This is a genomic window from Citrobacter sp. Cpo061 (assembly GCF_030332845.1).
GTDB lineage: Bacteria > Pseudomonadota > Gammaproteobacteria > Enterobacterales > Enterobacteriaceae > Citrobacter > Citrobacter portucalensis.
Genome location: NZ_JAOWHB010000023.1, coordinates 1 through 115,343, shown reverse-complemented (window position 1 = coordinate 115,343; position 115,343 = coordinate 1). Strand labels below are relative to the sequence as shown.

The window sequence follows — 115,343 nt, the reverse complement described above, 5'->3', positions numbered from 1 at the left end:
GTTCTAAGATCACTCTTTATGATGGAGCTACGCCAATTGGAAGCACGACTGTTTTGCCCGGAGGCACCTGGAGTATTCAACTCGACCAACCGCTCAGTGAAGGCACACACAATTTATCCGCTATTGCCACGGACGTTGCAGGCAACGCCAGCAATGCCGGAAACTTTACGCTAACGATTGATACCACTCCACCAGCAGCCCCGGTTATCAGCTCCGCAGAAGGTCTGATTGGGACAAACCTACAAACGCTGAATAACGGCAGCAGTACCAAGAGCTCGAATCCCGAACTCTCCGGAACCGGCGAGCCCGGCGCGAAGATTACGATTTATGATAATGGTGGTCCTATTGGCACCGTCACCGTACAGCCAGACGGCACCTGGACATTTACCCCAACCTCACTCGCCGACGGGCCGCATAAGTTCACCGCTACAGCGACTGACGTTGCAGGCAACACGGGGATCCTATCGGCCAGCTTTACCTTGACGGTAGACAACACACCTCCCGCACAACCAGCCGCGCCAATCATTACCGACGATGTGGCTCCGGTAACGGGTGCGGTCACTAACGGCAATACCAATGACACCACGCCAACCTTTAGCGGCACCGGTACGTCGGGGGATGTTATTTCGGTGTATCTCGACGGCAATACCACACCACTGGGCACCACCAAGGTTGGTGCAGACGGCACATGGAGCTTTACGCCGACCACGGATATTAACCCGGACAGTTATCAGGTCACCATCACCGCAACCGATCCGGCAGGCAACGTCAGCCAGCCGTCGACTGCCGTCACCCTGAACATTGATATTACGCCTCCCGCAACGCCTACGATCGAGGCGGCAGATGACAACGCAGGCACTATTCAGGGAGATATCGCAGAGAACGGCACAACCGATGACAGTACGCCGACCGTGCGCGGAACAGGAGAAAGCGGCTCGATCATTACGCTGTATAACGGCACGACGGTTATCGGCACCACGACCGTAGTGAATGGTTTGTGGACTATCACACCGACGACGGCGCTGCCCAATGGCACCTACACGCTGACGGCAGTCGCTACCGATGCTGCAGGCAACCCCAGCGGCACCTCAAACAGCATTTCGTTTACGGTGAATTCGACACCGTTGGTCGTTAGCAACATTGAAGACGATCAGGGTGTCTTTACTGGCTCACTAAGCAACGGTAGCGTAACGGACGATACCCTCCCAACAATCAGCGGGACCGGCATTGCAGGCAGTACTGTATACATCTATGACAATGGTCTTCCTGACGCCATAGCAACTGTTCAGGTCGGTGTTGACGGCACGTGGAGTATCAACGTGCCACTAAGTGAAGGCGTGAATAATCTCACTTTTATCGCAAAAGACAGCAATGGAAACAATATCTCCGCTGCAACGCCAGTAACGTTAAACCTTGATACTAATGCCCCAAATGCACCATTGATCACAACTGTTGACCCTGACGGAACAAACGTTAAGGGAACAGCAGAACCTGGAAGTACTGTGATTATCTCGAAGGGTTCTACGGTATTAGGTAGCGCAATCGCTGATGCCTTGACAGGTCAATTTACCGTCACGCTCTCTCCTGGACAGACCTCAGGCGCTTTGCTAACAGCTATCGCGCAGGATACTGCGGGTAATCAAAGCGTTGAGACTTCGTTTACGGCATCAAACTCAGGGCAACCTATTCCACCCACTCTTGAAATCTTTGACGACTTCGCCCCTACTGTTGGCATCATTGCAAACGGAAAAACGACCAATGACACGCAGCCAACCTTACAAGGCGTGGCAACAGCCGGAGCTGATGTACATATCTACCAAAACGGAATCCTGCTAATCACCGTCCGGGCTGATGCGAGCACGGGAGCCTGGAGCTACACCATCCCCAGCGCGCTGGCGGACGGCACGACCTGGAACTACGCTGTCTCTCAAACGGTAAATGGCGACACCAGCGGCCAGTCGCCAAACTATGCCATTACCATCGATACCACCGCGCCGCTCGCGCCAAGCATCACCGCCGTTACTGATGACGTGGCTCCGGTGACGGGCAATGTCGGCAGTGGACAAAGCACTAACGACACGCGCCCAACACTGAGTGGTACTGGCGAGATTGGGGCGACCATTACGGTTTATGACGGCGGCGTGTCCATCGGCACCACTACCGTTAACAACAGCGGAAACTGGAGCTTTACCCCGCAAAATGCCCTGAATGACGGCCCTCACACGTTTACCGTGCGCGCCACTGACGCGGCTGGCAATCAGGGGGCCCCATCCGCATCCTACCCAATAACGGTGGACACAGGCCTGCCTGGTACGCCAGTTATTGTGTCAGTAACCGACGATGTAGGTGGAACAACCACGCTCATTTCCGGGCAGACAACCAACGATAATACGCCAACCCTGGAAGGTACCACCGAAGCGAATAGCGTGGTCACCATCCGCGATAACGGCACGGTGATTGGCACAACCACCAGCGACGGAAGCGGCAACTGGAGCTTTACGCCTTCTCCGGCGCTCGGCAAGGGCAATCACGCGTTGACCGCCACGGTCACGGATGCCGCGGGTAACGTCAGCCCGGCAACCGCGCCATTCTCTCTGTTGGTCGACACACTCCCACCAGTAGTGCCAACTATTGTGTCAGTCATCGACGATCAGCCAGGAAGCACTCAGTTGACCAACGGTCAACTGACCAATGATGCCCAACCTACACTGAATGGCATTACCGAACCCAATGCCATTGTCACTATTCGCAGCAATGGTACGATCATTGGCACCGCAAATGCCGATGGATCCGGTAACTGGAGCTTCACCCCGACAAACGCGCTGGCGCAGGGGGAAAATATCTTTACCGTGACGGCGACGGATGCAGCTGGCAATACCACCGGAGCCTCCACCTCATTCACCATTTTGGTCGATTCAATTGCCCCGTCTGCACCGGTAATTCTGACCGTTCAGGACAATACTGCGCCGACAACCGGGCCTATCTCCAATGGGCAAATCAGCAACGAAAGTCGCCCGGCGCTTAGCGGTACCGGTGAAATTGGCGCAACCATTACCGTGCTGAGCGATGGTCAGGCCATTGGCACCACCATCGTCGGCGCAGGCGGAAACTGGAGTTTTACGCCTTCTGCGGCATTGGGTAACGGCCAGCATACTCTGACCGTCACGGCTACAGATAGCGCAGGCAATACCAGCCTGCCTTCTGGTGGCTTTACCTTCACCGTCGATACTCTGGCACCGACAGCCCCAGTGATTACTCAGGTTGCGGATGATGTCGGCCCACTGATTGGAAATCTGAACAACGGTCAGGCCACGAACGATCCACTTCCGACGCTTAGCGGTACGGCAGAAGCCAATTCCATGGTGAAAATTTACGATAACGGAGCGCTGATCGGATCTGCTCCTGTAGATGGTACGGGCGCCTGGAGCTTCACACCGGGAACCCAACTTGGCAACGGTAACCACGCGCTGACGGTAACAGCCACCGACGCGGCCGGAAACGTCAGCCCGACGTCTGCGGGATTTAACATCGTTGTTGATACCGTCGCCCCGCTTGCGCCAACGATTATCCAGGCGTTTGATGACGTGCAGCCGGGAACCGGAACGCTATCGAACGGAGCCTTTACCAACGACACCCGTCCCGTTCTCAGCGGTTCAGCGGAAGCCGGTGCCCGGGTAGCCATCTACGATAATGGCGCGCTGCTGGCAACGGTGACTGCGACGATAGACGGCACCTGGGAATATCTGACCACCACACTTGGCAACGGTCAGCATGTGTTTACCGCCATCGCCACCGACGCCGCCGGGAACGTGGGCCCTGTCTCAGACGGGTTTACGATTAATGTCGACACCATTGCACCATCCGTCCCGCTGCTGGTCTCGGTGGTGGATGATATCGCAGGCGGCGTGTTCAATGCAGCGCTCAGCAACGGACAGCTGACCAACGATGCACGCCCGACGCTGAACGGCACCGCCGAGGCAGGCAGCACCATCAGCATCTATGACGGAAGCACCCTGTTGGGTACCGCGCTGGTGCAAAGCAATAACAGTTGGTCGTTTACCCCAACCACACCGCTGGCTAATGGATCGCACACCTTCACAGTCACCGCCACTGATGCGGCGGGCAACACCAGCGGCGCGACGGCAGGCTTTAGCGTGGTGGTTGACACCACGGCGCCGACGCAGCCTTCAATCAGCAGCATTATTGACGATGTCGGGCCAAACACCGGGCCGATTGGCAGCAATCAGCCGACCAACGACGCGCGCCCAACGTTAAACGGCATCACGGAAGCCAACGCGCGAGTTGATATTTATGATAACGGCAGCTTTGTCACCAGCGTAACGGCGGACGGCAGCGGCAACTGGAGCTACACCCCGACTACCGCGTTGGCACAAGGTACCCACTCGTTTACCATCACTGCAACGGACAGTGCGGGTAATACCAGTGGCATATCGTCTGCGGCAGCGATCGTGGTCGATACCGTTGCCCCGGGTATCCCAACCGGGCTGGCGGTAAACGCCAACGGCACCGCGCTCACCGGCGTTGCCGAACCAAACAGCACGGTCATTATTACCTCCAGCGGCGGAACGGTGCTCGGCACGGCAACCGCCAACGCCTCCGGTAATTTCACCTTCACTCTGAACCCACCGCAAATCAGTGGGCAAACTCTGCTGGTCAGCGCACAGGATGCCGCAGGCAACATCGGTACAGCGGGTAACGTGCTGGCACCGTTTACCGGCGTACCACCTGCGCCTGTTATTTCCAGCGTGCTCGATGACGTCGGCACTATCATGGGACCCGTCGCTCCCGGTAAAACCACCAATGACACCCTGCCAACGCTCAGCGGAACGGCGCAGGCTAACGCCGTCATCAATCTGTACAACAACGGCGTGCTAATGGGCTTCACGACCGCAGACGGTAACGGGATCTGGAGCTTTACCCCATCCGGTGCACTCAGCGAAGGTAACCATGCGTTTACCGCCACGGCAACCAACGCCAACGGCGCAAGTGGGTTGTCCGGTTCGTTCAGCGTGATTGTGGACACCACGCCACCGACCGCGCCAACGCTCCTGATCAGCGCCGATGGCGGTACCGTCAGCGGCGTCGCCGAAGCGGGAAGCACGGTCACCATTTCTCTGCCCGGCGGCACCAGCGTGACGGCAATCGCCAACAGCAGCGGTGTCTACAGCGTCAACCTGCCGGTTCGCCAGATTGAAGGGCAGTCGCTGTCCGCCACGGCGACCGATGCGGCGGGAAATACCTCATCGCCGACAAACGCTCTCGCACCAGTATTGCCGCTACTGGCTGAAGACAATGTCACCAGCCTGCCGCTACAAACCGATGTCACCGTCAGCACCGAGCATCAAAGCGATTATGGTTTCCTGTTGGTCAATGCGCTGGGAAATGTCGCCAACGTGCTGGGGAACGATACGGCAAGCGTGAATTTCAGCATCGCTTCTGGCGGCAGCGGATCCATTACAATCAATGCCGCAGCGACCGGCGTGGTGCTGTCGCTGTTAAACACACTTGAAGTCGTCATCCAGCGCTTTGACACCGCGCTGAATGCCTGGGTGACGGTGGTGGATACCGGAAAACCAGACTTTGCCAGCCTCCTCACTCTGGGCGCCTCAGGCGTAACGCTCAATTACAGCGGACTGACTGGCGGTGATTACCGCGTGGTCAGCTACAACACCAACCTGCTGGCGACCGGGGCATACACCAGCCTTGATGTCTCAGTGGTAAAAGCCAGCGCAGGAACCATCACCGGCGGTACTACCGAGTCTGGCAATATCATCACCGATACCGATCCCGCCAACGGGCAGGATAATGCCCCTTCCGGCACGCTGGTCACCGCCATCACCGACGGTAACGGCAACGTCGTGAACATCCCGGCGGGCGGCATTGATGTGCAGGGGAAATACGGCATCCTGCATATCAATCAGAACGGTAGTTACACCTATACCCTGACCAATACGTCAATCTCGGTGTATGGCCGTTCCGAAAGTTTCACCTACACGCTGACGCATGGCAGCGATCACTCCTCGGCAAAACTGGTGGTAACGCTCGGTCAGGCGCCCACCACCAGTACGGTAACCGCGGCAGACGATGTGGCTGCGCTGACTTACGGGACGCAGGTCATCGCGGTTGATCATGGCACATCACAGCAAACCGGCTTCACCCTCGCCAACGTCGGACTGGGTAATGTGCTGGATGTCAGTCTGGTTAATGGTTTAACCAATCCGATCAAATTTAATGTGGATGATGGCGCAACCCGCACGCTGACCGTCAAGGCCAGCGTTCTCGGCGTCACGGTTGGCGGTTTTGACCTCTATGTTTATCGCTTCAACGAGTCCATTCAGCAATATGAGCAGTTCCGCGTGAAGCCCAACTGGGTCACGGCGCTGCTAGGAGGTAGCTCAACGGATTACACCATCACCCTGCCTGGCGGTGACTATCTGTTCCTGCTTAACGCCTCCGGCGGTCTGACGCTGCTGACCAGCTATACCCTGAATATCCAGGCCGATCACACCTACGCCGTCGACAGCCTGAGTGCGACAACCAATGGAAACCTGCTGCTCAACGACTCGGCTCCGGCCAATACCGTTATCACCGAAGTTAACGGTGTCACCGTAAACGGAACGGGTACAACCACCATTAACGGGCAGTACGGCACGCTGACTATTGATGCGAAAGGGAACTACACCTACACGCTGAGAAGCGGACTGGGCGCAGACGGTATCAATACGCCGGACAGTTTCGTGTATAAGGTCAAAGCGCCAAACGGCGATACCGGCAGTGCATCGCTGAATATCAAACCAACCCCACAGGCGCTGGATGCAGTAAATGACGTCAGCAGCACGATGGCGGTTAGTACCCAGGCGGATACTTCCCGGTCGTTTACCGACGACAGCGTCGGGAACGCCAGCTGGAGTGCCCAACTCCTTTCACCCACCTCAAAAAGTGGTACTGGCGTCATTGAAATCGCTACGGGAACGGCGGTGCAAAACGCCATACTGCATTTTAACGTCGCGTCAGGTCTGACGCTGGGCGGGCTGACCGTCACCTGGGCGCTGTATGACAGCAACAACATCAAGATTGCCGGTAACTCTTTCAATGGCGGATTGCTGGTTGGTGGCAATATCGATATAGCCTTGAGCGGGATCGTACTGCACCCCGGCAACTATCGCCTCGACTATACCGGAAGCGTCGGGGGGCTGGGGCTGGGGAATATCACCATCACCCCCAGCGTGAAAGGTACGATAATCGACCTGCAAAACTTCGAGACTTCCATAGCGAACAGCGTCACCGGCAATATTTATGACGGAGACCATATTGCCAGCGTGCATACCTTGCTGACGGTGAACGGCACGGGCGGCAGTACCGCCACGCTTGATCCGCTGAGTAGCACGACCAGCGCCATCATTAACGGGTTGTACGGCAAACTGACCATTGGCATTGATGGTCATTACACCTATGCCCTCAACAGCGATGTCTCGCTCTCCACCATCGTCACCAAAGAGACATTTACCTACACCCTTAACGACCAGAATGGCCATACCGATACCGCTACGCTGACCATCAATATGAATCCGCAAGTGGTGAGTACCGTCGATGCCGATCGCCTGACTGGCAGCGCCTACGGCGATACGCTGATTTATCACCTGCTCAACGCCAACGACGCTACCGGCGGCAACATTAGCAATGGTGCTACCGACACCTGGACCAACTTCTCACTGGCCCAGGGTGACAAAATCGATATCGGCGACCTGCTGGTGGGCTGGAACGGGCAGAACGCTACGCTCGGCAACTACCTCACCGTAACCACCAGCGGTAACAACACGGTGATTGCCATCGACCGCGACGGTACGGGCAACACATATCACTCAACCAATCTCATAACGCTGGAGAACGTACACACCACGCTCGATGAGCTGGTGCAACAAAATCACATCGTGCCCTGACGTTAACGCAATGCGTTAAAGCGCCATAACTACAGCCCCGGATGCCATGACGTCCGGGGCAATAACAGTCGTCGCTGCCGTATTTTGTAAGGGATAAACTATGAGAAATGTCGCGCCTGTTGCATTACTTCTGGCATTAACGCTCTGTACCCTGCGGGTGAATGCCGAAGATGAACCGCAAATTATTACGCCGGAAGGACTGGCCACCAGCCAGATGCTTCCCTCGCTGGACGGCGCGGTTGCCGATCTGCCGCTGAGCGCTGCCGCCCCCGGCAACCTGATGCTCAACGACGCGGTAAGTCGTGCCGTGAGCTGGCATCCTTCTATTCGTGAATCGATCGGCAAACTGCTTTCGCAAAACGAACAGATCGACGTGGCGAAATCGAAATATTACCCGCAGGTTTCTGCCGGAATGAATAACGGTTACAGCAATACCTATACCGACCACGGCTTTAGCCCGGCGCTGGTTATTTCGGTGTCACAAATGCTGTACGACTTCGGCAAAGTGGCAAGCCAGGTCCGCGCCGAGACAGCCGGAGCCGCACAACAGCAGGCGAATGTGTTACTCAGTATTGATACCATCGCCCACGCAACCGCCAACGCGATAGTCCAGGTGCAGACGTGGCAGCAAATGGTGGACGCCGCCGAAGAACAGCTCACCGCCTTAAACGACATTGGTCGACTGACCCGACAACGCAATGATGAAGGGGCAACCTCGCTGTCCGACGTGGTGCAAACCGATGCGCGTATCGAGTCTGCACGTTCTCAGCTGGCGCAGTATCAGGCCAATCTCGACAGCAGTAAGGCCACATTGATGAGTTACCTCGGCTGGAACTCACTTAACGGCATCAGCAACGAATTCCCGGCCAAACTGGACAGCAGTTGCGATGTGGTCAAACCGGAAGATAAACTGGTTCCCGCGGTTCTGGCGGCCTGGGCGCAAGCGAATGTGGCACAGGCAAATCTCGATTACGCCAACGCGCAGATGACGCCCACCATCTCTTTGGAACCGTCGGTTCAGCATTATCTCAACGACAAATATCCCAGCCATGAGGTGCTCGACAAAACCCAGTACTCCACGTGGGTAAAAGTTGAGATGCCGCTGTATCAGGGGGGCGGACTCACCGCCAGGCGCAACGCCGCCAGCCATGCGGTAGAGTCTGCACAATACTCCATCCAGCGCACCCGACTCGAAGTACGACAAAAATTACTGGAGTCCCGCAGCCAGGCAATGAGCCTCGCCACCGCCCTGCAGATTCTGCGCCGCCAGCAGCGACTGAGTGAACAAACGCGCGAGCTTTATCAACAGCAGTATCTGGACCTCGGTTCGCGCCCGCTGCTCGACGTGCTTAACGCCGAGCAAGAGGTGTATCAGGCCCGTTTTGCGGAACTCCAGACTCAAAACCAGCTGCGCCAGCTCCAGCTGAACTGCCTCTATAACACTGGCTCGCTTCGCCAGGCGTTCGCCTTAAATAATCGCAGCATTCAATCGGTGGAGATCAAGCTATGAGCGACCTCGATTCACATGCAAAAGATGCGATTAGCGAACACGCTCTTAGCCAGTGGGCGCAGGCGATGACGCATATTGCCAATCACTATCGCGTGGCCTGTTCTCCCGGCGCAATCCAGGCCAACGCCCCGTGGTTTGCGGGAAAAAGCCGGGCCACAGCCCTGTCGCAACTGGCGCGTCAGGCGGGACTGTCATTTCATGCGCTGGATACCGCCACGCAGGCGTTCGGTCAGTGGCGTCTGCCGGTGGTGGCGGAACTGCGCGACGGCCAGCTAATGGTGATAGAACATTTCAACGGCGAAGATGCACTGGATGTATTTATCATCGCCGAAGAGGGCCAGCGTAACCGGCTCACGGTCGCAGAGCTTCTGCCGGAGATCGTGAGTATTACCGCGATGCGCCCGCTGTCGGCGCTGAAGGACAGTCGGGTAGACCGCTATATTTCGCGCTTCAAGCCCGACTGGATGCGCGAACTGGTGTTAAAAGACATTAGTCCTTATCTGCCGGTCATGATTGCCGCCTTTCTGATTAACGTTCTGTCGCTCGCCGGGATTATCTTTTCCATGCAGGTTTATGACCGGGTGATCCCCGCCCAGTCTTATCCAACGCTGTATGTTCTCTCCACTGGCGTTCTGGTGGCGGTGCTGTTTGGCTTTTTGCTGCGCGAAGCGCGTACCCACATAATGGACCTGCTCGGCAAACGCGCCGATATGCGCATTTCCGATCGCGTGTTCAGCCATGCATTGCGCCTGCGCAACAGCGCCATCCCCCGCTCGACGGGGAGCTTCATTTCTCAACTGCGCGAGCTGGAACAGGTTCGCGAGATGATCACCTCCTCGACCATGTCGACCATTGTCGATCTGCCGTTTTTCTTTTTGTTTATCGTGGTGCTGGCTTTTATCGCCCCGCCGCTGGCATGGATAGCGCCCGTCGCGGCCCTGCTGATGATCCTGCCAGGTTTGCTGTTACAGAAGAAGCTGGCGGTGCTCGCCAACCAGGCTGCCCATGAATCCACCCTGCGCAACGCGGTGCTGGTAGAAAGCGTCCAGGGGCTGGAAGACATCAAGCTGATGCAGGCGGAAAACCGCTTTTTACAGCAGTGGAACAGCTACATCCGCATTACCGGAGAGTCCGGGCTGCGCACGCGCAGGCTGACTCAGGGGCTGATTGGCTGGGGCATGTCGGTACAAAGTCTGGTCTACGCCGCGATCATTATGTTCGGCGCGCCGATGGTCATTGAAGGCACGATGACCACCGGCGCCGTGGTGGCCGCTTCGATGCTCGGTTCCAGAATGATTGCCCCAATGGCTAATCTGTGCGGCGTGCTGGCCCGCTGGCAACAGGTCAAGGCGGCGAAGATGGGGTTAGACAGCATCATGCAGCTCCCCACCGAAACGCAGTACGACGAAGACCGGGTGCATCAGGAAATTTTTCACGGTCATTATCTGTTTGAGAACGCACACTTTCGCTACCACAGCGACGATCAGCGCGTTCCGCTGCGCATCTCGCGCCTGGAGGTCATGCCCGGCGAGCGCGTGGCAATCCTCGGGCGTAACGGTGCCGGGAAATCAACCCTGCTGCAGGCCATGGCGGGTGGTGTGGAGATTATCCAGGGCGATGTCCGGCTCGACAACCTGAGTCTGGCGCAGATCGATATGGCTGATTTACGCCGCAACATCGGTTTTCTTAGCCAGAACGCGCGGCTGTTTTTCGGCACCCTGCGCGAGAACCTGACCCTCGGCGCACCGCATGCCAGCGACGCGCAGATCTTCGAAGCGCTGGAGGTCAGCGGCGCGGCAGCTTTCGTTAAACAGCTCGCCAAAGGGCTGGCGCATCCCATTATGGAGGGCGGCAACGGTTTGTCCGGTGGACAACGGCAGTCGATCCTGCTGGCAAGAATGCTGCTGCGATCGCCCAATATCGTGCTGCTCGACGAACCCAGCGCCTCGCTGGATGAACATACCGAGCGGGAGTTTATTCAGCGCCTGAACCAGTGGCTGGGCAACCGCACATTGATTGTCGCCACTCATCGCGTACCGGTTCTGGAGCTGGTCGAACGCGTGGTGGTATTAAAAGAAGGCCAACTGGTTATGGATGCCCCGAAAGCGCAGGCATTAAATGCGAGCCGGGCACCCGCCCCAACTCACGGTCGGGAGTGGAAAAATGAAAACCAATCCGCATGATGCCGCCATGGACGACCTCGATATCCGCCGCGAGCACCGTTTTTCCGGGGCCAGCCGTATTATTCTGCTCAGCACGCTGCTGTTTGCCGTCCTGGGTATCTGGGCATATTTCGGCAAGCTGGATGAAGTCTCAACCGGCAGCGGGAAAGTGATCCCCAGCTCGCGAGAGCAGGTCTTGCAGTCGCTGGATGGCGGCATTCTCGCCGAGCTTACGGTACGCGAGGGAGATAAAGTGCAGGCCAATCAAATAGTCGCCCGCCTCGACCCCACCCGTTCTGAGTCCAACGTTGGGGAGAGTGCAGCCCGTTATCGCGCCTCACTGGCTTCCAGCGCAAGGCTTAATGCCGAAGTTAACGATCTGCCGCTGGTCTTTCCCGATTCACTGCGCGCCTGGCCGGATCTCATCGCCTCCGAAACTCGCCTGTATAAAAGCCGCCGCGCGCAGCTTGCGGATTCAATGGCAGAACTTCAGGATGCACTGATCTCAGTAAATAAAGAACTGGCCATCACCCAACGGCTGGAGAAAAGCGGTGCTGCCAGCCACGTAGAAGTGCTGCGCCTGCAACGACAAAAAAGCGATCTGGGATTAAAAATCACCGATCTGCGCTCGCAATATTTCGTGCAGGCGCGGGAAGCGCTGTCAAAGGCCAACGCCGAAGTGGATATGCTGGCGGCGATTTTAAAAGGACGCGAGGATTCCGTCACCCGCCTGACCGTACGCGCGCCGATGCGCGGTATTGTGAAAAACATCCAGGTCACCACCATCGGCGGCGTTATCCCGCCCAACGGCGAGATGATGGAGATTGTGCCGCTGGACGATCATCTGCTGATAGAAACGCGCCTGTCGCCGCGTGATATCGCGTTCATCCATCCCGGCCAGCGGGCGCTGGTAAAGATAACCGCCTATGACTACGCCATTTACGGCGGACTGGAAGGCGTAGTCGAAACCATCTCTCCGGACACCATTCAGGACAAAGTGAAACCGGAAATCTTCTATTACCGCGTGTTTATCCGCACGCATCAGGACTTCTTACAGAACAAACTGGGACGCCATTTCTCCATCGTACCTGGCATGATTGCCACAGTGGATATAAAAACAGGTGAAAAAACCATCGTCGACTATTTAATCAAACCGTTTAATCGCGCAAAAGAAGCGCTGCGCGAGCGCTAAATCCTTGAGGATTAGGGGTTGCGGGGGCTGGTCACGCGTGTCACAAGTCTGTTATACTTGCTCTAATACATTGGGGCTGATTCTGGATTCGACGGGATTCGCGAAACCCAAGGTGCATGCCGAGGGGCGGTTGGCCTCGTAAAAAGCCGCAAAAAAATAGTCGCAAACGACGAAAACTACGCTTTAGCAGCTTAATAACCTGCTCTGAGCCCTCTCTCCCTAGCTTCCGCTCTTAAGACGGGGATCAAAGAGAGGTCAAACCCAAAAGAGATCGCGTGGAGGCCCTGCCTGGGGTTGAAGCGTTAAAACTAATCAGGCTAGTCTGGTAGTGGCGTGTCTGTCCGCAGGTGCCAGGCGAATGTAAAGACTGACTAAGCATGTAGTGCCGAGGATGTAGGAATTTCGGACGCGGGTTCAACTCCCGCCAGCTCCACCAAACACCGGTGAAAGCCCTCAGCGCAAGCTGAGGGCTTTTTTGTGTCTATTGCCCCGTCCTGAAAGTGTTGACACGTTCCAGACTTAGATCCGGAGAACGTGATGATAGCTGAATACGAACAGGCAGATTAATTTCCTGATAACTCTTTTTATTTAACAGTGAACGACCATGGTTAAATAATATCCCTACAAGCTTAAAATCGTCACGATAAAAATAAACGTATTTTTTAAATACATTCGTCATTTAAACGTTCGACATCGTTAGCCAGCCCATAATGCCGCATAGTGTAAAAATATCCAGTTAACTTCTCCATGAACAACTCTTGAATTTTCCTACTAAATACATATATTACGCATCCCGTTCAGTACATGGAATAACCTTTGATTTTTTTAATTGATATTGGAGTTACAAATGTCAAATAAGAAAATTTCGCGGAGCAATGGGGCAACAGGCCCCGTTAATAAGGTTGTCGCATGGTCAACAATCGCTTTGCAGGCTCTGTATCCTGCCCTTCTTAGCTTCACGCCAACCATCAGCCATGCGTCAGCCGTTAAGGCATCGCAGGCCGCCGCAGAACAGCAAGAACTGCGCGGCCTGTCTTCTCTCGCCGCGCAGGCTGGCAGAAGTATTGAAAACGGCCATGCGGGCAGTTTTGCTGCCAATACCGTCTCAGCACAGGCAACGAAGGAGGTGGTAGAGTGGCTACAGAAGTACGGTAATGCGCGTATTCAACTCAACGTCGATGACGCTTTCTCGTTGAAAGATTCGGCGTTCGATTTCCTTTATCCGTGGGTTGATACAAAGCAGCATGTTTTATTTAGCCAGACATCGCTTCACCGTACCGATGACAGAACCCAAACTAATATCGGCATGGGTTATCGCTATTTCACGGCGGATAATTCAATGCTGGGCGCAAACTTATTTTATGACTACGATTTAAGTCGTCATCACGCACGTATGGGTGCAGGCGTTGAGTATTGGCGAGATTATTTACGCGCAGGCGCAAATGCTTATTTAAGATTATCAAAATGGAAGGATTCTCACGATCTGGATGATTATCAGGAACGTCCGGCGGATGGATGGGATATCTATACCCAAGGTTGGTTACCATCGTATCCGCAACTGGGCGCATCGCTTAAATATGAAAAGTATTACGGCAAGAATGTCGGCCTCTTTGGCAGCGATCATCTTCAGGAAAATCCGTACGCCTTTACAGGCGGGATCAGCTATACGCCGGTTCCGCTAGTTACGCTTTCCGCTGAACACAAGCAGGGGCAGAGCAATACTCATGATTCACGCTTCGGCATAGAGATTAACTATCGCCCCGGCATCCCGCTGGCGAAGCAGTTGGACAGCGACAATGTTGCGTTAATGCGCGAAGTTCAGCACGGACGCTACGATTTTGTCGAACGAAATAACAATATTGTTCTGGAATACCGCAAAAAATCGGTTCTGAAAATCCGCCTGCCTGAAAGCGTACAGGGGGAAGGTGGCGCCGTTATTCCGGTGACTATTTCGCTGGATAAATCCCACTGGGGCATTCAGTCGGTAGAGTGGAACGATAGCGCATTTACCGCCGCTGGCGGACGCATTTCCGGTAGCGGCACATCATGGCAACTGACGTTACCCGCTTATACACCAGGCGGCACTAATCATTGGCAAATCGGTGCAACGGCGCGAGATGTTAAAGGAAATGTCTCTAACTATGCGGTGATGAACGTGACGGTGACGGGGAGTTCGGCCTCTGTCGGCACAATGGATTTTACATTGAACGGCGAGCAGCAACCGATCATCGCGGCTGACGGGAAGTCACAGCATCCGGTTACGCTGGTGCTTAAAGATACCAATGGTAATCCGTTAACAGGGCTTGCACATGACATTGAGTTGTCTTTAGCGTTTACGCCTGACACACAGAGAAATCGTGAGCGTTCAGCACAGGCTCCAAAACTTGGTGAAGTGCAGGAAACCCGCACCGGGGTGTATACCGCCACGCTGACGCCGGGTTTAACGGCGGGGACGGCACGCATCACCGCTAAAGTCCTGGGTAAAACAGAAACCCTGACGGTGACACTAAAAGCGGTTTCCGCAGAGGCGGCAAAATCGACATTCACAGTAATGCCCATGGAGCAGGTCGTTGGACACCCGATTAGCCTGGCGTTAGAAGCAAAAGATAAAGACGGGAATGCCATCACCGGCGACGACAGCTTACGTTTTTATGCAGTTTCAGCCAGCGGCGAAGTCCGTTTTACTGCCGTAGAAGAGAAAGACGGCGTGTACAGCGCTAAGGCAACGTCTGAACTGGTTCAGGCGACACGCATTGGTGTGACGTCACAAAAGCATGATTTCTCCGGGCTGGAAAAACAAGCCAACTGGATTGCCGACAAAACGCAACCGGTGGTGCAGGCTTTTAACCTGACCAGGGACAATGCGCTGGCGGATGGCAAACAGAGTAATGTCGCGGTCGTTACCCTGACCGACCGTTATGGGAACCCGCTGTCCGGATACACGGTCACTCTGGCGTTACCGCCACAGGTTAAGATCGCGAATGGGGAGAACGTTGTGAAGACCGATGCCAAAGGTGAAGCAAGATTCTCACTGACCAGTTCAACGCCGGGAACTTATGATATTACGCTAAGCGCGGGGAACATCAGCTCATCGCTAAGCGTAACATTTGCCTCTGCAATGGAGGGGGCAACATTGTCTCTGACGGCCAAAGACAATGGCGCAATCACCAATATTGCAGCAAACGGTCGCGATGGTGCCACGCTTGAGATCATGCTCAACAATACCGCCGCGTCGGTTGAAGGACAGAAAGTGGAGCTTATCGTAACGCCACAAGGGCTCGTGTACCCGGAGAAAATCACCACCAATAAAGACGGTTACGCAACGGTAACGTTAACTACGGTTAAGGCAGGTCATTACACCGTTAATGCCAGGGTTACAGATGGGCAGCACAGCGTTGAGTCCTCAAGCGTTGACCTGGAATTCGTACCTGATATTAACAGCGCAGCGCTGAATTTGACCGCACCGTCTGAGAGCATTGTGGCAAACACATCAGCGGCACATGAAATTCAGGTACAGGTTGTCGACGGTGAAAACAACCCATTTAGTGGTGACGTGCACCTGACCAGTTCCCCTGCCAGTGGATTAAAACTGGGCCAGTCCGAACTGACATTGGATGAGAAAGGAATGGCATCAACAACCTTTATTGCCGCAGAAGCTGGGCACTATCAATTGCAGGCAACCTTCATCAAAGAGGGTAAACGCGTTACGGCGAGTAAGGCGATTGAGGTGGTATCGGATCTGCAAAATGCCGCGTTGACGATCGAACCGTCAACTACATCCGCCGTAGTCAGTGATGTGGATAACGTGGCGTTTACCCTGCATCTGACCGATACATCAGGGAACGGCGTCAGCAACCGTAAGCTGAAAATTACGGCTACAGGCCCATCGCCACGCGATCCTCTGGTGATTGACAATACGCTTGTCACCACCAATGGTTCCGGTACTGCGACTGTAAATGTCCACGGTAATAAGGCGGGTCGTTACACGCTGACCGCCACATTGGCTGAACACGGTAGCAATGTCTCGGCAAATGCTTCGATAATGCTGAATGCCGATGCCCAGAATCCAGTACTCACTCTGGAGCAGGATCCTGGCTATGCCGTTGCCAACCTTGAGCCGGTAGGCTTTATGGCCCGGTTGCAGGATAAATTCGGTAACCCGTTAAACGGCAGTGTCGAATTTAGCGCAGGCAGCAAAGCCAAACCCGGCAGCGGAACCTTTACGATGACGCCGGATAAAACCAACTTTAAGTTAGGGAATGCTTACTCTGAACTGAGAACGGATACGGCCGGTGTAAGTTGGGTGAGAGCGAAGGCGACGACGGGAGATAAAACATTGGAAAAAGTACTCACCGTCTGGGTAGTTGAGAACCATCAACCAAATTCCTGATCGGGATATAAACAAAAGATAGCCGGGGTGTTCTCGAGATCACCCCGGCTACTGCCATAACCCCAAATATATCGACGCTTGCATTATTCTCATGGCCAGGCGATCTATGAGAATAATGAGCACTTAAATAGCGCCAACCGTCATCCCATTCTTCCCCCTTTTACTCATCAAAAGGAGGGAAAAAAACGACTCGCAGTTAAAAAAGTCATTCATGACCTTACTTATCAACCGGATAATCCCTGTTAATCCACGCATGTTCATCTTCCCAGGTAAACATCCATTTGCGAACCGGGCCGGCCATCACGTTAAGGTAGTAACTGTCATATCCCGCCAGGGTTGCCACCGGGTGATACCCTTTCGGCACCATCACCACGTCGCGGTTATAGACTGCCATACACTCGTCAAGCGATCGGTCGTCGGTGTACACCCGTTGCATACAGAATCCCTGCGGCGGGTTGAGGCGATGGTAGTAAGTCTCCTCCAGATAGGTTTCCTGCGGGGGATTATCGGTGTCATGCTTATGGCTTGGGTAAGAACTGGTACAACCTTCGTTGGTCCACACCTCCACCACCAGCAGGCTATCTGCGGGTTTATCTTCCGGTAAGATGTTGTGCACGTAGCGCTGGTTGTGCCCTTTGCCGCGGGCTTCCCCGTCGATATCCTTAGGTGCGATCAGCCGTGTTGGGTGCGTGCCTTTCCCCGGTGCAGCGCAGACCGCCAGCTCCAGTCTGGTCACCGCCTGAACCTGTATTGTTTCACCAGCAGTGACATAAACCGCCCACGGTTTGATGCGTTCAAACGGGCTCATCCGCTCACCGATATCCGTAAAAGTTGCGCCCGGCGTGGTGACGGTCGCGCGTCCGGCGACCAGTACCAAGCAGCGTTCTTCGCTGACGGCGGGCAGCGTAAGCTGCTGCCCTTCCTCCAGTTCATACGCTCTAAAGCCAACATATCCCCAACCGGCGCTTTCCGGCGTCACTGACTGCGTACACCCTTGCGCGTCCGGCTGCTGCCAGCGTGATAATAAACGTGACATATCACCTCCTCAGATAAGCCCGGCATCCCGTGCCAGACGGCTAAGGTTGTTATAGCCCAGACGCGCATACGTCAGCGGATGCGCTATGGCTGGATCCTGCTCCGCCTCCACCACCAGCCACCCCTGATACTGGTTCGCCTTCAGCAATGCCATGATTGGCGGATAGTCAACGCAGCCATCTCCCGGCACGGTAAAGACGCCGCTCAGCACCGCATCGAGGAAGCTGGTTTTGCGGTTTTTGACATCCGCCAGCACGTCGGCACGTACGTCTTTGCAGTGAACATGGTTGATACGTGATGCCCAGCGCTGCGCCACAGCCAACGGATCGGCACCCGCAAAGGTCAAATGCCCGGTGTCGAGCAACAAGCCAACTTCATCACCGGTATTCGTCATCAGATTATCCACATCTTCAGCAGATTCAATCACCGTTCCCATGTGGTGGTGATAGGCAATCTGTACTCCCTGCCGCTGGGTGTAGCGCGCAAACTCAGTGAGCTTTTCACCGTACTCTTGCCAGCGCTCTTGCGGGAAGCGCGGACGCAGATGTACCGGCGTCTGCTGCTCGCCGTGAATGCAGCCACTGACTTCGGCAAAGACCAGCACCTTCGCTCCCAGTTCGCGCAGTAACGTCAGGTGCGATTGCACAGCGGCAATCTCCTCCTCCACGCTGCGTTCCAGCAGACGTCCGGAGTACCAGCCGGAAACCAGTTGCAGGTCGTGGCGCTGCAAAATGGGGCCGAGCAGTCGCGCCTCACGCGGGAATTTGTTGCCCAGTTCGAAACCAGCAAATCCAGCCTCTTTGCCCTCGCTCAGACACGTATCAAGCGACGTCTCAGCGCCCAGTGAAGGAAGATCGTCATTCGTCCATGTCAGTGGATTAATACCTAATTGTACCGTCATCATCTTCTCCTGAATTATGCTTGTCCGCGCTCGCGCCACCAGGCGATAAGCTGCAGGTAGTTATCTTTAATGCGCGCCACCAGCTGCGCATCGTCAATATCGTGTTTCAACCACGCGCGGGAAGCGTCGCCGAACAGCGTGCGTCCCACGGCAAAACCTTTCACCACCCCATGACCCGCAGCCGCTTTAAAATCAGCACGCAGTTGCTCTGCCGGAGCGTCCAGACCCAGGATCACCACGCCACGGCAGTGCGGATCGCGCCGTTCGATAATGTCACTCAACGCCGTCCAGCCAGCAGAAGCCAGCGGTGGGAGTTTCCACCAGTCGGGGTAGATCCCTAAGTTGTAGAAACGGGAAATGGCGCGCAAATACAGTTCATCACTGCGCGGCATACTGGCCGGTAAAATCACCTCCAGCAGCAGCTCATGACCGGACTGGCAACAGGCGCGGTACACCTCAGCGATTTTTTGTTCTTGTTCCAGACGCAACGCGTGGGCATCTTCCGGATGGAAAAAGACCAGACACTTCACCACATGTTCCTGCGGCCAACTAATGAGCTGCGAGCCTATATTGCCGTGTTCCATCTCCAGCGGGCGCGACCCCGGCAGTTCGATAGGGCGACCTATCCACCAGCCCTCTCCGGTTATCGCATTCAGCGCATCCTGACCAAACGTACCATCGCACAGCAGCCCGGCCTTGCCCTCCAGCCCGGCGCTGTTGGCCGCTTCACGGCTGGCCTGCAAAATAAGCTGTTTCAATGCCGGAATACGCTTCAAAGACGCGCCGCACTGCAACGCCATCTCTTCCAGTTGGCTACGGTGATCGAAGGCCATCACGCACAGTTCCGGCCATGTGCGACGACGGGTCGTCACGCGATGCAAATGGTTGAGATGCGGATCGAGATCCGGACGCGGAACCTCTGCAGCGCGAGAAAGATAATCATCAAGCTCAACTTTGCTCGGCATCGCCGGCGCACAGCCGTGACGTGATACCACCAGTGCGCCGCAGGCATTTGCATAGCGGCACGCCTGCTCCCACCCCTCATCGTTAAGATAGCCGCGCAGCAGGCCAGACATAAACGCATCCCCCGCCCCCAGCACGTTCAGCACCTCTACGCGTACGCCGGTGACCGTCAGGCCATCGTCCAGCCGGGCCGGGATCGCGTCGGTATACACCGAACTGCCAAGCGCACCGCGCTTGCAGACCAGCGTCGCGTGACTCACGCCGCGAACCTGCGACAGCGCCTGCAGCGTATCGGTACTGCCGCCCGCAATATGAAACTCCTCCTCGGTACCGACAATTACATCAAAAAGATGCAGCACCTCCTGCAACTGGCGGGTGACCTGATCGGCGGCGATAAAGCGTGTTTCGCCGTCGCCTAAGGAAGTAAGTCCCCACAGCACCGGGCGATAATCGATATCCAGCGCCGTACGCACGCCGTGACGCCGGGCGTAAGCGAGCGCCGTCAACACCGCCTCGCGGGTTTGCGGATGAGAAAGATGCGTCCCGGTGATGGCAAGACAACGAGCAGAAGCGATGTACTGTTCATCAACATCGCTGGCGGTAATCGCCATATCTGCGCAGTTATCACGGTAAAAAATCAGTGGGAAGGTGTCCCGGTCTTTAATGCCGAGTAGCACCAGCGCCGTCAGGCGGTCTTTATCAGTGATCAGATGGCTGGTATCGCAGCCTACCTGGTTTAATTCTTCACGCAGGAAACGCCCCATATGTTCGTCGCCAACCCGCGCCAGCATTGAAGAACGCAGTCCCTGGCGTGCCGTGCCGTAAGCCACGTTGCCGGACGAACCACCAAGATATTTGGCAAAGCTCGACACATCTTCCAGGCGCGCGCCAATTTGCTGACTGTAGAGGTCAACCGCCACGCGGCCCATGCATATCACATCAAACTGCTTTTCCACGTTGATACCTCTTCAGACAATGTCGTTCACGTTCAGCCAGCGGCCTTCCTGGTGCGAGAGTGCGATAGCGTCAAGCACGCGCGACACCTTCCAGCCCTCTTCAAAGTCCGGCCACATCGGTGCATCGGCGGCAATGCCGTCCACCAGGTCACGTACTTCTACTGTTTTCTGGTCGTTAAAGCCGATACCATGCCCGGCTCCCATGCAAAACGCGCCGTAGTCCGGGTGCGCCGGGCCAACCAGTAAAGTGCGAAACCCCTGGCGGTTGACCGGATCGTCATGCAGATAGAGCTTCAGCTCAGCCATACGCTCCTGAGTAAAACTGATGGTTCCTTTGGTCCCGGTAATCACATACGACAACCCCATCTTGCGGCCACAGGCAACGCGCGAGGTTTCAATCACCCCTTGCGCACCGCCTGCAAAGCGCACCATCGCGTGGGCCTGATCTTCGTTCTCTACCGTCACCATTTGCGAGGAACCGACTTTCGCCGGACGCTGTGGCACCACGATCTTCAGGTCGCCGCAGACCTGCTGAATATCCCCAACCAGGTACTGCGCCATATTGACGATATGCGCCGCCAGATCGCCAAGCGCACCAAGTCCGGCGGTCTCTTTAAAACAATGCCAGTGGATCGGCGCAAGCGGATCGGCCATGTAGTCTTCGTTGTGGGTGCCGTAGAAATGGATCACCTCACCAATTTCTCCGCGCTCAATGATCTCTTTCGCCAGCTGCGCCGTTGGGTTCTTCATATAGTTGAACCCCACCAGCGTTTTCACTCCTGCCCGCTGTGCAGCTTCAACCATTTCACGTGCGTCGTGGGCATTCAGCGCCAACGGCTTTTCTGAATACACATGCTTGCCATGGCGAATCGCTTCCAGCGCCATCTCTTTGTGCAGATGATTAGGAGAACAGATATCCACGACATCAATGGCCGGGTCAGCCACCAGCGCACGCCAGTCTCCGGTTGAGCGATTGAAGCCAAACGCCTGCGCCCGCTCGGCGGCCAGCTCTGGAGAGACTTCCGCCACCATTTCGCGCACCAGCTTGCCGCGCAGGTTAAACACCGTCGGGGCCTGGGCATAGGCGATGGCATGCGCCTTGCCGATATACCCGGTGCCAATCAATCCAATACGAACTTCTTTCATCATGATCCTCACAATGCGCCGCGACGGCTCTTGGCGTAGGTATCGAACGCCACCGCCAGAACGATAATTAAGCCGGTAATAATTTGTTGGTAGTAAGCCGAGACGTTCATCAGCACCAGACCGTTAATCAGGATGCCCATGATGATCGAGCCGATAATGGTGCCGCCAATACGCCCGTAGCCGCCCATCAGTGAGGTACCGCCAATGACCACCGAGGCGATAACGCGCAGCTCAAACGAGATCCCGGCAACCGCTTCCGCGCTGCCCAACCGCGCGCTGAGAATGAAGCCCGCCAGCCCTGCCAGACAGCCAATTAACACGTAGACGCTCACCAGCACGCGTTTCACGTTAACCCCTGCCAGACGCGCCGCCTCCGGGTTGCCGCCGATGGCGTACACGAAGCGCCCCCAGCGGGTTTTATGTAGCGCCAGATAACCGCCTACCGCCACCAGCGCGAATATCCAGATTGGAATGGAGATACCAAGCAGTTCGCCGCGTCCCCACCAGCGGTATCCCGCGTCGAAACCGGCAATTGGTGCGCCGTCGTTAATCACCAGCGTCAGGCCGCGCCAAATCGTCATCCCGCCGAGGGTGACGATAAACGGCGGCAGACGCAGGCGGGTCACGCCGAGGCCATGCAGAAAACCAATCGCGGTGCCCATCGCCATACAGATACCAAGGCCAATCAGCCAGCTCATGCCGCCCCAGGCGTTCGGGTCGACGGTGGTGAAGTTGTCGCCCTTAATCACATACGCGGCGGTCATGGCGCAGACCGCCAGGATGGAGCCCACCGACAGATCGATCCCGGCGGTCAGAATGACAAACGTCATCCCCACCGCCATGATCCCGTAGATGGAGACTTCGGTCAGAATGTTGAAAATATTGCGTTCAGAAAGAAAATTGCTGTTCTGCAACTGAAAGAAAATCAGCAGCAGGATCATGAAAATCAGTACCCCAAAGCGCTCAAAAAAGGCAATGGGATCAAGACGTCCGCCGCGTTTGGCAGGAACCTGCGTTTTAGAAATAATCTGCGTCATGAATCACTCCGTTATGCCGCATTCAGGGCGTTGTGGTTGATGGCCATCATCGTCATTAGCCGCTCTTCATTAGCGTCGTCGCCGTGGATCTCGCCAGTCACCCGGCCTTCACTCAACGTGATGATCCGATCGGAAACCGCCATGACTTCCGGCAGATCGGAGGAGATCACGATCACCGCCACGCCCTTTTTCGCCATATCAAACAGCACCTGATGGACTTCTGATTTGGTGCCAACATCGATGCCGCGCGTTGGTTCATCCACGATCAACACCCGAGGATTAAGCGCCATGCAGCGCGCGAGGATCACTTTTTGCTGATTCCCGCCGGAGAGCTTGCGCACCTCCTGCGCGCTGTTGACCATTTTGATCTGCAGCGCCTGGCGGTATGACTCGATCAGGGCATCCTCTTTGCGGGTATTCACGAACCAGCGCCAGTGCAGCAGTGACGAGAGGCTGGAGAGCGACAGGTTGTCTCGGATCGACAGCCCAAGCACCGCGCCCTCTTTTTTACGATCTTCCGGTACCAGCGCCAGCCCCTGATCCAGCGCAAACAGCGGATCGCGCGGCTGATATGGCACGCCATCAAGTTCAAAGCTGCCGGAAGTAAAACCGTCGGCGCCAAACAGGCAGCGGGCCACTTCGGTGCGCCCGGCACCCACCAGTCCGGCAATGCCTAACACTTCGCCAGCATGCACGTGGAAGCTAATGTCGTGCAGCGCGATACCATGCGGATCCAGCGGCGGTTTTTCGCGACTAAGCCCCTTCACCGCCAGACGCACAGGTTTATCTTCATGGTGAGTTTCGCTGGCCGGACGGCGATTAAAGGCCACATCGCGCCCCACCATCAGGCGGATCAGCTGTTCTACGGTGGTCTGTGCAACCGCGCCATTCCCGGTGAATCGTCCATCCTGGAAAACGGTGAACTGGTCGCAGAGTTGAAAAACTTCATGCAGGCGATGGGTGACGTAGATAATGCTCACGCCACGCCCTTTAAGTTCCCGCACCACACGGTGTAGGCTTTCTACTTCGCTGTCGCTCAGCGCGGCGGAAGGTTCATCCATAATGATGAGTTTTGCGTTCAGCGTCAGCGCCCGCGCAATTTCCACCATTTGCTGCTGCGCCACGCTCAGCCGGGCCACGGCCGTGGTTGGCGCAACGTTCAGTTGCAGGTAATCCAGAATCACCTGCGCTTCCTGATTTACCGCCTTTTCGTCAACAATCAGATTGCGTTTACGCGGTTCGCGTCCGAGAAACATATTCTCGGCGACGGTCATATTGGGCAGCAGATTAAATTCCTGATAAATCGTGATAATGCCCTTGTTCTGCCGCTCAACCGGAGAGTCTTCTACCGGCAATGTTTCGCCGTTGAACCAAATATCCCCGCGTGTTTGCGGCTGCGCGCCCGCCAGCGCTTTCAGCAGGGTCGATTTTCCGGCACCGTTCTCACCTAACAGCGCATGAATTTCGCCTGCTCCGACGGTCAGCTGTGCGCTGCTCAGCGCCCAAACGCCGGAAAAGCTTTTCGCCAGGTCGGTCACTTTCAGTAAGGGTTGCGACATCGGTCTGCTCCTCCTCATAGAGAGCCGCCACTTGCGCGGCGGCTGCGGACATATCAGTTACCGGCCTCACTAATACGCTCGGCCTGCTGCAGGTTCTCTTTGGTGATAAGCGTTGGCGGGTAGTCAGCCCCGGTGATCGCAGTCTTCTCACGGACGTTATTCACCAACTGGCTCATAGCCGTTTTCACCGCAAAGCCAGGACGCTGATCCGCCGTCACTGCCAGCCAGCCATCGCGCACACGCGCCAGTGCTTCCGGCACGGCATCGAAGCCCGTGACCAGAACTTCACCCGGTTTCAGTCCTTGTCCCTGTAACGCTTCAATCGCGCCCAAGGCCATATCGTCGTTAGCGGAGAGGATCACCTGCGGACGCTTCGGCAACGAAGGCAGAACGCTTTCGACAATGCGCATCCCTTCAGAACGCATCCAGTTACCGGTCTGATCGGCAACGATCTTGTACTTTTCACCACCCGCCTTCAGGCTGTCGCGAATGCCTTTAGTACGTTCAATGTTGGAGGAGGAGCCTGGCTGGCCGGTCAGCAGAATAATGTCTGCCCCGTCAGGGAACTTGGTTTTGACAAAGTCGCCAATCGCCTGACCGCCCTTGTAGTTGTTCGCGCCGAAGTGCGGCACTTTTTTCTGGCTGTCAACGGAGCGGTCGAGGGTAACAACGGGCAGTTTCGCATCCTGAATTTCATCTACCGCGCTGGACACCGCGTTGACATCGTTCGGTGAAACAATAAAGCCCTGTGCGCCACGAGTTATGGCGTTTTCCAGGTCAGCGACCTGTTTTGGCGAGCTACCCTGCCCGTCCAGGACCTGTAAATTCACGCCCATCTCTTTTGCGGCTTTCACCGCCGTGCGCTGCATGTGAACTTCAAATGGCATCGCCAGGTTTGGCGTACTGAAAACAATTTGCTCGTTTTCAGCAATGGCTGCCCCGGATGTCATGGCGATGAGGACAGCTAAGATCAGTTTTTTCATTATTATGTCTCTCTGTGTAGGGTAGGTTGTGGTGACAATCAGAGGAGAACTTCACGCTGGCTATGCAGTGACTCCAGCGCTTTATCCGCCAGATACAGCGCACGCTCGCCATCGTCCCCGCTGCAATCAGGGACCGTTTCGCCGCGCAGTACCGCAACAAAGTGTTCCCATTCCGCGGCATAGGCCGATTTATAACGCTGCAGGAAGAAATGTTCAGGTAACGCGCTGGTGCAGCCGGTCTTCGCGTAGTGCTGCACCTGATTTTCGAGAATGTTGCCCGCGCACAGCAGCCCTTCAGAGCCGTGCAGCTCAAGGCGCTGATCGTATCCGTAAGAAGAACGGCGGCTGTTGACGATGGTCGCCATCGCGCCGGAGGCATATTTCAGTACGATGAACGCGGTATCGATATCGCCCGCTTCACCAATCGCCGGATCCACCAGATTGCTGCCCTGGGCATACACCGAAACCGGCTCTTCGCCCATGATAAAGCGCGCCATATCAAAATCGTGGATGGTCATATCACGGAACATACCGCCGGACACACGCACGTATTCCGCAGGCGGCGGCGACGGGTCGCGGGAGATGATCAGCAGCGATTCCGGCTTTCCGATACGCCCGGCCAGTGCGTCAGTTTTCACACGGCGAAACTGTGGATCGAAGCGGCGGTTGAAACCGATAAACAACGGTACGTCGTACTCTTTGACTACTTTCAGGCAGTCGCGTACACGGGCCAGATCCAGGTGGACCGGCTTTTCACAGAAGATGGCTTTGCCGTGGCGGGCGGCCATTTCAATCAGATCCGCATGGGTATCGGTCGCGGAGGCAATCAGCACGGCGTGAACGTTAGGGTCCGTCATCGCCTCATCCAGGCTTTGCAAACGGGCCTGGTACTGTGTGGCAAGACGGGTGGCAAATTCCTGATTCGGGTCGACGACGGACCAGAGGGTAGTGGCACTGTGACTGGCAATGTTAGCTGCATGTACCTGGCCAATTCGGCCAGCGCCCAGTAAAGCAATGTTAAACATAACGGCTCCCGGTGTTGGTGAATGCGATGAACTAACGACCCTTTAAATAAAACATTTATTTCATTTTTATAAATAGTGAAAATTATGTTTTTGGGTGCAAGTTAACACTTTTGAGATGAGTGAGATAAAATCTGTTATCAATATCACAACATAACAACAGGAAAGATGCAGGAATTGGCCCCCTTCCGTTCAGGAAGGAGGCGATGGATGAAGAGAAAGGAAAAATGAAATGAAAATTTCGTTGTCGCAGGTTACCGGATGACAGCGCTAACGACTTATCCGGCCTGGGGTAGAATCCGCTGTAGGCCGGATAAGCGCGGCGCCATCCGGCATTAATCGCTTTTAGTACTGACGTGCGTTTTTCATCTGCTCAAACGTCTGCTCAGCCGCTTTTCGCACCGACGGAGATTCTGCCACCTGCGCATCGCCAGTGCGCCACCAGGAGGCATAGTCGTGGGTCATGGTTTTCGGCAGAACTTTGATATCCAGCAGCACAGGCCCCGAATGCGCACGCGAGGCTTCCAGCGCCGCCAGCAGGCTTTGCTCGTCATGTACACGCCATGCCCGACAGCCGTAGCTTTCCGCGTTTTTAGCAAAATCGACCTTCACCAATGGCCCATCCAACCGTCCGGTTTGCGGGTTGCGGTGACGGTTTTCCGTACCGAAGCTCCCAATCCCATGCCCCATCTGCAGGTTGTTAATACACCCGAAGCTGGCGTTATCAAACAGCAGGATAGTGACTTTTATCCCCTCCTGGACGGCGGTTTGTAGCTCGGAATGCAGCATCATGTACGAGCCATCCCCCACCATGGCATATACCGGCTGCTGCGGCTTCGCCAGCCTGGCTCCAATAGCAGCCGCAATCTCATAGCCCATACAGGAGTAACCGTATTCCAGGTGATAGCTGTCCGGGGTTTTGACCTGCCAGATACGCTGTAAATCGCCAGGTAGCGATCCGGCGGCCCCTACGACGATAGCGTTATCTTCAATGTGCTGATTGATAAGCCCCAGCACCTTCGTCTGGGTCAACCGGGTGTTTAGCGTGTCGCCATATTCCGCCAGCTGAGCGTCAAGATGCCCAGCCACTTCGGGTTCGTCGTCGGGACGCCAGTCGCGCTCCCATAAACGTTGGCACTCATCACGCCAGGCCTCTTGCGCCTCAGCGACCTCCTTCCCCCAATCGCTGCGGTAGTCTTTCAGTGTTTCAGTTAATGCCGTAAGCCCGGTACGGGCGTCGGCGATAAGTGCAGTGGCATCAAGCTTCAGTGCGTCAAACTCCGCCACGTTCAGCAGCAGGAACTCAACCTCCGGATGAGAAAACAGCGCTTTCGAACCGGTGGTAAAGTCTGTGAGGCGCGTACCAATGCCGATCACCAGATCGGCTTGCGGTGCGAGCTGATTCGCTGCCATCCCTCCAGTTACCCCAATGCCTCCGAGGTTAAGTGGGTGGTCACTAACCAGCGCTCCCTTTCCGGCCTGAGTTTCGGCAAACGGCAGTTGCAGCGTTTCAACAAACGTACGAAACGCCTCATGCGCGCCGGAATATCGTACCCCGCCGCCGCATACCACCAGCGGACGGCGTTTGCGGGCAATCAGCGCCCGCGCCATCGCCAGACGCTGCGGGTCGGGTGGTCGACGTTCGATCAAATGAACGCGGCGCGCAAAGAAGCTCTGCGGATAGTCCCAGGCTTCCCCCTGCACATCCTGTGGCAGGCAAATAGATACGGCACCAGTATCTGCGGGGTCAGTAAGCGTTCGCATCGCGTTTAGCATCGCGCTCATTAACTGCTCCGGGCGGTTAATCCGGTCCCAGTAACGCGAGACCGGGCGGAAGCAGTCGTTGGTACTGATGCCAAGGTCATGGTATTGCTCAATTTGCTGCAATACCGGGTCCGGCTGACGACTGGCGTAGACATCGCCAGGCAACAGCAGCAGCGGAATACGGTTCGCCGTCGCGGTTGCCGCGGCGGTGACCATGTTTGCCGCTCCCGGCCCAACCGATGACGTCACGGCAAAAATACGCTGGCGCCGATGCTGTTTGGCGAATCCGGTCGCCATGTGCGCAATTCCCTGCTCATTACATCCCTGCATCACCTGCAAATGACCGGGTGCCTGCTCCAGCGCCTGGCCAATGCCAAGCACGTTACCGTGACCAAAGATGGTGGCGACGCCCTCGACAAAGGGCGTTTCCACGCCATCGACACAGATATATTGTTGATTAAGGAATTTGACCAGCGCCTGAGCCATGGTCATACGTTCGGTTTGCATAAACCCTCCTGTCAGCCCAGCGTTGGCATGGAGAACGCGGCCTCTGTGTCCTGCAGCATCTCCGGCCAGCGTGCGGTGACGGTTTTCATCCGGGTGTAGAAGCGCACGCCATCGTTACCATGAACGTTCAGCGCACCAAAAATGGACCGCTTCCAGCCGCCAAAACTGTGGAACGCCATCGGCACCGGAATTGGAACGTTTACGCCCACCATGCCCGCCTGCACTTCTTCGCAGAAGCGACGCGCACAGCCGCCGTCACGTGTGAAAATTGCCGTGCCATTACCATATTCATGACGGTTAATCAGTTCCACCGCGCTGCTGTAATCTGCTACGCGCACCACAGAAAGCACCGGTCCAAAAATCTCTTCTTTATAGATGGTCATCTCCGGCGTGACGTTATCAAACAGGGTCGGCCCGACAAAATAACCCTGCTCATGGCCTTTAACGCTAAAACGTCGACCATCCACGCGCAGGCTGGCCCCCTGCGATTCCCCACTGTCGATATAACCGAGCACTTTATTACGATGTACAGAGGAGATAAGCGGCCCCATTTCATTTTCAGGTGTCTGGTCAAGACCAGGCCCGACACGCAGCGCCGCAATCTGTTTTTCCAGTCTCGAGCACAGCTCATCTGCCGTTTTATTCCCTACCGCCAGCACGACCGAAAGCGCCATGCAGCGTTCACCCGCCGCGCCGTAAGCGGCCCCCATAATGGCGTTGGTTGCCATATCCATGTCGGCATCCGGCATTAAAATGCAGTGATTTTTAGCGCCACCTAACGCCTGGCAACGCTTACCGTGGGCCGATGCCGTCTGATAAATGTATTCCGCAATCGGCGTAGAGCCGACAAAGCTCACGGCCTGCACGCGCGGGTCAGTTAACAGAACGTCAACGGACTCTTTGTCCCCCTGCACGACGTTGAACACGCCGTCCGGCAATCCGGCTTCTTGCAGCAGTTTCGCCAGTGCCAGAGCGAGAGAAGGGTCTTTTTCTGAGGGTTTCAGCACGAAGGTATTCCCGGTTGCCAGCGCGATGGGGAACATCCACATCGGTACCATTGCCGGAAAGTTAAACGGCGTGATCCCGACGCAAACCCCGAGCGGTTGCATCAGCGAATGGCTATCGACGCCGGTACCTACGTTGGCTGAGTGTTCGCCCTTTTGCAGATGTGGGATGCCACAGGCAAACTCCACCACTTCCAGGCCGCGGGTCAGTTCACCAACTGCGTCAGAGAATACCTTGCCATGCTCTTCGCTGATGATGCGAGCCAGCCTCTCCATGTTTTCTTCCAACAGCGCCTTAAAGCGGAACATCACTCGCGCACGTTTTAACGGAGAATGGCGCGCCCACCCGGGGAATGCGTCGTGCGCTGCCGCAATGGCTTGCTCGGTTTCCTGTGTCGTACTCATCACCACCTGGCGGATCTGCTCGCCGGTGGCCGGGTTGAAGATTGCCTGAACGCGCTGGCCTGAACCGGTGACACATTCGCCGTGGATAAAATTCGCTACTGTCTCCATCCTTAACCTCTCGCTGTTGATACGTGACTGTTACCTGAACACTGTTATCTGTGTACTATATATGAAACAAACATTCCATTTTAAGTTGAAATAAAATAAATAATGATTAATGTGATCAAGGATGGGTTTTTATGTTAACAAGCGGAATCGCATGATTAGCGTGCACTGGCATAACGTTTCAGCGGACGACAAGCCTGAAGCTTTTGTTTCGTTTTTACAGCCAGATGAATGAGTGACATTTCAAAGACGCGGTTTTGCGTTTAGAATCATAAAACTATGTACCAGGAGGTAAAATGACAACAGCAACCAGCCTGAACGAGCTGCAGCAGCAAATCCGCGATCGCTACGATAGCCTGAGTAAGAGGCTGCAGCAGGTGTCCCGCTATGTGCTGGATAATACCAATAGCGTGGCCTTTGATACGGTTGCCGTCATTGCTGAACGTGCCGGAGTGCCACCCTCTACGCTGATCCGCTTCGCCAACGCCTTTGACTTCACCGGCTTCAACGAAATGAAACAGCTGTTTCGTATGAACCTGGTAGAGGAAACCGCCAGCTACAGCGACCGCGCGCGCATGTTCCGTGAGATGGAAAGCGAAGCCGTACCGGAAACCCCGCTCGATATCCTGCAGGAGTTCGCCCGTTCGAATACCCAGGCGCTCCAGCAGCTGGCAGCCCGTGCCGAACCTGAAATGCTGGAACGCGCCGTACAATTGCTGGCAGAAGCCGACACCATTTACATTGCAGGTCTGCGTCGTTCGTTTAGCGTAGCAGCCTATCTTACCTACGCGCTGAGCCATCTTGAATGTCGCCCTATTTTGCTCGACGGAATGGGCGGAATGCTGCGCGAGCAGATTAACCGCATCAAAGCGCAGGATATCGTGGTGTCGATTAGCTTCTCGCCTTATGCGGAAGAAACGCTGATGGTCAGCGAAACTGCGGCCAATGCCGGCGCGCGCCAGATCGTGATTACCGACAGCCAGATAAGCCCGCTGGCCACGTTCAGCGATCTCTGCTTTGTGGTGAAAGAGGCGCAGGTTGACGCGTTTCGATCCCAGTCTGCGACGCTGTGCCTGGTGCAGTCGCTAGTGGTGGCGCTGGCTTACCGTCTGGGTGACGGGAGTAATGAAAACGGTCATTCTGTCGGGTGATGAGCACCGCAAAAATTGACGATCCGCTTTATTACATTCCCGCCAGCGTGACGTGAAACCGTGATGCCAGCCGTTACTTTTATGGTCGTTGAAAATATCGCCCTCATTCAGCGACCAGATAAAATACAATCCGTTATTACCATAAGCTACAATTATATTAATATTAGATAATCAACAATGCGCATGCTGACAATAATACGCAAAGGTTTACTATAGACCTGTCTTTTTTAAGCAGGAAAGTAAAATGAAAAATACAAAAGGGTTGATGATTATTGCCCTTGCTTTCACCCTGGCATCATGTGCTTCCATTCCTGAGAATATCAAAGGTAATAATCAACCCGATATCCAAAAAAACTTTATCTCCGTGCATAACCAGCCCGGTTTATATACCGGTCAACAGGCTCGCTTTGGTGGTAAAGTCATCAATGTGATTAACACCAAAAATGATACGTTGCTGGAAATCGCCGTTTTGCCACTGAACGACTCTGCTAAGCCACAAATAGACGCGAGCTATCAGGGACGTATTCTTGCCCAGCAGAAAGGTTTCCTCGATCCGGTAAACTACAGAAACCATTTCGTGACCATTTTGGGAACAATTCAAGGAGATGAGTCAGGATTCATCAACAAAGTCCCGTACAACTTTGTTAAAGTTGATTTACAAGGAATCCAGGTTTGGCATTTAACTGAGTCTGTCAACACCACCTATAACATGTGGGATTATGGTTACGGCGCATTCTGGCCTGAGCCGATGTGGGGAGCGCCTTACTACGCCAATACAGTCACTCAGGTAACTCCGGAGCTAGTGAAATAATCCCAGAGGTAAGATGGCGCGACTATATTCCGGAGTCAGGTGTTGGCAAACAACCCTTCTCATCACCCCGCGTTTATCTTATTGCGCCATCCTGCTTCATGAGATCCTTCGCTTAACATGCATTCTTCCTGTTACATATAATTTTTAACCGCTAATTTGTTAGCGAAGAAATGGGCTTTACCCTTCTCATGCCTGACCATCTTTTGTTATTTACCGACAACTCCCCCACCCTGCATGCAATAAAAGAACATTTGTGTTTACACATTATTCAGGGATTACTATGAACAGAAAATACTTACTGTTGATACCATTATTCTTTAGCAGCGTCATCATCACCGCCTGCGATAATAAACCTGCAGTAAAAACCGCCATGGAGCCCGAGGTCGGCGTTGTTACCTTAGCGCCCTCCTCAGTAAATATTAAAAGTGAACTTCCGGGTCGCGCGCTTGCGTTCGAGATCGCCGAAATCCGTCCTCAGGTTGGAGGGATCATCATAAAACGCAACTTTGTTGAAGGCGATAAAGTCAGCAAAGGAGAATCACTGTATCAAATTGATCCTGCCCCGCTGCAGGCACGACTGGACTCAGCCAAAGGCGCGTTGGCAAAGGCACAGGCTACCGCCAATAATGTTCGTCTGACACTCAATCGGCAGTCAGCGTTAATAAAATCTAATTACGTCAGCCGCCAGGACTATGACACGACGCGTTCACAGCTTAATGAAGCGCAAGCCAATGTTGCCGTCGCTAAAGCGGATCTTGAACAAGCCACCATCAATCTTCGATACGCCAATGTTACCTCGCCCATTGATGGCATTAGCGGCAAATCTTCCGTGACCGTGGGTGCCCTGGTTACTGCCAATCAGGAAAACGCGCTGGTCACCGTTCAGAGATTAGATCCGATTTATGTTGATTTAACCCAGTCAGTACAGGACTTCTTACGCCTGAAAGAAGAGAAAGCCAACGGCCAAATCGCCCAGCAACAAGGCAAAATTCCGGTTGAGCTAATGCTGGAAAACGGCAAGCCCTATCGCCATACCGGTACGCTTGAGTTTTCCGATCCCGCTGTTGATGAGACCACCGGTTCGGTAACCCTGCGCGCCGTATTTCCCAATCCTGAAGGTGAAATTTTACCCGGTATGTATGTCACGGCGTTGCTGGATGAAGGTAGTCAACAAAACGTGTTGATGGTCCCCCAGCAAGGAATTACGCATAACGAGCAAGGAAAAGCCACCGCGCTGATCCTTGACCAGGAAAACGTAGTGCAACTGCGTGAAATAAACGCAGTGAAGGCCGTTGGTAATCAATGGTTAGTGACCGCGGGATTACATCCTGGCGATCGGGTCATTGTGTCCGGATTACAAAGAATTCGTCCGGGAATCAAAGCCCGGGTCCTCCCTTCAAAACTGAACACACCTGACACGGTAGCTGAACAGTAATATTTCAGGCATTAAGGACACTTTCTTCATGGCCAACTTTTTTATTGAGCGCCCGGTTTTCGCCTGGGTGCTCGCTATTATCATGATGTTTACGGGCGGTATCGCGATAATGAACCTGCCTGTCGCCCAATATCCACAAATTGCGCCCCCAACCATTACCATCAGCGCTGCCTACCCAGGGGCTGACGCAAAGACCGTTGAAGACTCCGTCACCCAGGTGATTGAACAGAATATGAATGGTCTTGATGGCCTGATGTATATGTCATCCACCAGCGATGCGGCAGGTAATGCCTCGATTATCCTGACCTTCAAAACGGGTACGTCACCCGATATTGCGCAGGTTCAGGTACAGAATAAACTACAGCTGGCGATGCCTTCCTTGCCACAGGAAGTACAACAGCAAGGGATCAGCGTTGATAAATCCAGCAGCAATATCTTAATGGTTGCCGGTTTTATCTCTGATAATAACAGCCTGAGCCAATATGATATTGCCGACTATGTGGCCTCGAACATTAAAGATCCGCTAAGCCGCACTGCCGGGGTGGGGAGCGTACAGTTATTCGGTTCGCAATACGCCATGCGCATCTGGTTGGATCCACAAAAGCTCGACAAGTATAACCTCACTCCCGAGGACGTCATTACCCAGCTCAAAGTGCAGAATAATCAGATATCTGGCGGGCAGTTGGGGGGCATGCCTCAGTCAGCCGATCAGCAGTTAAATGCGTCGATAATCGTCCAGACGCGTCTGCAAACGACCGATGAATTTGGCAAGATCTTCCTTAAAGTTCAGCAAGATGGTTCTCAGGTTCTGCTGCGCGATGTCGCGCGCATTGAGCTGGGTGCGGAAAATTATGCAACGGTTGCACGTTACAACGGCAAACCCGCCGCCGGGATTGCGATTAAACTTGCCGCTGGTGCCAATGCCCTGGCAACGTCCCAGGCGGTCAAACAAGAGCTGAACAGATTATCGGCCTGGTTTCCGGCCAGTATGAAAACCGTTTATCCCTATGACACCACGCCGTTTATCGAGATTTCGATTCAGGGTGTTTTTCATACTTTGATCGAGGCAATCATTCTGGTATTCCTCGTCATGTATCTGTTTTTGCAGAGTTTCCGTGCGACGCTTATCCCCACTATCGCCGTTCCGGTGGTTATCCTCGGAACCTTTGCAATACTCGACGTCGCCGGTTTTTCAATTAACACGCTCACGATGTTTGGCATGGTGCTGGCGATAGGGCTGTTGGTCGATGATGCCATCGTGGTGGTTGAGAACGTAGAACGTATTATTGCCGAAGAGCACTTGTCTCCAAAAGCGGCAACGCATAAAGCAATGGGCCAGCTCCAGAGGGCGCTGGTTGGTATTGCCGTCGTGTTATCCGCCGTATTTATGCCGATGGCGTTTATGAGCGGGGCAACGGGTGAAATTTTCCGTCAGTTTTCCATCACCTTGATCTCCTCCATGCTGCTGTCGGTATTTGTGGCAATGAGCCTGACGCCTGCACTTTGCGCTATGTTGTTGAAATCCCACGAAGGAGAAAAGGAAAACACACATTTTCTGTTTACCCGTTTCAATCACTTCATGGAGAAATGCACTCAGCACTACACGGACAGCACCCGTAGACTGCTACGTCGCACAGGCCGTTATATGGTCGTCTATTTAGTCATTGGCGCGGGCATGATTGTGCTGTTTTTACGCACTCCGACCTCGTTTCTGCCTGAAGAAGATCAGGGGGTATTCATGACCACGGCACAATTGCCTTCGGGTTCAACGATGGTGAACACCAGTAAAGTGCTCGGGGAAATAACCGACTACTACCTGACGAAAGAGCAGAAAAACGTTGCTTCTGTTTTCACCGTCGGCGGATTTGGTTTCAGCGGCCAGGGACAAAACAACGGTCTGGCGTTTATCAGCCTGAAGCCCTGGTCAGAACGCGTTGGCGAAGAAAACTCGGTTACCGCTATTATTCGACGGGCCATGATGGCCTTAAGCACCATCAATAATGCCGTCGTTTATCCGTTCAATTTACCGGCGGTCGCAGAATTGGGCACCGCATCAGGGTTTGATATGGAGCTGCTGGATAACGGTAATCTTGGGCATGAAAAAATGATGCAGGCGCGGAACCAGCTTCTGGCTTTGGCCAACCAGTCATCCGGTGAGGTCGACGGGGTGCGTCCGAACGGTCTGGAAGATACACCGATGTTCCGCATTCACGTCAACGCCAAAAAGGCTGAAGCTATGGGCGTTGCGTTATCGGATATTAATCAGACCATCTCCACCGCGTTTGGTAGTCGCTATGTCAATGATTTCCTGAACCAGGGGCGCGTAAAAAAAGTGTATGTCCAGGCCGATACGCCGTTCCGTATGTTGCCGGACAATATCAACCACTGGTACGTACGTAACGCCTCCGGTTCCATGACGCCGCTCTCCGCCTACTCATCCACCGAGTGGACCTACGGTTCTCCTCGCCTTGAACGCTACAACGGCCAACCAGCAATGGAAATTCTGGGCCAGCCGGTTGAAGGGAAAAGCAGCGGTGATGCGATGAAATTTATGGCATCGCTGATTAATAAACTGCCCGCAGGCGTCGGCTATGCCTGGACCGGTCTGTCTTATCAGGAGGCGCTATCCACAAACCAGGCACCAATGCTGTACGGCATCTCGCTGATCGTCGTGTTTCTGGCGCTGGCGGCACTGTATGAAAGCTGGTCGATCCCGTTCTCGGTGATGCTGGTTGTGCCAATCGGGGTGGTCGGCGCTTTGCTGGCTACCGATCTGCGCGGTCTGAGCAATGATGTTTATTTCCAGGTCGGCCTGCTCACCACCATGGGGCTGTCGGCTAAAAACGCCATTCTGATCGTCGAGTTTGCCGTCGAGATTATGCAGAAAGAAGGGAAAACGCCGCTTGAAGCCGCAGTGGAAGCCGCGCAAATGCGCTTACGTCCAATTCTGATGACCTCACTCGCCTTCATCCTGGGGGTTATTCCACTGGCAATAAGCAACGGCGCGGGCTCTGGTGCGCAAAATGCCGTCGGTACGGGGGTTATCGGTGGGATGCTGGCCGCGACGGTACTGGCAATCTATTTTGTTCCAGTGTTCTTTGTCCTCGTTGAAAATACGTTAGCGCGATTTAAAGCTCGACGCTGATCCCCTGCCCTATCCCTGGGTTTAGATTATTAAATTCCCAGGGATGGGGCTTCGTGTGTCAGGTCTACGGTTATTAGCGAGCACGGCTATCCAGCGAGTTTCTCGTGGATAGCAGGGTAAGCATTACGCGGATTTTTTATAAGGAACGACTGAGGGTAGGAACAGAGGTTGTCAATTCTAACTAAAGCCAGGCTATCAAAACGGTTAATCAATAGTGCAGACCGGAACCTTTCAGATTTACAGCCAGTTCACCCAGTTTTGTATTCGGATGCTGATGGCACATTTTAACCATTTTCGGTACAGCTTCCGTTTCCACCTCATGCAGGGGAACATAATCATCGCCTTTAAAGTCAGAATTTTTATTAACAATCACAAAGGCAATTGCCGTCTTGTATTGCTGACTCATATCAACAAATTCTTTACAGGTCATATCTTGTGGCGCAGCTTCCGTTGCCTGAGTAGCCAAAGCACGGGTCATTGGTGCCATAACAGAGGTCACAAGAATAGCCGCAGAAACCATCATTTTAATATTCACTATGCGCTCCAGAGTTAGCATTAATTTTTATCGGCGAGCTTATCAGTTTTAACCAGCGTCGCATTTCTACGCAGACAGATAAAAGCTAAAGAACTAAAGATCATCTCGACACCAATAAAAATTGAGGTAAATACATACGATCTGTCGGGATCCATATTCAGCCATACGCCGGCAATAAGCAGGTCAAAAATACCAATAAAAATGTTCCATCCATAACCCGGACTACGGAACAGTTTGACCCCAGAGGCGATACGAAAAATCCCCCCCAGAATAAACAGGCAGCAAAATACCATTGCCAGTGAATTCATGCCTATCACAGGATTCACGAGGAAACAGTAACCCAGCAGTAACCACGCGATAGCAAAAAAGGCATAGGTAAATTTGGCTTTCAATTGCTTTTTACCTGAACTAAACAGGCTATAAATAGAATAGAAACCACATACCAGGAACATAAAACCGGTTGCATAGCTTAAATAAACACCTGCGGCAATCGGATAAATCAAGCAGCAGATGCCACAAATCAACATCAACACCGCCATAATCGTCGCGTGCTTTTTATAATGAACGAGTTTTTTTTCATTAAACGCTCTCAGGCTACGCTGATTAAAAACAAACATACATCCTCCGTTATACATAAACGCAATGTAACCTGTTGACACAAGAATTATTACTCACTCAACATATGTTACTTACAGTGGAATGATAAGACTTCCACTAAGGAAGCGTATATAAGAACAAGAGAATGTCGCTATGCGTATATTCCTACACATGTCAGACATCTGACACTTGTAGGATTAAACGGTCATTATTCTATCTTGGCTCTGATTCCTCTCTTTAACATTATTTAATATGCTTATTGCGTTTGGTGACATATACCAAATTTATTCAGGAGAAAGTAATGAAAAAGATTATTCTTGCGGGTGTGCTTGCAACCATGATGGGTTCAGCACCAGTGATGGCTGCTACTGCTACCACAACCACTCCGGCGCAAGCTGCTACCGCAAATGTACAAAAAGAAGCTGCCGATGTTATGCAGGTCGCAGTGCAAGGCGCAAATGCGATGCGTGATATTCAGCTTGCTCGTCTGGCCCTGTTTCATGGACAGCCTGACAGCGCTAAAAAATTAACCGATGACGCGGCTTCCCTGCTGGCAGGCGACAGCAAAGATTGGGCGAAATTTGTAAAAGCTGCGCCTAAAGCCAAGATGATTGACGATCAGTACGTGGTTATTAACGCTACGGTCGCGCTGTCAGAAGACTATATTGCGACTCCGGCCAAAGAATCCGCTATCAAAACAGCGAATGGCAAAATGGCCAAAGGCGACTGGAAAGGTGCAGTGGATACTCTGCAACTGGCTGGTATCAGCGTGCTTCAGACCCAATACCTGATGCCTCTGAATCAGACTCGTAAAGCCGTTGCCAGCGCGCAAAAACTGCTGACTTCCGGTAAATACTATGAAGCAAACCTTGTGTTAAAAGGTGCTGAAGATGGCATTGTGGTCGATAGCGAGATGATCGGCGCAGGCCAGTAGTACTCAGCACTACGGAGTGTTGAACCAGGACTTTCTCTCCTGATCGGGCAGCTACAGCTACCCGATCAGGGGGATTAATGGCTAATCAGACTGTCTATCTCAATCTCAATTTCCCGCATAACAGCAATGATCTTCTGCAATGCCTCCTCGCGTTCTGACAGAGAAAGATCGTCATGTCGTCTGGATTCGAAAGGGTCGCACAGGTTCTGTAGCGCAGTGATACCCAGAATTTGCGCCGAACCATGCAACCGGTGAAGGGCTCGCAAAAACAGCTGAGGTTCATCTTGCAGAACGGCTTTCTCTGCCGCTTGTATATCATTCAGCGTTGCCTCGCGAAATGTCTCGAGAATCTCGTTCATCAGTGCGCGATCGCCGCCGGTATTTTCCGTCAACACATTGAATTTCAAATGCCGGATTGTACAAGGAGATGCATAACCGGTTTCGATTTTACTCAATTCGTGGGTCAGTGTCTGAATCGACACAGGCTTGAACAGGCACAAGTTCATACCATTTTGCAGGCATCGATCGCGTGACTGTGGAAGTGCGCTGGCCGTCAGTCCCCATATTTGTAAATTCGGCTGTTGACGACGTAGCGAAGCCGCGAGATCAAACCCGTCTTTTTTCGGCATATTTACATCGGTTATCAGCAGATCGTACGATTTCTTCGCCAGTTTGGCTTCTGCTTCCTCCCCATCACACGCTTCATCCACGCTGTAGCCAATGGCATTCAACTGTCGCTTGAGCAGCAGGCGATTGGTTGGATTATCGTCAGCTATCAAAATAGACAGACACGGAAGCGGTAACAAAGTACCGGGCGCATCGCCATCCGATACAATCGACTGTCGAGCTGTTTCAACCGGCAGCGTTATGGTAAACGTGGTTCCTTGCAACGGGACGCTCATCAACTCCAGCGTCCCACCCATCAACGTCACCAGTTCTTTGCAGATAAATAACCCCAGTCCAGAACCGGTTTGTTGACGCCCGCAGCGTCCCTGAGCGTAACGCTGAAACAGCCCCGCCTGCTCCTCTTCACTAATACCGCAACCGGTGTCGCTAATGGCAATAGTCAGGGTACCGTGATTCTCCCCCTCAGGCATCAAACGGGCCGTCACATGAATGCTGCCCTGCTCGGTAAACTTCAACGCATTACCCACCAGGTTGGTGAGAATTTGCCGCAAAGCCTGCTGATCGACAAATACCCGCTCGTTCGCCGGCAACTGACTAACACAGGCAAGCGTAATGCCTTTCTGTCTGGCTAAGGCATCGAAAGAGTGGCACTGCAATTCAATGAGTTGCGAGAGATCCGTCCATTGAGGAACAACCTGGTATTTACCAGACTCAATCTTATCCACATCCAGAATCTTACCGATCAGCCCAAGCAATGACTGGGCCGTCGCCCCGGTAAGGGCAATCGCCTCTTTTCGCTGTGCCGGGCTGAGTTCTGAACTCGACAGTAATTCCACAAAGCCAACAATCGAACTTACCGGAGTACGTAATTCATGGCTCATACTCGCCAGAAAGCGACTTTTGGCCTTGGTTGCTTCAATCGCTTTATTCTTTTCGTTTTCCAGTTCTTGAGATAATGCTTCTTTGAGATGAAGCTGCTCTTCCAGTAGCCGCTGCGATTGTTTCCTTTTATTTACCTCACGGGAGAGTGAGATCCCCCAGATCAGGCTAATTGCTATCAGCAGCAGCGCGAATATCCCCAGTTGATAGAACTGTTTGCTATATCGACTCCAGAAATCGACCTGCGTATTGGAAATTTTCGACCACCTCTCCGTCATCTGCAAAATTTCACGTGGCGGTATGGCCTGTAGCGCTTTATCCATAACAGACTTCAACATCGGCTCGCGGGGAGAGATTGCAAAACTTACCGACGCACCAGGCATATCTGGAAGCCTAAAAAAGTGCATATTTTTCTGGTAGTAATGATCGACCATAAATCTTGCCGACAATTCGGTAGCGATTGCCGCATCAACGCTGCCCTCCTTAACCATGGCCATCGCAACACTGCCAGTATCCGCATTCACCCAAGTGGCCTGCGGATAGCGTTGCTTCAGCTCACTTTCCAGCACATGCCCGGCAGGCAAAGCAATACGTATCGGCTTCTCCAGTAGCGATTCGGCGGTTTCCTCACGGGAAGTGATCATCACAAATGCCACATTCATCAGCGGATCGCTAAAGGCCGAATTGCTCGGGTTTTGATGAGTTAGCGTGATAGTGGGATACATATCCCACTGTTCGCCGCTTATTTGCTTTGTCTGCTCACTTTTGGAGCTAGCTAAAATGGGTTCAAAATCGAGCCCCGTTTGCAGATGAATAATATTCAGCAAATCACCAATAATACCGCGTAACTCACCACTGCGATCGACCAGCGTATAGGGCGAGTAATCTGGGTTGATTAAAATGCGGATAACATGCTTTTTCTTCAACCACGCTTTTTCCTGATCGGTGAAAGGAATAGGCGCATTCAGATAGGCAAGGTTGCCGCGGTTCAGCCAGTTCTGCATGACTTGCATATGAATTTCATTACTGATTGACGTAATGAAACCATCAAGAATATTTCTTAATACAGGCTGATCTTCGTTAACGACAAAATAATTATATTGTTCTTGCTTATCAAAGTAGTGCGTAATAACCAGTGATTGTGAGAAGTATCGAGAGATACAATGACTGCTGGTGATATTGTTACCAATATAATATTGGTTATCGCCATTCACTACCGACGCCATAGCCTGATACTCGTCGTCATAAAATGAGACTTTAGCCTCAGGAAAAGCCCCCTGGATAACATCGAGAAAAGGGCAATCCCGCACACACGCGACGCTAACCTGATGGTTCGAGGTCAGCGGCAGCATAGTGTTTTTTAGCGATGTTACAAGCGTCGGCCACGTGGTCAGCAATGCCGAAGTACGCAACAAATTCCCGCCAACATCCTGGCGTCGGGACAGTTGGGTTATCAGCGTATCAACATCGTTATTGGCGAGCGCGGCCAGCGCCTCTTGCTCATTATCATACTGCTTTATAATGATTTTTAGATTGAGGTTCTTTTGCATTAACGCAAGGTAATCCGCGTTGACGCCCCGATAATATTCACCGCTATTTTGATAAACAATGGGGGAGACTTCCGGTAACCAGGTGCCAACAACCAAGGTTTTTTTATGCGCTAACCAGTTTGTTTCTTCCCTGTTCAAACCGATATTTTGCACTGAGGTATTATAGTTACTTTTTAGCTCAACTTGCCGAGCTGAGCTTACACCCGTAGACAACCCGATGGTAAAGATGACCATCAAAAAAATAAAAAAGCGTTCCAGCATTACTCTATCCTATTTTATTTCTCTGCGCATAATCATAAATTTCCATTAATGATGAACAATCTAATTTTTCCATCAACCGGCTTTTATAGGTACTTACCGTTTTATTACTGATATTCATTTTGCTGGCAATTGTGCTGTAATCCATGCCATTAAGGATATAACGCAATACTCTCATTTCCTGGTTCGACAACGTATCAAGCTTATCCTGCTCGCTGACGGATGAACCAGTAAAGTGCTCAAGGGAAAAGGGAAAATAGCTATAGCCATTTTTTGCTGCTTCAATTGCGGCAAGAATATTATTCATACCTTCTTTTTTACTCACAAATCCGTTAGCACCGTATTCGGCGCTACGTTTGCCGTAAAAAAATTCATTTTTGGCTGAAATGATAATGATTACACCAGCATAGTGCCGCTTTCTCAGCTGCTCCAGCACTTCGATGCCACTGATACCCGGAATATCCACATCGATAATCAACAACTCCGGTTTAGTTTTTTCAACGGTTTGAACCACTTGATCCCCACTGTCGAGTTCGGTGGTCACAGCGATACCATTGGTATCGAGTAAGTTGCGGATGGCAATGCGAGCCAATGGGTGATCGTCAACGATTATCGCGTTCATTGCGTATAAGAATCCCGATAAATAAAGAGAGGCGATGGCTATAGAGCAGATGAGTCTTCAATATTATGTTTTATAAACGCAAGACTTTAAGAGGAAAATTCTAGCATAGCCACGCGTATATTTTATTATTTTTTCATAATTCGAATGAATAAATCATAAAAATAACATTTTGATTTACAAAAATTAAACTTTGAACCTTTGTAAATATCAAATCATTAACACAACGTAAAGGAAAATTCCTACACATGTAGGACAGGTCTTTCATTTATTAGAGTTCATTCTTAACAAAGCTATTAATATCAATAGGGTAGTAAGCATTAGAACCGTAAAAATACAAAAAACACCCCTCATCTGACGATCATTCCGTTAGGGTGGCATGGTGGAAAGCCGCTATCAAATAGCCGCTTACGTTGAACATTCCCATGCACATTTCTATGCCAGCAACTTTACATTACAAACAAATATTATTTTTCAATACGTTGCCTACGACAGTTTTTTGTTAATTTTATTTCTATATGAAATTATCCTACACTTGTCTTTATGCTTAAATAAAGCAGAAATAGCGCATTTCAAATTTCCAGGTTACATCGATGCGCTGCTAAAAAAATAAGATAGAGCATTTTTTCATACTTTCGGGTGATAACAATTTTACTAACCTGAATTTTGGAGAAACTGTAAACACAGAGGGATCGTACACTGGCACAACCTGGCGGGAAGAAAAACCGGCCAACGTTAAAAGCACCATTTTCACATTCTAAGGAGAAAAATAGGTTACCAGAACAGCAACTTACGCTTCTCTTCTGGTAGTAAGCAAAGCAATTGATTGATGGCGTATAGCAAAATGAATCAAATACGAGAATCATTAAACAATGTTGTATTCCCTGACACAATGCCTGACGCATGGCCTTATCAATCCTGGTGTTCACCTGAAAATATTGATACCGATATTACATGGTACTCATTTACTGACCTGGATTTGATGATCGAAGCCTGGTTGGGTAAAGACTCTCTCATCCCGGTGAACAAAACCGTATGGGGTTTTGTGAACGAAAATGAACCATTAATCCAGATAGTTATCCACGAAGATATTGCATATATTGCAATTAATCACAGATTCTATTCATGGGTAATTATTGTTGCAGGAACATACAACTTAAACATCAGTCTCGATCTTGCCTCCATATTTAAACACACAGCCTTAGCCGATACAGCGCTATGTATTATAGCCAATCGCGTTGACATACATTCAGTAGAGGTATCTCTTAACACCGCCCGCTCTTTTATGAACTTCGTTTTCTTTCATGAATTGGTTCATTTGATGTGTTGCCAGCATCAATACATCAAGATGAATGGCAACCAACTTCCGTATATCAGGACCATGGAGTTTATTGCCGACTTTCTAGCGTACGAACATTCACTCATGCCTGTAACTTACGAATATACCGTACAAAAAGACAACTGGGATCTGCAGATGAGTACCGCTCGATGCCTTGGCTTTGTCATCGCGTCCTATTTCATCATTAAGACGAAACAGATCAACAATTTAAATCTATATCCATCCATAAATGAAAGAACCACCTTATTGCTGAGTTACATATTATCGCCATCTTTAACGCGGAGTGAACGGGAGGGATTACTGCTAAAATATGAAGCCAGTGGAATAATGGATGCTTATATCCGGCGAGGAAAGCTAGGATTTAACATTGGCAATAATGATTCCCTCATCTCGACTGACTATTCTGCATGTCGTTGTAATTGCAGCAAATGCAGCGCATTCGCCAACGAGATATGTAACAAGGCCAAACCATTGAACAGTGAAGTATTAAACCATATGAGCATTTATACAGAATGCTTCCCTAAAAATAAGGTTTTTTACCCCTTTCCTGTTATAGATAAAAGAGATAACAAAACATCTCATTTTTGTAGTTTACAAAATCCTATACTGTTTTCCTTAGAGAAAACGATTAAAAGATCCTCTGCATTTCTTTCAAACCGATTCCTGAGTTTCCACTAAGAGCCTAATGGGATAGGCTCTAAATCACTTATTTCCGTCATCCTTAATGTGGCTCTGGAACAGCAGAGCCACAAGAGAGAGACATTAATCAGGCTTTACTGGGCAACGCTCCCACTGCCTGCGAGCTTTTGACTGTCAGTGTAACGACAGCTGAGCACAACAGTGCAGCAATCATAAAGATAAAGGCGCTGTTATAGCTTCCGCCGCTGCTTTGGATAAGCCAGCCGATGATCGGCGCTGATACAACTCCTGCCATCTGGCCGCCAAAGTTAACAATACCGGATGCCCGCCCCATGATGTTGCTCGGGATCGTATCCATCAGAATGCCCCAGAACGTCGCCATGGCAAAGAACATGAACAGGGCTGAGACACACTGATAAACCACCGCCATATCTGCACTGCTCACGCTGAAAGTCAGATACAGGAATCCCGCGGCAATAACAGAGGTTACGACATACAGCGTTTTACGCTGGGGTTTGAATTTGTCTGAGCAATAACCGCCTAATAATGTTCCGCCAGCCCCGAACAGGAAGGGAATGGCCGCCATGACGCCGGTCTTTGCCAGAGAAAACTCTCGTACGGTAATCAGGTAGCTTGGTAGCCAGGTTGAAAAACCCCAGAAGGTAATATCAAACAAAAACCAGATACTGGCCATTTGCCAGAGCACTGGCATTTTGAGTACGTCTTTAAACGCGATAGCGCTGGTGTTTTGCAGGCTCCCCTGATCGTCAGCAGCCAGCTCCGCCAGGTCTTGCTGCGTAATAGCAGGGTGATCTTTCGGGTTGTCACGCGTAAATAAGTAGATACCTGCCGCGATAAACAGACCGGGAATACCCAGCACGATAAAAACCATGTGCCAGCCAAATGCCCCGATGATGCTTGCCGCCACAACTACCGCCAGCGCTGGGCCTAAGGTGTTAACCGTTGACTGAATCGCCGTGGCGCGACCACGCTCTTTCGACGGGAAATAGGTTGATATCATCTTCCATGAGGCCGACGGGAAACATCCCTCACCGATACCAAAGAAGAATCGTACTGCTAACATCAGCGGCAGCGTCAGCACAGCGCCGGTTAAGCTGGTGAACACAGACCACCATGCAATACCAATGGCCATGATTTTGCGCGAGCCAAATTTATCCGCCAGTAATCCACCGGGAATTTGAAACGCAGCATAACCAATAAAAAAGGCGCTAATAATTAAACCTTGTTGAGTCGTATCAAGATTTAAATCTTTGCCAATATAAGGGAGCGAAACGCTCATCACCATTCTGTCGAGAAAAGAGAGCAGCCACGCCAGCCAGATCAGGGTCAGGACGGTATATCTTGCTTTCCAGGTCTTGGGTTTACCTGAAGGTAAAGACGTTTGTAGGTTCATTGTGATGTCCTTAGGGTGTAGTGATCTACCGCGGCCATAAATAGTCGCGATAGATCCATGCGTGTTTAGCGTTATTTATTAATATTGTTTTCTAATAACCGTACCGCTACAGGCATAACTTTCCGTGCCATTGATTAAGGCAATGCGCCCATTAACCATGACAATTTCAATCCCTTCCGGGTACTGATTGGGTTCCACAAAAGTGCCTTTATCCGTAATTGTGTTCGGATCGAACATCACAATATCCGCTGCATAACCCACCTTCAGCAGTCCGCGATCCTGCAAACCCAATACTTCAGCAGGTTTTCCCGTCATCTTGCGGATTGCCGCTTCCCAGCTCAGACATCCCTCTTCACGGACATATTTACCGAGTACGCGAGGGAATGCGCCAAACACGCGCGGGTGCGGTTTGCCAGCCCCCATTAAGCCGTCGGTACAGACGTTTTGCTCAGGTCGACAGAGAAACTTAATCACATGCTCTTCGGTACCGTAGAAGTCGACCATCCCCACGGCGTTTTCCTCTTCAAAGAGCAGATCGAAGGTGGCGTTGTACGGATCTTTTCCGCGCAGCTCGCCCAACTGGACGAGGTTCAAACCGACAGCATCCTGATTTTTTGCCGTTTTTACGCTGGTGACAAAAATCTGGTCCAAACCGGCAAAATCGATAAAGTTATCCCAGCCAGGAATACCCTGCTGAATATCATCAATCATTTTGGCGCGCAGTTCGGGCGAGGCGAGACGCTCAAGTAATTTGTCCGTACCACCGGAGTGAACCCAGGGCGGCAGGATCACGCCAAGCATCGTACTGCCCGCCACATACGGATACTGGTCGAAAGAGATACGAATTCCCTCTTCCTGCGCCTGTTCCAGCATGCCCAGCATCTGGTCGATCAGCCCCCAGTTTTTCTTGCCGCAAACCTTCATATGCGAAATATGTAGCCAGACGCCAGTGGCTTTGGCGATATCAATCAGTTCCTGGGTTGAGTTGATAATATCGTCAGCTTCACTGCGCTGATGCACCACAAAGATCCCGTCATATTTCGCCGTGACCTTACACAGTTCAATCATTTCGGCAGTATCACCAAAGGCGCAAGGCATATAGATAAGTCCAGTGGAAAGTCCAAATGCCCCAGCCTTTAGCTCCCGCTCAAGGACTTCACACATCTTCGCCACATCTTCACGGGTCGAAGGACGCCCATCCAGACCCATCGCTTCCATGCGCACGTTGCCATGAGGAACTAAATACGCGAGGTTTGTCGCCGGATGACGCGATGCCAGCAGATTGAGATAACCGTCTGTATTTTTATACTTCCAGTCAATTTTGTCGGTGTCACCGTCCAGCCCGGCGATATTTTTACGCCAGGCTGGAATATATTCTTCAGGTAGCGGTGCTAAGGCGACGCCATCCTGGCCCAACAGTTCGGTGGTGATACCCTGACGAATTTTTGCCGACAGCGCGGGGTTAATAATGGCCGACAGGTCAGAGTGCGTATGGGTATCAATAAAGCCAGGGCAAATAATTTTTCCTGTTGCATCAATTACCTGTTCATTGATGCCAACCTCAATTTGACCGATTTCGACAATACGTCCTTCATCAACCATCACATCGGCAATCCTGCCTTCACTGCCCGTCCCATCGATTACATTTCCGTTTTTGAAAATGGTTTTCATCGTTATTCTCCATGGCGGTGCTGCTGAGCGACACCGCCTGTAAGGTAAGAGGTGGTTATCTTTATTTTTATTGGCGATAGAGTGTCTGGATGATGCTGTAATAGCCGCTGGCTGAGCCGGTTAACTGATCGATCTCGATATACTCATCAATGGTGTGTGCCAGGTTTTCTCGTGAAGGACCGAAGCCGATGGTTTTGATTCCCGCTTCGCCCGCATAGTGGCTACCGTTGGTACAAAATGAGTACTGCGTAATGGTTGGATTAAAGCCAGCCTCACGAATGCCCACTAACGCTGCCTGCACAAATTCGTCGGACTCGTCGTACACCCAGCCTGGGAAGAAACGCTCTCCCTCAATCGTGGCGCCGGTATAGCAAGACTCCTGACCCACCGCGTAGGACACTCGGGCCTTAAACTGCGGATCCTGAGCAATAAGTTCGGCAAGCGCATTTTCCAGCGGAGCAATCACGCTTTCTTTGGTTTCACCCACCAGCAAACGGCGATCGTAGGTTGCGCGACAGTAATCCGGTACCACCGAGGCTCCCGGGTACGGCGAAGATTTAATGTCGGTCAGTTCCAGAATGCCAGGCCCCAGAACCGGATGCGTCGGCGGCGTGATCGTGCGAATTTTGTCGATCAATTGCGCCATTTTGTACACCGCGTTAATCCCCGCCTGTGGGTTAGCGGAGTGCGCGGGCTTACCAAAGGTTTCGACCACAATCTCAGCGCGGCCACGCTGACCAATTTTCAGGTTTAACTCGGAAGCTTCCCCAATGATCACGTAGTCTGGCTTATAGCGCTCGCTGACCAGGCGGGCAGCAATACCTTCAAAACACTCTTCATGCACGATGCACGCAACGTAGATTTTCCCGGCAAAATTTCGCTGATTGTCCTGACCGAAAAAGCCCACGGCGGAGATCATCGCCGCCACGGCACCTTTCATGTCAGTTGTGCCGCGACCATAAATTTTGCCATCTTCAATATCGCCGCCGTATGGGTTGCGGGACCACTTCTCTTCATTCACCGGCACGGTATCGATATGTCCATCGAGAACCAGCGTTTTCCCCGGCTGGTTGCCGACAATGCCGCCAACAATGTTGCCGTACTTATCAACGTGGATGTCATCGAATTGGTAATGCTGCATCATTGTTTTTATGGCATTAACCACTTCCCCTTCCTGACCGGAATAACTTTTTTGTTGGATCAGCGCCTGACAGTTTTTAATGACTTCTTCAATGCGGTTTGCAGATAACATGGGTTTCTCCGTTATATCTCTCAATCAGGGAATTATTTGTTGATGCCCGGGTACTGACCGCCCCAGACAATATCCAGATATTGTTGCGGGTCGGTATCCCCTTCGGTGCTGACTAACAGCACACGAGAGTGCGCATCCAACCCCAGTTGCTCACGCGTTTGCGCCAGTTCAGGCGAAGTCATCAGCAGCGCCAGCAGACCGGTAGTAACCGCACCTGACTCACCCGAAATAATCTGTGGATCGCCTGCCAGTGGGTTGCCCAACATGCGCATGCCCAACGCTGCAACTTCATCAGGACAGGAGGCAAATGCGTTGGCATAATCGCGCAGCAGTTTCCAGCCGATACTGTTCGCCTCACCGCAGGCGAGACCGGCCATCACGGTTTGTAAATCACCGCCCACCGCAATGGCATCCCCCTCTTTCGAACGGGCTGAGCGGTAGAGGCAATCGGCAATTAACGCTTCAGCGACGATCACTTTCGGGCGATTCTCCCCCCAGGCTGCCGTCACCATTCCCTGAACCATTCCGGCAAACGAGCCGACGCCTGCCTGCACAAAAATGTGCGTCGGCGCAACCTGATGCAGCTGATCTATCGCCTCCAGCATCAGCGTGCCGTAGCCCTGCATAATCCACTGCGGGATCTTTTCGTATCCTTCCCACGCGGTATCCTGCACCACAATCCAGCCATACTTTTCGGCCTGTTCTGCGGTCATACGAACCGCATCGTCATAGTTCATATCGACGATCTCAGCGGTAGCGCCTTCGTTACGGATAGAGGTCAGACGTTGCTGCGAAGAGCCCTTCGGCATATACACCACGGCGTTTTGCTTCAGTTGGCGCGCCATCCATGCCACGCCGCGACCGTGGTTGCCATCAGTAGTGGTGGCAAATGTGACGGTTTGCAGATCGTGGCGTACCTCTTCGCTGGTCATCACGTCAAACGGCAGTTCGCTGATATCCTTACCAACTAATTCAGCGATATGGCACGCCATCGCATAGGAGCCACCCAGCGCTTTAAAGGCTTTCAGGCCAAAACGCTGAGATTCATCTTTGAGGTAGATATTTTTTACGCCCAGTTTTTGTGAAAGCGCCGGTAGCGTATACAGCGGCGTCGGCGCGTAACCCGGAATAGACCGATGAAAATTCAACGCTTTTACCAGTTCCTGGCGGCTAAACGGTGCCAACGGCGCGTTCGGATGTTCGGTAAACGGTGTCTGGTTAATAAAAAATGATAAGTTTTCCTGCATCATAAAACCTCATTGTCCTGGTATTTCATTCCCTGTAATCGGTGCAATACAGAGATATTTCCGTTATCGGTATTGGCAATAGAGCAAAATGCTTACCAGCTTTTTATTAACCGAGTAAATTCTTATGAATATTTTAATAAAGGCTTTAATTTCAATAAATTAAATAGAAATAAAAATTGACACAAAAAAAATATCACTGCGTCAGTTTATCGCCTCATTTTGATAAATTCTCATTATTGATAAATAGTGTGATCGCTGAAGATAAAATAAGAAAAACATCCAAAAACAGCGTGATAGATTGATTTTTCGCAAATCATTTTTGCATTGCTTCGCCTATTTATCATTTTCCTTGAGAAATGCGACACACTGCCGGAGAAGTACCATGATTTCAGTACTCAGCAATATTCAGGATGATATATGCAATTATGCCGACGCTATTTCTGGCATAACGGGCACGGACGTTGAAATCATTGATGAATCTTTAATGCGCATCGCGGGTACCGGGAAATACCGGCATATGCTCAATGAGAACGTGGCCAAAAATGGCTACATCTATCGTCACGTATTGCAGGTGCGAGAAACGGTACTGATCAAAAATCCCGGCGAGCATCCGCTGTGTCAGTTATGTGAAAAACACCACTACTGTTCTGAAATGCTGGATTTGAACGCACCCATTTTTCTCAATAATCGCGTGATTGGCGTGATCGGGATTATTTGCTCAACCCAGGCACAGCGTGACACGTTACTGAGCCAGATTGATAAATTTGTCACCTTTATTGAGCAAATCGCCGTAATGATCTCCAGTAAGGTCTTTGAATGCCTGGAGCGTTTACGCGCGCAGGAAACGCTTGGCGCATTTCGGCTTCTGATCGATGCTATGGACCGCGGCGTGGTGGCGATTGATGGCAAGGGTCTTATCTGGCATGCCAATCATTCAGCCGACCGCATCCTCAACCGTGAGGTTCAGGGATTACCACTGACCATTGAAACAACCGGAGACAGCCTGTATGGCGATGAAGAAGCGTGGCTGACGCTTGAAGGTCAGAAACATCATGTACTGTGCAAACAAATTTCGCTCTCCTCACAGGATAACGATCGCTTAACCATGGTTATCTTTCGTGATGCACACGACTACCTGAGTAACCTTACTCCATCCCCTTATGAGTCTGACATGCAGGTGCGACTGATTGGTCACTCTCCCTCAATGGAGCAACTCAGAAGCACCATCGGTAAAATCGCCAACAGTTACGCCAGCGTGCTCATCACCGGGGAAAGTGGCTCGGGGAAAGAGGTCGTGGCTTTTGCCATTCACCAAAGCAGTCCACGTAAAGCCGCGCCTTTCGTGACAATCAACTGCGCGGCTATCCCCGAACAACTGCTGGAAAGCGAACTGTTTGGTTATGTTCGTGGCGCATTCAGCGGGGCCGATCCCAAAGGACGAATGGGAAAATTTGAACTGGCCAACGGCGGCAGCCTGTTTCTGGATGAAATTGGCGATATGCCGTTGCATCTGCAGGCTAAGCTGCTCAGGGTCTTGCAGGAAAAGGCGATCACCCGCGTTGGCTCTAATAACACCATCAATATTGATGTGCGCATTATTGCCGCGACCAACAAAAACATTAATGCGATGGTGGAGAATAATCAGTTTCGCGAAGATCTTTTCTATCGCCTGAATGTGGTCCCTCTGGTACTTCCATCCCTGCGTGAACGCCGTGCTGATATTGCGGTCCTCGCACAGTATTTTGCCGATGAGTTCTCGGTCAGTTACCAGCGACCACCGCAAAAACTGCCTGATGACGTTATTAACCGCCTTTATGCCTGGCACTGGCCGGGCAACATTCGTGAATTACGCAACGTGATCGAATACATTTTTGTGATGCGCGGAGAAGCCGCCGGGATCAACGCCAGCCATCTTCCCCCCTACCTGCTCAGCGCCGCTGACGGTAGAAAAACGACGATGACCGCGCAACCCCGTCAGCTTGCCAGCAAAGGAAAACAGGCGGAAAGGGAAGCTATCGAAAACGTCATCCAGCGATTCGGCTCAAGCGTTGAGGGGAAAAAACAAGCCGCGACAGAACTGGGGATCAGCATTGCCACGCTCTATAGAAAAATAAAACTGTACGGTTTGTGAGCCTCCCCCTCTTAACGAAGAGGCTCACGTAAAACCATACTGTGCAACCGAGCGCGTTACAGGGCCGATTGATTTCGATGCTGCTCGAAATAGCGTCTGGCCTTGTCGTCAGCTTCTTTCAGGGCTGTCGGATTCAGGTTCTTCTGCGCGATATCCAGTCCATTTTGTGCATCAGAATTCCCATTAGCAAAGGCCACCGCACTCCAGATATACGCCTGAGCATAATCCTGAGTTACCCCTTTGCCTTCAAGGTACATGGTTCCCAGCATCCCCTGAGCTTCCGCATTTCCCTTTCTTGCGGCCTGTTCAAACCACTCAGCGGCTTTTTTATCATCCTGAGCGACGCCATTACCTTCTAAATACATCAAGCCAAGATCTTTCTGCGAGCCTGCATCTCCCTGGGCCGCGGCTTTCTCCAGCCACTCCACCGCTTTTTTATTGTCCTGGGCCGTTCCCTCTCCTTTTGCGTACATCATGCCAAGCATGCCCTGGGCCAGCATATCCCCTTGAAGAGCTGCCTGATTAAACAGCTCAAACGCTTTTTTGTGGTCCTGAGCCACACCAACCCCCTCGCCAAGGTAATACATCGCGCCGAGCATGCTCTGGCCCAGCGCGTCCCCTTTACTGGCGGACTGTTTAAACAGCGCGAAAGCTTTGTCAGTATCCAGACCGACACCATCACCTTCAAAGTACTTTCTGCCCAGTAATCCCTGCGCTTTGGCATCCCCTCGTTCAGCCGCTTTACTCAATGACTTAACGGTGTTGTAGCCCTCTAATAGCGACGCCTTACTTTCAAGGAAACGCTTTGCGTCAGAATTGCCCTTCTCAACCGCACGATGGAGCCACTCAATGGCATGATAGTTTCCGCGCTCGGCAGCAATGCTTAACCACTCGACGGCCTGCTTATTGCCTTTTCCGACTTCGTTGTCAAACCACTCAATGACCTTACCGTCATACCAGCGCGCGCCCTCACCATCAAAGTAGGCTAAGGCGAGCAGATAACGCGCATCGAGATTGCCCTGCTCAGCCGCACGTGTCAGCCATTCAACAGCTTTCTTGTCATTCTGCTGCACGCCCTTACCTTCGAAATACAGCACACCGAGATAGTATTGGGCATCGACATTCCCCTGGGCCGCCGCTTTGCTAAACCATTCGGCCGCTTTCTTGTCATCTTTCAGGCCGCCTTTGCCCTCGTAGTACATCAGTGCAAGCAGATGCTGGGCACTCGCATTACCCTGCTCAGCCGATTTGGTCAGCCACTCGCTGCCTTTACTGAAATTCTGCTCTACCTCTTTACCTTTTAAGTACACGGTTGCAAGCACAAACTGCGCCTGCGCATCCCCCGCCTCAGCACCCTGCTGTAAAACAGCCACAGGTTCTTTATTCCACTCTTTTGCTTGTCCCTGTGAAGATCCCGCACCCCACAATATTCCGATAAAAGTGAAGGCGAGGAGAGGCCGAATGTTCATAAAACGTAATCCTTGTTAAGAAAAGGCACATAATGGAGATGCTCCAACGGCAAGCCAACTTATTTAACTGCGATTGTGATCCGTGTCGGAACTATCAGATATTAACTGGGAAATATGCAAAATATAATTCTTTGACTATGCGGGTGATCCTTAGTGAATAATGCACAACAAAAAGGCCATGTTAATAACATGGCCTTTCGTCTGGACATAGCGTTGAACCTTAATCAAACACACCATTAATAACAGCGGTGACAATCGCCGTGCTCAGTGCAATCAGCACCAGATTATCGCCAATAACCTGCCATTCATAGCCCGGGTAATACGGAAGTTGATTCAACATTGATGGCGGAACGCTCTTCCTGGCGATCCCCGGAGGAAGCGGTTTTCCTCGCGCCAGATTTTTGGCAATACCTGGAGGCAGTGACTTATAGCCCGTTAGACCGTATCTGACGGCATACTGCCTGGCCACGTTATAGCTGATGTCACTATCAACATGGTCCGGCTTACCATAATTTTTACGCTGTTCTGATTGTGCGTTATTTTTTTGGTCCGCGTGTCCTTTCTGGCTATGACCACTATTCCCCTTGTTCCCGCTATTACCATGGTTGCCACTGTTACCATTTCCGTTGCCATTACCGGGGTTAGCCAACACAGGAGTGGCACACATCGTCATCGCAGCAACGGCAACTACCGCCGCGGCCAAAGTACGGAGCCTGGACATGATGATTCCTTAAGCTGTGGATACAAATAAAAATGTACGGTATTCGCTGAATACTGGCTATCGCTTCAACTCTGATTTATGGGCAAATAAACGATGTTGCTTTGCCATGGGCTCCCCAGATTGAGCGTTTTTGAGATTACAGCTCGCCATTCCCGCTATCTCAGATCGGCAAGCGACAGGCACAGGATCTGAGTTTTTGGGAATAACTTCGCGAAAATGGAGAGAAAACGACGTTTTTTTTCGGTTAAGCTATGTTCATGCTTTGGCGTTACCCCATGGCCGGAATCACTATCCAGGAACCCAACCATAATGGCAAAAAGTACCCCGCAGCTGCCGCTCGACCCCCATATGTGTCGCAGCTATGAGAAAAAGTCGCGAAGTCCGCTGGCGCTCTATTCCGAGTATCAGCGTATGGATGTCGAACTGCGGGCGCCGCTGGCTATGACCTACAGCCACTGGCATGGCCAGGTTGAGGTGAACGTGCCATTTGATGGTGATGTGGAGTATCTTTTTAATGACGAAGTGGTGAAGAGCAAACAGGGTTTTATCACCTTGTTCTGGGCCTGTACTCCCCATCAACTCACGGATGCCGGGCACTGTAAACAGATGGCCATCTTCAACTTACCGATGCATCTGTTTTTATCCTGGCCGCTGGACAGGGAGCTGATTAATCACGTGACCCACGGGATGGTGATTACTTCGTTGGCTTCACAGCAGCTGAGCGCGTTTGAAGTACAGCGTTGGCAGAATGAACTCAATAGCGATAACGAACAAATTCGCCAGTTAGCCATTGATGAAATCGCGCTAATGCTCAAGCGCTTTAGCCTCGCTGGCTGGCGGCCGGTACTGGGTAACAAAACGTCGCGTACCCAGAAAAACAGTATTTCACGGCATTCACAGTTTTACGTCAGCCAGATGCTGGAGTTTATTGCCGCCAACTGCGACAAACAGCTTACGGTTGATGCTATTGCCGAACACGTTAAGCTCAATCCCAATTATGCGATGGGTATTTTTCACCGGGTGATGCAACTGACGATGAAACAGTATATTACCGCGATGCGCATTAACCATGTGCGGGCTTTACTCAGCGATACGGATAAAACAATTCTGGATATCGCTACAATTGCAGGTTTTCGCTCCAGCAGTCGATTTTACAGCTCGTTCCATAAATACGTCGGCATGCCACCACAGCAGTATCGCAAATTGAGTCAACAACGCCGACATCATTCACCTTATGCCGAGGGGTAATTTATTCACCAAACGTTCTCTTACCTTACTACTAAAATATAAGCACCAGAATAGCAGGTCAAAAAAGATAATCTGCAGCAGTTAATAAAATAGGGTTCAGCCATGAGCTCTGGCAACTATGTTACTCAGACATGAGTGACCTGTAGCAGGTATTTATTTGACGTGTTCAACCATTAATGATTGGGATGGAATTATGGAATTAAATAACTGTACCGCCAACAACAGAAAGCCATTGTCTTTCTTTTGGTCAGTTTTACCCATGGTAGTCATGCTGGGCGGGATTAGCATCGGATATTTTATCTTCAATATTCGTGCTGAACCCATGATCCTGATGGGAACGGCAACCGCCTCGTTTATCGCCATCGCTCACGGCTACACGTGGGATGACATTCTACAATCTATTTGCAATAAAATATCTGAAGCGCTGCCGGTCATATTAATTGTCGCCAGTATCGGTTTCTTAATTGGCGCATGGATGGTGTCAGGCACTATTCCAATGATGATTTATTATGGTCTGAAGTGGATTAACCCTCAGTATTTCTATATTTCGGCATTTATGCTGGGAGCACTGATCTCAGTATGCACCGGTACCTCCTGGGGTTCTATCGGGACCGTTGGTATTGCCATGATTGGTGTAGCGATTGGTCTGAATGTCTCGCTGCCCATTGCCGCTGGTGCCATTGTTTCAGGCTGCTGGTTTGGTGATAAGCTCTCACCGGTTTCTGATTCAACCAACATGGCTGCACTGGCTGCCGGGGTAAACCTGTACTCGCATATCGGCCACCTGCTGTGGACTACCGGCCCGGGTTTTATTATTTGCTGCGTCGTTTACAGCTATATGGGCATGGGCATTGATGCCTCGTCCAGCGCGCCTGAAAACATTACCAACTTGATGAATTCTATTGGTCAGATTTATCACTTTAATATTCTGCTGCTACTCCCACCGATCATCGTTTTATATGGCTCACTGTCAAAAAGACCGCCTATTCCGATGCTCTTTTTATCTACGATAGTCTCAATGATTTTGGCGTTAGTCTTTCAGCAATTTACGGCATCCTCTGTCGGCGAATCCGTGGTCAGTGGCTTTAAGCTCGCAATGCTTACCGGAGATAATCTGCCGACACTGTCTTCCGATGTTTCCCGCTTACTGGAGCGAGGCGGCGCTATTTCAATGTTTAGCAGCTTCGTTACCGTTTTCAGCGCCTTCAGCTTTGCCGGGGCAATGAGTGCGACAGGCTCTCTGCACACCGTGATAAACGCACTGACAAAAGGCGTTAAATCCACATTCCGCCTGGTGGCTACCACGATTGTGACGACATTTACCATCTGTGCCTGCACGGCAAATGGGACCTTACCGTTGCTGCTGTGCGGTGATGCCTTTAAAGAGGAGTACAAAAAGCGAGGTCTTGCGGCAAAAAACCTCTCGCGAACCACTGAAGATGCCGGAACCGTTGTCGAACCGATTATCCCATGGTCTGCCTCAGGCGTTTATTGCGCCACTATGCTGGGCGTTGCCACGCTTGATTACTTGCCCTGGGCAATCCTCTGTTACAGCGGTGTCATCTTTGCCCTACTGTGGGCGGCAACCGGTATTGGCATTGCTAAATATGAGCCCAATGAAGCCACTGAGAATATGGTTGAGCAAAAATCATAAACGACTAAATAGCTAAATATTAGCTATCACCAGGGTAAATTAAACATATCCATTAGATATACATAAACATTCTTCGCTTTTGCGTTGCTTACACTATTTTCAGAGACTTTCCAGGAGTCAACAATGTCTTTGTTTGATGATATTGTCACAAGGGATGTTAATTGTCGTAAATACGGGCAATTACAACAGATGTACGGTACCACCGATGTATTACCGCTGTGGATTGCAGATATGGATTTTGCGACACCAGAGCCAATCATGAGCACGCTGCGTTCGGTGGTGTCGCAGCCTGTGCAAGGCTATAACCTGGATTATCCACAATGGAAAGAATCTGTTATTCATTGGTATGCACAACAGTATGATGCCGATATCAAGGCACACTGGTTACATTTTATTCCCGGTGTTATAAAAACTATCGTACTCTCTTTAATGGCGCTTACCCGTCCAGGCGATAATATTTTAACCTGTACGCCAATCTATGATCCCTATCCTAATCTGGTAAACACCAGCGGTAGGAATTTGATTCAGACGCGCCTCATTGAGAAAAACGGGCACTATGAATTTGACTGGTATGATTTCAGCGAGAAACTCAAGCAGTGCAAAATGTTTTTGTTCCCTTCACCGCATAATCCAGGTGGAATGGTGTGGTCGCGGGAAACGTTGGAAAAAATAAGCCACTATTGCCAGCAGGCTGGCGTCATCATTCTGTCTGATGAAGTGCATAGTGATTTAACCCTGCCAGGAAAGCGCCATTTGCCGTTTTTTACTGTTGATGAAGCGCCAGATGGTCGGTCAATCGTGCTTACTTCCATCAGCAAGACCTTCAATACGGCGGCGATCCAGGGCGGAATCGCCATTATTAAGAATGATGAATTACGCCATCAGTTCTACCACTTTCTGGATAACTGCTACCTTGCCGAGACGCATTCATTGCAGCAGGCGGCCATTTATAGCGCTTTTACCCATTGTGCCGACTGGCACCAGAAATTATTGGCCTATCTGGCCGACAATGTAGCGTTTGTGAAAAGTGAAATTGAAAAGCACTGTCCTTTGATCTCAATAGTGTATGGCGGCGCGTCGTATCTTCTGTTTCTGAATGCGGAAAAAATGGATCTCAGCGATGAGCAGCTAAGCGCTTTTTTTGTGCATGACGCCAGGCTTGGCCTGTCACCTGGGGCGCAATACGGTCCCGGTGGAGAGGGGCATATGAGACTCAACGTTGGCTGCCCGCGCCCAGTACTGGTAGACGCGATGAACAGGCTAAAAGCGGCATGCCAGAAATGGCAGAACGCATAGCGTACATCACACGATTTGCCCTGCCACGGTGGGGCAAAATTATCCAAAGATGTTGCTGAACTGCTATAAAGTCTTTCCCTTCTGTCGGCTGGTGTTAAACTGGAAAGTGTGATCTTCATCATAACCTGCTTAAACAGAGACAAGAGACACTGCTATGCAACATATCATCGAGGGCTTCCTCAACTTCCAAAAAGAGATTTTCCCTCAACGCAAGGAACTCTTCCGCAGCCTGGCATCCAGCCAGAATCCTAAGGCACTTTTCATCTCCTGTTCCGATAGCCGCCTGGTACCAGAACTCGTTACTCAGCAAGATCCAGGACAGCTTTTCGTTATCCGCAACGCCGGTAATATCGTACCGTCATTTGGTCCGGAACCGGGTGGTGTATCCGCAACCATCGAATACGCGGTTGTCGCACTTGGCGTAACGGATATCGTCATCTGCGGTCACTCTAATTGTGGCGCGATGAAAGCCATTGCCGATAGCCAGCCCCTGGATCCGATGCCCGCTGTCGCTCACTGGCTGCACTATGCCGATGCCGCGAAAGCCGTGGTCGATAAAAAAACCTGGGATAACCCAATCGATAAAGTTAACGCTATGGTGGAAGAAAACGTTATCGCACAGCTTAACAACATTAAAACGCATCCTTGTGTCGCGGTTGGGCTGCGCAATAATGCGCTTCGTCTGCACGGTTGGGTGTATGACATCGAAAGCGGTGAAATTCGTACCCTGGATAAAAACAGCAAAACCTACGTTTCCCTTGCAGATAACCCGCAGGTGCATTTCGAGTAATTCCCCCACTGGAGCAAGGATGCTCTGGACATCTCCTCTCCCTATTTCTGTTAGTGGACAAAAAACGGGCTCGCGACTAGTTTTAAAGTAGCCACTGGTGTTCCACATCGGTTTTCGCACATTTATACAACATTGCGACAGGCTCATTCACTGAGTCGCAAACAGCTGTTCATACATGGTGCAGGCGATAAAAAGGATCAGGTGCAGATGCAAACAAAAATAAAAAGAATAATGGATAAGTTATTTTATCATGAGTCGTGGGACATCATGCTTATTAAGCATAATGGTACACACTCATTCCCCGACAACACTCTGGAGATATTAAGCAAATCCACTGCGCAGCAGTTAAAAAAGAAATATACATTTCAGGCCGATCCTTTTCTGATTGAAAAAGACGATAAACTGTATGTTTTCTATGAAGCTCTTAGCTTCCGCAACTCAAAAGGCACGCTACGATGTCGCGTTCTTGACCGTGAACTGGTTGAACTTGAAGATATTAGGCTTGAAGGCTTTGACGACTTAAAGTGTCATTTGTCATTCCCTTATCTGATACATATCAACGATCAACTTTTCATGATCCCCGAGTCTTCAGAAAGAAAAGAGGTAATACTGTTTCAGTCAATTGAGTTCCCTGCACGCTGGAAACAAGTTAAAGTTTTAATCTCTGATACCAAATTAACCGACAACGTATTTATCTCAATTAATGAAACCTGTTATCTGTTGTCCACCACGATGGATAACGAAATAATTATTCATTCCGCAGATCATATTTATGGACAATGGCAGCGGATTACCCCCTCATTGAAGGTGAGCAATCCTCATCATCGAGGTGCAGGTGCCTCCTATCTGGTCGAAAATAAAATGTACTTCCTTACACAGGAGTGCACACCTGAAACTTATGGAAAATCAATCTATATCAAAGAATTAGTGACACTAAACGACGCTAATTTTGCTGAAACTCTGATCGAACAAATCAATTCGTCGATCAACCACAGTGACGGCGTCCACACGCTGAACTTCTCAAATAACTATATTGTTTATGATACAAAAATAAACAAATTCAGCTTTTTATCTATACTTAAAAAAATATCTTATAAATGCATGGTGAGGTATCGCAACTATTACCTTACCAAACGTAACCAATAACGCGTTCTCTATGGTACTGGCGTGAATCAATCCCCGTTTATCTGGAGTCTGTATGGCAATTCTTGTCACTGGTGGTGCAGGTTATATTGGTTCACATACTGTGTTAACGCTACTGGAAAGAGGCGATGATGTCGTAGTCATCGATAATCTGGCGAACGCCAGCAGAATCTCGCTGGGCAGGGTCGCGGAACTCACCGGAAGAGAGCCCATTGTCTATATCGCCGATGTTCTCGACAGGCAGGCATTAAAAAACATTTTCGCCGACCATAACATCACCGATGTCATTCATTTTGCGGGACTCAAATCGGTTTCAGAGTCGATAAAAGAGCCCCTCGCCTACTATGAAAACAACGTCACCGGTACGCTGGTTTTGCTGGATGAAATGCTGGCTGCAGGCGTTAATCGTTTCATTTTTAGCTCATCTGCCACGGTATATGGTAATCCAGAAAGCGTGCCGCTGAGCGAGCAATCACCTACGGGCGGCACCACCAATCCGTACGGCACGTCTAAGTTGATGGTCGAACAAATTCTGGCCGATTTGTCACGTGCACAACCCGATTTTCGCATTACCTGCCTGCGCTATTTCAACCCGGTTGGCGCCCATCCATCAGGTCGGATTGGTGAAGATCCTAACGGTATCCCTAATAACCTGGTTCCGTATATCTCCCAGGTCGCGATTGGTAAGCTGAAAACCGTGTCGGTGTACGGTAATGATTATCCAACCCCTGATGGTACCGGTGTGCGTGATTATATTCACGTCATGGATCTGGCGACCGGTCATTTAGCCGCGCTGGATTGCCAGAGCAAAGGCGCGGCTTATAAGGTGATTAATCTCGGTACCGGTGTCGGTTATTCCGTGATTAATCTGATTGAGGCATTTGAAAAAGCGGCGCAGACAAAAATAAACTATCAGTTTGTCGCCAGAAGACCCGGAGATATTGCCGAATGTTGGTCTGACCCATCGCTGGCATACAAAGAGCTAGGTTGGAAGGCCATCTACAACCTTGATGAAATGATGCGTGACACCTGGAACTGGCAAAAAAATAACCCGAATGGGTATCAAATTTAATGTTCTCAGCAGCGAGCCTGACCGTCAGGCTCGCTGCTGTGTCTGACTAGCGTACCGTTATTGTTGATACCCGGTACCAGCCGCTGCTCTGCTTCCCTTCATTGGCAAAGTTAATTCTCGCCGCACCCGATTTATCCAGCATCGCAACCTCAATCGCGTATTGCCCTTTCGCCAGTCGGCCTGGCATAGATAACGCATAACTGACCTGATACTTACCGGGGAGCCAGCGGCGAATATCCTCCGCGGAATTCCCCTGTGCCACCACCTTATTGGCGCTGTCTACGACCCGGAATGCCAGCATGTAAGGCAGATAAATCGGTGCGATACCCTCATTGTACCAGGTACTGTTTAATGTCAGCGTTTGTCCGCTGTCCCACACGGACTCATGGCTCAGGGACGCAAGGCGAAATCGATAGCCCAATTTGGTCAGCGCATTGTCGACAATCGGTCGATAGTCACTGGGTATCGTTCTCGATTTCAGGTTAATCGTACTGGCGTGCTGCTTGACCGCCCAGTCAAAAATCCCCTGCACTTCAGCACGTGTATAGTGAAAGGTGTTCTTCCAGTCCTGCATATACGAGCAGATCTCCAGACTCACCGGCGCACGTTTCCAGACGTCGTTGAACCCTGAATAACTCTGCTGCGCAGCCAGCAATCGCTGCGGGTAATCATCAGCCATATGGTTCCAGGTGTCCGAAAATACGCGCAGGTCCCCCCAACAGTCCGCACGCCACCCAGCCCCACGCGCCACCGCATTCGCCAGACTTTGACCGCCGCTTATCAGCATGGTTTTTAGCGTCACCGGAAAAGCAGAAAAGTGCATCGCGACGTAGCGATCCAGTTGCGCCGTGGTGTATCGCTCCAGTAATGGCTTCAGGTTCGGGAAGTTGCTGTTATGCCATTCTCCCCACGATCCCACCATGCCAATATCAACAAACGCGAGATTCTCATTACCATCGTAGCGTTTACCAAATGCGTTCAACAGACGCTGGCTGTATTCAATAAACAGAGGATCGTCTAAATCCGGGGCAAATGTCTTTTTATCCGGCGTCCAGGTTCCTTTCACGCCTTTTTTAATCAGCCAGTCAGGTATTTGCGAACCGCTTTCCGGCTCTGCCAGAGCCATAAATCGTAGCCCGACATTCATCGCAGGGCGATGTGCCGCCGCGTATTTGAAGGCATCATCCACCAACGCAAAATTGTACTGGCCTTCGACTGGCTCCAGGTCCCGCCAGTAAAAACGCTCGTATTCAAATCCGGTATTGGGATAGTCCGCCAGCCCCAGCGTTTCACCATATCCCTGATGAAAACTTGCCACGCCTATCCCCGGATTGGTTAACGGGCCCGTCAATGCTTTGGGGGTAACGGTCGTCAATGCGGCCATAACCGTCAGCGGGAAAAACATGCACAACAACGCACAAACCCATTTACGCTTCATCGCAATGACGTCCTCCACCAATTTGTTAACGCTAGCGGTCTTTCAGGCTTAACCACCAGTCCCAGATACCTACGTGAAAATTTTGGAACACATCAATACCTAACGCGGATTTGATCATATACAGCGTCAGCAATATGCAGCAGGTGACGAATAGCACGGCAATCAGCAGCAAAAAAGTGAGCAACATTCTCGACAGGGTTGATTCCTGGCGATGCTGGCGGCGTAAATCTCTGCCAAACAAAAAAACCAGATAATAACGCTTACTGAAAAAAGGAAAGCTTCTGCGAATATCGATCTGATGCCGCGAAGTCAGGGTTGTAGCAAGGAGCGCTTTTTCCACCCCTTCTTTTTGTTCAGGGGTCAATTCCTGCGCTATCCGCTCATCAAGGTGAGCGTAAAACCGTTCGATGGCAGGAGGACGATTTTGAGGACTGGTCAAAATTAACCTATATCTTTATCAATGGAGTGGTAGACGTTAACCGTCTTTTTGGCGATTTCATGCCAATTGTAGTTTTGCAAATATACACCATAGTCCACGCTATTTGCTGTTGCCCCTTGGCCTAATTTTTCAGCCAAACCCGCCACATCTCCCACCTTAAAATAGGCCTCGGCGGGCAGTTGAACTTCAAGGTTAGCCGGAATATCACTGACGACGGCCGGAAGAGAAAATGACATTGCCTCCAGCAGCGCAATGGGCAATCCTTCATGGTATGAGGGCATCACAAACAATTTAGCCTGCGAAAACACCGCCTGAAGTTCGTCACCACGTAAAAAACCAGTCATCACAACACCTGGCGTGTCGGCAGCAAGCTTTTTGAGGCGCACGCTGTATTCGGTCGGATGATCCGCATCGCCAATTAACACTAACGGCATGGTCAAACCACTGTGTTGATAAGCGGCGATGGCATCATGCATCCCTTTTTCTTCCACAAACCGCCCAACCACCACGAGGTAGTTTTTCGGCTGCAGCCCAAAGCGGGAGAGCGTACTGTCGATGGTGAGCTGTGATAATAACCGCGGCTCGTTCACGCCATTGTGAATTAAATGCGCATCATAGCGACCGTGTTTTTTCTGGATCAGTTGATTAATAACGTCAGAAATCACAATCACCTCGTTGGCATATCTCACCGCCCAACGCTCACCCAGCAACAATATTTTTTTGGCTACAAATCCCCATTTCTGGCGATCGTAATCGGGCCCGTGGTGGGTAAAAACCACCTTCTTCCCTAACACGCGTAATAATGGGATCACAAGGCCAGGGCCGATAGCATGGACATGCACAATATCTGAATGGTCGATACGTGTCCTAAACGCCGCTAAAACGGAATGGACAATAGCTTCCAGCGAGCGCTTTTTGGGTGCCCACAGCGCGTAGGTTTCGACTTTTTTATATACCGATCGTTTGTAATTTACATATGGCGAGCGAGCAATCACGCAAATATCCACGTCGAACTGCTGTTTAATGGCAGGATAAAGATTCTGACAGTGTGTCTCCACACCGCCCAATACATCGGGAATACCACGCGTTCCAAAAACCGTTATTTTTTTACTCATACTATGGCCTGCTCAGCAGTTCTTTATACAGCGCCTGGAGGGTATCCATATGTTTACTCAGCGCATATTTTTCACTCAACCGCGCACGACCAAGTAAGCCCATGACCCGCGCTTTCTCTGGGGAGTCGGCCAGGGCATCCATCGCATTGGCTAACTCATGCACATTACCCGGTTCGAATAAAATCCCTTCGATACCGTCACGAATTTGTTCCGGTATACCGCCGATGCGCGACCCGATAACCGGCTTGCCTAAGGACATCGCCTCTAATATCGCCATAGAACAGTTTTCATAGCATTCTGAAGGCAGGATCACCGCTCGCGCATGCTTAATAAGCTTATCGAGCGCCTCCCCTTGTTGCACATAACCTAAAAACTCAACATCCGGATATTTGGCGGCTAATTCATCATGCAACGGACCGTGCCCCACAACTTTCAGCGGCGCGCTGTTCCGCATTTTTTTATGCGCTGCCAACAACGTTGCCACGCCCTTTTCACGGCTCAGACGGCCGAAGTACAGCATATAGCCTTCATCGCTTACTTCGGCCAGGGGACGGCTGTCATCAACGCCATTGACGATGACATCAATGCGCGAATTCGGCAGCGTACGCAGCAAGACACCGCGTAAAAAAACGCTTGGTGAAACAATCACATCCAGTGCCTGATAGTTTTGTGCAATATACTGCCAGGTTGCCTCCAAAGAGAGCAGAAGACTTTTTGAGGCAGACCCTTCCTGGCAACGATACCTGAAAGCATTAAAAACCGTTCCGGTGATACAGGAATCACACACCTTGCCGTCGCGCAGCATGGAATACGCGGGACACACAATCTTATAGTCATGCGCAGTCAGCACCGTTTTGCAGCCAAAATTGCGCGCAACTTTAATCAACGCCGGTGTTAACTGATGGTAGATGTTGTGAAAGTGGACGATATCCGGGCGCTCTTTTTCTAATAGCGCCAGCATTTTTTTGCAGGCCTGCGAATTATGAATAAAGTTAACCGCCGTTTTGATACCACCCAGCAGATTGCTCGCTTTGTGGTAGTCCACATTACTGACGAAATAATCCGTATAGTCCGAGGGGAAATTATTCTCATGAAGCATAGAGAAATCAATAACCTGCACTCCGGCCTGTTTCAGCATATCGCGTTCTTGAAAATAAACCGTTTCCGCGCCGCCTTTGATGAAAAAAAACTTATTCACGAGTAAAACTTTCATTACGCCAGCCTTAGTTATTCATGAATGATTTTGCTGTCAGGCGGAGTCAACGGATCGCGTACTGGTTTAGTCACCCCTTTAACCAGCCCGGCTGAAAGCACGGCCAGGTTCATTACGCTTTGCAGGCCGTTTAATAACGATCGATTCTGTACGGTTTTCAGGGCAATAAATGCAAGTAAAGGCAGAAATGCAATGTCGAAAAGTTCGAGATTGAAGGTCACCGCCGCAATGAACAAAGCAATCAGGTAAACAGAAAAAATCACTTCGTTCCTGACCATTTTTAACGCTTTGCCGAAATAAGGTTTTCCCCAGGCACAACGTAAAAGCTCGCCCGGAGCCTGATAGTATCCGCTTTTCCAGCGGTGCTTGAGCATCTGAAAGGTCGGCATAGTATGGGAAGTATGAATAAAATACGGAATATTCAGACGACGCAGTTTATAACCCGCATCGCGCAAACGCAGGCCCAGTTCGGCTTCTTCATAAGCATGCAAATTACGGTTGGTAAGATAACCAATTTTTTCAATTGCAGATCGGCGATATAACCCGCCACCGCCTAAATGGTCACTATCCCCGAGCGGATAAATTTTATTAATACGCTGCTTACGCGATTTAAATTCATAGTTAACAGCATCGTCCATTTCAACGGTTCCCGCGACGCCTGCATATTCCGGTTCGGCCTGCAAAAACGCGACGGCCTGATCCACAAAGCCCTCTTCCAGCTCCATGTCGCCGTCCATCAGTAGCAGATATTCCCCTTCACTATACAGATAACCTAACTGATGCCCGACGCCGCAGCAGCGATCGTCTGGGTTAGTTAAGGACACCACGGTCGCCCCTTTATCGATAGCAAGCTGTTGGGTGTTATCCGTTGACAGACTATCTGCCACTATAATTTTATGCGGATAATCAACAAGCTGCCGGCGAATACTGTCGATCGTTTTCTCAATACATTCAGATTCATTGAGTGTTTTAATACTCACTGAAATAAACGGTTTTTGGTCCATACAATTACCCTACACAGCGAAGGACGGTTCGACGAATCACTAAACTTGATCCTAGTGATAAATAGAACAGGAATTGTAACATCGGTGTAATCATCAGTATCTGGCTGTAAGGTAAGCTAATTAAGCAACTGATAGCAAAAGCGTTAAACGCCGGTGCAAAGCTCAATAACTGGAGATCCTGCTGGTCCAGTTGTTCAAGCGTCAGTAATGGCTTTGGCTGACAAACTTTCAGGATATAAATGAATAAGCTAATAAAGAGTAACGTGCCGATCACCCCAACTTCCCACAGCAGCATACTCAGGGAAGTCGAGTCGAGAATTAAGTTGTAGATAATATTCAAAAAGCCCGGCGACACCGTACTACCACTGTTAGTTGCATTGAGTCCGTAGCCAAATAACGTTCCTGAAAGCCCCCACAGATCGTTATTTTTCAACCAGAACAGGAACGTCGTAAAGCGCCCTAATTCACCGGTAGACATAATATAGTTCGGATCAAAGATATAGCTTAAGGAGTCGATAAAAATACTTAACGAGCTTTTCGACGGATCGCCGCCGAACGCCGTAGAATAATAGTACGCGAGGATCACAATCGACAGGCTAATAAGCAACAGCATTCCCGCCACAATAACCAACAACGTCTTCAGATTGACCTTACTAACGTCTTTGACGTAGCTCGGTGAAAGCCACACCCACGCCAGGAATATAGGCGATAGCAGGATGACAAACTTCACTTCACCAATGATGCATAACCCGATACCGAGAACAATATGCAGCGCCATGGACTTGAACGTGGTGAGCCCATGCTTATATTCGGAGACTTTTAACAACATAATTAACAGGCAAAACAAGCCCATTGCGGCAGTATTCCCGCCCCCCATTGGGTCACCGCCAAACGTGCCAACCACGGAGTCCCATTTCTCATCTTCGCCGCGCACCGCAACGCGCTGGGGAACAACCAGTAAAACCTGATATATCATTACCGGAATCTGTGCGTAAAACACCCAATACAGATAGCGCGTTGCGCGGTAAATCTGTGATTCCCGGCAAAAGCCCAGCAGCAAACAGATCATCACCAGCGACAGCGCAATTTCGTTTTTAAATGCCACAATCGCTACGGTGATCCCGCCCTGAATCAGCGTCGATGCTCCAGCCAGCACCAGAAACGAAAAGTACAACGCCAGGACAATCGTCTCCTGGGCATCCAGATGTAAGGAGCCATCACGCGTCTGCATCACCAATAATCCCACCATCAATAAGGTGAGGAAAAAAGGTATCCACAGCACTGACTGCATGCCGGTAAAGTATTGCACCAGGCCACACAGGATCAGCGTGACAAAGGTATAAACCTGTAAATAGTATCCGGTATTCAGCGTCATAGTATCACCGGCTTGTCTTTCAGGAGATTGGCCCGCTTATTCATTTTCAGATAAATGAAGGCGTAGCGAATAAATGTCAGTGAAGAAAACAAGATGACCGACGTTGCATAATCTTTATAAAAATAGGGCGTCACAACAAAAGCGAAGAGTACAATCGCCAGCTGTTCCAGTTGGATACGCAGAAAATAGCGATGGGAACCAAAAATAAGCTCTATCACCGTCAGAGGGCTTATCGCCAGCGCCGGGAATAAATAGGGCAACATGTAGCGTGACGTCTCAATGGAGTTTATCCAGTCTTCGCTAAAGCCGAGGCGCATCACAATCGGATAGAAAATAAAAACCCCAAGGGTACAGATAACCCCTAGTACCAGCAATAGCATACGTACCCTGGTATACTCCTGATAGTTGAAGGTATTATTTCTGAAGTCGATAGACCATTTAGAAAAAATAGTATTGCGCACCGCATTCCCGATGATCACCACCGGCGCCAGGCAAAAGCGGCTAACCACGGAAAAATAACCCGCCGTCAGCGCCGAGAACCAAAAGTTAATCAGCATAATAGGCAAATTGCTGCTGGCCATCGCCAGCACTTCCGCGCTGCCCACTTTGGTAATGTGATGAATATTCTGTTTGAAAAAATGCCAATTACTGGTGGGCCGCAGATGTCTGGCCGCCACCGAACGAATATCAAACGAATGCAAAATACAGCTTATGGTCAGCACCATCGTCGTGCAGGCCCACGACCAATAAAATAGTTGTACATGGTGCGTAACCAGAACCGAAAGTAATACCACCACAGAGACAGAAATACGCTGGAAAATCAGAAAACGAAAGTTGGCCGTGCGTAGCGACAGGTTTTCCGAGATTAAAACCCACGCCGTTGCCAGCGTCAGTAAATAGAGGAACAGAATGTTCTGGTGAAACAGCCACGCGGTCAGCACTGCGTACGGTAAGGCAATGATCGTGCTTTGTATTAAGCAAAACACGACATTCTGCACCAGTTCGTCATCCTGCTGTTTAGGAATTAACAGCTGTGATGCAAAGGTACACACCTGAGCGCCCACCACGGCGATGCTGTAGTTGAGCGCATAAAGCCCCACTTCAGCCATATCGTACTTGTGTGAAATCAACCAAATAGACAGTGCACCAATCAACTGCGAGATGACTGATGAACCGGCTATTGTGGAAGCGCTCTTCAGTAGACTCATACGCGGCCTGGCGTTGCCATCAGTTGATCGGTACTGAAGTTCAGTGAACGCAGACCCTCTTGTGTCTCAAGATCCTTTTCTTCAACTGCATTGAGCACCGCACCAATCACCACGCCGTTATTTTCCTCGATCTTATCCAGCGCGTTGGCGATTTGTCCGGCGGACCCCGCCCCGGCTTTCACAATGAAAACAACGCCATCGACGGCACGTTTGATCAGTTGAACATCCTGGCTCTGATTCACGGCAGCAACATCAATAATGATGCGCTGATAATGCGATTTCAACTCGCGCATTAAGAGTTCAACATGCTCCGACGACAGCATCAGTAAAGATGAGATGGTGTTCTTGCCGTGTGGAATAAAGTCGAGATTATCACTGAGTTTGATCCTCGCCTGTTCAAGCTCTGTCTCCCCGCGCAGCAGTTCCGCTAAGCCTGCGGATGTAGCTGACGCCAGCTCGGATGTGAGCCCACCAGTGTTAAAGAAATCTGCATCAATAAGCAGTGTTTTCTGGTCGAAACTAAAAGAGTTCGCTAACAGATTCGCCAACAAAGAACGCCCATCGCCGTGCTCCGTCGACGCCACAGCGAGCGTCTGTAAAGGTCGATTATCCAGCATAATTCGGGTACGGATACCGTGCACAATATCGGCATTAAGCGGGTTCTTCATGATCATGTCCCGCACCTGTGCGCGCCCTGAGGTTCCGCTAAAACGACGAATTTCACCCAATGGAACAACATTGAGCCGTTTTTTCATGCGACTGAGGGTACCGATTGAGTTATCCATTGCCGCTTTGACAATGAAATACATGATGCTGAACACCACCACCAGCATGACCACCATCAGCAACAATAAAGATTTATTCGGTTTCGCCGGTTTTAACGCGGGAACCGCAGGGTCGTATAACACCGCATCGGCATTCACGCCGGACAGCGACAGCTCCTGAGTACGTTGATAAAGCGATTTATACAGGTCTTCCATTTTATCTAACGACAGCTTTTGACTGTTCCAGGCATCCCGTTTTGACGCCATTTTCTGGAAGATCTCTTTCTGCTCAATCACTTGCTGTTGATAGTTTTTTTCGTCCGCCAGCGCCGCCAGATATTGCTGACGTAAACCGACTTTCAGCTCGCCCAACACTCGTCCGGTCTGGCTTTGGATCGACTGAACATCGGCCTCGGCTTTTAAAATGGCGGGATTTTTTGGCCCATAGACTTTACGCTGTTCGGACAACGTTCGTTGCGCCTGAATCAACGCAATGCGCAAATCCTGGATCTGAGCGTGGTTAGAGACCGAAGGCAGCGAGATAACGCTCTCAATGGACTTACCTCCCCCGTTCACCTCGTTATAGACGGATTCAGCGGCAACCCGACGCTGGGTCGCATCGGCCAGGCGATTAGTTACGATACTTAACTGCTCGGTTTCAAAACCATCGATACCGCGGAAGGTCAGCAGTCCGGCATTTTTCAGATAGCTGTCCATCTCGTCTTTTTGCTTAGCTATCGACTTCTGAATCTCTTCCATTTTTTCAAAATTCAGTTCGCGAGCTTTCTCCACCTTCAGACGTTTCTGCTCCACCGTATAGTTGATGAAAGCCTGCGCGACGCCGTTGGCAATATCAGCCGCAACCTGAGGCGAAGTTGATTCATAGGTAATGGAAGCCAGGTTCGTCGTGCGAATACCGATGACATTCAGGTTTTTCGATAACGTTTTCAGCGCTTGCTCCATTCTCAGTTGCCGACTTTCATTGCTATCAGCCCCCTGAGCACCGGCTTTTTCCCCGGTAAACTCCGGGTTTTCATCCAGCTTCATATCACGTACGGCTTGCTCCAGCACAATACGTGAATGCATCAACGCATATTGTGTTTCGTAGTAACCACTGCGTGTTGAATCGAAACCATCAACCTGTGGAAACGGAGAAACGTTATCAGCCTGCGCCTTAATCAGCACCGTCGCCGTTGAAACATACTTTGAGGACATCATGCTGATTAACGGATACGCGACGACCCCGGCAACGATACCGGCCAGCGCGATTTTCCAGGCGTTCTTTTTCAGCTCTTTGGCAAAGCGGGAGAATTCGACACTGCTTTCTCGTTTTTTGCCGTTTTCCACTATTGATAGTTTCATCGTCAGAAGAACCCCATGCCAATAATCACGACATCCCCAGGATGAACAGAGTGCGTTAAATCGACATTCTCAAGCAGCTGATTGCTCCCTGACAGGCGAATGTTGATATCTTTTCGGTCAGCACGATCTGTAAATCCACCCGCCTGCGCAATAGATTTCTCGACGGTAAGCCCTGGCTCATAAGCGAAGCCATTTGGACTTTTTACCTCACCTGAAACATAGTATTTGCGGAACTCGGCAATACTTACCGTCACCATTGGAGATGTAAAATAATCTCCGGTCAGGCGTTGAGTTAATTCTTTAGTCACTTGATCAACGGTTTTATCTTGTAATTTAAGAGCACCAACAAACGGGAAATTAATTTCCCCGCTCTTATCCAAAATAAACCGCATCGTCATATCGGGTTGACCATGAACAGCGATATTGACCGTATCCCCCGCCCCAAGTCGGTAATCCTGCTGAACAGTAGCAGGATCGTCCATTAATCGCGGGCTGGACGCTGTGCATCCGACCAACAGGATACTGAATAGCAAAACCGCGCACAGTTCTATTATTTTCATTTTAGATCTGAACCTTAGCTTTAAGCATAATCATAGAATTATCATAACCCAACGTTCTAATGACTTCCTGATTGTCGTTGGGACCGATATAAAACGAGTCAGTATCCTTATTCGAATTTAATGTATCTATCTGATATTTAATCTCAAAATTAACCGACGGCGTGTAGTCATAGCTCATGGTGACGCTAAACACGCCATCTTTATCATGTCGATCCTTGTTCTGTTTTTTATAGTCTTCCGAAGTGAATGAGTAGTCCAATAAAGTAGAAAAACGAGTGCCTAACCAGAAATGCTGGTAAGAAAGGCCATACTGGGTCACTAAAATATATCCCCCAACTTCCGATGGGTCTTTAATGCTTTGCGCAGAGTGGGCCGTGAAAACAGACTGTTGTAACGGCTTCCACTCCGCTTTTATGTCCCAGTTTAGACCATTAAAATCATGCGAGTTTGCGTTGTTTTCAAATGTTTTATACAACCATGAAATATTCATGTCGACATTGGTTTTCCCCGTCAACTGCGACTTCAGGCCATACAGTAAATAATACTCATTAGTGTCTTTTTCTGAGTTGTTATCATAGCGACGCTGGTTAGTAATAAAGCTATAGCGAAAGCGCGTTCTGGATGAGTATTGGTCAAAAACTTCCGCTATCAGGCTATTTTCATGCCATTCCTGTTCCTGAATATAATTGTAGAAGTCCTCACTGCTGTCCCGAACATCAGAGGTGTTACCGAAAGTCAGTTTTTTGTATAACAACGCCAGTTCCGCTTTGCCGCGACCATCAGGCGCACCGTAGCTGTAGCGTAATTCACTATTGATAAAATTCGTCGTCAGCGGAGATTTAATCCCATACTGCTCGAACTGACTCGGTAAAAAACCCTCGGTGATGTCACGACCGCGGGATTCATGCCCAAGCGAATCCTCCAGATTGAGGGTTAAGCCATGCTTGAGCCCATACCGCCAGGCACCGTTAAAACGGAAAAAATGATCGTTGTAGTTATCAGCAGAATCGCTTGAGTAGTTACGATAATCCCCAGAGTACATCAGCAAATACTTATCCTGACCACGCTCTCCAATCATACTCAGAACGGGCGCCGCACTCTGAAACGAGGAACCGATAGCATCGCTGCTATGTGGCTGATAAGACACGTTATCATTATAACCATAGTCCACAGCGACCTTGCCCTGGAAGTCTATCCCCGCAAAGCCAATGTGTGATTTCGGTGTTAAATCAGCCCATGCGGACTGCGATATCACGATTCCGGTAATAACGAGTAATTTAGTATGCATTCTTACCGACAAATCCTTTGAAAATAGTTTTAATAATAATTTTTATATCCAGCCATAACGACCAGTTTTGAATGTACTCAATATCGTACTGAACCCTTTTTTCCATCTTATAAAGCGCATCGATCTCCCCGCGGAACCCGTTGATCTGCGCAAGCCCAGTGATCCCTGGCTTAACTTTATGGCGAATCATGTAATTTTCGACCTGTTTTCGGTACTGCTCATTATGCGTAACCGCATGAGGCCTGGGACCGACAATCGACATACTTCCCTGCAAAACATTAATAAATTGCGGAAGTTCATCCAGCGAAGTGCGGCGCAAAAAGCTCCCGAATTTGGTTACCCGCGGATCGTTTTTAGTGGCCTGAATAACCGTATCGGAATTCTCCATGACGCGCATAGAACGAAACTTCCAGACCTTAATTTTTTGCCCACTCAAGCCATAGCGGTCCTGTTTGAAAAAAACCGGCCCACGGGACGTGAGTTTGATACCAATGGCAATCGCCAGCATCAGGGAGGAAATCATCACCATAATGATGCTGCCAAGAACCAAATCTTCCGCCCGCTTAATAAACGAGCCCGCCCCTTCGAACGGTGAACTAAAGATACCGATAGTTTGCAGATTGTGGATGGAGCGTAACTTGGACATGTTGTTACTGTAGGTATAAAAGTCAGGGACAATATAGGTATCTACGGTGGTGTCTGACATCATGGCCAAAAAGTGACGAATGCGATGTAAAGCAACCATCGGTAAAGCAATATAGATTTCGTCTATGTTTCCCTTCTTGGCTTCCTCGACCAGATTGATCACCGGACCACGAAAGGGGCTTTTAACCTTATCAACGACATCGCCACAGCGAGATAAGGCGCGCTCATCATAAAAGGCCAGATCTAATGTGATATTGGCGTATTCATTCATTAGCGCGGTTTCTGCGGCCAGACCATTGTCGGTCAGACCAATAATCGCCACGCGTATACTCTTTTTCGTTGAATACTTAAAAATAAAAAAACGAATGTAGTAAAGAAAAGGTAATGGAATGAAGTACCAGTAAATAATGGCTGAATAAAAAGGAGAAGGCAGTCTGTCTAAGTAGCCCAGTGACTCAGGTTCAGCCACCGTCATACTGACCAGTTCGTTAAAAAAAATCGCCAGCAGCGTACAAAAAACCAAGCGCTTTTGATTACGTAAACCGATCGTCTTAATCTTTTGCTGGTACATTTTAATGTATTCAGCAAACAGCAAGAAAAAGATTGAGAAGAGAAGACTCAAAATGGCAATGGTGTTAAAGGGCACCAAACCCAGCAAATGGGCGCTAAAAATTAACGTCACATTGATAACAATGAAATCGACCAGTTTTAAAAAGACTGGATATCCTTGGCTGCTAATCTTTAGCGATTTTTTAAGCATATCTCAGCCCATTATTTATTGATCTTTAATTGTTTTTTTCTCATTTCATGTTGCTAATTATATCACAAGTCTAAAAGACGCAATGGTACATTGTCAGTAAATGTAAAAAATAATACTCATTACTGTGACAATACTCCCCAGTGAAATCGTATCTATATGATTTTAATGCAGATGATATCAATAGAAGTTTTATCTACCTCAGCAAAAAAGATAACCTTTAACAACATTTTCGCTATTGACAGATAACATCCCATGGTCTATGAAAAAGTGTTTTATGTATGATAAATTGCACAAAAGTATTGTTTTAGTGACGTTGAATCACCTTAGAGGTGCTGTTTAATACAGTAATTAAAATAAAAACAGCTGCCTTACGACAACATTTCAAATGATATTAATAATACAATTAATTACTTTTTATTATAATTAAACAACAAATATCATCATCATGAATACCTCATACGGTAACGCTTAAAAAGCGTACCCGAACCCTCAGCCCACCTAATGTCTCACTACGTGTTAGCTGAGGATGCGTGCGATGCAGACGAGCAATATCATTGACCAGCGCCAGGCCGATCCCGGCGCCTGGGACATTGCCTACGTTATCAAGACGATGAAACGGTAGCAGAGCCTGATGAACCATCTGCTCATCTATGCCCGGCCCGCTATCTTCGACCACCAGCACCACGGCCTCTCCTTCTCGTTGCAGCCGGGCGGTCACCATCCCCTGCGACGGCGTGTATTTCAGTGCGTTATCCAGCAGATTCCCACACAGCTCGCCGAGCAGCACTTCATCTCCCTCGACCCACACCGCGTCCTGTACCCCCTCATAGCCCAGATCGATCCCTTTACTACGCGACTGCGCCAGTCGGGTAAAACAGCTGGTTTGCACCACCTCATACAGATTAACCGGCGAGAAATGCCTTTCCCCCTGCTCCTTGCGCTTCACCGCAGACAGCTGCAACAGCCTCTCCGTCAGTTGAATGGTATTATCGAGCGTGCTACTCATGGCTTGTAAACTCTCATACCATTGCCGCGGTTCGGTGCTGGCGAGAGCCACCGATGCCTGAGTTTTCAGTACCGCCAACGGCGTTTTGAGCTGATGGGAAGCATCCGCGCTGAAGCGCTCCTGACGAGAGATCAGACCGCGAAGTCGGTCCAGATAACGGTTGAAAGCCACAATCAGCAGACGGGTTTCCGACCATGGCAGCAGCTCCGGCAGCGGCGTCAGCAGGCCAGGCTCACGACGCACCATCAGCGATGACAGCTGGCGCATCGGGCGTAGCACCCGGCGCAGCAGCCAGCCAACCAGCACCAGAGTCAGTAGCACCAGCAGCCCTTGCGAAACCCACGAGGAAAACAGCAGCTGTCGCGCCAGATAACGCCGCGATTGCAGCGTTTCGGCAACATAAATCTCCGCCATGCCGACAATGCCGCCTTCGTTGACGGGCTGCAGCAGACGCGCCACGCGGATTGCCTCACCGCGATATTCGGTGTGATAAAACCATGCCAGCGCCGGGTAAAGACGCGTGCGCGAGGTAGCAGGCGGCATCGCCGGTAAATCGTCATAACCAGAGATAACCTTCCCCGCCGGATCAACCACTTTGTAATACAGTCGGTCGTTCATATTCAGTTCAAAGCTGTCCAGCACCACCCATGGCACATTCACTTCCAGCTGTTTATTGCGCACCACCAGCCGCTCGGAAACGGTCCTGGCGGATGAAAGGAGCGTGCGGTCATACGCCTGGGTCGCCGCCTGTAGCGCACTGACATAGCTGTTAAATGCCGACAGCCCCCACAGCAACATTAGCGGCAAGCCCAGAAACATCAGCAGTTGCAGGTACAACGATTGGGGTTTAACCCACTTCATCGCTACGCTCCAGCACATAGCCCAGACCGCGCAGCGTAGCAATACGCACATCGCTTCCCTGTAGCTTTTTGCGCAAACGATGGATATACAGCTCAATGCTTTCGGGACTAACCTCATCACTCAGGCTGAAGACCTGCTCAAACAACTGCTGACGTGAAACCGGCCGCAACCGACGGTACATCAGCACCGTCAACAGCGCCTGTTCACGTGGCGTGAGCGCCAACGGCTGCCCCTGCAACAGAAAATAGCCTTCATCGTGAAACGCCAGCTCCCCCAGTTGCTGTATGCCTTGCACCTGTCCCGCACTGCGACGCAGCAAGGCCCGCAGCCGGGCATCCAGTTCCTCGATTTCAAACGGCTTTGCCAGATAATCATCGGCTCCGACGTTCAACCCTTTCACCCTATCGGCCACCGCGCTACGCGCCGTCAGCAGCAGGACAGGAAGCGTCTGCCCGCGTTTGCGCAGCCGCTGAACGACTTCCAGGCCATCCAGCCCCGGCATATTGATGTCCAGCACCGCCAGCGCATACGTTTCGCTATGTAAAAGATGGTCGGCAGCCAGGCCATCAAACACGCAGTCAACGGCAAAACCGTTTTGCACTAGCGCTTTCTCCAGCCAGTGAGCTAACTCACGGTTATCTTCCGCTAATAAGAGACGCATATCACATCCTGTAAAGTTTCTGCCGCATTGAAAGGGAATTGAAAGGTTAATGTTTTAACAATCACGCAACCGAACTGCTACACATCGGCTCACATAATCACAAAAATCTTCTTCCGTACCTGAAAATCCGGTTTTCCGGTGTGAGGATAAACAATGAAAAAACAGTTATTTCGTACCCTTACTGCAAGCATTTTACTGATGAGTACCTCTGTACTGGCGGAACAAGCGCCGTCGCGCACTGAATGTATCGCCCCTGCTAAACCCGGCGGTGGTTTCGATCTCACCTGTAAGTTGATTCAGGTGAGTTTGATGGAAACCGGCGCTATCGAAAAACCGATGCGCGTGACATACATGCCCGGCGGCGTTGGCGCTGTGGCCTATAACGCGATTGTTGCCCAACGCCCGGCTGAAGCAGGCACCGTGGTGGCCTTCTCCGGCGGCTCCTTGCTGAATCTGTCACAGGGCAAGTTTGGTCGCTACGGCGTGGATGATGTCCGCTGGCTGGCCAGTGTGGGTACCGATTACGGCATGATTGCCGTACGCCAGGACGCGCCATGGAAGACGCTGAAAGATCTGCTGACAGCCATGGAAAAAGATCCCAACAGCGTGGTCATTGGTGCTGGCGCCTCTATCGGTAGCCAGGACTGGATGAAGTCGGCACTGCTGGCGCAAAAAGCCAATGTCGATCCGCACAAGATGCGCTATGTAGCCTTTGAGGGCGGTGGCGAACCGGTTACTGCATTGATGGGAAATCACGTACAGGTGGTTTCCGGCGATCTCAGTGAGATGGTGCCTTACCTCAGCGGCGACAAAATCCGCGTGCTCGCGGTGTTCTCTGATGAACGCCTGCCGGGCCAGTTAGCCAACGTACCAACCGCTAAAGAGCAGGGTTATGACCTCGTGTGGCCAATCATTCGTGGCTTCTACGTTGGGCCAAAAGTCAGCGACGCCGAGTATCAGTGGTGGGTTGATGCCTTTAACAAACTCCAGCAGACCGATGAGTTTAAAAAGCAGCGCGATCTGCGCGGTCTGTTTGAGTTCAACATGAGCGGCAAACAGCTCGACGACTACGTGAAAAAGCAGGTCACGGATTATCGTGAGCAGGCTAAAGCCTTCGGTCTGGCGAAGTAAACGCAGAGGCAAAGATGATGAGCGATCGTATTTTCGCAGGTATCTGGCTGTTGCTCTGCATAGCCGGGCTGTTCGTGGCCTGGCAAATCAGCAGCGAATACAGCTATGAACCCGTAGGGCCGCGTCCCTTCCCGCTTGGCATTATCAGTCTGATGCTGGTCTGCGCCGTGGCGCTGCTGTTGCGCCATCCGGACACCATCAGTTGGCCCCGTCGCCACGTGCTGCAAAAGCTGCTGACGATGGTGATTGTTCTGTTGATGTACGCCTGGGGTTTTGAGTGGCTCGGTTTTCCCATCGCCACCGCCATTCTCACCGTGGTGATTGGCATGCTGTTCGGCGCAACCATCCCGGCTGCAGGAATTTCCGGCGCGGTGCTAGGCATTCTGCTGTGGTATGCCTTTGACAGACTGCTTGACGTCACCTTACCACTCGGCGCCTGGCTGGGTTAACGGAGAAACGATGGATACCTGGATTTATCTTTCTCAGGGTTTCGCGGTGGCAATGACGCCGGAAAACCTGGTCATCGCCTTGATAGGCTGTTTTGTCGGCACCATTGTGGGTTTGTTGCCTGGCCTTGGGCCGATCAACGGCGTGGCGATTCTGCTGCCGTTGGCCTTTGCGCTGCATCTGCCCGCAGAATCCGCGCTGATCCTGCTGGCTACGGTCTACATTGGCTGTGAATATGGCGGGCGCATCTCCTCCATCCTGCTGAACGTGCCCGGCGATGCGGCAGCAATTATGACCGCGCTGGATGGCTACCCGATGGCGCAGCAAGGGCGCGGTGGCGTGGCGCTCTCTATCTCGGCGGTCAGCTCTTTCTTTGGTTCGCTTATCGCCATCGGCGGCATCATTCTGTTTGCCCCAGCGCTAGCCCAATGGTCGCTGGCCTTCGGTCCGGCGGAATACTTTGCCTTAATGGTTTTCGCCATTGCCTGTCTCGGCAGCATGATGGCGCAAAACCCGCTGAAATCATTTCTGGCAGCGCTTATCGGTCTCGGACTTGCGACCGTCGGCGTAGACGCCAACACCGGGGTTTATCGCTTTACTTTTGACAGTGTCCATCTCTCCGACGGTGTGCAGTTTATCGTGGTGGTGATTGGGCTGTTCTCTGTCTCTGAAATATTGTTAATGCTGGAACATACCAGCAGTGGCCAGACGCTGGTGCGTAAAACGGGCCGCATGTTGTTCAACGCCAAAGAAGGTGCACAGTGCGTAGGGGCCACCCTGCGTTCATCAGTGATTGGCTTTTTCGTCGGCGTTCTGCCTGGCGCTGGCGCCACCATTGCCAGTGCCATCACCTACATGACCGAGAAAAAGCTCAGCGGCAACAGCGACAGCTTTGGCAAGGGGGATATTCGTGGCGTAGCGGCGCCAGAAGCCGCCAATAACGCCTCGGCCTGCGGCTCTTTTATTCCGATGCTGACGCTCGGCGTGCCGGGCTCCGGTACTACGGCGGTGATGATGGGCGCGCTGACGCTGTACAACATCACCCCTGGTCCAGCCATGTTTACCGAGCAGCCGGATATCGTTTGGGGGCTGATTGCAGCGCTGCTGATTGCTAACGTAATGCTGCTGGTGATGAACATTCCGCTGATCGGTCTGTTTACCCGCATGCTGACCATCCCGCTGTGGTTTTTAGTACCGGCTATCGCGGCAGTTTCCGCGGTTGGCGTGTACGCCGTTCACAGCACCACCTTCGATTTGGTATTGATGGTCGCCCTCGGCGTGCTGGGCTACATCCTGCGTAAAATGCACTTCCCAATGTCGCCATTGATTCTGGGCTTCGTTCTCGGGGAAATGCTGGAGCAGAACCTGCGCCGGGCGTTGTCTATCAGTAACGGCAGTATGGATATTCTGTGGGCCAGCGGCGTGGCGAAAGTGCTGCTGGTGATGGCGGTACTGGTTATCGTGGTCCCGCCGGTGCTGCGCATGATCCGTAAACGCAACAGCAAACCGCAGGTGGATATCGGTTAATAATATGCCGGATGGCGGCGCTATTGCGCCCTATCCGGCCTACAATTTGGCTCGGTTGTAGGCCGGATAAGTGCAACGCCATCCGGCATTTTTATTTTCCGCGCAGCCCCTGCGTTCCTTCCAGCACATGTTCAACAAACCGTGTCAGCTTAGGCAACGGACGCAAATCCTGTCGCCACAGCAAATGAATTGGCCGCGGCTGCGGCGTAAACCCTTCCAGGATCCGAATCAATTTCCCCGTAGCCAGTTCTTGCGCCAGCAGCACCTCAGGTTGTAATAACAGCCCAGCCCCCGCTACTGCCGCCATACGCAGGCCATGACCATCGTTACAGCGCAGGATCGCATCGCGCTTCCATCTGACCTCCCCCGTCACGCCAGGCAGTATCCACTCGTTTCGAGCCGTCCACACGGTATGAGACAGGCACAGATGATCCACCAGATCCGCGGGCGTCCGGGGGGTGCCATGGCGAGCAAGATAATCTGGCGAAGCACAAATTGCCATACGGTAGGGACACAGGTATTTCGCCACCACGTCAGTCTGATGGATATCGCCAATGCGGATCGCCAGATCGACACCTTCATTCAACAGATCAACCATCCGGTTGGTGAGATCCAGTTCAATACGCACCTCTGGCCAGGTCTGTAAAAACGCAGCGGCCAGCGGCGAGATCACGCAAGCGCCAAAAGAAGTGGGCGCGCTAATGCGCAGCGTCCCCGCAGGTGCCAGCCGCAGACGCTCTACCGAACGTTCGGCTATCGATACCTGCTCCAGCACGCGACGGGCTTCTTCAAAATAGACGCGTCCGGCATCGGTCAGACTCTGGCGGCGCGTATTGCGCTCCAGCAAACGTGTGCCGAGCTGCGCTTCCAGTTGGGTGATATATTTTCCCACCATCACCGCAGACATCTCGAGCCTCGTCGCCGCAGAAGTAAAGCTCCCACTCTCCACCACGGCGACAAACGTTTCCATGCCGCGCAGTTTATCCATATTACAAACCCCTGGTTAGTAATCATCTAACTTTTAGCCAGTTTATCTGATTTCATTTTCATTAAAGAATAGCGGCTCACACTATTGCGGAGGTGGTTATGAAAATCGTCATTATTGGTGCCAGTGGTACAGTGGGTCGCGCAGTTACAGAAACATTGAGCCGTAAACATGAGGTGGTCCGCGTGGGTCGCACTCAGGGTGATTACCAGGTCGATATCACCTCGCAGGAGAGTGTCGAGGCCTTGTTTGAAAAAGTCGGTCGGGTAGATGCGATCGTTTCCGCCACCGGTAATCTGTTCTTTGGGCCGCTGTCGACCATGACCGACCAGGACTTTAATCAGGGGCTTCAGGATAAGCTATTAGGCCAGATACGCCTGGCATTAACCGGGCAGCATTTCCTGAATGATGGCGGATCGATAACGTTAATTAGCGGCATTATCGCCCACGAGCCCATCGCCCAGGGGACAAACGCCGCAACGATCAATGCCGGGCTGGAAGGATTTGTTCGCGCCGCGGCCTGTGAACTGGGCCATGGTCAACGCATTAACCTGATAAGTCCGACCGTGCTGAGTGAGTCCGCCGAAGCTTACGACAGTTTCTTCCCGGGCTTTGAAAGCGTGCCCGCCACCACCGTCGCCAACGCCTACCGCCGCAGTGTGGAAGGCATCCAAACAGGGCGTATTTATAAAGTCGGTTACTGATTTTGTCGCTGCCGTTGACTCATCACCAACGGCAGCGTGATTAACCCACTGTTTTAAAAAACTATATCTTTTCCCTCGCATTAACCCACACCCTTCATAATGTTAAATATTTGTTGCTTTTGATCACAAATAATAAACAAACAAGTTCATTCTGTGCGCGTTTTCCAAAAATGTAGATATTTTTAATTTATGGCTACGAAACGAGCTGCGCCATATCTCCCTGACAATCTACTGAGAGGAACGATTTGATGAACGCACTGACTGCCGTAAAACCGAACACGGAAGATCCAGCCCAGCACTACAGCGGTTTCACGCTGAAACCGTCAGCCCAATCCCCACGCCTGCTGGAGCTGACTTTTTCTGCTGAGACCACTGAGCAATTTCTGCAGGCCGTCTCGCAGTGGCCGGTTCAGGCGCTGGAATACAAATCCTTCTTGCGCTTCAAAGTGGGCAAGATCCTCGACGACCTGTGCGGCAATCAGTTACAGCCCCTGCTGCTGAAAACCCTGCTCGATCGTGCCGAAGGCGCACTGCTAATCAATGCCGTTGGCGTAGACGACGTGGCGCAGGCGGAAGAGATGGTCAAGCTGGCAACGGCGGTAGCGCACCTCATCGGACGCTCTAATTTTGATGCGATGAGCGGTCAATATTACGCACGTTTTGTGGTGAAAAACGTCGATAACTCAGACAGCTATCTGCGCCAGCCTCACCGAGTGATGGAATTACACAACGACGGAACCTACCTCGAAGAAATCACCGATTACGTGCTGATGATGAAGATCGACGAGCAGAACATGACCGGCGGTAACTCGCTGCTGCTGCACCTCGACGACTGGGAGCATCTGGATCAGTACTTTACCCATCCTCTGGCACGTCGCGCCATGCGCTTTGCCGCACCGCCAAGCAAAAACGTCAGTCAGGAAGTGTTCCATCCTGTATTTGACGTTGACCAGCAGGGCCGCCCGGTAATGCGCTACATCGACCAGTTCGTCCAGCCAAAAGACTATGAAGAAGGCGTCTGGCTGAGTGACCTGTCCGATGCGCTGGAAACCAGCAAGAGCATTATTTCCGTTCCGGTTTCAGTGGGTAAATTCCTGCTGATCAACAACCTGTTCTGGCTGCACGGGCGCGATCGTTTCACTTCGCATCCGGACTTGCGCCGCGAACTGATGCGCCAGCGTGGTTATTTTGCGTACGCGACCAACCACTACCAGACCCATCAGTAAGCGCGAAGGAAAAGCGGATGTATGATTTTGTGATTATTGGCGGCGGCATTATCGGCATGTCGACCGCCATGCAGCTGATTGATATCTATCCGGACGCCAAAATCGCGCTACTGGAAAAAGAGTCCGGCCCGGCCTGCCACCAGACGGGCCACAACAGCGGCGTCATTCATGCCGGGGTCTATTACACCCCCGGCAGCCTGAAGGCACAATTTTGCCTGGCCGGAAATCGCGCCACAAAAGCCTTTTGCGACCAAAACGGCATCCGCTACGACGTCTGCGGAAAAATGCTGGTTGCCACCTCCGCTCTGGAAATGGAGCGCATGCGCGCGCTTTGGGATCGCACCGCCGCTAACGGTCTGGAGCGCGAATGGCTGAATGCGCATGAACTTCGCGAGCGTGAACCTAATATCACCGGACTGGGCGGCATTTTTGTCCCGTCGAGCGGGATTGTCAGCTACCGCGAAGTCACCGCCGCGATGGCGAAGATTTTCCAGGCTAAAGGCGGTGAGATTATTTACAACGCCGAGGTCAGCGCGCTGAAAGAGCATGCTGCGGGCGTAATTGTCCGTACCCGTCAGGGCCAGGAATATGAAGGCGCGACGCTGATTAGCTGTTCTGGCCTGATGGCGGACCGACTGGTAAAAATGCTCGGCGTTGAACCTGGCTTTATCATCTGTCCGTTCCGGGGCGAATATTTCCGCCTGGCGCCAGAACATAATCAGATAGTTAACCATTTGATCTACCCCATCCCCGACCCGGCGATGCCGTTTCTCGGCGTTCATCTGACCCGGATGATTGACGGCAGCGTCACCGTCGGCCCCAACGCGGTACTGGCATTTAAACGTGAAGGCTACCGTAAACGTGACTTCTCGCTCAGCGATACGCTGGAGATCCTCGGCTCTTCTGGTATTCGCCGCGTGCTGCAAAACAACCTGCGCTCAGGGCTTGGCGAAATGAAGAATTCGCTGTGCAAAAGCGGTTATCTGCGGCTGGTACAAAAGTACTGCCCGAGCCTGACGCTTAAGGATCTGCAGCCGTGGCCTGCGGGCGTACGGGCACAGGCGGTATCACCTGATGGCAAGCTTATCGACGATTTTCTGTTTGTCACCACGCCACGCTCAATTCACACCTGTAACGCCCCTTCTCCGGCAGCAACGTCGGCAATCCCTATCGGCGCACATATTGTCAGCAAAGTTCATGCGCTGCTGGAGAACCAGAGTAACCCCGGACGCACGCTGCGTGCGGCACGTAGCGTGGAGACATTACACGCCGCATTTACCCGTTAAACCGATTAAGACAGGAAGCAATCATGCAACTTAACGATCCAACATTATTTCGCCAGCAGGCACTGATCGACGGCAACTGGCGTGACGCCAACAGCGGCGAGACCATCGCGGTGACCAATCCCGCCAACGGTCAGCAATTGGGTAGCGTACCGAAAATGGGGGCGGAAGAAACTCGCGAAGCGATTAACGCCGCTAACCGCGCCCTCCCCGCCTGGCGTGCGCTGACCGCCAAAGAGCGGGCCAACATCCTGCGTCGCTGGTTCAACCTGATGATTGAGCATCAGGACGATCTTGCCCGCCTGATGACCCTGGAACAGGGTAAACCGCTGGCGGAGGCCAAAGGCGAAATCACCTATGCCGCCTCATTTATTGAGTGGTTTGCCGAAGAGGGCAAACGCATTTATGGCGATACGATCCCTGGCCATCAGGCCGATAAGCGTCTGATCGTCATCAAGCAGCCGATCGGCGTTACCGCCGCGATTACGCCGTGGAACTTCCCCTCAGCGATGATCACCCGTAAAGCCGGTCCGGCGCTGGCAGCAGGCTGTACGATGGTGCTTAAACCCGCCAGCCAGACCCCTTACTCCGCACTGGCGCTGGCAGAACTGGCTAATCGCGCCGGGATCCCGGCTGGTGTTTTCAGCGTGGTGACAGGTTCTGCGAGCGCGGTTGGTAACGAGCTGACCGGCAACCCGCTGGTGCGCAAACTGTCATTTACCGGCTCAACCGAAATTGGCCGTCAGTTAATGCAGCAGTGCGCCAAAGACATCAAAAAGGTATCGCTGGAGCTGGGCGGCAATGCGCCGTTTATCGTCTTTGACGATGCCGATCTCGATAAAGCCGTGGAAGGTGCGCTGGCATCGAAGTTCCGTAACGCCGGGCAAACCTGCGTCTGCGCCAATCGCCTGTACGTGCAGGACGGCGTGTATGAGCGTTTTGCCGAAAAACTCCAGCAGGCGGTGAGCAAGCTGCATCTCGGCGATGGTCTGCAACCTGACGTCACCACCGGACCGCTGATCGACGAGAAAGCGGTTGCCAAAGTGCAGGAACACATCGCCGACGCTCTGGATAAAGGCGCACGCATTATCGCGGGCGGTAAACCTCATGCACTCGGCGGTAACTTCTTCCAGCCCACCATTCTGGTAGATGTGCCTGATAACGCGAAGGTCGCCAAAGAAGAAACCTTCGGCCCGCTGGCTCCGCTGTTTCGTTTTAAAGACGAAGCTGACGTCATCGCTCAGGCCAACGACACCGAGTTTGGTCTGGCCGCCTATTTCTACGCCCGTGATTTAAGCCGCGTCTTCCGCGTTGGCGAAGCGCTGGAATACGGCATCGTCGGGATTAACACCGGCATTATCTCCAACGAAGTCGCCCCGTTTGGGGGGATAAAAGCCTCCGGTCTTGGCCGTGAAGGATCGAAATACGGCATCGAAGACTACTTAGAAATCAAATATATGTGCATCGGCCTTTAATAAAACAAATACTGGAGAACACCTGATGAGCACCAACAAAGAACTTATGCAACGTCGCAGCAACGCCGTTCCCCGTGGCGTAGGCCAGATCCACCCTATTTTTGCCGAGCGGGCAGAAAACTGTCGGGTCTGGGACGTTGAAGGCCGTGAATTCCTCGACTTTGCTGGCGGTATTGCGGTGCTGAACACCGGTCACCTGCACCCGCAGATCGTCTCTGCGGTAGAAGCGCAATTGAAAAAGCTGTCTCATACCTGTTTCCAGGTGCTGGCCTATGAGCCGTACCTGGAGCTGTGTGAAATCATGAACAAGAAAGTGCCGGGTGATTTCGCCAAGAAAACCCTGCTGGTGACCACCGGTTCTGAAGCGGTAGAAAACGCGGTGAAAATCGCCCGCGCCGCCACCAAGCGTACGGGGACTATCGCCTTTAGCGGCGCTTACCACGGTCGTACCCACTACACCCTGTCACTGACCGGGAAAGTCAATCCGTACTCCGCCGGAATGGGGCTGATGCCGGGTCACGTCTATCGCGCGCTTTATCCTTGCCCTCTGCACGGCATCAGTGAAGATGATGCTATCGCCAGCATTCACCGCATTTTCAAAAACGATGCCGCGCCAGAAGACGTCGCCGCCATCGTGATTGAACCCGTTCAGGGCGAAGGTGGCTTTTACGCAGCCTCTCCTTCCTTTATGCAACGGCTGCGCGCCATTTGTGACGAACACGGGATCATGCTGATTGCCGATGAAGTACAGAGCGGTGCGGGCCGTACCGGTACGCTGTTTGCCATGGAGCAGATGGGCGTTGCGCCCGATCTCACCACATTCGCCAAATCCATCGCCGGAGGCTTCCCGCTGGCGGGCGTGACCGGACGCGCCGAAGTCATGGACGCAATCCCACCGGGCGGTCTGGGCGGTACCTATGCCGGTAACCCAATTGCCTGCGCCGCCGCGCTGGCGGTACTGAACATTTTTGAACAGGAAAATCTGCTGCAAAAAGCCAACGAGCTGGGACAAACCCTGCGCGAAGGCCTGCTGGCTATCGCGGAAACCCATCGCGAGATTGGCGACGTACGCGGGCTGGGCGCGATGATTGCTATCGAACTGTTCGAAAACGGCGACCACACGAAACCAGACGCCAAACTGACTGCGGAAGTGGTGGCGCGTGCACGCGAGAAAGGACTAATCCTGCTCTCCTGCGGACCTTACTACAACGTGCTGCGCATTCTTGTCCCGCTGACCATTGAAGATGCGCAAATCCGCCAGGGGCTGGACATTATCGCCCAATGTTTTGCCGAGGCAAAGCAAGATTAAACCCCCGAATAAAAACGGGAAATTGTAGGCCGGATAAAGCGCAAGCGCTGCCATCCGGCAATGTTGTGATGCCCGGTGGCGCTACGCTTACCGGGCCTACGGGTAAGGTGCAGGAAGCGACGTCAATAACAATAACGAGGTTTAAAGATGGGGCAAGTGTCACAATCACATGATTTAGGGGGCGGGCTGAAATCACGCCACGTCACCATGCTGTCTATTGCCGGGGTAATCGGCGCAAGTCTGTTCGTCGGTTCAAGTGTGGCGATTGCAGAAGCCGGTCCCGCAGTATTATTAGCCTATCTGTTCGCCGGATTGCTGGTGGTGATGATTATGCGCATGCTGGCCGAAATGGCCGTTGCCACCCCGGATACCGGTTCTTTTTCCACTTACGCCGATAAGGCCATTGGCCCGTGGGCGGGTTACACCATCGGCTGGTTGTACTGGTGGTTCTGGGTGTTAGTTATCCCTCTGGAAGCGAATATTGCCGCCATCATTCTGCACTCCTGGGTATCGGGCATTCCTATCTGGCTGTTTTCTCTGGTTATCACGCTGGCGTTAACCGGCAGTAACTTGCTGAGCGTTAAAAATTACGGTGAATTCGAGTTCTGGCTGGCGCTGTGCAAAGTGATTGCCATTCTGGCGTTTATTACCCTCGGTGCGGCGGCGATTAGCGGTTTCTACCCTTATGCCGAGGTTAGCGGAGTTTCACGCCTGTGGGATCAGGGCGGCTTTATGCCCAACGGTTTTGGCGCCGTGATCAGCGCGATGTTAATCACCATGTTCTCCTTTATGGGCGCAGAGATAGTTACCATCGCCGCCGCCGAATCCGATACCCCGGATAAACATATCGTTCGCGCCACCAACTCGGTTATCTGGCGTATCTCAATCTTCTATCTGTGCTCTATTTTTGTGGTGGTGGCGCTGATCCCGTGGAACATGCCGGGCCTGAAAGAAGTCGGTTCTTACCGCTCGGTGCTGGAGCTACTGCATATCCCGCACGCGAAATTGATCATGGACTGCGTCATTTTGCTGTCGGTGACCAGCTGTCTTAACTCCGCGCTGTATACGTCATCGCGTATGCTCTACTCCCTGAGCCGCCGTGGCGATGCCCCCGCCTTTATGGGTAAAACGAACCGCAGCAAAACGCCTTATGTGGCGGTATTACTGTCGACAGGTGCTGCGTTCCTCACCGTCATCGTCAACTATTACGCCCCGGCCAAGGTATTTAAATTCCTGATCGACAGCTCCGGTGCCATCGCGCTGCTGGTGTATCTGGTCATTGCCGTTTCTCAACTGCGGATGCGCAAAATCCTGCTGGCGCGAGGTGGTGAAATTAAACTGAAAATGTGGCTCTATCCGTGGCTTACCTGGCTGGTCATCGCGTTTATTATCTTTGTGCTGGTGGTCATGCTGTTTCGCCCGGCCCAACAGCTGGAAGTTATCTCTACCGGGTTGTTAGCCATAGGAATTATTTGCACCGTGCCCATTATGTCACGCTGGAAAAAACTGCTATCGTGGCAAAAAGCACCATTGCAAAATACGCATTAAACCTGTTCCCGGCGCAGGCCGGGAAATCCTTTCAGGAGTATGACCATGACCGCCATTCCCCAACCGACGGCCATTGATGGATACCGCTGGCTGAAGAACGACATCATCCGCGGTGTGTATCAGCCTGATGAAAAACTGCGTATGAGTCTGCTAACCTCACGCTATGAGCTAGGCGTGGGACCGCTGCGCGAAGCGCTTTCGCAGTTAGTTGCCGAGCGGTTAGTGACAGTAGTTAATCAGAAAGGGTATCGTGTCGCCCCGATGTCAGAGCAGGAGTTGCTCGATATTTTCGATGCCCGCGCCAATATGGAAGCCATGCTGGTCGCGCTGGCCATTGAACGCGGCGACGACGCCTGGGAAGCTGAAATTCTGGCGCGCGCGCATATGCTCAGTAAGCTTGAAGCCATTGATGCCAGCGAACAGATGCTCGACGAGTGGGATCAGCGCCATCAGGCGTTTCACTCGGCGATTGTCGCCGGCTGTGGTTCACAATATCTGCTGCAAATGCGTGAACGGCTGTTTTCTCTGGCGGCGCGCTACCGGTTTATCTGGCTGCGTAAAACGGTACTGTCGGTTGAAATGCTGGAAGACAAACACGATCAGCACAAGACGCTGACCGAAGCGATTCTGGCACGTGATGCCGTGCGCGCCAGCGAATTAATGCGCCAGCACTTGCTGACGCCGATTCCGATTATTCAACAGGCTATGAGCGGTAAATTGCTGACGCAATAAGCCTGAATAATATTACTGTTCCGGAATACGTAAAACCTGCCCAGGATAGATTTTATCCGGGCTTTTTAGCATTGGTTTATTCGCTTCAAATATCTGGTTATATAGGTTGGCATTACCGTAAACCTGTTTGGCAATAGCGCTCAGGGTATCCCCAGATTTCACGGTATAAAACTGGCTTTCGCTCGCGGGTGCAGAGGTTTTAACCTGATCATCTACGCTGGCGATACCAGAGATATTACCAATCGCGATCAGAATTTTTTCTTTTGCTTCCTGACTTAATCCATCACCAGAAACAGTAGCTTTGCCTTCGTTAATTTGCACATCCACTTTATCCGCATCAGGGATGCCGGTTTTGTTCAGGTGTTCCTGCACTTTTTTTGCCAGATCGGCTGTGTCATGGTTTCCAGTGACCGCATCCCACAGTTTTTCACCTGCATCTTTTACAAAATTGAAGAGTCCCATATCCACCTCGGTAATTAACAATCAACACCCAAAAGTGTAGCAGAGGAGAAAGGGACACAAAGAAAACGGCGCCGAAGCGCCGTAGTAGAAAGGAATTAATTACGCGTCTGTATCCAGAAGGCGTGGATCAAACCTGGGATGTAGCCCAGCAGCGTCAGAACGATATTGAGGATAAATGCCCAGCCGAACCCCTTCCCCAGCAGCACGCCAAGCGGGGGCAGAATAATAGTAAAAACGATTCTCCAGAAACCCATGCACACTCCCTACAAGCAAAAATTAATCATTGTTTAAAAAGAGATTTTATCTCTAAGAGTAGCCATTCTACCCAACTCTGCCAGTATTCCGCGGCTGTTTTACCCTCCTTTACGCTCTTTACGCTGGCGTACGTTGGTTACTTATTTTAGAATACACTTAATTTAGACAACACTTAAATACATATGACTGAACTTGAACAACTCCAGGCCAGCGCTGAACAGGCTGCCGCCCTGCTAAAAGCGATGAGTAATCCGAAACGGTTGCTGATTTTGTGCATGCTCTGTGGTTCACCCGGTACCAGCGCGGGTGAGTTAGCCCGTGTTACCGGCCTTAGTCCTTCCGCCACTTCCCAGCATCTGGCGCGTATGCGTGAAGAAGGTCTGATAGAAAGCCAGCGCGATGCCCAGCGCATCCTCTACTCCATTAAAAATGCGGCCGTGAATTCGCTGATCGCCACATTAAAAACACTGTATTGCCCATAAGGAGCCATCATGACTATTGGGACGATTTCCCCACGCGAGGCGCAGACACTGGTCGCGCAGGGTGCAAAACTGATTGATATCCGCGATGCTGACGAGTATCTGCACGAGCATATTCCTGAGGCACATCTGGCGCCATTACCCGCGCTTGAGCAGGGATCGCTGCCAGCGAATTTACGCGCCGAGCAGGTGATTTTTCACTGCCAGTCAGGCAAACGTACACAAAATGCGGCAACAAAACTGAGCGCCATCGCCGCACCCGCGCAGGTCTGGTTGCTGGAAGGTGGAATTGACGGCTGGAAAGCCGCAGGGTTGCCGGTGGCGAAAGACAGTTCACAACCGTTACCGCTGATGCGTCAGGTGCAGATAGCCGCAGGCAGCCTTGCCCTACTCGGCGTTATTCTGGGCTATAGCGTTAGTAGCGCCTTCTTCCTGCTGAGCGGTTTTGTGGGCGCCGGGCTGATACTCGCTGGTGTAACTGGCTTTTGCGGTATGGCGCGATTACTGGACATCATGCCCTGGAACCGACGTACTCATTAAGCGGTAATCATTGAAACAGCACTGTACCCGCCGGTTGACGTGATCTATGGTGAGTTCTGCGATAAATGATAAATAAAGGAGCACAACAATATGTTTAAACCTGGCGATCTGGTTCAACCGCGTATGGGCGGTCCAAAACTGAAGGTTGTTGAAGTCAATGACGATCAAATTGTGGCGGTACAAGCCAGTAATGAAAGCGGTGATAAATTCACGCTGAAAGCAGCTGATGTCACGCGATATAACGAAGAGGGTGATTTCGGCGTTTGCTGAAAATAAGCGGTGAGGATCTCCTCACCGCCTTCGCAATTAGATCAAAAAGTCATCAAGAGATTTACCGGCAGCCAGCGCCTGGGCAATTGGCTTCGGTGTGCGACCTTGTCCGGTCCATGTTTTCGTTTCACCATTGAGATCGATAAAACGATATTTCGCCGGGCGCGGTTGGCGTTTTTTAACTGAACGTGCCGTCGCAGGTGTTATGCTCAGCAGCTCCTCCGGGCTGATCCCGTCTGCCTGCATCTGCGCCAGCAAGGCATTAATTTTTGCCTGCTGTTCTGCACGTTGGCGCTGTAGCTGTTCTTCTTCATCGCGCCGTTCTTTGGTCACTACCCTGAATTTTTCAAGCATATCTTCCAGTACATCAACGGAAAATTCACGAGCCATTGCACGCAGCGAGCGGATATTATTTAAGTTTTTTAACATTGAACTCATATTAACAAAACCTCTTTAACGTAAAACATAAAAACGGTATTACGCTAAATATTGTATGCAACCAATTATTATATTTCCAGTCTAATTTATTCGTTTGTCATTAAACAAATAGCCAACTCTGATATTTATAGCATCCATTCTGCTATCGCCCAGACAATATATTCTATTACCCTGATTGCAGCTTTGAATATACCTGCAAGGTATCTCAGCGCGTCACTTAAGAAACAAGCCACGGCATCTCGTGGAACCAACGAGTATACATATTGCACATCAGTCAACATTCAGAAAAGGAGCGCAAAAAATTCAGAAAAACAAGCAACAATAACTCTTTGATCTAAAAAGACTTTAATTAACACAGCAACGAAAACACCAAAACGAACAAAAAACAAACCATTACAGAGCATTTTATCGACAAAAAGACAATAAATAAAAATTTTCAGCTAGTTGATAGTTATTATCCAGGCAGATATCCTATTAAAACGCGAAAGCAGCAAGACAAATCACTAGCAGTTAAGGTATTCAAAACCTTTTTTCCCCTTTTTACAAGGAGCATTAACATGTTCTCTCCGCAGTCACGCTTGCGTCATGCAGTAGCAGACACGTTCGCGATGGTTGTTTATTGTTCTGTCGTGAACATGTTGATCGAAATATTCCTTTCTGGAATGAGCTTCGAACAGTCGCTGTATTCCAGATTAGTCGCTATCCCTGTCAACATACTGATCGCGTGGCCATACGGCATGTATCGTGATTTGTTCATGCGCGCGGCCCGTAAAGCCACGCAGGCAGGATGGGCAAAAAATCTGGCGGATGTGCTGGCTTATGTCACCTTCCAGTCGCCGGTGTATGTGATTATTCTGCTGACGGTTGGCGCAGACTGGCATCAGATTACGGCTGCAGTAAGTTCGAACATCGTGGTGTCAATGCTGATGGGCGCTGTCTATGGCTACTTTCTTGATTATTGCCGCCGCTTGTTTAAGGTCAGCAGCTATCATCAGGCTAAAGCCTGACACGCTTCTTCGCGACTGGCACTGCCAGTCGCGTTATTAGTTAGAATTAACGTCGCCAAACAGTCCGCTCAGATAACGTTCAAGCGCAATACGCGAGCTAAAGCCGTGCGGAATACCATAATGCTCATGAGTCTCTCCGGCTAAATACAGCGGGAATTGCTGGTAATGATCGCAAGTTTTAATATCCGTTGCCGGTTCCGCCAGCGAAGAGCTACGCTCTTTCAACGTGGGATGGATAATTAATGCGGTACGCCCCATGCGAGCTTCACGATTAACATACACATAATTTTCGCCACGCCGATAGCCGTACGTTTTCTGCGTCACTACATCAACGGTAAAGCCCACTTTTTCAAGTACGCGCGCCACCTCATCAGGTCGTAAATACATATTATTTTCCTCGTTATCTTTTACTGCGGGCTTACCTTACCTGATTCAGCATTAGCAACGCTTTCAGAAAAGTCCATAAACGAGTGAACACGATGAGACGAATATCTTAAGTAACGTACAGATTTATGTCAGCGCCAACCTCAGTTGGTAGGCCGCCTGTTGCGCCATTTCCGCCGAGCTGATATTGGTAAATGACAGAAATATTCCCCCCTTTCCTTCTGACGTTATTCGCCAGCGGCTTAGCGCCTGAACCGCTAACCCGGCCTGATTCGCTTTGCGCACCAGCGCAGTATCATCTCCGTCTACACTCATCACCAGTTGAATCCCACCTTCCTGAGGAATGACTCTAAACCCTTGTTCGGTCAGGGCGTTTTCCATCCATTGTCGTCGTTCGGCATAATGCTGTCGCATACGTTTTAAGTGTCGCCAGAAGTGGCCGTCTCGCATAAAATCCGCCAGCGTTTGCTGCCATAGAACCGGGACGCTACAGGCCGTTAGCGCCGCTTGCTGGCGAAAGCGTTCAACCTGGGTCAGAGGCACCACCAGCCATGCCGTACGCAAAGCCGGAAACATCGATTTGCTGAACGTTCCGGCATAAATCACCCGCTGAGGCGCATCCAGACTTTTTAGCGGCGGCAACGGCTTACCGTGGTAACGAAATTCACTGTCATAGTCATCTTCGATTACCCACGCCTGCGCGCGAGTCGCCCACTCCAGCAACTGGTGGCGACGGTCCAAAGACAGTGCTACCCCCAGAGGGCTTTGATGTGCGGGAGTGAGCAGTACAAAACGCGCCAGCGGGTAGTCGCGGATCCCGGCGCTGACATCCAGACCATCGGCATCCACCGCTACCGGCATCAACTCAATGCGTTCCTGAGCCACCACGGGCCGGATCAGCGGAAAACCGGGATCTTCGACCCACATTCCCTCACCGGGATGCGCCAGAGCGCGCAGGATTAACGTCATTGATGCCGCATAGCCTGAAGTGATAAAAATCTGCTCTGGCTGGCATTCAATGCTGCGTGAAACGCGCAGATAATCAACAATTGCCTGGCGTAACACCCGTTCACCACATACATCGCCCACCGCCAGATCAAAACGCGTTTGGGTGCGTAAACGCCGTCCCATCACCCGTGCCCAGACTTCACGCGGAAAAAGATCGAGTGCGGGTAATCCCATCTGAAATAGTTGCGGTCTGGGATTTTCTCCGGCGAAGATGGCAGGCGATGCAGGCGCCCTTTCTGGTCGCAGTTGCTCACTGACAAACGTTCCTGCCTGTCCACGCCGCGCGAGCCAGCCTTGCGCCACCAGCTCTGCATAGGCATTTTCCACCGTCGAGCGTGATACTCCCAGCTCCTGGGCCCAGGTCCGGCTGGAGGGCAATCTGGTACCGGGCTTGAGTTCGCCTTTCTCAATTGCGTTTTTTAACTGACGGGCGATTTGCTGATAACGTGGCATTTATGGTCTGCTTTTTTGGTAACAATATGGCTCTCTGTTGCAGTCCATTATAGTGCTACATTGCGGGTCATCCAAACGAGGAGAAATACCATGACAATGTTACGCCAGCCCTATTACGAACTCAGTCCCGAAATCTATAACGCTCTGGTTCAGGCAAGCCAAGCGCTGGAAAACTGCGCGCTGGAACCTACGTTGACGGAACTGATTTACCTGCGGGTCTCGCAAATCAACGGCTGCGCCTTTTGTCTGGAAATGCACAGTAAAGCACTGCGCAAATCCGGTGTTGCGCAGGCCAAACTGGACGCACTGGCAGGCTGGCGGGTGAGTCACCACTTCAGCGAGCAGGAACGTGCGGCGCTGGCGTGGGCCGAATCGGTCACCCAGATTGCCACTACTCACGCTGAAGATGACGTTTATCTGCCGCTGCTAGACCATTTCAGCGCGAAAGAAATTAGCGACCTGACATTTGCCATTAGTCTGATGAACTGCTTTAACCGTCTGGCGGTGGGGATGCGCATGTGATTCTGCGCTGCCGGATGGCGACATAAATGCCTTATCCGGCCCAGGATGTACTTTCCTGTAGGCCGGATTAGACGCGACGCGTCGCCATCCGGCAACCTGCGATGGTACATACCACTTCCCCCGCCACGCTCATCACCCAGCTCATCATCAATCTAAAATTCCCATATCTTGTATGGTTGAATCTTTTTAAAACTACATCTAGTATCTCTCCTATCAGGACACACACAACCCGACGCCCTTCATCGCGCCGATCCTTTATTTTTAAATGGAAATACGAATCATGCGTATTATTATTTACACTCGCAATAACTGTGTTCAGTGCCACGCCACCAAACGGGCAATGGAAAGCCGTGGTTTTGACTTTGAGATGGTAAACGTCGATTTACAACCCGATTTGGCTGATAGCCTGCGCGATCAAGGGTTTCGCCAGCTACCGGTCGTGGTCGCGGGGGAAACCAGTTGGTCAGGGTTTCGCCCGGACATGATCAACCGTCTGCATCCGGAACACCGTGTGGCCAGCGCATGAGTCAGCTCGTCTACTTCTCCAGCAGCTCCGAAAATACGCACCGCTTTATGCAGCGTCTGGGGCTGCCAGCCATCCGCATTCCGCTTAACGAACGCGAGCGGATCCGGGTAGACGAACCTTACATATTAATCGTGCCGTCCTACGGCGGCGGCGGCACTGCTGGCGCGGTCCCAAGGCAGGTGATCCGCTTTTTAAACGATACGCACAACCGGGCGTTAATCCGTGGAGTGATCGCCTCCGGCAATCGTAATTTCGGTGACGCCTACGGTCGCGCGGGTGATGTCATCTCACAAAAATGCGGCGTGCCGTGGCTCTATCGCTTTGAGCTGATGGGCACCCAAAGCGATATCGACAACGTTCGAAAAGGAGTGAGCGAATTTTGGCAACGACAACCGCAGAACGTGTAATGCAGTCAACGCTGGATTATCACGCCCTGAACGCCATGCTGAATCTCTACGATAAAGCCGGGCGCATTCAGTTCGACAAAGACCATCAGGCCGTGGAGGCCTTCTTTGCCGCCCACGTCCGCCCAAACTCGGTGGCGTTTGCCAGCCAGCAGGAGCGCCTGGAAACGTTGGTGGATGAAGGCTATTACGATGCCAGCGTGTTAGCCCGCTACGATCGCGCGTTCGTGCTGAAGCTATTCGATCATGCCCACGCCAGCGGATTCCGTTTCCAGACGTTCCTCGGCGCATGGAAGTTCTACACCAGCTATACGCTGAAAACGTTCGACGGTAAGCGCTATCTCGAAGACTTTGAGGATCGGGTCACGATGGTGGCGCTCACGCTGGCGCAGGGCGATGAAGCGCTCGCGATGCAGCTGACCGATGAAATGCTCTCCGGGCGCTTTCAGCCCGCCACACCAACCTTTTTAAACTGCGGCAAACAGCAACGCGGTGAGCTGGTCTCCTGCTTCCTGTTGCGTATTGAAGACAACATGGAGTCTATTGGTCGGGCAGTCAACTCCGCACTTCAGCTCTCCAAACGCGGCGGCGGCGTGGCATTTTTGCTCTCCAACCTGCGCGAGGCAGGTGCGCCCATTAAGCGTATTGAGAACCAGTCATCTGGGGTGATCCCAGTAATGAAAATGCTGGAAGATGCGTTTTCTTATGCGAATCAACTCGGGGCACGTCAGGGTGCGGGGGCGGTGTATCTGCACGCACACCATCCGGATATTTTACGTTTTCTCGATACCAAGCGCGAAAACGCCGACGAGAAAATCCGCATCAAAACGCTCTCGCTTGGCGTGGTGATCCCGGATGTTACCTTTCAACTGGCGAAAGAAAATGCCCGAATGGCGCTGTTCTCACCGTATGACGTGGAACGGATTTACGGCAAACCTTTCGGTGATATCGACGTGAGTGAGCGGTATGACGAACTGGTTGCCGACGAACGTGTGCGCAAAAAATTCATTAACGCCCGCGATTTCTTCCAGCGGCTGGCCGAGATCCAGTTTGAGTCTGGCTATCCTTACATCATGTTTGAAGATACGGTGAATCGCGCCAATCCGATTGCAGGTCGGATCAATATGAGCAACCTGTGCTCGGAGATTTTGCAGGTTAACAGTGCCTCCACCTACGATGAAAATCTCAATTACGCGCAGACCGGGCACGATATTTCCTGCAATCTCGGCTCGTTAAACATTGCCCATACCATGGATTCACCCGACTTTGGTCGTACCGTGGAAACGGCGGTTCGTGGCTTAACCGCCGTTTCGGACATGAGCCATATCCGCAGCGTGCCCTCGATTGAGGCCGGAAACAGCGCGTCGCACGCGATTGGTCTTGGGCAGATGAATCTGCACGGGTATCTGGCGCGGGAAGGGATCGCCTACGGTTCGCCGGAAGGGCTGGATTTTACCAATCTCTATTTCTATACCATCACCTGGCATGCGCTGAATACGTCAATGAAGATCGCCCGCGAGCGCGGTCAAACCTTTGCCGGATTCAAACAGTCGCGCTACGCCAGCGGCGAGTATTTTAACCAGTATCTGCAGGGCGACTGGCAACCAAAAACCGCCAAGGTTCGCACGCTGTTTGCCGCCAGCGGCATTACGCTGCCGACGCGCGAGATGTGGTCACAGCTGCGTGAAGATGTGATGCGCTACGGCATTTATAACCAGAATTTACAGGCGGTTCCCCCCACCGGTTCTATCTCCTACATCAATCATGCCACGTCGAGCATTCACCCGATCGTGTCGAAAGTGGAGATTCGCAAAGAGGGCAAAACCGGGCGCGTTTACTACCCTGCTCCGTTTATGACCAATGAGAATCTGGCCTTGTATCAGGATGCCTACGAGATCGGCCCACAAAAAATCATTGATACCTACGCAGAAGCTACTCGCCATGTCGATCAGGGGCTTTCACTGACGCTCTTTTTCCCCGATACCGCCACCACGCGCGATATCAATAAAGCGCAGATTTACGCCTGGCGTAAGGGCATCAAATCCCTGTACTACATCCGACTACGCCAGCTGGCGCTGGAAGGCACCGAAATCGAAGGCTGCGTGTCATGCGCGCTGTAAGGAGGAGAAAATGACATTATCCCGCGTGAGCGCCATCAACTGGAACAAGATTGAGGATGATAAAGATCTTGAGGTATGGAACCGTCTGACCAGTAACTTCTGGCTCCCGGAAAAGGTCCCGCTCTCCAATGACATTCCGGCCTGGCAAACGTTGAACGCCGCCGAACAGCAGCTAACAATCCGCGTTTTTACCGGGCTGACGCTGCTCGACACCATTCAGAATGTTGCCGGAGCACCAGCGTTAATGGCTGATTCGTTAACGCCGCATGAAGAGGCGGTGCTGTCGAATATCAGCTTTATGGAGGCGGTGCACGCCCGTTCATACAGCTCAATATTCTCTACCCTTTGCCAGACCAAAGACGTGGATGCTGCCTACGCCTGGAGTGAAGAAAATACCCCACTCCAGCGCAAAGCTCAGATCGTTTTGACACATTACGCCAGCGACGAACCGCTGAAGAAAAAAATAGCCAGCGTGTTTCTGGAATCCTTCCTGTTCTATTCTGGCTTCTGGTTGCCAATGTATTTTTCCAGCCGCGGCAAATTGACCAATACCGCCGATCTCATTCGTCTGATCATTCGTGATGAAGCGGTTCATGGATATTACATTGGTTATAAATATCAAAAAGGTCTGGAGCATATTTGCGAATCCGCACGCGAGGAGTTAAAGAATTTTGCCTTTGACCTGCTGATGGAATTGTATGATAACGAAGCGCGTTATACGGAAGAGTTGTATGCAGAAACCGGCTGGGTGGATGACGTCAAAGCCTTCCTTTGTTACAACGCCAATAAGGCATTAATGAATTTGGGATATGAGGCGCTATTTCCGCCTGAAATGGCGGAGGTTAACCCGGCAATCCTTGCCGCGCTGTCGCCCAACGCTGATGAAAACCACGATTTCTTCTCGGGTTCCGGCTCATCTTATGTGATGGGAAAAGCGGTCGAAACCGAAGATGACGACTGGAATTTCTAGCACTCATTTTCACGGGAAATACCGTACATTTTTCGCGGAAATATTTTAACAGGATCACACTTTTGTCGTGCAAATATAATTGTGTGATCTACACTCAATATCAGCCGCATTATTCGCCTGCATTCCAGCAATTCAGGCGATTTTTCATTGCCATTTACAAAAAATATTAACCCGTTCACATTCGCGCTCAGCCCTTATATCACGGGAAGTCCCGCCACCTTGCCTTTGGCAATATTCATGCCACAACCAAATTCAGGGTTGTCTCAGATTCTCAGTATGTTAGGGTAGAAAAAGGTCACTATTTCCATCAGGTAATATATCGATATAAACAAATAACAGGAATCATTCTATTGCATGGCAATTAAATTAGAAGTTAAAAATCTCTATAAGATATTTGGAGAGCATCCCCAGAGAGCCTTCAAATATATTGAAAAAGGACTTTCAAAAGAGCAGATTCTGGATAAAACGGGGCTATCGCTTGGCGTTAAGAACGCCAGTCTGGCCATTGAAGAAGGCGAGATATTTGTCATCATGGGATTATCCGGTTCGGGTAAATCCACAATGGTACGCCTTCTCAATCGCCTGATTGAACCCACCCGCGGACAGGTATTGATTGACGGCGTAGACATCGCCCGCATATCCGATGCCGAGCTTCGCGAGGTGCGCAGAAAAAAGATTGCGATGGTGTTCCAGTCCTTTGCCCTGATGCCGCACATGACGGTGCTGGACAATACGGCATTCGGCATGGAATTAGCCGGTGTCGGCGCGGATGAACGTCGTGAAAAAGCGTTAGATGCGCTACGTCAGGTTGGTCTGGAGAATTATGCTCACGGCTACCCGGATGAACTTTCCGGGGGGATGCGCCAGCGTGTAGGCCTCGCCCGCGCATTAGCCATTAACCCTGACATCTTATTAATGGATGAGGCCTTCTCAGCCCTCGATCCATTAATTCGTACTGAGATGCAGGATGAACTGGTAAAACTACAGGCGAAGCATCAACGTACCGTGGTCTTTATATCGCATGACCTCGACGAAGCCATGCGCATTGGCGACAGAATTGCCATTATGCAAAACGGTGAAGTGGTCCAGGTCGGCACGCCAGATGAAATCCTGAATAATCCGGCCAATGATTATGTACGCACCTTCTTCCGTGGTGTCGATATTAGCCAGGTCTTTAGCGCGAAAGATATTTCACGCCGTAGTCCCGAAGGTTTGATTCGTAAAAACCCCGGTGTGGGTCCACGTTCTGCGCTGCAATTATTGCAAGACAAAGATCGCGAATATGGTTACGTGATCGAACGCGGCAATAAATTCGTTGGCGTTGTTTCAATCGACTCCTTAAAAACAGCGTTAAGTCAGGCGCAAGGTATTGAAGCGGCATTGATCGATGAGCCGTTAGCCGTAGATGCACAAACCCCTCTCAGCGAGTTGCTTTCTCATGTCGGTCAGGCCCCGTGCGCGGTGCCGGTTGTAGATGAGGAACAGCAGTATGTGGGCGTCATTTCAAAACGCATGCTGTTACAGGCTTTAGATCGTGAGGGGGTAAACAATGGCTGATCAAACTAATCCGTGGGACACCACACCAGCGGCCGACAGTGCCGCACAAAATGCTGATGCCTGGAGTACGCCATCAGGCGCACCCACTGACGGTGGTGGCGCGGACTGGCTGACCAGCGCACCCGCGCCGGCACCAGAGCATTTCAATATTATGGATCCGTTCCATAAAACGCTGATCCCGCTGGACAGTTGGGTCACAGAGGGGATCGACTGGGTCGTTACCCATTTCCGTCCGGTCTTCCAGGGCATTCGTGTCCCGGTGGATTACATTCTCAACGGCTTTCAACAGCTGCTGTTAGGTATGCCAGCCCCGGTAGCGATTATCCTGTTCGCGCTGATTGCCTGGCAGATTTCCGGCGTGGGGATGGGCGTTGCTACGCTGATTTCCTTAATTGCCATCGGTGCCATCGGCGCGTGGTCGCAGGCCATGATAACCCTGGCGCTGGTGTTGACCGCGCTGCTGTTCTGCGTGGTGATCGGTCTGCCGATGGGGATCTGGTTGGCGCGCAGTCCACGGGCAGCAAAAATTGTTCGCCCGCTGCTGGACGCCATGCAAACCACACCCGCGTTTGTCTATCTGGTGCCGATTGTCATGCTGTTCGGTATTGGTAACGTCCCGGGCGTAGTGGTGACGATTATCTTCGCCCTGCCGCCAATCGTGCGTCTGACTATTCTGGGGATTAACCAGGTGCCAGCCGATCTGATTGAAGCCTCGCGCTCGTTTGGCGCCAGCCCGCGTCAGATGCTGTTTAAAGTGCAGCTCCCGCTGGCAATGCCCACCATTATGGCTGGGGTTAACCAGACGCTGATGCTGGCGCTCTCAATGGTCGTCATCGCATCGATGATTGCCGTCGGCGGACTGGGCCAGATGGTTCTGCGCGGAATCGGTCGTCTGGATATGGGGCTTGCCACCGTCGGCGGGGTTGGGATTGTGATCCTCGCTATCATTCTCGACCGCCTGACGCAGGCCGTCGGTCGCGACTCGCGTAGTCGTGGCAACCGTCGCTGGTACACCACCGGTCCCATTGGGCTTATCACTCGCCCTTTCACGAAGTAATACACCCGTTGCCCGGTGGCGCATTGCTTACCGGGCATACAATTCATTAACTTGCGCAAAATCATTCAAGTTGCATCGCGGCGGCAAACGAATGTATCCCCAGGAGCGTACAAGTAGTACGTGACTGGGGTGCATGAGTGCAGCCAACAAAGAGGCAGCTTGAAGGATGAAGTGTAATAAGGAACAACGATGCGACAGAAAGTAATTATTGCCACAGCGTTTGCCACCCTTGTCTCCACCAGCACTTTCGCTGCCGACCTGCCGGGCAAAGGCATCACCGTACAGCCAATCCAGAGCACTATCTCTGAAGAATCCTTCCAGACGCAGTTAGTCGCCCGTGCGCTGGAGAAACTGGGTTACACCGTTAACAAAACCAGCGAAGTTGACTACAACGTCGGCTATACCTCCATTGCCTCTGGCGATGCAACTTTTACCGCCGTGAACTGGCAGCCGCTGCATGATGATATGTACGCCGCTGCGGGCGGAGACAAAAAGTTTTATCGCGAGGGGGTATTCGTTACGGGTGCCGCACAGGGTTATCTGATCGACAAGAAAACCGCTGAGCAGTATAAAATCACCAATATCGCCCAGTTAAAAGATCCGAAGATCGCCAAAATCTTTGACACCAACGGTGACGGAAAAGCCGATATGATGGGCTGTTCACCGGGCTGGGGCTGTGAAGCAGTAATCAACCACCAGAACAAAGCTTTCGATCTGGAAAAAACCGTCGAGGTCAGCCACGGTAACTATGCGGCGATGATGGCCGACACCATTACCCGCTTCAAAGAAGGTAAACCCATTCTTTACTACACCTGGACACCGTACTGGGTGAGCGACGTAATGAAACCTGGTAAAGATGTGGTCTGGCTGCAGGTGCCGTTCTCTTCCCTGCCAGGCGAGCAGAAAGATATTGATACCAAACTGCCAAACGGCGCCAACTACGGCTTCCCGGTGAACACTATGCATATTGTCGCCAATAAAGCCTGGGCGGAGAAAAACCCGGCTGCGGCGAAACTGTTTGCCATCATGAAGCTGCCGCTGGCGGATATCAACGCGCAGAACGCAATGATGCACGACGGGAAAGCGTCTGAAGCCGACGTACAGGGTCACGTTGACGGCTGGATCAAAGCCCACCAGCAGCAGTTTGACGGCTGGGTGAACGAAGCGCTGGCCGCGCAGAAATAATCCACTCACAGGCCTGATGAGTGTAGCGCCATCAGGCCTGTAACCGCATAAATGCCGGATGGTGGCGCGATGCACCTAATCCGGCCGATCCTCCCTCCCCCAATCGCACAATCCATCACTCAACAAATCAGCAACATTTAATCACTTCCGTTATGATTGTTTTCTGCAACCCATTACTCAGTTGAAAACAATGACGAAAACTACTCAGGGACTTAGCCCTTCGCTGATCCTGTTAATGTCTATTGCCACCGGCCTTGCCGTCGCCAGTAACTATTACGCGCAACCGCTGCTCGACACCATCGCGCGCAACTTTTCGCTATCTGCCAGTACTGCAGGGTTTATCGTCACCGCGGCCCAGCTCGGCTACGCCGCCGGCCTGCTGTTCTTAGTGCCGCTCGGCGATATGTTTGAACGTCGGATGCTGATTGTCTCCATGACGTTGCTCGCGGCTGGCGGCATGCTGATCACCGCCAGCAGCCAGTCGCTGGGTATGCTGATTCTCGGTACCGCTCTGACCGGACTGTTCTCGGTAGTGGCACAGATTTTGGTTCCGCTGGCGGCAACGCTTGCCACACCGGACAAGCGCGGGAAGGTTGTCGGCACGATTATGAGCGGCCTGCTGCTGGGTATTCTGCTGGCGCGCACCGTGGCGGGATTACTGGCGAATCTTGGCGGCTGGCGCACCGTATTTTGGGTCGCATCAGTATTAATGGCGCTGATGTCGGTTGCGCTGTGGCGCGGCCTGCCGAAGATGAAATCCGATACTCATCTTAACTATCCTCAGCTGTTAGGCTCGGTATTCAGCCTGTTTATTCACGATAAATTGCTGCGTACCCGCGCGATGCTGGGCTGCCTGACTTTTGCCAATTTCAGTATTCTGTGGACCTCGATGGCGTTTTTGCTCGCCGCGCCGCCGTTTAACTATTCGGAAGGAATGATTGGTCTGTTCGGTCTGGCGGGTGCCGCAGGGGCATTAGGCGCACGTCCGGCAGGCGGTTTTGCCGATAAAGGTAAATCCCACCTGACCACAACCATAGGACTGCTATTACTGCTGCTCTCCTGGCTTGCTATTTGGTTTGGGCACGCTTCAGTCCCCATGCTGATTATCGGTATTCTGGTGTTGGACCTCACCGTTCAGGGAGTACACATCACCAACCAGACGGTTATCTATCGCATTCATCCGGATGCGCGTAATCGCCTGACCGCCGGATACATGACCAGCTATTTTATTGGCGGAGCGGCAGGTTCGCTGATTTCAGCCTCCGCCTGGCAGCATGCTGGTTGGGCTGGCGTTTGTCTGGCGGGTACGACCGTTGCCGTACTCAACCTGGTGGTCTGGTGGCGAGGTTTTCACCGTCAGGAAGCCGTAAATTAAGCGTATAGTGCATGTTTACCGCTGATTGGGCTCCACAGGGTGTTAAGGAGTCCATCAGTCTGCTAAGGTTATAACTCATTGAGCCAAGTTATATTAATTTCGGTAATGAAACCTATAACCCTATGGAAAGCCCTGTACCCCAGTCTGAATCCTGTTCGGCAACGTTAACGGAAGGATTCAAAGACAGCCTGCCAATAGTCATCAGCTATATTCCGGTCGCTTTTGCATTTGGTCTCAATGCCACTCGCCTTGGCTTTACGCCGGTTGAAAGCGTCTTTTTCTCCTGCATTATCTATGCGGGAGCCAGCCAGTTTGTCATTACCACCATGCTCGCTGCGGGCAGTTCGCTGTGGGTCGCCGCCCTTACCGTCATGGCCATGGATGTCCGTCATGTTTTGTACGGCCCTTCCCTGCGCAGTCGAATAGCCCAGCGACTGAGTAAACCCAAAAGTGCACTGTGGGCTTTTGGCCTTACCGATGAAGTCTTTGCCGCCGCAACGGCAAAACTGGTCCGGGATAATCGGCGCTGGAGTGAAAACTGGATGATCGGCATCGCACTGTGCTCCTGGGCCTCCTGGGTGTTTGGTACGGTGATCGGCGCGTTTTCCGGCAGTGGTTTACTCAAGGATTACCCGGCGGTTGAAGCGGCACTGGGATTCATGCTCCCGGCGCTGTTTATGAGCTTCCTGCTCGCGTCATTCCAACGTAAACAAGCGCTCTGCGTGACTGCCTCCCTGACCGGGGCGCTGGCTGGCGTCATGCTGTTTTCCATACCTGCCGCTATCCTTGCAGGTATTGTCTGCGGATGCCTGACTGCGCTCATCCAGTCATTTTGGCAGGGAGGTCCTGATGAGCTATGAGGTTCTGCTACTTGGCCTGTTGGTCGGCTGCGTTAATTACTGTTTTCGCTATTTGCCACTCCGTCTTGGGGTAGGCAATGTTCGCCCGACGAAGCGCGGCGCGACGGGCATACTACTCGACACTATTGGCATTGCATCTATTTGCGCCCTGCTGGTGGTGTCTACCGCACCAGAAGTTATGCACGACGCTCGTCGGTTCGTGCCTACGCTGGTGGGGTTTGTCATACTGGGCGCAAGCTTCTATAAGACCCGCAGCATCATCATTCCAACGTTACTGAGTGCTCTGGGCTATGGATTAGCCTGGAAAATGCTTGTTGGCTTATAGATAAAAACAATCATTTTAAAGAAATAATACATTTACTTTATTTGTCACTGTCGTTACTATATCGGCTGAAATTAATGAGGTTATACCCAAATGGATAGTTCGTTTACGCCCATTGAACAAATGCTAAAATTTCGCGCCAGCCGCTACGAAGAGTTCCCTTATCAGGAAGTGCTTCTGACTCGCCTCTGTATGCACATGCAGGGTAAGTTGCTGGAAAACCGCAATAAGATGCTGAAAGCTCAAGGGATTAACGAGACATTGTTTATGGCGTTGATTACGCTGGAGTCTCAGGAAAACCACAGTATTCAGCCTTCTGAACTGAGTTGCGCGCTTGGCTCGTCACGCACTAACGCTACCCGCATTGCGGATGAGTTAGAAAAACGTGGCTGGATCGAACGTCGTGAAAGCGATAACGATCGCCGCTGTCTGCATCTGCAATTGACCGAGAAAGGCCATGCTTTTTTGCAAGAGGTGTTACCGCCTCAGCATAACTGCCTGCATCAGCTCTGGTCGTCTCTTAGCACCACCGAAAAAGATCAGCTTGAGCAAATTACCCGTAAACTTCTGACCCGTCTTGATCAGATGGAGCAGGATGGCGCGGTGTTAGAAGCGCTGCGCTAACGCGCCGACTCGCTCAGAAATCCAGATTTATAAATGAAAAAACCGACAGGCCAGCACGCATACTGCTGGCCTGTCTGATAAACAGGTCGGCTCAGCCGATGTGAAAAAAATAAGATCGTGGAGAACAACATGAGCGCAAATGCGGAGACTCAAACCCCGCAGCAACCGGTCAAGAAGAATGGCAAACGTAAAAGTATGCTGCTCCTTCTGACCTTGCTCTTTATTATCATTGCCGTGGCATATGGGATTTATTGGTTTTTAGTACTTCGTCATGTCGAAGAGACAGACGATGCGTACGTGGCAGGGAACCAGGTTCAAATCATGGCTCAGGTATCAGGCAGCGTGACGAAAGTCTGGGCTGATAACACTGACTTTGTAAAACAAGGCGATGTGCTGGTCACCCTCGACCAGACAGACGCAAAGCAGGCATTTGAAAAAGCCAAAACTGCGCTGGCTTCCAGCGTGCGTCAGACGCACCAGTTGATGATCAACAGCAAGCAGTTACAGGCAAGCATTGAAGTGCAGAAAACCGCACTGGCGCAGGCACAAAGCGACTTTAATCGCCGAGTTCCGCTGGGCAATGCCAACCTGATTGGCCGTGAAGAGCTGCAACACGCTCGTGATGCCGTCGCCAGCGCTCAGGCCCAGCTTGATGTCGCGATCCAACAATATAATGCTAACCAGGCGATGATTCTGGGTAGCAAGCTGGAAGATCAACCCGCTGTGCAACAGGCTGCCACCGAAGTGCGCAATGCCTGGCTGGCGCTGGAACGTACCAGAATTGTCAGCCCAATGACCGGTTATGTATCCCGTCGCGCCGTACAGCCTGGTGCGCAAATTAGCCCAACCACGCCGCTGATGGCGGTTGTTCCGGCCACTAACCTGTGGGTAGATGCCAACTTCAAAGAAACACAGCTCGCGCACATGCGTATCGGCCAACCGGCGACCGTTATCAGCGATATTTACGGCGATGACGTAAAATATACCGGTAAAGTTGTCGGTCTCGATATGGGTACGGGCAGCGCTTTCTCCCTCCTGCCAGCGCAGAACGCAACCGGCAACTGGATCAAAGTCGTCCAGCGTCTGCCGGTACGTATCGAACTGGATGCGCAGCAACTGGCACAGCATCCATTACGTATTGGTTTGTCTACGCTGGTTACGGTAGATACCTCAAATCGTGACGGACAAATTCTGGCAAGCCAGGTTCGTACCACGCCGGTATCAGAAAGTAATGCACGTGAAATCAACCTTGCTCCGGTCAATAAGATGATCGAAGAGATCGTGCGGGCCAACGCGGGCTAATTCAAAGGTGCGTGTGATGCAACAGCAAAAACCGCTGGAAGGCGCGCAGCTCGTCATTATGACGATCGCGCTGTCCCTGGCGACATTCATGCAGGTGCTGGACTCCACCATTGCTAACGTGGCGATCCCCACTATCGCCGGGAACCTCGGCTCTTCACTGAGCCAGGGGACCTGGGTTATCACCTCATTTGGGGTGGCGAACGCTATCTCTATTCCGATCACCGGCTGGCTGGCAAAACGCTTTGGCGAAGTAAGACTCTTTATGTGGTCAACTATCGCCTTCGTCATTGCGTCATGGGCATGCGGGATGTCCACCAGCCTGAACATGCTGATTTTCTTCCGCGTAATTCAGGGTATTGTCGCCGGTCCATTAATTCCGCTGTCACAGAGCCTGTTGCTGAATAACTATCCACCCGCCAAGCGTTCCATCGCCCTCGCGCTATGGTCGATGACGGTGATTGTTGCCCCGATATGTGGTCCTATTCTTGGGGGCTATATCAGCGACAACTATCACTGGGGCTGGATATTTTTTATCAACGTGCCAATCGGGGCTGTGGTGGTATTGATGACACTGCAAACCCTGCGCGGTCGGGAAACCAAAACCGAGCAGCGGCGCATTGACGCCATTGGTCTGGCACTGCTGGTCATCGGTATCGGCAGTTTGCAGATTATGCTCGACCGCGGCAAAGAGCTGGACTGGTTCGCCTCGCAGGAGATTATCATCCTGACGGTGGTCGCCGTTGTCGCTATCAGCTTCCTGATCGTCTGGGAGCTTACCGACGAGCACCCCATTGTCGATCTCTCGCTGTTTAAGTCGCGCAACTTTACCATCGGCTGCCTGTGTATCAGCCTGGCCTATATGCTCTACTTCGGCGCAATCGTACTGCTGCCGCAGCTGTTGCAGGAGGTATACGGCTATACGGCAACCTGGGCTGGTCTGGCGTCAGCGCCGGTTGGGGTGATTCCGGTGATCCTGTCTCCGATTATCGGCCGCTTCGCGCATAAGCTGGATATGCGTCGGCTGGTAACGTTCAGTTTTATTATGTACGCCGTCTGTTTCTACTGGCGTGCGTGGACGTTCGAGCCGGGTATGGACTTTGGCGCATCGGCCTGGCCGCAGTTTATTCAGGGGTTCGCGGTAGCCTGCTTCTTTATGCCGCTAACCACCATTACGTTGTCCGGCTTGCCGCCCGAGCGTCTGGCGGCGGCATCCAGCTTGTCGAACTTTACGCGAACGCTGGCAGGTTCCATTGGCACATCGATTACGACGACAATGTGGACAAACCGCGAGTCGCTGCATCATGCGCAGCTAACGGAATCTGTTAACCCCTACAACCCAAATGCACAGGCTATGTACGATAAGCTGCAGGATTTAGGGATGACGCACCAGCAGGCTTCAGGTTGGATAGCTCAGCAGATCACCAATCAGGGGCTGATTATTTCCGCTAACGAAATCTTCTGGATGTCGGCGGGGATCTTCCTGGTCCTGCTTGGCCTGGTGTGGTTCGCCAAACCGCCCTTCGGTGCGGGCGGCGGCGGCGGTGGCGCACACTAACTATCTGATAAAAGGGATCTGCGGATCCCTTTTTTATTAGACCTACAATCAGAAGTAATATTTGAATCTCAGACGCCCGCCGTAACGCGCATCTTCGCTGTTATCACCATTATTCGGATTGGCCTCTACCCATGAAGCATAGGCACCGAGGTAGATGTTAAAGTTTTTCATATCCATCACATTGGGGAATAAATATGAGGCATGAATAGTGTGAATGTCATAATTGCCGGGATCGGTGATCCAGCAATCGTCCTCACAAACGGCATCGATATTGGTAGCATTGAAGGCTTCGATTTTGTTATGCGCATAGATATAACCCAGTTCAAATCGATGCCACAACGCATTCACCCCAGCGGTAAAATCTGTCTCATCGGTCGCATCCATATAGGCGGTATTCAGGTTAATCACTGCGCCATCTTCCGGGTCCGTTTTTTGACCATTCCAGGTCATGGTAAAACCATAGCCCGTACGATCTGACTGATCGATCCACGTCCCATTTTGGTAATAACCGTAGGCGTTGTTAACGACGTTACTTTCCATCGCTATCGCCGTTGAAAAACGCCCATTTTACCAGGCGATAACCGGACGGACGTAAGCCACGTTTTTATCGTTGGTTAAATCCATTCCGTGGTACTGCTTCTCGGTATATAACGTACTGCCATTTTCCAGCAATGTGTTAACTTCGAAATACCAGTTGTCGATGGTTTTGCTCAGCAGGAAGTTACCCCCGCTGTCGCTACGTCCCCGTCCTTCTTTCATCATATAGATGTAGCCGTAACCGTCACTGTAGAGATCGTTCGCTGTATTCCCCGAATATTCAACAAACGTATCCTGATTCAGCGGGAACATATCGTAGGCTTCAAAACGACCAACCTTAATTTTCCAGTCATTCTCACGACCAAAGAAGAAAGCGGCATCATCGAGGTTCATTTTTCCGGTCAGGTCCGCGAGAGGCTGTACCGAGAACCCTGCAAAATTACCGTTGTCCCGCCGCTGGTAGCCATCAAAACCCAGCAACAGGCGTCCGTTAATATCCCAGCGTTCATTGGTTCCTGGTGCCCAATCTTTATTCGCTGACGTTCTCGTCGATGTCAGGCTACCGGAACGGCTTGCCGCATCCATATTAAATTCAACATCGCCATAGAACTTAATATCACTGAAGCCAGATAATGTCAGCTTAGGCGGAGTTTCACCTGCTGCAATCGGCTCGGCAGACTGGACATTCACCGTCGGCGTAGCGGCGACCTGCTGCTGCTTCAGCGAGCGAATTTGTGCCTCGGCATCGGATGCCCGTTTTTCGGCATTAACAACACGTTGCTCCAGTTCAGCCAGACGCTGCTCAATAGTGATATTATTTGCTGCCCAAAGGTTATGAGAAAAGCAAGCACCGATCATCAGCGCCAAATATTTAGCCTTCATTTTCATCCCTAAAGTTTAATGTATACCAGATAAGATTTGATAAAAACCCTATCTACCGGCTATTAAAAGAGTCTTGTTATTACCCGGATATCTGGCGCATTCCATTATGTTTTTCTATTAATTATTTATGTTTTTTAGTTTATGTGATCAATACACTCTGGCATCGTTAATTATCCACCTCTTTCTGCTTACCAGATCACATTTTATTATTTAACAGGTCAGGCATCATTTAAATTAAAATATATTCTCGCCGCAAATATAATAAACACACATTATATTAAGCAATAAAAAACCCCGGACATAAACCGGGGTTAATTTAAATACTGGAACAGCTAATCAATAAGACTAAATATGCAGTTCCTGCAGTTTCTCTTTCGGTAGCGCCAGCTCTTCATTGCTGTTCACGCGTACATCACGCTCCAGAATATGACGCGCGATATCCTGTGCTTCGCTAAGAGAGTGCATCTGATACGTACCGCACTGGTAAACGTTCAGCTCCGGGATCTGGTTCTGATCCTGTACTTTCAGCACGTCCGCCATTGCCGCTTTCCACGCGTCGGCTACACGCTGTTCGTCCGGCGTACCAATCAGGCTCATGTAGAAGCCGGTACGGCATCCCATCGGAGAGATATCGATAATCTCAACGCCGTTACCGTTAAGGTGGTTACGCATAAAACCTGCAAACAGGTGTTCCAGCGTATGGATACCTTTCTCAGGCATCACTTCTTTGTTCGGAATGCAGAAACGCAGATCAAACACGGTGATTGCGTCGCCATGCGGGGTGTTCATCGTTTTTGCAACCCGGACCGCGGGAGCTTCCATCCGGGTGTGATCGACAGTAAAACTATCTAACAACGGCATTTAGCCACCTCCGATAAATTTTTTAAAAATAATCTGAACTCTTTGTTCCGGGGCGAGTCTGAGTATATGAAAGACGCGCATTTGTTATCATCATCCCTGTTTTCAGAGATGAAATTTTGGCCACTCCCGAGTGGCCTTTTTCTTTTGTATCAAGCGTGCTTTTCCAGCCACACGCTAAACGGCTCAGTATCAGCCGCTTCGATCTCCTGCTGACGACGCTTTGAAGCCTCGGTTTCAGCAATAAATTCAGCTTCCTGCACTATTTCTAACGGCTCTTCACGCAGCAGATTTCGGTAAGCCTCACCCAACGCTTTGCCCGTGCCGCCAATGCCTTCATCAATCATAGACCGTAGGATCCGGGCAGAGAAAGTCAGTTCAGGATTGTCAAAACAGGCAACCAGTTCATCACAGACCTTCTGATACTCCTCTCCCCCATCGATGCTGTCCAGCGTTTGTGCCACGCGTTTCAGATCGCGGAACAAATCTTTCCCAACCTTCGGCAGCGGGAACTGGGCTGTTTCACAGCCAATACCTAACGTCAGCCCAGGCTTACGCCCTTCGAGAATCACGCGATTCCAGTTTTTACGCGTACACAGCAATTCATCGCTGCTCATTTCCGGGGCATCAGCCAGCGCACACCAGACCATAAACAGATCGAGGAAGCGCACCTGCTGCTCGTCCACGCCGATAGGCGAGAACGGGTTGATATCCAGCGAGCGTACTTCGATGTACTCGATACCGCCACGCAGAAGCGCATCTGATGGCGTTTCTCCACGACGAGTGACGCGTTTCGGGCGAATAGGCGCATACAGCTCATTTTCAATCTGCAGAACGTTGCTGTTGATTTGCAGACGCTTACCGTCTTTCTCCAGACCGATCGCCGCGTACTCCTCGGAAGGCGTCTTAATCGCGCGCTTTAATCCTGCCACATACTCATGCAAATCGTTAAACGTAATTCCGAGATTGCTTTGCGACTTATTGGTATAGCCCAAATCACTCAGACGCAGCGACGTTGCGTACGGCAGGTAATACATCCCACAGTCGGTTTTTTCAAACGGCAGAGTTGTTGGTTTTCCTTGCAGGAATGAGGAACAAATGGCCGGGGAGGCACCAAACAAATACGGAATCACCCAACCAAAACGGTAGTAGTTGCGGATCAGACGGAAGTAGCCCGCGGAGATTTTCTCTTTAGCATCCTCACCTTCGGTTACACCGCATTTCGCCTGCCAGAAAGCCATAGGCAGCGAGAAGTTGTAGTGTACGCCCGAGATTGTCTGCATCAACGCGCCATAGCGGTTTTTGAGGCCTTCACGGTACAGCGTCTTCAGGCGACCGGTATTCGACGAACCATACTGCGCCAGTTCGATATCCTGACCTTCGGCAATATAGCAAGGCATGCTCAACGGCCACATACGCTCGTCGCCAAGATTTCTGGCGGTATAACGATGTAAGTCGCGCATGAACGTGAGCATTTTCTCAATGTCGTCACCGGGTGGAGTAATGAACTCCAGCAATGCTTCGGCAAAGTCAGTGGTTATCCACTTATGCGTTAGCGCTGAGCCTAACACCTCAGGATGGCCTGTCGTTGCTAATGAGCCATCTGCATTAACACGCAGCGTTTCGCGCTCCAGACCACGTTGAATCCCCTTTAACGCCTGAGGATGGTTTTCCAGCCAGGCCAGCGCCTGTGATACGTCCGGGATCAAATTGACCTCCCGCCTGTCAAAATCGTTTTAATTAGCATAATGGTATTGGTTACCCTGAAGGCTATCCCACAACACAATTAGTGCCACCACATAATGCCTTGTGTCGTAACCGCTGCGACAACAACATAGCGCAGCGCCTTGCCAAGGCATAAGAAAAAGAGAACTGGGCCCCACGAGATGCGCATCCACCCGGCTAACAGGCACAGCAAATCCCCCACAACCGGCATCCAGCTTAATAATAGTGTGACAGCGCCATAGCGCCGCAGCCAGCCTGTGGCTTTTTCTTGCCAGCGCGATGTTTTACGCAATGGAAAGAAACGCCCAAGGATAACGTTAGTTAACCCTCCAAGGCTATTACCCATTGTTGCTGTTAAGACTAAGACCCAGGGATGACTGACCCCGGAAACCAACAAAGCAACCAGAACAACTTCAGAATTGCCGGGTAATAGCGTGGCACTGAGAAAACTGCTGGCAAACAGTGACAGGAGCGACAGTCCATCACTCACAATAACCGGACATCCACGGCATCCATTCCCGCGGCATGCGCCGCCTGTATTCCAAAATCGGCATCTTCAAACACGACGCAACGAGCCGGAACAACCCCCATACGTTCGGCACAAAGCAAAAACGTATCAGGAGCCGGTTTATGGTGTTGTACGTGATCGGCTGCGACTACAGCATCAAAATAGCGACGCAGACCAAGGTGAGCGAGCAGCGCTTCTGCAATTGCGCTTTCACTACCCGTACCTACCGACATAGGACGACGGCCATGCCAGGCTTTCACGACATCAACCAACGGCAAAGGCTGGACGCTATCCAGCAGCATGCTTCTCACCTTGTCGGTTTTTTCACGTGCCAGTGCATGAGGATCAAGATCGGCATGGTTCAATTCAATTACCGACTGCGCAATACGCCACGTTGGGGAACCATTGAGAGCGACCATGGCATGTTCATCAAACCGTAGTCCATAATGCCCCAATACCTCATGCCACGCCTTACGATGCGTAGGCTCGGTATCCAGGATGGTACCATCCATATCAAAAATCAAACCCGCATAACGTTCGTACATCGTCTTCTCACAAGCCGAGTGACCAGACGTTATTTTATCGTAATTGATTGATTTTGTCGCTGACGGCGAATTGAGGGGTGTTCAGAGAGTATGTGGAAATGATTTAGAGGGAGATGGTGCATCCGGGAGGATTACTCGGTTGCGCCTCGCCCTGCGGGCCGTTGCTGAAGCAACTTTATCCTCCCTGGTGCTGGCGATTATCTCGCAGACCGTGAAACAACAGTTTCGCTATTATTCAGGAGAAGATGGTGCATCCGGGAGGATTCGAACCTCCGACCGCTCGGTTCGTAGCCGAGTACTCTATCCAGCTGAGCTACG

Annotated in this window: 89 protein-coding genes, 1 other RNA gene and 1 pseudogene (1 of these 91 running past the window's edge); 47 read left to right on the top strand and 44 right to left on the bottom strand. The window is 51.6% G+C overall.

What is annotated here, in order from left to right:
- The 6 genes from OGX97_RS03035 to OGX97_RS03010 form a co-directional block, all read left to right on the top strand.
- Window positions 1-7,961 carry the 3' portion of a BapA/Bap/LapF family large adhesin gene (locus OGX97_RS03035; RefSeq protein ID WP_286591878.1) on the top strand. The gene continues 3,238 nt to the left of window position 1, outside the view, so 7,961 of the gene's 11,199 nt are visible here — the last part of the coding sequence; its start codon lies off the left edge, out of view; its stop codon occupies window positions 7,959-7,961.
- Between the two features lie 100 nt (window positions 7,962-8,061).
- Window positions 8,062-9,471, top strand: coding sequence for a TolC family outer membrane protein (locus OGX97_RS03030; RefSeq protein WP_008785529.1), 1,410 nt, complete (start codon window positions 8,062-8,064; stop codon window positions 9,469-9,471).
- Window positions 9,468-11,654, top strand: coding sequence for a type I secretion system permease/ATPase (locus OGX97_RS03025; protein ID WP_235126968.1), 2,187 nt, complete (start codon window positions 9,468-9,470; stop codon window positions 11,652-11,654). The genes OGX97_RS03030 and OGX97_RS03025 overlap by 4 nt, the downstream gene beginning before the upstream one ends.
- A gap of 7 nt (window positions 11,655-11,661) precedes the next feature.
- The gene (locus OGX97_RS03020; RefSeq protein WP_156183273.1) at window positions 11,662-12,825 is read left to right on the top strand and encodes an HlyD family efflux transporter periplasmic adaptor subunit; all 1,164 of its coding nucleotides are present in this window, start codon (window positions 11,662-11,664) and stop codon (window positions 12,823-12,825) included.
- 72 nt (window positions 12,826-12,897) lie between these two features.
- Window positions 12,898-13,261: a transfer-messenger RNA gene (gene ssrA, locus OGX97_RS03015) on the top strand.
- Window positions 13,262-13,672: 411 nt separating this feature from the next.
- On the top strand, window positions 13,673-17,215 hold the full coding sequence (locus OGX97_RS03010; RefSeq protein WP_279850936.1) for an inverse autotransporter beta domain-containing protein: 3,543 nt from the start codon (window positions 13,673-13,675) through the stop codon (window positions 17,213-17,215).
- Window positions 17,216-17,432: 217 nt separating this feature from the next.
- Here OGX97_RS03010 and iolB read toward each other — a convergent pair whose 3' ends face one another.
- The 10 genes from iolB to OGX97_RS02960 all read right to left on the bottom strand — a co-directional run bounded on the left by iolB (window position 17,433) and on the right by OGX97_RS02960 (window position 30,605).
- Window positions 17,433-18,251, bottom strand: coding sequence for a 5-deoxy-glucuronate isomerase (iolB, locus tag OGX97_RS03005; RefSeq protein ID WP_048215741.1), 819 nt, complete (start codon window positions 18,249-18,251; stop codon window positions 17,433-17,435).
- 9 nt (window positions 18,252-18,260) lie between these two features.
- On the bottom strand, window positions 18,261-19,151 hold the full coding sequence (gene iolE / locus OGX97_RS03000; protein ID WP_235127587.1) for a myo-inosose-2 dehydratase: 891 nt from the start codon (window positions 19,149-19,151) through the stop codon (window positions 18,261-18,263).
- Between the two features lie 14 nt (window positions 19,152-19,165).
- The gene (locus tag OGX97_RS02995; RefSeq protein ID WP_279850937.1) at window positions 19,166-21,070 is read right to left on the bottom strand and encodes a bifunctional 5-dehydro-2-deoxygluconokinase/5-dehydro-2-deoxyphosphogluconate aldolase; all 1,905 of its coding nucleotides are present in this window, start codon (window positions 21,068-21,070) and stop codon (window positions 19,166-19,168) included.
- Window positions 21,071-21,082: 12 nt separating this feature from the next.
- Entirely contained in the window at window positions 21,083-22,216 is a 1,134-nt protein-coding gene (locus OGX97_RS02990) for a Gfo/Idh/MocA family protein (protein ID WP_032944642.1), read from the bottom strand.
- Between the two features lie 8 nt (window positions 22,217-22,224).
- The gene (locus OGX97_RS02985) at window positions 22,225-23,253 is read right to left on the bottom strand and encodes an ABC transporter permease (protein ID WP_003826102.1); all 1,029 of its coding nucleotides are present in this window, start codon (window positions 23,251-23,253) and stop codon (window positions 22,225-22,227) included.
- A gap of 11 nt (window positions 23,254-23,264) precedes the next feature.
- Window positions 23,265-24,812 carry a sugar ABC transporter ATP-binding protein gene (locus tag OGX97_RS02980; protein ID WP_003839789.1) on the bottom strand — a complete coding sequence of 516 codons (1,548 nt, stop codon included), beginning with the start codon at window positions 24,810-24,812 and terminating at the stop codon, window positions 23,265-23,267.
- Between the two features lie 53 nt (window positions 24,813-24,865).
- A complete protein-coding gene (locus tag OGX97_RS02975) occupies window positions 24,866-25,795 on the bottom strand; it encodes a sugar ABC transporter substrate-binding protein (RefSeq protein ID WP_003839787.1) in 930 nt (309 codons plus the stop codon).
- Window positions 25,796-25,833: 38 nt separating this feature from the next.
- Window positions 25,834-26,820 (bottom strand): inositol 2-dehydrogenase, encoded by a 987-nt coding sequence (gene iolG / locus OGX97_RS02970; protein ID WP_235126958.1) that lies wholly within the window; start codon window positions 26,818-26,820, stop codon window positions 25,834-25,836.
- Window positions 26,821-27,162: 342 nt separating this feature from the next.
- A complete protein-coding gene (gene iolD / locus OGX97_RS02965) occupies window positions 27,163-29,088 on the bottom strand; it encodes a 3D-(3,5/4)-trihydroxycyclohexane-1,2-dione acylhydrolase (decyclizing) (RefSeq protein ID WP_235126957.1) in 1,926 nt (641 codons plus the stop codon).
- A gap of 11 nt (window positions 29,089-29,099) precedes the next feature.
- Window positions 29,100-30,605, bottom strand: coding sequence for a CoA-acylating methylmalonate-semialdehyde dehydrogenase (locus OGX97_RS02960; RefSeq protein ID WP_235126956.1), 1,506 nt, complete (start codon window positions 30,603-30,605; stop codon window positions 29,100-29,102).
- A gap of 293 nt (window positions 30,606-30,898) precedes the next feature.
- Here OGX97_RS02960 and OGX97_RS02955 point away from each other — a divergent pair, with 293 nt between their 5' ends.
- From OGX97_RS02955 to OGX97_RS02940, 4 genes are all read left to right on the top strand, one after another.
- Window positions 30,899-31,753: a MurR/RpiR family transcriptional regulator gene (locus OGX97_RS02955; RefSeq protein WP_137377542.1), complete on the top strand. Its 855-nt coding sequence runs from the start codon at window positions 30,899-30,901 to the stop codon at window positions 31,751-31,753.
- A 244-nt stretch (window positions 31,754-31,997) separates the two neighbouring features.
- Complete coding sequence (locus OGX97_RS02950) at window positions 31,998-32,564, top strand: Slp family lipoprotein (RefSeq protein WP_003826090.1); 567 nt, start codon at window positions 31,998-32,000, stop codon at window positions 32,562-32,564.
- A 280-nt stretch (window positions 32,565-32,844) separates the two neighbouring features.
- Window positions 32,845-33,999: an efflux RND transporter periplasmic adaptor subunit gene (locus tag OGX97_RS02945; RefSeq protein ID WP_198801845.1), complete on the top strand. Its 1,155-nt coding sequence runs from the start codon at window positions 32,845-32,847 to the stop codon at window positions 33,997-33,999.
- A 28-nt stretch (window positions 34,000-34,027) separates the two neighbouring features.
- Window positions 34,028-37,144, top strand: coding sequence for an efflux RND transporter permease subunit (locus OGX97_RS02940; protein ID WP_048236596.1), 3,117 nt, complete (start codon window positions 34,028-34,030; stop codon window positions 37,142-37,144).
- 208 nt (window positions 37,145-37,352) lie between these two features.
- Here the strand turns inward: OGX97_RS02940 and OGX97_RS02935 are convergent, their stop codons facing one another.
- Window positions 37,353-37,700 (bottom strand): HdeA/HdeB family chaperone, encoded by a 348-nt coding sequence (locus OGX97_RS02935; RefSeq protein WP_020996283.1) that lies wholly within the window; start codon window positions 37,698-37,700, stop codon window positions 37,353-37,355.
- On the bottom strand, window positions 37,700-38,296 hold the full coding sequence (locus OGX97_RS02930; RefSeq protein ID WP_279850939.1) for a DUF308 domain-containing protein: 597 nt from the start codon (window positions 38,294-38,296) through the stop codon (window positions 37,700-37,702). The genes OGX97_RS02935 and OGX97_RS02930 overlap by 1 nt, the downstream gene beginning before the upstream one ends.
- A gap of 281 nt (window positions 38,297-38,577) precedes the next feature.
- Here OGX97_RS02930 and OGX97_RS02925 point away from each other — a divergent pair, with 281 nt between their 5' ends.
- Window positions 38,578-39,210 carry a YfdX family protein gene (locus OGX97_RS02925; RefSeq protein WP_003826081.1) on the top strand — a complete coding sequence of 211 codons (633 nt, stop codon included), beginning with the start codon at window positions 38,578-38,580 and terminating at the stop codon, window positions 39,208-39,210.
- 74 nt (window positions 39,211-39,284) lie between these two features.
- Here the strand turns inward: OGX97_RS02925 and OGX97_RS02920 are convergent, their stop codons facing one another.
- Both OGX97_RS02920 and evgA read right to left on the bottom strand, forming a co-directional pair.
- The gene (locus OGX97_RS02920; protein ID WP_279850940.1) at window positions 39,285-42,527 is read right to left on the bottom strand and encodes an ATP-binding protein; all 3,243 of its coding nucleotides are present in this window, start codon (window positions 42,525-42,527) and stop codon (window positions 39,285-39,287) included.
- Between the two features lie 4 nt (window positions 42,528-42,531).
- A complete protein-coding gene (gene evgA, locus OGX97_RS02915; RefSeq protein ID WP_008785570.1) occupies window positions 42,532-43,146 on the bottom strand; it encodes an acid-sensing system DNA-binding response regulator EvgA in 615 nt (204 codons plus the stop codon).
- A gap of 841 nt (window positions 43,147-43,987) precedes the next feature.
- Between evgA and OGX97_RS02910 the strand changes: the two genes are divergently transcribed.
- Entirely contained in the window at window positions 43,988-45,160 is a 1,173-nt protein-coding gene (locus OGX97_RS02910; protein ID WP_279850941.1) for a hypothetical protein, read from the top strand.
- Between the two features lie 88 nt (window positions 45,161-45,248).
- On the opposite strand, the gene OGX97_RS02905 is transcribed toward OGX97_RS02910, so the two are convergent.
- The 4 genes from OGX97_RS02905 to dpaL all read right to left on the bottom strand — a co-directional run bounded on the left by OGX97_RS02905 (window position 45,249) and on the right by dpaL (window position 50,705).
- The gene (locus tag OGX97_RS02905) at window positions 45,249-46,535 is read right to left on the bottom strand and encodes an MFS transporter (protein WP_032944659.1); all 1,287 of its coding nucleotides are present in this window, start codon (window positions 46,533-46,535) and stop codon (window positions 45,249-45,251) included.
- 78 nt (window positions 46,536-46,613) lie between these two features.
- On the bottom strand, window positions 46,614-48,206 hold the full coding sequence (locus tag OGX97_RS02900) for an N-acyl-D-amino-acid deacylase family protein (protein ID WP_008785573.1): 1,593 nt from the start codon (window positions 48,204-48,206) through the stop codon (window positions 46,614-46,616).
- A gap of 67 nt (window positions 48,207-48,273) precedes the next feature.
- Window positions 48,274-49,458 carry a YgeY family selenium metabolism-linked hydrolase gene (locus OGX97_RS02895; RefSeq protein WP_008785574.1) on the bottom strand — a complete coding sequence of 395 codons (1,185 nt, stop codon included), beginning with the start codon at window positions 49,456-49,458 and terminating at the stop codon, window positions 48,274-48,276.
- A gap of 32 nt (window positions 49,459-49,490) precedes the next feature.
- The gene (dpaL, locus tag OGX97_RS02890; RefSeq protein ID WP_020996285.1) at window positions 49,491-50,705 is read right to left on the bottom strand and encodes a diaminopropionate ammonia-lyase; all 1,215 of its coding nucleotides are present in this window, start codon (window positions 50,703-50,705) and stop codon (window positions 49,491-49,493) included.
- Between the two features lie 382 nt (window positions 50,706-51,087).
- Between dpaL and OGX97_RS02885 the strand changes: the two genes are divergently transcribed.
- Entirely contained in the window at window positions 51,088-52,836 is a 1,749-nt protein-coding gene (locus OGX97_RS02885; RefSeq protein WP_071445420.1) for a sigma-54 interaction domain-containing protein, read from the top strand.
- A 56-nt stretch (window positions 52,837-52,892) separates the two neighbouring features.
- Here the strand turns inward: OGX97_RS02885 and OGX97_RS02880 are convergent, their stop codons facing one another.
- A complete protein-coding gene (locus tag OGX97_RS02880) occupies window positions 52,893-54,305 on the bottom strand; it encodes a tetratricopeptide repeat protein (RefSeq protein WP_279850944.1) in 1,413 nt (470 codons plus the stop codon).
- A gap of 220 nt (window positions 54,306-54,525) precedes the next feature.
- On the bottom strand, window positions 54,526-55,026 hold the full coding sequence (locus tag OGX97_RS02875) for an anti-virulence regulator CigR family protein (protein WP_048215725.1): 501 nt from the start codon (window positions 55,024-55,026) through the stop codon (window positions 54,526-54,528).
- Between the two features lie 309 nt (window positions 55,027-55,335).
- Between OGX97_RS02875 and melR the strand changes: the two genes are divergently transcribed.
- The 6 genes from melR (at window position 55,336) to galE (ending at window position 62,229) form a co-directional block, all read left to right on the top strand.
- Window positions 55,336-56,274, top strand: coding sequence for a transcriptional regulator MelR (gene melR, locus OGX97_RS02870; RefSeq protein WP_003826064.1), 939 nt, complete (start codon window positions 55,336-55,338; stop codon window positions 56,272-56,274).
- Between the two features lie 193 nt (window positions 56,275-56,467).
- Window positions 56,468-57,928, top strand: a complete 1,461-nt coding sequence (gene nhaC, locus OGX97_RS02865; RefSeq protein ID WP_032944663.1) for a Na+/H+ antiporter NhaC — start codon at window positions 56,468-56,470, stop codon at window positions 57,926-57,928.
- Window positions 57,929-58,051: 123 nt separating this feature from the next.
- Window positions 58,052-59,224 (top strand): MalY/PatB family protein, encoded by a 1,173-nt coding sequence (locus OGX97_RS02860; RefSeq protein WP_219987713.1) that lies wholly within the window; start codon window positions 58,052-58,054, stop codon window positions 59,222-59,224.
- 154 nt (window positions 59,225-59,378) lie between these two features.
- The gene (locus OGX97_RS02855; protein ID WP_003826059.1) at window positions 59,379-60,014 is read left to right on the top strand and encodes a carbonic anhydrase; all 636 of its coding nucleotides are present in this window, start codon (window positions 59,379-59,381) and stop codon (window positions 60,012-60,014) included.
- Between the two features lie 207 nt (window positions 60,015-60,221).
- The gene (locus OGX97_RS02850) at window positions 60,222-61,160 is read left to right on the top strand and encodes a glucosamine inositolphosphorylceramide transferase family protein (protein WP_060683355.1); all 939 of its coding nucleotides are present in this window, start codon (window positions 60,222-60,224) and stop codon (window positions 61,158-61,160) included.
- Window positions 61,161-61,212: 52 nt separating this feature from the next.
- Window positions 61,213-62,229, top strand: a complete 1,017-nt coding sequence (galE, locus tag OGX97_RS02845; RefSeq protein ID WP_219987712.1) for a UDP-glucose 4-epimerase GalE — start codon at window positions 61,213-61,215, stop codon at window positions 62,227-62,229.
- A 46-nt stretch (window positions 62,230-62,275) separates the two neighbouring features.
- On the opposite strand, the gene OGX97_RS02840 is transcribed toward galE, so the two are convergent.
- The 13 genes from OGX97_RS02840 to tctD all read right to left on the bottom strand — a co-directional run bounded on the left by OGX97_RS02840 (window position 62,276) and on the right by tctD (window position 77,928).
- Entirely contained in the window at window positions 62,276-63,667 is a 1,392-nt protein-coding gene (locus tag OGX97_RS02840; RefSeq protein WP_279850945.1) for a DUF4832 domain-containing protein, read from the bottom strand.
- A gap of 31 nt (window positions 63,668-63,698) precedes the next feature.
- On the bottom strand, window positions 63,699-64,106 hold the full coding sequence (locus tag OGX97_RS02835) for a hypothetical protein (protein WP_048225193.1): 408 nt from the start codon (window positions 64,104-64,106) through the stop codon (window positions 63,699-63,701).
- Between the two features lie 2 nt (window positions 64,107-64,108).
- A complete protein-coding gene (locus tag OGX97_RS02830; RefSeq protein WP_153752420.1) occupies window positions 64,109-65,221 on the bottom strand; it encodes a glycosyltransferase family 4 protein in 1,113 nt (370 codons plus the stop codon).
- 1 nt (window position 65,222) lies between these two features.
- A complete protein-coding gene (locus OGX97_RS02825; RefSeq protein ID WP_279850946.1) occupies window positions 65,223-66,434 on the bottom strand; it encodes a glycosyltransferase family 4 protein in 1,212 nt (403 codons plus the stop codon).
- A gap of 14 nt (window positions 66,435-66,448) precedes the next feature.
- Complete coding sequence (locus OGX97_RS02820) at window positions 66,449-67,438, bottom strand: glycosyltransferase (RefSeq protein WP_279850948.1); 990 nt, start codon at window positions 67,436-67,438, stop codon at window positions 66,449-66,451.
- Window positions 67,439-67,442: 4 nt separating this feature from the next.
- The gene (locus OGX97_RS02815; RefSeq protein WP_008785587.1) at window positions 67,443-68,813 is read right to left on the bottom strand and encodes a hypothetical protein; all 1,371 of its coding nucleotides are present in this window, start codon (window positions 68,811-68,813) and stop codon (window positions 67,443-67,445) included.
- On the bottom strand, window positions 68,810-70,021 hold the full coding sequence (locus OGX97_RS02810; RefSeq protein ID WP_048236613.1) for a lipopolysaccharide biosynthesis protein: 1,212 nt from the start codon (window positions 70,019-70,021) through the stop codon (window positions 68,810-68,812). The genes OGX97_RS02815 and OGX97_RS02810 overlap by 4 nt, the downstream gene beginning before the upstream one ends.
- On the bottom strand, window positions 70,018-72,147 hold the full coding sequence (locus OGX97_RS02805; RefSeq protein ID WP_279850950.1) for a GumC family protein: 2,130 nt from the start codon (window positions 72,145-72,147) through the stop codon (window positions 70,018-70,020). The genes OGX97_RS02810 and OGX97_RS02805 overlap by 4 nt, the downstream gene beginning before the upstream one ends.
- Window positions 72,148-72,149: 2 nt before the next feature.
- Window positions 72,150-72,707: a polysaccharide biosynthesis/export family protein gene (locus OGX97_RS02800; protein WP_003826038.1), complete on the bottom strand. Its 558-nt coding sequence runs from the start codon at window positions 72,705-72,707 to the stop codon at window positions 72,150-72,152.
- A 1-nt stretch (window position 72,708) separates the two neighbouring features.
- Complete coding sequence (locus OGX97_RS02795; RefSeq protein WP_008785589.1) at window positions 72,709-73,995, bottom strand: outer membrane beta-barrel protein; 1,287 nt, start codon at window positions 73,993-73,995, stop codon at window positions 72,709-72,711.
- A complete protein-coding gene (locus OGX97_RS02790; RefSeq protein ID WP_008785590.1) occupies window positions 73,985-75,400 on the bottom strand; it encodes an undecaprenyl-phosphate glucose phosphotransferase in 1,416 nt (471 codons plus the stop codon). The genes OGX97_RS02795 and OGX97_RS02790 overlap by 11 nt, the downstream gene beginning before the upstream one ends.
- Before the next feature lie 454 nt (window positions 75,401-75,854).
- Window positions 75,855-77,267 (bottom strand): sensor histidine kinase, encoded by a 1,413-nt coding sequence (locus tag OGX97_RS02785; protein ID WP_267458390.1) that lies wholly within the window; start codon window positions 77,265-77,267, stop codon window positions 75,855-75,857.
- Entirely contained in the window at window positions 77,254-77,928 is a 675-nt protein-coding gene (gene tctD, locus OGX97_RS02780; protein ID WP_003826032.1) for a transcriptional regulator TctD, read from the bottom strand. The genes OGX97_RS02785 and tctD overlap by 14 nt, the downstream gene beginning before the upstream one ends.
- Before the next feature lie 153 nt (window positions 77,929-78,081).
- Between tctD and OGX97_RS02775 the strand changes: the two genes are divergently transcribed.
- The 3 genes from OGX97_RS02775 to OGX97_RS02765 are packed head-to-tail and all read left to right on the top strand — an operon-like array spanning window position 78,082 to window position 81,033.
- Complete coding sequence (locus OGX97_RS02775; RefSeq protein ID WP_008785593.1) at window positions 78,082-79,059, top strand: Bug family tripartite tricarboxylate transporter substrate binding protein; 978 nt, start codon at window positions 78,082-78,084, stop codon at window positions 79,057-79,059.
- Window positions 79,060-79,073: 14 nt separating this feature from the next.
- Window positions 79,074-79,508 (top strand): tripartite tricarboxylate transporter TctB family protein, encoded by a 435-nt coding sequence (locus tag OGX97_RS02770; RefSeq protein WP_008321484.1) that lies wholly within the window; start codon window positions 79,074-79,076, stop codon window positions 79,506-79,508.
- 10 nt (window positions 79,509-79,518) lie between these two features.
- Window positions 79,519-81,033: a tripartite tricarboxylate transporter permease gene (locus OGX97_RS02765; protein WP_003826025.1), complete on the top strand. Its 1,515-nt coding sequence runs from the start codon at window positions 79,519-79,521 to the stop codon at window positions 81,031-81,033.
- A gap of 91 nt (window positions 81,034-81,124) precedes the next feature.
- Here the strand turns inward: OGX97_RS02765 and OGX97_RS02760 are convergent, their stop codons facing one another.
- Window positions 81,125-82,021: a LysR family transcriptional regulator gene (locus OGX97_RS02760; protein ID WP_279850952.1), complete on the bottom strand. Its 897-nt coding sequence runs from the start codon at window positions 82,019-82,021 to the stop codon at window positions 81,125-81,127.
- Window positions 82,022-82,119: 98 nt separating this feature from the next.
- Here OGX97_RS02760 and OGX97_RS02755 point away from each other — a divergent pair, with 98 nt between their 5' ends.
- The 7 genes from OGX97_RS02755 to csiR all read left to right on the top strand — a co-directional run bounded on the left by OGX97_RS02755 (window position 82,120) and on the right by csiR (window position 90,295).
- A complete protein-coding gene (locus tag OGX97_RS02755; RefSeq protein ID WP_128316610.1) occupies window positions 82,120-82,722 on the top strand; it encodes a short chain dehydrogenase in 603 nt (200 codons plus the stop codon).
- A 248-nt stretch (window positions 82,723-82,970) separates the two neighbouring features.
- A complete protein-coding gene (gene glaH / locus OGX97_RS02750; RefSeq protein WP_257119578.1) occupies window positions 82,971-83,948 on the top strand; it encodes a glutarate dioxygenase GlaH in 978 nt (325 codons plus the stop codon).
- Between the two features lie 17 nt (window positions 83,949-83,965).
- On the top strand, window positions 83,966-85,234 hold the full coding sequence (gene lhgO / locus OGX97_RS02745; RefSeq protein WP_235126932.1) for an L-2-hydroxyglutarate oxidase: 1,269 nt from the start codon (window positions 83,966-83,968) through the stop codon (window positions 85,232-85,234).
- A 23-nt stretch (window positions 85,235-85,257) separates the two neighbouring features.
- Complete coding sequence (gene gabD / locus OGX97_RS02740; RefSeq protein ID WP_235126930.1) at window positions 85,258-86,706, top strand: NADP-dependent succinate-semialdehyde dehydrogenase; 1,449 nt, start codon at window positions 85,258-85,260, stop codon at window positions 86,704-86,706.
- Window positions 86,707-86,731: 25 nt separating this feature from the next.
- Entirely contained in the window at window positions 86,732-88,015 is a 1,284-nt protein-coding gene (gene gabT, locus OGX97_RS02735) for a 4-aminobutyrate--2-oxoglutarate transaminase (protein WP_279850954.1), read from the top strand.
- A 147-nt stretch (window positions 88,016-88,162) separates the two neighbouring features.
- Window positions 88,163-89,563, top strand: a complete 1,401-nt coding sequence (gene gabP / locus OGX97_RS02730; RefSeq protein WP_235126927.1) for a GABA permease — start codon at window positions 88,163-88,165, stop codon at window positions 89,561-89,563.
- Window positions 89,564-89,608: 45 nt separating this feature from the next.
- Window positions 89,609-90,295: a DNA-binding transcriptional regulator CsiR gene (csiR, locus tag OGX97_RS02725; RefSeq protein WP_235126925.1), complete on the top strand. Its 687-nt coding sequence runs from the start codon at window positions 89,609-89,611 to the stop codon at window positions 90,293-90,295.
- A 12-nt stretch (window positions 90,296-90,307) separates the two neighbouring features.
- Here csiR and lysM read toward each other — a convergent pair whose 3' ends face one another.
- Both lysM and OGX97_RS02715 read right to left on the bottom strand, forming a co-directional pair.
- A complete protein-coding gene (lysM, locus tag OGX97_RS02720) occupies window positions 90,308-90,757 on the bottom strand; it encodes a peptidoglycan-binding protein LysM (RefSeq protein WP_003037241.1) in 450 nt (149 codons plus the stop codon).
- Between the two features lie 95 nt (window positions 90,758-90,852).
- Window positions 90,853-91,011 (bottom strand): YqaE/Pmp3 family membrane protein, encoded by a 159-nt coding sequence (locus tag OGX97_RS02715; RefSeq protein ID WP_003037242.1) that lies wholly within the window; start codon window positions 91,009-91,011, stop codon window positions 90,853-90,855.
- Window positions 91,012-91,194: 183 nt separating this feature from the next.
- Here OGX97_RS02715 and OGX97_RS02710 point away from each other — a divergent pair, with 183 nt between their 5' ends.
- From OGX97_RS02710 to OGX97_RS02700, 3 genes are all read left to right on the top strand, one after another.
- Window positions 91,195-91,494 (top strand): ArsR/SmtB family transcription factor, encoded by a 300-nt coding sequence (locus tag OGX97_RS02710; RefSeq protein ID WP_003037247.1) that lies wholly within the window; start codon window positions 91,195-91,197, stop codon window positions 91,492-91,494.
- A 9-nt stretch (window positions 91,495-91,503) separates the two neighbouring features.
- Window positions 91,504-92,031, top strand: a complete 528-nt coding sequence (locus OGX97_RS02705; protein WP_032944694.1) for a rhodanese family protein — start codon at window positions 91,504-91,506, stop codon at window positions 92,029-92,031.
- Between the two features lie 90 nt (window positions 92,032-92,121).
- Window positions 92,122-92,301, top strand: a complete 180-nt coding sequence (locus tag OGX97_RS02700; RefSeq protein ID WP_235126923.1) for a hypothetical protein — start codon at window positions 92,122-92,124, stop codon at window positions 92,299-92,301.
- Between the two features lie 36 nt (window positions 92,302-92,337).
- Here OGX97_RS02700 and stpA read toward each other — a convergent pair whose 3' ends face one another.
- Complete coding sequence (gene stpA, locus OGX97_RS02695) at window positions 92,338-92,739, bottom strand: DNA-binding protein StpA (protein ID WP_008785604.1); 402 nt, start codon at window positions 92,737-92,739, stop codon at window positions 92,338-92,340.
- A 557-nt stretch (window positions 92,740-93,296) separates the two neighbouring features.
- On the opposite strand from stpA, the gene alaE reads away from it, so the two are divergent.
- A complete protein-coding gene (alaE, locus tag OGX97_RS02690; RefSeq protein ID WP_003037259.1) occupies window positions 93,297-93,746 on the top strand; it encodes an L-alanine exporter AlaE in 450 nt (149 codons plus the stop codon).
- A gap of 36 nt (window positions 93,747-93,782) precedes the next feature.
- Here the strand turns inward: alaE and OGX97_RS02685 are convergent, their stop codons facing one another.
- Window positions 93,783-94,133, bottom strand: a complete 351-nt coding sequence (locus tag OGX97_RS02685; protein WP_003037262.1) for a DUF2002 family protein — start codon at window positions 94,131-94,133, stop codon at window positions 93,783-93,785.
- Between the two features lie 123 nt (window positions 94,134-94,256).
- The gene (gene pdxR, locus OGX97_RS02680; protein WP_235126922.1) at window positions 94,257-95,591 is read right to left on the bottom strand and encodes a MocR-like pyridoxine biosynthesis transcription factor PdxR; all 1,335 of its coding nucleotides are present in this window, start codon (window positions 95,589-95,591) and stop codon (window positions 94,257-94,259) included.
- 90 nt (window positions 95,592-95,681) lie between these two features.
- Between pdxR and OGX97_RS02675 the strand changes: the two genes are divergently transcribed.
- From OGX97_RS02675 to emrB, 14 genes are all read left to right on the top strand, one after another.
- Window positions 95,682-96,113: a carboxymuconolactone decarboxylase family protein gene (locus OGX97_RS02675; RefSeq protein WP_003825991.1), complete on the top strand. Its 432-nt coding sequence runs from the start codon at window positions 95,682-95,684 to the stop codon at window positions 96,111-96,113.
- Window positions 96,114-96,393: 280 nt separating this feature from the next.
- Window positions 96,394-96,639: a glutaredoxin-like protein NrdH gene (gene nrdH, locus OGX97_RS02670; protein ID WP_048236625.1), complete on the top strand. Its 246-nt coding sequence runs from the start codon at window positions 96,394-96,396 to the stop codon at window positions 96,637-96,639.
- Window positions 96,636-97,046 carry a class Ib ribonucleoside-diphosphate reductase assembly flavoprotein NrdI gene (nrdI, locus tag OGX97_RS02665; RefSeq protein WP_003825987.1) on the top strand — a complete coding sequence of 137 codons (411 nt, stop codon included), beginning with the start codon at window positions 96,636-96,638 and terminating at the stop codon, window positions 97,044-97,046. The genes nrdH and nrdI overlap by 4 nt, the downstream gene beginning before the upstream one ends.
- Window positions 97,019-99,163 (top strand): class 1b ribonucleoside-diphosphate reductase subunit alpha, encoded by a 2,145-nt coding sequence (nrdE, locus tag OGX97_RS02660; RefSeq protein WP_235126920.1) that lies wholly within the window; start codon window positions 97,019-97,021, stop codon window positions 99,161-99,163. Before nrdI ends, nrdE begins: the two co-directional genes overlap by 28 nt.
- A gap of 10 nt (window positions 99,164-99,173) precedes the next feature.
- The gene (nrdF, locus tag OGX97_RS02655) at window positions 99,174-100,133 is read left to right on the top strand and encodes a class 1b ribonucleoside-diphosphate reductase subunit beta (protein ID WP_032944704.1); all 960 of its coding nucleotides are present in this window, start codon (window positions 99,174-99,176) and stop codon (window positions 100,131-100,133) included.
- A gap of 354 nt (window positions 100,134-100,487) precedes the next feature.
- Window positions 100,488-101,690, top strand: coding sequence for a glycine betaine/L-proline ABC transporter ATP-binding protein ProV (gene proV, locus OGX97_RS02650; protein ID WP_003825980.1), 1,203 nt, complete (start codon window positions 100,488-100,490; stop codon window positions 101,688-101,690).
- Window positions 101,683-102,747 (top strand): glycine betaine/L-proline ABC transporter permease ProW, encoded by a 1,065-nt coding sequence (gene proW / locus OGX97_RS02645; protein ID WP_008785611.1) that lies wholly within the window; start codon window positions 101,683-101,685, stop codon window positions 102,745-102,747. The genes proV and proW overlap by 8 nt, the downstream gene beginning before the upstream one ends.
- A 189-nt stretch (window positions 102,748-102,936) precedes the next feature.
- Window positions 102,937-103,932, top strand: a complete 996-nt coding sequence (proX, locus tag OGX97_RS02640; protein WP_003825976.1) for a glycine betaine/L-proline ABC transporter substrate-binding protein ProX — start codon at window positions 102,937-102,939, stop codon at window positions 103,930-103,932.
- 190 nt (window positions 103,933-104,122) lie between these two features.
- Window positions 104,123-105,307 carry an MFS transporter gene (locus tag OGX97_RS02635; RefSeq protein WP_235126918.1) on the top strand — a complete coding sequence of 395 codons (1,185 nt, stop codon included), beginning with the start codon at window positions 104,123-104,125 and terminating at the stop codon, window positions 105,305-105,307.
- Window positions 105,308-105,429: 122 nt separating this feature from the next.
- Window positions 105,430-106,167, top strand: coding sequence for an AzlC family ABC transporter permease (locus tag OGX97_RS02630; RefSeq protein WP_234096570.1), 738 nt, complete (start codon window positions 105,430-105,432; stop codon window positions 106,165-106,167).
- Window positions 106,157-106,492, top strand: coding sequence for an L-valine transporter subunit YgaH (ygaH, locus tag OGX97_RS02625; protein WP_003825969.1), 336 nt, complete (start codon window positions 106,157-106,159; stop codon window positions 106,490-106,492). The genes OGX97_RS02630 and ygaH overlap by 11 nt, the downstream gene beginning before the upstream one ends.
- Before the next feature lie 90 nt (window positions 106,493-106,582).
- The gene (emrR, locus tag OGX97_RS02620; RefSeq protein WP_003037300.1) at window positions 106,583-107,113 is read left to right on the top strand and encodes a multidrug efflux transporter EmrAB transcriptional repressor EmrR; all 531 of its coding nucleotides are present in this window, start codon (window positions 106,583-106,585) and stop codon (window positions 107,111-107,113) included.
- Window positions 107,114-107,242: 129 nt separating this feature from the next.
- Complete coding sequence (gene emrA, locus OGX97_RS02615; RefSeq protein WP_003825968.1) at window positions 107,243-108,415, top strand: multidrug efflux MFS transporter periplasmic adaptor subunit EmrA; 1,173 nt, start codon at window positions 107,243-107,245, stop codon at window positions 108,413-108,415.
- 16 nt (window positions 108,416-108,431) lie between these two features.
- Window positions 108,432-109,970 carry a multidrug efflux MFS transporter permease subunit EmrB gene (gene emrB, locus OGX97_RS02610; RefSeq protein WP_003825966.1) on the top strand — a complete coding sequence of 513 codons (1,539 nt, stop codon included), beginning with the start codon at window positions 108,432-108,434 and terminating at the stop codon, window positions 109,968-109,970.
- Between the two features lie 48 nt (window positions 109,971-110,018).
- Here the strand turns inward: emrB and OGX97_RS02605 are convergent.
- The 5 genes and pseudogenes from OGX97_RS02605 to yqaB form a co-directional block, all read right to left on the bottom strand.
- A pseudogene (locus OGX97_RS02605) lies at window positions 110,019-111,389 on the bottom strand (carbohydrate porin).
- Window positions 111,390-111,734: 345 nt separating this feature from the next.
- Complete coding sequence (gene luxS, locus OGX97_RS02600) at window positions 111,735-112,250, bottom strand: S-ribosylhomocysteine lyase (RefSeq protein WP_003037312.1); 516 nt, start codon at window positions 112,248-112,250, stop codon at window positions 111,735-111,737.
- 149 nt (window positions 112,251-112,399) lie between these two features.
- Entirely contained in the window at window positions 112,400-113,956 is a 1,557-nt protein-coding gene (gene gshA / locus OGX97_RS02595) for a glutamate--cysteine ligase (RefSeq protein WP_008785615.1), read from the bottom strand.
- Between the two features lie 77 nt (window positions 113,957-114,033).
- Window positions 114,034-114,462 (bottom strand): YqaA family protein, encoded by a 429-nt coding sequence (locus OGX97_RS02590; protein ID WP_003825961.1) that lies wholly within the window; start codon window positions 114,460-114,462, stop codon window positions 114,034-114,036.
- The gene (yqaB, locus tag OGX97_RS02585; protein WP_003825960.1) at window positions 114,459-115,025 is read right to left on the bottom strand and encodes a fructose-1-phosphate/6-phosphogluconate phosphatase; all 567 of its coding nucleotides are present in this window, start codon (window positions 115,023-115,025) and stop codon (window positions 114,459-114,461) included. The genes OGX97_RS02590 and yqaB overlap by 4 nt, the downstream gene beginning before the upstream one ends.
- Window positions 115,026-115,343 lie beyond the last annotated feature (318 nt).

Coding starts and splice junctions, on each gene's coding strand:
- OGX97_RS02940 (WP_048236596.1), top strand. CDS start 34,028: ATGGCCAACTTTTTTATTGAGCGCCCGGTTTTCGCCTGGGTGCTCGCT.
- proX (WP_003825976.1), top strand. CDS start 102,937: ATGCGACAGAAAGTAATTATTGCCACAGCGTTTGCCACCCTTGTCTCC.
- tctD (WP_003826032.1), bottom strand. CDS start 77,928: ATGCGTCTCTTATTAGCGGAAGATAACCGTGAGTTAGCTCACTGGCTG.
- nrdF (WP_032944704.1), top strand. CDS start 99,174: ATGACATTATCCCGCGTGAGCGCCATCAACTGGAACAAGATTGAGGAT.
- OGX97_RS03010 (WP_279850936.1), top strand. CDS start 13,673: ATGTCAAATAAGAAAATTTCGCGGAGCAATGGGGCAACAGGCCCCGTT.
- OGX97_RS02945 (WP_198801845.1), top strand. CDS start 32,845: ATGAACAGAAAATACTTACTGTTGATACCATTATTCTTTAGCAGCGTC.
- OGX97_RS02910 (WP_279850941.1), top strand. CDS start 43,988: ATGAATCAAATACGAGAATCATTAAACAATGTTGTATTCCCTGACACA.
- OGX97_RS02810 (WP_048236613.1), bottom strand. CDS start 70,021: ATGAGTCTACTGAAGAGCGCTTCCACAATAGCCGGTTCATCAGTCATC.
- OGX97_RS02880 (WP_279850944.1), bottom strand. CDS start 54,305: ATGAACATTCGGCCTCTCCTCGCCTTCACTTTTATCGGAATATTGTGG.
- OGX97_RS02920 (WP_279850940.1), bottom strand. CDS start 42,527: ATGCTGGAACGCTTTTTTATTTTTTTGATGGTCATCTTTACCATCGGG.
- OGX97_RS03025 (WP_235126968.1), top strand. CDS start 9,468: ATGAGCGACCTCGATTCACATGCAAAAGATGCGATTAGCGAACACGCT.
- iolG (WP_235126958.1), bottom strand. CDS start 26,820: ATGTTTAACATTGCTTTACTGGGCGCTGGCCGAATTGGCCAGGTACAT.
- csiR (WP_235126925.1), top strand. CDS start 89,609: ATGACCGCCATTCCCCAACCGACGGCCATTGATGGATACCGCTGGCTG.
- OGX97_RS02825 (WP_279850946.1), bottom strand. CDS start 66,434: ATGAAAGTTTTACTCGTGAATAAGTTTTTTTTCATCAAAGGCGGCGCG.
- lhgO (WP_235126932.1), top strand. CDS start 83,966: ATGTATGATTTTGTGATTATTGGCGGCGGCATTATCGGCATGTCGACC.
- lysM (WP_003037241.1), bottom strand. CDS start 90,757: ATGGGACTCTTCAATTTTGTAAAAGATGCAGGTGAAAAACTGTGGGAT.
- dpaL (WP_020996285.1), bottom strand. CDS start 50,705: ATGCAGGAAAACTTATCATTTTTTATTAACCAGACACCGTTTACCGAA.
- OGX97_RS02900 (WP_008785573.1), bottom strand. CDS start 48,206: ATGAAAACCATTTTCAAAAACGGAAATGTAATCGATGGGACGGGCAGT.
- OGX97_RS02930 (WP_279850939.1), bottom strand. CDS start 38,296: ATGTTTGTTTTTAATCAGCGTAGCCTGAGAGCGTTTAATGAAAAAAAA.
- OGX97_RS02875 (WP_048215725.1), bottom strand. CDS start 55,026: ATGTCCAGGCTCCGTACTTTGGCCGCGGCGGTAGTTGCCGTTGCTGCG.
- OGX97_RS03030 (WP_008785529.1), top strand. CDS start 8,062: ATGAGAAATGTCGCGCCTGTTGCATTACTTCTGGCATTAACGCTCTGT.
- OGX97_RS03020 (WP_156183273.1), top strand. CDS start 11,662: ATGGACGACCTCGATATCCGCCGCGAGCACCGTTTTTCCGGGGCCAGC.
- OGX97_RS02975 (WP_003839787.1), bottom strand. CDS start 25,795: ATGAAAAAACTGATCTTAGCTGTCCTCATCGCCATGACATCCGGGGCA.
- gabT (WP_279850954.1), top strand. CDS start 86,732: ATGAGCACCAACAAAGAACTTATGCAACGTCGCAGCAACGCCGTTCCC.
- OGX97_RS02755 (WP_128316610.1), top strand. CDS start 82,120: ATGAAAATCGTCATTATTGGTGCCAGTGGTACAGTGGGTCGCGCAGTT.
- iolD (WP_235126957.1), bottom strand. CDS start 29,088: ATGCAAACCGAACGTATGACCATGGCTCAGGCGCTGGTCAAATTCCTT.
- nrdI (WP_003825987.1), top strand. CDS start 96,636: ATGAGTCAGCTCGTCTACTTCTCCAGCAGCTCCGAAAATACGCACCGC.
- gabD (WP_235126930.1), top strand. CDS start 85,258: ATGCAACTTAACGATCCAACATTATTTCGCCAGCAGGCACTGATCGAC.
- emrR (WP_003037300.1), top strand. CDS start 106,583: ATGGATAGTTCGTTTACGCCCATTGAACAAATGCTAAAATTTCGCGCC.
- OGX97_RS02770 (WP_008321484.1), top strand. CDS start 79,074: ATGATGAGCGATCGTATTTTCGCAGGTATCTGGCTGTTGCTCTGCATA.
- OGX97_RS02800 (WP_003826038.1), bottom strand. CDS start 72,707: ATGAAAATAATAGAACTGTGCGCGGTTTTGCTATTCAGTATCCTGTTG.
- OGX97_RS02905 (WP_032944659.1), bottom strand. CDS start 46,535: ATGAACCTACAAACGTCTTTACCTTCAGGTAAACCCAAGACCTGGAAA.
- OGX97_RS02840 (WP_279850945.1), bottom strand. CDS start 63,667: ATGAAGCGTAAATGGGTTTGTGCGTTGTTGTGCATGTTTTTCCCGCTG.
- OGX97_RS02850 (WP_060683355.1), top strand. CDS start 60,222: ATGCAAACAAAAATAAAAAGAATAATGGATAAGTTATTTTATCATGAG.
- gabP (WP_235126927.1), top strand. CDS start 88,163: ATGGGGCAAGTGTCACAATCACATGATTTAGGGGGCGGGCTGAAATCA.
- emrB (WP_003825966.1), top strand. CDS start 108,432: ATGCAACAGCAAAAACCGCTGGAAGGCGCGCAGCTCGTCATTATGACG.
- OGX97_RS02630 (WP_234096570.1), top strand. CDS start 105,430: ATGGAAAGCCCTGTACCCCAGTCTGAATCCTGTTCGGCAACGTTAACG.
- OGX97_RS02830 (WP_153752420.1), bottom strand. CDS start 65,221: ATGAGTAAAAAAATAACGGTTTTTGGAACGCGTGGTATTCCCGATGTA.
- OGX97_RS02790 (WP_008785590.1), bottom strand. CDS start 75,400: ATGCTTAAAAAATCGCTAAAGATTAGCAGCCAAGGATATCCAGTCTTT.
- OGX97_RS02675 (WP_003825991.1), top strand. CDS start 95,682: ATGACAATGTTACGCCAGCCCTATTACGAACTCAGTCCCGAAATCTAT.
- pdxR (WP_235126922.1), bottom strand. CDS start 95,591: ATGCCACGTTATCAGCAAATCGCCCGTCAGTTAAAAAACGCAATTGAG.
- galE (WP_219987712.1), top strand. CDS start 61,213: ATGGCAATTCTTGTCACTGGTGGTGCAGGTTATATTGGTTCACATACT.
- OGX97_RS02815 (WP_008785587.1), bottom strand. CDS start 68,813: ATGACGCTGAATACCGGATACTATTTACAGGTTTATACCTTTGTCACG.
- proV (WP_003825980.1), top strand. CDS start 100,488: ATGGCAATTAAATTAGAAGTTAAAAATCTCTATAAGATATTTGGAGAG.
- OGX97_RS02885 (WP_071445420.1), top strand. CDS start 51,088: ATGATTTCAGTACTCAGCAATATTCAGGATGATATATGCAATTATGCC.
- OGX97_RS02715 (WP_003037242.1), bottom strand. CDS start 91,011: ATGGGTTTCTGGAGAATCGTTTTTACTATTATTCTGCCCCCGCTTGGC.
- evgA (WP_008785570.1), bottom strand. CDS start 43,146: ATGAACGCGATAATCGTTGACGATCACCCATTGGCTCGCATTGCCATC.
- OGX97_RS02705 (WP_032944694.1), top strand. CDS start 91,504: ATGACTATTGGGACGATTTCCCCACGCGAGGCGCAGACACTGGTCGCG.
- OGX97_RS02710 (WP_003037247.1), top strand. CDS start 91,195: ATGACTGAACTTGAACAACTCCAGGCCAGCGCTGAACAGGCTGCCGCC.
- OGX97_RS02765 (WP_003826025.1), top strand. CDS start 79,519: ATGGATACCTGGATTTATCTTTCTCAGGGTTTCGCGGTGGCAATGACG.
- ygaH (WP_003825969.1), top strand. CDS start 106,157: ATGAGCTATGAGGTTCTGCTACTTGGCCTGTTGGTCGGCTGCGTTAAT.
- melR (WP_003826064.1), top strand. CDS start 55,336: ATGGCAAAAAGTACCCCGCAGCTGCCGCTCGACCCCCATATGTGTCGC.
- iolB (WP_048215741.1), bottom strand. CDS start 18,251: ATGTCACGTTTATTATCACGCTGGCAGCAGCCGGACGCGCAAGGGTGT.
- OGX97_RS02805 (WP_279850950.1), bottom strand. CDS start 72,147: ATGAAACTATCAATAGTGGAAAACGGCAAAAAACGAGAAAGCAGTGTC.
- OGX97_RS02760 (WP_279850952.1), bottom strand. CDS start 82,021: ATGGATAAACTGCGCGGCATGGAAACGTTTGTCGCCGTGGTGGAGAGT.
- iolE (WP_235127587.1), bottom strand. CDS start 19,151: ATGACGGTACAATTAGGTATTAATCCACTGACATGGACGAATGACGAT.
- OGX97_RS02775 (WP_008785593.1), top strand. CDS start 78,082: ATGAAAAAACAGTTATTTCGTACCCTTACTGCAAGCATTTTACTGATG.
- OGX97_RS02820 (WP_279850948.1), bottom strand. CDS start 67,438: ATGGACCAAAAACCGTTTATTTCAGTGAGTATTAAAACACTCAATGAA.
- yqaB (WP_003825960.1), bottom strand. CDS start 115,025: ATGTACGAACGTTATGCGGGTTTGATTTTTGATATGGATGGTACCATC.
- OGX97_RS02980 (WP_003839789.1), bottom strand. CDS start 24,812: ATGTCGCAACCCTTACTGAAAGTGACCGACCTGGCGAAAAGCTTTTCC.
- emrA (WP_003825968.1), top strand. CDS start 107,243: ATGAGCGCAAATGCGGAGACTCAAACCCCGCAGCAACCGGTCAAGAAG.
- OGX97_RS02895 (WP_008785574.1), bottom strand. CDS start 49,458: ATGTTATCTGCAAACCGCATTGAAGAAGTCATTAAAAACTGTCAGGCG.
- OGX97_RS02795 (WP_008785589.1), bottom strand. CDS start 73,995: ATGCATACTAAATTACTCGTTATTACCGGAATCGTGATATCGCAGTCC.
- OGX97_RS02990 (WP_032944642.1), bottom strand. CDS start 22,216: ATGAAAGAAGTTCGTATTGGATTGATTGGCACCGGGTATATCGGCAAG.
- OGX97_RS02950 (WP_003826090.1), top strand. CDS start 31,998: ATGAAAAATACAAAAGGGTTGATGATTATTGCCCTTGCTTTCACCCTG.
- proW (WP_008785611.1), top strand. CDS start 101,683: ATGGCTGATCAAACTAATCCGTGGGACACCACACCAGCGGCCGACAGT.
- alaE (WP_003037259.1), top strand. CDS start 93,297: ATGTTCTCTCCGCAGTCACGCTTGCGTCATGCAGTAGCAGACACGTTC.
- OGX97_RS02685 (WP_003037262.1), bottom strand. CDS start 94,133: ATGTATTTACGACCTGATGAGGTGGCGCGCGTACTTGAAAAAGTGGGC.
- stpA (WP_008785604.1), bottom strand. CDS start 92,739: ATGAGTTCAATGTTAAAAAACTTAAATAATATCCGCTCGCTGCGTGCA.
- OGX97_RS02700 (WP_235126923.1), top strand. CDS start 92,122: ATGTTTAAACCTGGCGATCTGGTTCAACCGCGTATGGGCGGTCCAAAA.
- OGX97_RS02635 (WP_235126918.1), top strand. CDS start 104,123: ATGACGAAAACTACTCAGGGACTTAGCCCTTCGCTGATCCTGTTAATG.
- glaH (WP_257119578.1), top strand. CDS start 82,971: ATGAACGCACTGACTGCCGTAAAACCGAACACGGAAGATCCAGCCCAG.
- OGX97_RS02960 (WP_235126956.1), bottom strand. CDS start 30,605: ATGGAGACAGTAGCGAATTTTATCCACGGCGAATGTGTCACCGGTTCA.
- OGX97_RS02925 (WP_003826081.1), top strand. CDS start 38,578: ATGAAAAAGATTATTCTTGCGGGTGTGCTTGCAACCATGATGGGTTCA.
- nhaC (WP_032944663.1), top strand. CDS start 56,468: ATGGAATTAAATAACTGTACCGCCAACAACAGAAAGCCATTGTCTTTC.
- OGX97_RS02785 (WP_267458390.1), bottom strand. CDS start 77,267: ATGAAGTGGGTTAAACCCCAATCGTTGTACCTGCAACTGCTGATGTTT.
- OGX97_RS02985 (WP_003826102.1), bottom strand. CDS start 23,253: ATGACGCAGATTATTTCTAAAACGCAGGTTCCTGCCAAACGCGGCGGA.
- OGX97_RS02935 (WP_020996283.1), bottom strand. CDS start 37,700: ATGCTAACTCTGGAGCGCATAGTGAATATTAAAATGATGGTTTCTGCG.
- nrdH (WP_048236625.1), top strand. CDS start 96,394: ATGCGTATTATTATTTACACTCGCAATAACTGTGTTCAGTGCCACGCC.
- OGX97_RS02955 (WP_137377542.1), top strand. CDS start 30,899: ATGACAACAGCAACCAGCCTGAACGAGCTGCAGCAGCAAATCCGCGAT.
- OGX97_RS02855 (WP_003826059.1), top strand. CDS start 59,379: ATGCAACATATCATCGAGGGCTTCCTCAACTTCCAAAAAGAGATTTTC.
- OGX97_RS02860 (WP_219987713.1), top strand. CDS start 58,052: ATGTCTTTGTTTGATGATATTGTCACAAGGGATGTTAATTGTCGTAAA.
- luxS (WP_003037312.1), bottom strand. CDS start 112,250: ATGCCGTTGTTAGATAGTTTTACTGTCGATCACACCCGGATGGAAGCT.